The sequence below is a fragment of the Neisseria elongata subsp. elongata genome, from assembly GCF_900113545.1.
GTDB lineage: Bacteria > Pseudomonadota > Gammaproteobacteria > Burkholderiales > Neisseriaceae > Neisseria > Neisseria elongata.
The window spans coordinates 1-115,343 of the sequence record NZ_FOPS01000002.1; the positions used below are offsets into that span (position 1 = coordinate 1).

A 115,343-nucleotide genomic window follows, 5' to 3' on the forward strand; every position below is an offset into this window, starting at 1 on the left:
TGGAACTGGTTGAAATGGAAATCCGTGACTTGCTGTCAAGCTACGACTTCCCAGGCGACGACTGCCCGATCGTACAAGGTTCCGCACTGAAAGCCTTGGAAGGCGACGCAGCTTACGAAGAAAAAATCTTCGAACTGGCTGCTGCATTGGACAGCTACATCCCGACACCTGAGCGTGCCGTGGACAAACCGTTCCTGTTGCCTATCGAAGACGTATTCTCTATCTCCGGCCGTGGTACAGTAGTAACCGGTCGTGTAGAGCGCGGTATCATCCACGTCGGTGACGAGATCGAAATCGTAGGTCTGAAAGAAACCCAAAAAACCACTTGTACCGGTGTTGAAATGTTCCGCAAACTGCTGGACGAAGGTCAAGCAGGTGACAACGTAGGCGTATTGCTGCGCGGTACCAAACGTGAAGAAGTGGAACGCGGTCAAGTATTGGCTAAACCGGGTACCATCACTCCTCACACCAAATTCAAAGCAGAAGTTTACGTATTGAGCAAAGAAGAGGGTGGTCGTCATACTCCGTTCTTCGCTAACTACCGTCCACAATTCTACTTCCGTACTACCGACGTAACCGGTGCGGTTACTTTGGAAGAAGGTGTAGAAATGGTTATGCCTGGTGAGAACGTGGCCATCACTGTAGAACTGATTGCACCTATCGCTATGGAAGAAGGTCTGCGCTTTGCGATTCGCGAAGGCGGTCGTACCGTAGGTGCGGGCGTGGTTTCTTCTATCATCGCTTAACTTTTAGAGGCCAATAGCTCAATTGGTAGAGTATCGGTCTCCAAAACCGAGGGTTGGGGGTTCGAGACCCTCTTGGCCTGCCAAATCTAAAACTAACCGGCCTTGTGTCGGTTAGTTTTTTCTTTATGGGTAAAATGTAATGTCTGAGCAAAAGCCTGAAAATGGATTTACTTCAAGTAAAATACTAAATAAGGAGTTAAATGATAAGGTCCAGAATGTGAAAAAGTCCATTGTAAGTACATTGTTTAAAATTATTATTGCATTGGCGATTATTGTTTTTTCAATTTGGTTTACAAATTCAAAATATTTATTTGGTAGTTCTGAAGTTTTAAGGACTGCTATTTTGTCAACTTCAGTATTTGTTGCCGGCATTGTCTTAATATGGGGTAATTTTGCTCGCCTACTAATATATTTTAAAAATTCCGTTGTAGAGCTAAAAAAAGTAGTTTGGCCTGACAAAGCTTATGCGACGAAGATGACAATTTTTGTTTTAATATTTGTTACAATATTGACAATTTTTATTTATTTGGCTGATTTTTTAATTTCTTGGGTATTGTTTGATCTATTGATGAAGAAGGGTTAGTAATGTCTAAAAAATGGTATGTAGTTCAGGCTTACTCTGGTTTTGAAAAAAATGTACAAAAGGCACTTAAGGATAGAATTGAAAGAGAGGGGATGGGTGCATCTTTTGGAAAAATATTAGTGCCAACAGAAGAGGTTGTGGATATCAAAAATGGGCGGCGCACAGTAAGTGAGCGGAAATTTTTTCCTGGTTATGTTTTGGTAGAGATGGAAATGTCGGATGATTCTTGGCATCTAGTGAGAAGTACACCTAGAGTGTCAGGATTTGTTGGCGGGGAGGCTAATCGGCCTTTGCCGATTTCCCAAAGGGAGGTTGATTCCATTCTAGCTCAAATACAGATAGGGGGAGATAAGCCTAAGCCGCGCGTAGAGTTTGAAGTCGGCCAACAGGTGCGGGTAACCGAAGGGCCATTTGCTGACTTTAATGGTATTGTTAGTGAAGTTAATTATGAAAGAAGTAAGCTTCGTGTCTCAGTACAAATCTTTGGTAGGGAAACCCCTGTTGAGCTTGATTTTGGGCAAGTTGAAAAAAATTAGGATTATTCTGCATTATGCAGCTGAAATTTTGGCAACATGTAAAAAGATGCCTAGCTAATGATTAAGTTATTTCTAAGTTTTGATTTTTTGTATTTTTTAGAGTATAATGCTGGCTTTTTGGGAAGCGGAAATGGTTCCGCGCTATACCCGTTTTTAGGAGTCCTATAAGTGGCAAAGAAAATTATCGGCTACATCAAACTGCAAATTCCTGCAGGTAAAGCCAATCCATCTCCCCCAGTTGGTCCTGCTTTGGGTCAACGTGGTCTGAATATTATGGAATTCTGTAAAGCATTTAATGCTGCAACTCAAGGCATGGAGCCTGGTTTGCCGATTCCTGTTGTGATTACTGCATTTGCGGATAAATCATTCACTTTTGTGATGAAAACTCCTCCAGCTTCTATTCTGTTGAAAAAAGCTGCTGGTCTGCAAAAAGGTAGTTCTAATCCTTTGACAAATAAAGTGGGTAAATTGACCCGTGCTCAGTTGGAAGAAATTGCTAAAACTAAAGAGCCAGATTTGACTGCTGCTGACCTAGATGCTGCCGTTCGTACTATTGCTGGTTCTGCTCGTTCAATGGGCTTGGATGTGGAGGGTGTTGTATAATGGCTAAAGTATCTAAACGCTTGAAAGCTTTGCGCTCTTCTGTTGAGACCAATAAATTATATGCGATTGACGAAGCAATTGCTTTGGTGAAAAAAGCAGCGACTGCTAAATTTGACGAGTCTGTTGACGTATCTTTCAACTTAGGTGTTGACCCACGTAAATCTGACCAAGTTATCCGTGGTTCAGTTGTTCTGCCTAAAGGTACTGGTAAAACAACCCGCGTAGCAGTATTTGCTCAAGGTGCAAATGCTGATGCCGCTAAAGAAGCTGGTGCTGATGTTGTTGGCTTTGAAGATTTGGCAGCTGAGATCAAAGCAGGTAACCTGAACTTTGATGTCGTTATTGCTTCTCCTGATGCAATGCGCATCGTTGGTCAATTGGGTACTATCTTAGGTCCGCGTGGTTTGATGCCAAACCCTAAAGTGGGTACTGTTACTCCTAATGTGGTTGAAGCAGTTAAAAATGCAAAAGCAGGTCAAGTGCAATACCGTACAGACAAAGCTGGTATCGTTCATGCAACTATCGGTCGTGCTTCATTCGCTGAGGCTGATTTGAAAGAGAACTTTGATGCATTGCTGGACGCTATCGTTAAAGCTAAACCCGCTGCTGCTAAAGGTCAGTACCTGAAAAAAGTTGCTGTATCCAGCACTATGGGTTTAGGTGTTCGCGTTGATACGTCAAGCGTGAATAACTAATCTAAGAAATTTTCAAGCAACTCTATTTTGAGTCGCTTGAATTTGGGCTACTTAGAATTAAGTAGATGTCCAAGACCGTAGGGATCGCAAGATTTAATCGTAACTGCCCTACGCAGACGGTAGTCCTGAAACACATTGCAAGATTGCTTGTAAGATGTCTTTTTAGGTTACCGCGCTGGTGGGATATCATTTCGATATCCTGTTTATAAACAGTGGGAGGTAGACCTTGAGTCTCAATATTGAAACCAAGAAAGTAGCCGTAGAGGAAATCAGCGCAGCAATTGCTAACGCACAGACTCTCGTGGTTGCTGAATATCGCGGTATCAGTGTTTCCAGTATGACTGAGCTTCGCGCTAATGCGCGTAAAGAAGGCGTTTACTTGCGCGTTCTGAAAAACACATTGGCTCGTCGTGCAGTAGAGGGTACTTCATTCGCAGCTTTGGCTGATCAAATGGTTGGTCCATTGGTTTATGCTGCTTCTGAAGATGCTGTTGCTGCTGCTAAAGTGTTGCACCAATTCGCGAAAAAAGATGACAAAATTGTAGTTAAAGCCGGTTCTTACAATGGTGAAGTGATGAATGCTGCTCAGGTTGCTGAGTTGGCTTCTATTCCGAGCCGCGAAGAGCTGTTGTCCAAACTGTTGTTCGTTATGCAAGCTCCTGTATCAGGCTTTGCGCGCGGTTTGGCTGCTTTGGCAGAGAAAAAAACAGGCGAAGAAGCCGCTTAATCAATTTTGTTTCTGTTAATCAATTATTTTTTAATACAATATTTGGAGTATAAATAGCATGGCTATTACTAAAGAAGACATTTTGGAAGCAGTTGGTTCTTTGACCGTAATGGAATTGAACGACTTGGTTAAAGCTTTTGAAGAAAAATTCGGCGTTTCTGCTGCTGCTGTTGCAGTTGCGGGTCCTGCTGGTGCTGGTGCTGCTGCCGCTGAAGAAAAAACTGAATTTGACGTAGTATTGGCTTCTGCCGGCGAACAAAAAGTTGGCGTGATTAAAGTAGTTCGCGCAATTACTGGTCTGGGTCTAAAAGAAGCTAAAGACATTGTTGACGGCGCACCTAAAACTCTTAAAGAAGGTGTTTCTAAAGCTGAAGCTGAAGACATCCAAAAACAATTGGAAGAAGCTGGCGCTAAAGTCGAAATCAAATAAAATTTTTATATGTAAAGGGCTGGCAGCTTGGCTGTCAGCCTTATTGCATTTACTGAGTAGGTTAAAGATTTACCTAAATTTTCATGAATGTGATTTTTATGTGAAAATTTAGGTAAATTAACAGCCTTGGGTTGTATTTCTCATTTGAGATGAAATAAACCGCATTGCGTTGATATTAAGTAGTTTCAACTAATTGGAGTGTTTTTGGGATGGCTTATTCTTTTACAGAGAAAAAACGTATTCGTAAAAGTTTTGCGAAGCGTGACAATGTTCTTGATGTTCCTTTCTTGCTGGCGACGCAATTAGACTCGTATGCTAAATTTTTACAGCAGGGTGCTTCCTATGATAAGCGTATGGATGAGGGACTTCAGGCTGCATTTAATTCAATTTTCCCTATTGTTAGTCATAATGGCTATGCTCGTCTGGAGTTTGTTCATTATATTTTGGGAGAGCCTCTTTTTGATATCCCTGAATGCCAGTTGCGGGGAATAACATATGCAGCCCCTCTGCGTGCACGTATCCGGTTGGTTATTCTGGATAAAGAATCATCGAAACAAGATGTAATTAAAGAGGTGCGGGAAAATGAGGTGTATATGGGAGAAATTCCTTTAATGACACCTAGTGGATCTTTTGTTATCAATGGTACGGAGCGTGTCATTGTTTCTCAACTACATCGCTCTCCTGGCGTATTTTTTGAACATGATCGCGGTAAGACACATTCGTCCGGCAAGTTGTTATTTTCTGCGCGGGTTATTCCTTACCGTGGTTCCTGGTTGGATTTTGAATTTGATCCGAAGGATCTATTGTATTTCCGTATCGACCGCCGCCGTAAAATGCCTGTAACTATTCTGTTAAAAGCTTTAGGTTATAACGATGAGCAGATCTTAGATACATTTTATGATAAAGAAACGTTTTATTTCTTAAAAGATGGCGTTGAAACGAGTTTAATTGCAGGCCGTCTGAAAGGTGAAACAGCCAAGTTTGATATCGTCGATAAAGAGGGTAATGTATTAGTTGCCGCTGGCAAGCGTATTACTGCAAAGAATATTCGCGATATTGAAAAATCTGGTTTGGAAAGGTTGCGCGTTGATCCAGAGAGTTTAGTGGGCCGAACTTTAGCAAAAGATGTCATCTCTGCCGATACAGGTGAGGTCTTGGCGGTTGCAAATAGTGAAATTACGGAAGAATTGTTGGCGCAGTTTGATATCAATGACGTACAAGAAATTCAAACACTATATATAAATGATTTGGATCAAGGTGGCTATATTTCGGCAACCTTACGTACCGATGAAACTGCTGATCAGCATGCTGCTAGGGTTGCTATTTACAGAATGATGCGTCCTGGGGAACCTCCCACTGAAGAAGCAGTGGAGCTATTGTTTAACAGACTGTTTTTTAACGAAGACAGTTATGATTTGTCGCGTGTCGGCAGAATGAAATTTAATACTCGCACCTATGAACAAAAATTGACCTCTGAGCAAAAGGCTTCATGGTATGGCAGATTATTGAACGAGACATTTGCCGGTGCTGCAGAAAAAGGTGGTTTTGTTTTGGGTGTGGAGGATATTGTTGCCTCTATCGCCACATTGGTGGAATTGCGCAATGGTCATGGGGAAGTAGACGATATCGACCATTTGGGCAACCGCCGTGTTCGTTCTGTTGGTGAATTGGCAGAAAATCAATTCCGTAGCGGATTATCACGTGTCGAACGTGCGGTTAAAGAGCGGTTGAATCAGGCCGAGTCGGAAAATTTAATGCCGACAGACTTAATCAATGCCAAACCTGTTTCTGCGGCAATTAAAGAATTTTTCGGATCCAGCCAACTGTCGCAGTTTATGGATCAGACTAATCCGTTGTCGGAAATTACCCATAAACGTCGTGTTTCAGCATTGGGACCGGGTGGTTTGACGCGTGAACGTGCCGGTTTCGAAGTGCGCGACGTACATCCGACTCATTATGGTCGTGTTTGTCCGATTGAGACGCCTGAGGGTCCGAATATCGGTCTGATTAACTCGTTATCAGTCTATGCCCGCACCAATGATTACGGTTTCCTTGAAACTCCATATCGTCGAGTGGTAGATGGTAAAGTAACTGACGATATTGAATATTTGTCTGCAATTGAAGAAGGCCGCTTCGTTATTGCTCAGGCGAATGCCGCATTAGATGAAGAAGGTCATTTGGTAGATGATTTGGTCACTTGCCGTGAGAAAGGCGAGACCATCATGGCTACAACAGATCGGGTTCAATATATGGATGTGGCAACCGGCCAGGCAGTATCGGTTGCAGCCTCTTTGATTCCATTCTTGGAGCATGATGATGCGAACCGTGCTTTGATGGGTGCCAACATGCAGCGTCAAGCGGTGCCTTGTCTGCGTGCTGAAAAACCGATGGTCGGTACCGGTATCGAACGTGCCGTTGCGGTCGATAGTGCCACTGCCATTGTGGCGCGTCGCGGCGGTGTGGTTGAATATGTTGATGCTAATCGTGTGGTAGTGCGCGTCCATGACGACGAAGCAGTTGCCGGCGAAGTAGGCGTGGATATTTACAATTTGGTGAAATTCACCCGTTCTAATCAATCCACAAATATCAACCAACGTCCGGCTGTGAAAGCGGGAGACGTATTGCAACGTGGCGATCTGGTGGCAGACGGCGCATCTACCGACTTAGGTGAGTTGGCTTTGGGTCAGAACATGGTTATCGCCTTTATGCCGTGGAACGGATACAACTATGAAGACTCGATTTTGATTTCGGAAAAGGTGGCTGCAGACGACCGTTATACCTCGATTCATATTGAAGAGTTGAATGTCGTTGCCCGCGACACCAAGCTGGGTGCGGAAGATATTACCCGTGATATTCCGAACTTGTCCGAGCGTATGCAAAGCCGTTTGGACGAATCCGGTATCGTTTATATCGGTGCGGAAGTGGAAGCCGGCGACGTGTTAGTGGGTAAAGTAACGCCTAAGGGTGAAACCCAGCTGACTCCCGAAGAGAAATTGCTGCGCGCCATTTTCGGTGAAAAAGCATCCGACGTGAAAGATACTTCGCTGCGTATGCCTACCGGTATGAGCGGTACAGTCATCGACGTTCAAGTCTTTACCCGAGAAGGTATCCAGCGGGACAAGCGTGCCCAAGCGATTATTGATGCCGAACTGAAACGTTACCGTTTGGACTTGAATGACCAACTGAGAATTTTCGATAACGATGCATTTGACCGTATCGAACGCATGATAGTCGGTCAAAAAGCCAATGGCGGGCCGATGAAATTGGCTAAAGGCAGTAAGATTACCGCCGAATATCTGGCAGGTTTGCCCAGCAAACACGATTGGTTTGATGTACGTGTTGCCGATGAAAACATTGCTAAGCAGTTGGAATTGATTAAAGGTAGCTTACAGGACAAACGTGAAGAAGCGGAAACCCTGTTTGAAATCAAGAAGAAAAAAATGACTCAGGGCGACGAATTGCAACCCGGCGTACAAAAAATGGTGAAAGTATTTATTGCCATCAAACGCCGTCTGCAAGCCGGCGACAAAATGGCCGGCCGCCACGGTAACAAAGGTGTGGTATCCCGCATTCTGCCGGTAGAAGATATGCCTTACATGGCAGACGGTCGTCCGGTAGATATCGTGTTGAACCCGCTGGGCGTACCTTCCCGTATGAACATCGGCCAGATTTTGGAGGTTCACTTGGGATGGGCAGCCAAAGGCATCGGTGAGCGTATCGGCCGTATGCTTGATGAGCAGCGCAAAACAAGCGAAATCCGCAAATTCCTGGATACCATGTACAACGGTGATTTGGGCGGGCCGGATATGCATAAGGAAGATTTGTCGCAACTGAGTGATGAAGAAATCTTGGTATTGGCGCAAAATCTGCGTAACGGTGCTACTTTTGCCTCTCCCGTATTTGACGGTGCGCATGAGACTGAAATCAAAGCCTTCCTTGATTTGGCCTATCCAAGCGATGACCCCGAAGTACAAAAATTGGGCTTTAACGACACCAAAACCCAAATCACCCTGTATGACGGCCGTTCCGGCGAACCTTTTGACCGTAAAGTAACTGTCGGCGTGATGCATTATTTGAAACTGCACCACTTGGTGGATGAAAAAATGCATGCCCGTTCGACCGGTCCGTATTCGCTGGTTACCCAACAGCCGCTTGGCGGTAAGGCCCAGTTCGGCGGACAACGTTTCGGTGAGATGGAGGTTTGGGCTTTGGAGGCCTACGGTGCAGCCTATACCTTGCAGGAAATGCTGACCGTGAAGTCGGACGATGTAAACGGACGAACCAAAATGTACGAAAACATCGTTAAAGGCGAACACAAAATTGATGCCGGCATGCCTGAATCATTCAATGTATTGGTCAAAGAAATCCGTTCTTTGGGCTTGGATATCGACTTGGAACGCCATTAATGTTCCGTTTCAGACGGCCTCTGCCACGTGAGGCCGTCTGAAAAGCCGACATTTGTGCCGGCATCCATATTCAGCCGAAACCCGAAAAGATAAAGGTACGATCGGAAAGTCAAGCCGTGCAGTTGCCGGATAAGCCGTTTTCAGACGGCCTGCCTTATTTCCGATACCGTATGCCCCAGCCAAAGCGGACGAAATGTCCCAAGGAGCAAAAATGAAAGCATTGTTAGACCTGTTTAATCCCCTGCAAACCGCAGGAATAGAAGAAGAATTCGATGCCATCAAAATCGGCATCGCCTCTCCTGAAACCATCCGTTCGTGGTCTTATGGAGAAGTGAAAAAGCCCGAAACCATCAACTACCGCACTTTCAAACCCGAGCGCGACGGCTTGTTCTGCGCCAAAATCTTCGGACCGGTTAAAGACTACGAATGTTTGTGCGGAAAATACAAACGTTTGAAATTCAAAGGTGTAACCTGTGAAAAATGCGGCGTGGAAGTAACCCTGTCCAAAGTGCGCCGCGAACGCATGGGCCATATCGAACTGGCCGCACCTGTAGCACACATTTGGTTCTTGAAATCCCTGCCGTCCCGCTTGGGTATGGTGTTGGATATGACCTTGCGCGACATCGAACGCGTATTGTATTTCGAAGCTTTTGTCGTTACCGACCCCGGTATGACTCCGTTGCAACGCCGCCAATTGCTGAGTGAAGAAGATTATTATCAGAAATTGGATGAATATGGTGATGATTTCGACGCAAAAATGGGTGCGGAAGGTATACGCGATCTGTTGGCGAAGTTAGATATTGCGAAAGAAGTCGAAATCCTGCGCCAGGAATTGGAAAGCACCGGTTCGGACACCAAAATCAAAAAAATTGCCAAACGCTTGAAAGTATTGGAAGCGTTCCAGCGCAGCGGCATGAAACTGGAATGGATGATTATGGACGTCCTGCCGGTATTGCCGCCCGATTTGCGCCCGTTGGTGCCGTTGGACGGCGGTCGTTTCGCCACTTCCGATTTGAACGATTTGTACCGCCGCGTCATCAACCGTAACAACCGTCTGAAACGCCTGCTGGAACTGCACGCCCCTGACATCATCGTCCGCAACGAAAAACGTATGTTGCAAGAAGCGGTTGACTCACTGTTGGATAATGGCCGTCGCGGTAAAGCCATGACCGGCGCCAACAAGCGTCCGCTAAAATCATTGGCAGACATGATTAAAGGTAAGGGTGGTCGTTTCCGTCAAAACCTGTTGGGTAAACGTGTGGACTACTCAGGTCGTTCCGTGATTACCGTAGGCCCGTACCTGCGTCTGCACCAATGCGGTTTGCCGAAAAAAATGGCCTTGGAGCTGTTCAAGCCGTTTATTTTCCATAAGCTGGAACTGCGCGGCGAAGCCTCCACCGTGAAGGCGGCCAAAAAACTGGTCGAACAAGAAGTGCCGGTAGTATGGGATATTTTGGATGAGGTCATCCGCGAACATCCGATTATGCTGAACCGTGCGCCGACCCTGCACCGTTTGGGCATTCAAGCGTTTGAACCCATCCTGATCGAAGGCAAAGCCATTCAGCTGCATCCGTTGGTATGTGCCGCGTTCAACGCCGACTTTGACGGTGACCAAATGGCGGTACACGTTCCGTTGAGCTTGGAAGCTCAAATGGAAGCCCGTACCTTGATGCTGGCTTCGAACAACGTATTGTCTCCTGCCAACGGCGAGCCGATTATCGTACCGTCTCAGGACATCGTATTGGGTCTGTATTACATGACCCGCGACAAAATCAACGGCTTGGGCGAAGGCAGCCTGTTTGCCGATGTTAAAGAAGTACACCGTGCCTACCACACCAAACAAGTTGAATTGGGTACGAAAATTACCGTGCGTCTGCGCGAATGGGTGAAAAATGAAGCGGGTGAATTCGAACCTGTCGTTAACCGTTACGAAACCACCGTCGGCCGTGCATTGTTGAGCGAAATCCTGCCGAAGGGCCTGCCGTTCGAATACATCAACAAGGCACTGAAGAAAAAAGAAATTTCCAAGCTGATTAACGCATCATTCCGCCTATGCGGTTTGCGCGATACGGTTATTTTCGCCGACCACTTGATGTATACCGGTTTCGGATTTGCAGCCAAAGGCGGTATTTCCATCTGTGTGGACGACATGGAAATTCCGAAAGAGAAGCCGGAATTGTTGGCCGAAGCGCAAGCCGAAGTGAAAGAAATCGAAAACCAATACCGTCAAGGCTTGGTCACCAACGGCGAACGTTACAACAAAGTGGTCGATATTTGGGGGCGCGCCGGCGATAAAATCGCTAAAGCGATGATGGACAACCTGTCTAAGCAGAAAGTCATCGACCGTGACGGCAACGAAGTGGAGCAAGAGTCGTTTAACTCCATCTACATGATGGCCGACTCCGGTGCCCGTGGTTCTGCGGCGCAGATTAAACAGCTCTCCGGTATGCGCGGCTTGATGGCAAAACCTGACGGCTCGATTATCGAAACCCCGATTACGTCGAACTTCCGCGAAGGCCTGTCGGTATTGCAATACTTTATTGCGACCCACGGCGCGCGTAAGGGTTTGGCCGATACCGCTTTGAAAACCGCCAACTCTGGTTACCTGACCCGCCGTTTGGTGGACGTTACCCAAGACTTGGTGGTGGTTGAGGACGATTGCGGCACATCAGACGGCTTCATCATGAAAGCCGTGGTACAAGGCGGCGATGTGATTGAAGCATTGCGCGACCGTATTTTGGGACGCGTGGCCGCACAAGATATCGTTGATCCTTCTACCAACGAAACACTGGTGGAAGCCGGAACCCTGCTGACCGAACAACTAGTGGACATCATCGACAACTCCGGCGTGGATGAAGTGAAAGTCCGCACCCCGATTACCTGTAAAACCCGTTACGGCCTGTGTTCGAAATGTTACGGCCGTGACTTGGCTCGCGGTAAATTGGTCAATGCGGGCGAAGCCGTCGGTGTCATTGCGGCGCAATCGATCGGCGAACCGGGTACCCAGCTGACCATGCGTACCTTCCACATCGGTGGTGCGGCTTCCCGTGCGGCGGCAGCGAGCCACGTGGAAGCGAAATCCAACGGTACGGTGCGCTTTAACAGCCAAATGCGTTATGTGGCAAACAATAAGGGCGAGCTGATCGTTATCGGACGTTCTTCCGAAGTCGTGATTCACGACGAAATCGGCCGCGAACGCGAACGCCACAAAGTACCTTACGGTGCCACCTTGCTGGTACAGGACGGTTCGACCATCAAAGCGGGCACAACCCTTGCTACTTGGGATCCGCATACCCGTCCGATGATTACCGAGCATGCCGGCCTTGTGAAGTTTGAAAACGTGGAAGAAGGTGTAACCGTTGCCAAACAAACCGACGAAATCACCGGCTTGTCCACTTTGGTGGTGATTGACGGCAAACGCCGCTCTTCCAGCACCAGCAAACTGCTGCGTCCGACGGTGAAACTGCTCGACGAAAACGGCGAAGAAGTCAAAATCCCGGGCACGGAAACCCCCGTTTCCATGGCCTTCCCGGTTGGCGCGGTGATTACCGTACGCGAAGGACAGGAAATCGGCAAAGGCGACGTATTGGCGCGTATCCCGCAGGCTTCGTCCAAAACACGCGACATTACCGGCGGTCTGCCGCGCGTGGCCGAATTGTTTGAAGCCCGTATCCCGAAAGATGCCGGCATGCTGGCCGAAGTAACCGGTACCGTGTCGTTCGGTAAAGAAACCAAAGGCAAACAACGCCTCATCATTACCGATGTGGACGGCATAGCCTACGAAACCCTGATTTCCAAAGAGAAACAGATTCTGGTGCATGACGGCCAAGTCGTAAACCGCGGCGAAACCATCGTAGACGGTTCGGTTGATCCGCACGACATCCTGCGTTTGAAAGGCATCGAAGAACTGGCGCGCTATATTGTTCAAGAGGTGCAGGAAGTTTACCGACTGCAAGGTGTGAAGATTTCCGACAAACACATCGAAGTCATCATCCGTCAGATGTTGCGCCGCGTGAACATTGTCGATCCGGGCGAAACCCGCTTCATTACCGGCGAACAGGTAGAACGTGCCGAAGTGATGGCGGTTAATGAGAAAGCATTGGCCGACGGCAAAGAACCGGCGCGCTTTGAAAATATCCTGCTGGGTATTACCAAAGCCTCTTTGTCTACCGACAGCTTCATCTCTGCCGCGTCCTTCCAGGAAACCACACGCGTCCTGACCGAAGCCGCGATTATGGGCAAACAGGACGACTTACGCGGCCTGAAAGAGAACGTCATCGTCGGCCGACTGATTCCGGCCGGTACAGGCTTGACTTACCACCGCACGCGCCGCCGCCAATGGGCAGAGCAGCAGGCTGCGCAATCGGGAGAAACGGTTGCCTCCGCTCCGGTTGAAACGTCTGCCGACGAACAGCCGCAGGCATAAGCAGTACAAAACGCCGTCTGAAAAGACGGCGTTTTTCTTGGCAGCGTTTTCAGACGGCCTCATATGGCTCAAAGATGGTCGATTCCAATAGAAAGGCCTGCCCAGCCATTTCCGGCTGTGTAATGATGGCCGCAGGAGTATTGGCCTTGGGCCTGCAATGTGAATCAGCCATTATTAGGCTTGGTTTGCCGTTGCCGAAGTTTGCCGCTTGAAAGCAGGTGGAACGATGCTATAAGATGCGGCCGTCTGTTTTCAGACGGCCTCACTGCCTGAAACAGATTATTCGGACTTTTACGTCATCAAGGAACAAACCGATATGAAAAACATCCTGTTAATCAACGGCCCCAATCTCAATTTGCTCGGTACGCGCGAACCGCAGATTTATGGTGCGGACACGCTGGCCGATGTAGAACGCCGCCTGATTGAATCGGCGGCGGGGCGCGGTGTCGCGGTGCAATGTTTTCAGAGTAACAGCGAAGGCGGGCTGGTAGACCGCATCCATGCCGCCCGCGATGAAGGCGTGGATGCAGTCATCATCAATGCGGGTGCTTATACGCACACCAGTGTCGCCATCCGCGATGCGCTGGCCGGTGTGGCAATACCGTTTGTCGAAGTGCATATCTCCAATGTCCACCGCCGCGAACCTTTCCGTCATCATTCCTATTTGTCGGACCTTGCCGAGGGCGTAATTGTCGGGCTGGGGATGTACGGTTATGAGGCCGCACTGGATTTTTTGATTCGCCGGCAGGGTTGAGCGCACGAGGTAAAAAAGGCCGTCTGAAAACTTCCTCCCACAGGGAAAAGGTTTTCAGACGGCCTTTCATATGTCCTCAGGCGCAGATTAAAGCAAGCCGTGTTCGTGCAGTTTTTTACGCAGCGTGTTGCGGTTGATGCCGAGGACGGCCGAAGCTCTGGATTGGTTGCCGCCGCACTGCGCCATCACGGTTTCCAGCATCGGTTTTTCCACTTGGCGCAACACCATGTCGTAAACGTTGCAGGCGGGTTCGCCGTCCAGCGTGCGGAAGTATTGGTGAAGGTTTTGCTCGATACAGTTGGTGATATCGGGAATTTTGTTGGGCATAGCATAATCTCAATTGGAATTTTTTTATATTTGCCGCCGTTGTATCCGGCAGCCCCGTAAGTGAATCGGTATTGTATGCAAAAAGCTCAGTTTGCGATAGTTGTTAAACCGTTTATTTAAAAAATTTACCTTTTATCTTGGTGTGGCGTGGTTTGGTCGCATTTAGACGGCCTTTTCAGACGGCCATTCGCCCTGCTCCTGCCGTTCCAAAAAGGCTGAAACGGCATCGTATTGTGCGGCGGCAGAATCGAGGGTGTTGATGTGTTTGCGGCAGGCTTCGCCGTCAGGAAACGGCGCGAGATACCAGCCTATGTGCTTGCGGGCAATGCGCAGGCCTGCGGTTTCGCCGTAAAAGTCATACATTTCCCGCAGGTGTTCCAACATGGCGGCGGAGGCCGCCTGAAAGGTGACGGGTGCGGGCGGGCTGCCGTGCTGCAGGAAGTATGCGATGTCGGCAAACAGCCAGGGCCGACCTTGCGCGCCGCGCCCGATCATCACGCCGTCCGCCCCGGTCTGCCGTAAAACCTCGGCGGCTTTTTGCGGGGTGGTGATGTCGCCGTTTACCCACAGCGGTATCGAAATGTCGTGTTTGACTTCGGCAATCAGGTCGTAAGAGGCCTGCCCCTTGTACATTTGCTCGCGGGTGCGGCCGTGGACGGCAAGTGCGGCGATGCCTGCCTGTTCGGCCATTTTGGCCACCGTGCGGATGTTTTTATTGTTTTCGGCAAAACCGAGGCGGGTTTTCAGCGTAACGGGAACGTCCACCGCCGACACCACCGCGCGCAGGATGTCGCCCACCAGTTTTTCGTTTTGCAGCAATGCGCTGCCCGCCAGCACGTTGCAGACTTTTTTCACCGGGCAGCCCATGTTGATATCGATAATCTGCGCGCCGTTTTCCACATTGTAGCGCGCGGCCTCAGCCATTTGTTTCGGGTCGCTGCCCGCAATCTGCACCGCCCTCAGATCGTCTTCGCCGTCGAAATCGCCGCGCGACAGGCTTTTTTTGGTGTGGCGCAGCGAAGGGTCGCTGGCCAGCATCTCGCTGACGGCGTAACCCGCGCCGAAACGGCGGGCCAGCCGTCGGAACGGTTTGTCGGTAATGCCTGCCATCGGCGCGAGGGCGACGGGCGTGGCGATGCTGTAGGGGCCGATGCGGAACATATTGGAAATACGGTGGAAACGGAAGAGGGCGGATTATAGTCAAATATCCGGCAAACCGTCACGGCAGACGGACCGTACCCGCATTTTTACCCAAGCCCGAAAAGGCCGTCTGAAAACAGGGCGGGCAAGGCGGATCGGCGGGAAAAAGTTGAAGCACGCGCGCCGCTGCTTTATGCTTGCGCGTTTTATCAAGACCGGACGGATCAGGCAATGGACGGACGACTGGAAGCAGGTGTGGACGAAGCGGGGCGCGGGCCGTTGATCGGCAGCGTATTTGCCGCCGCCGTGATTCTTCCGCCCGATTACGATTTGGCCGGTTTGGCCGACTCGAAAAAACTCAGCGAGAAAAAGCGCGACGCGCTGGCGGAAGAAATCCGGCGGCAGGCGGTGGGCTGGTGCGTGGCTTCGGCCGACGTGGCGGAAATCGCCGAACTCAACATCCTGCACGCCGCGATGCTGGCCATGCGCCGCGCGGTGGAAGGTTTGGCCGTGCCGCCGCAGAAAGTGTGGATAGACGGCAACCGCGTGCCCGAAGGTTTGGCCATCGAAGCGGAAGCCGTGGTGAAGGGCGACGATAAAATCGCCGCCATATCCGCCGCATCGATACTGGCCAAAACCGCCCGCGACGCGGAAATGTACGCCTTGGCCGAACGCTATCCGCAATACGGTTTCGAAAAACACAAAGGCTACGGCACGGCGGCGCACCTGGCCGCCCTGAAACAATACGGCGCGCTGCCGGAACACAGGGCGGATTTCGCCCCCGTGCGCGAATTGCTGGCGCAGGGACGTTTGTTTGAATAGGCCGTCTGAAAACACGGTTTCGATTGAAAGGGAAACAGCATGAACATCACCGTATTGGCCGTCGGCACGAAAATGCCGCGCTGGGTGGACGAGGCGGTAAACGAATACGCCAAACGCTTCGGCCGCGACATTCAGTATGCCTTGAAGGAAATCAAGCCGGAAAAACGCGGCGCGGGCGTGAATGCCGTGCAGGGCATGGCGGCGGAGGAAAAACGGATTTTGGAGGCCGTGCCGGAAGGCGCGTATCTGGTGGTACTGGACGAACGCGGCAAAGCGCCGACTTCGCTCGAATTGGCGGCACATCTGAAAGACTGGCAGTTGCAGGGCGAGCACGTCTGCTTCGTAATCGGCGGCGCGGACGGCATGACCGACGCGCTCAAACAGCGGGCGAAAATGATGCTGCGCCTCTCCAGCCTCACCCTGCCGCACGGCATGGTGCGCGTGCTGCTGACCGAGCAGCTTTACCGCGCGGTGTCGATTCTGAACCACCATCCGTATCACCGCGAATAGGCGGGAAAAAAACATCAAAAGGCCGTCTGAAACCGGGTTGTTTTTTCAGACGGCCTTTCTGCCAATGGCAACAATCTGCCGGGGTGAATCAATTTACGCCCTGCGCTTGCCGTTTCTGCGGCATTTCGATTTTATAGTGGATTAAATTTAAATCAGGACAAGGCGACGAAGCCGCAGACAGTACAGATAGTACGGCAAGGCGAGGCAACGCCGTACTGGTTTAAATTTAATCCACTATATTGCACTGCCGATTATATGCCGCAGGCGGACGGTTTCGCGCTGTCGTTATGCGCGTTGGCTCAAGGGTTTTCCGGTTCGGCCTTTGGCGTTTCTTGCGGTGCGGTTTGCCGGCCGCCTTCGGTGTCTGCGCTGTGCTCAAGTGCTTGGTCGCTTGGGTTGCCGCCGTCGTTGTCGGGCGCGGCTGCGGCGGCCGATGGGCCGTGAAGGGCGGAATGGGCGGGCTCGAGCAGGGCGGCGGTGGCGGAAAGCTGCTGCCACAGCAGGCTGTTTTGTTCGCGGCCGTCGTGCGGGTGCAGCTGTTCCAGTTCGGCCTGTACGTCGGCGAGCCGGGCTTGGAAGTCGGTTTTGTCCAGTTCCGGCACGGCTTCGAGCAGGTCGCACAGGCGGTAGGCGGCGGGGAAGTATTGTTGTAGGAAGGGTTGGTGTTCGTCGTCGCGGCGGATGGTGGAGCGGTATGCGCCGAGGGCGGAGATGTAGCCGATGAGGGAATAGTTGATTTTCAGCAGTTGGAAGCCGTCTGAAAGGCGGCTGCCGTATTTGGACGGTTCGGCCGACATGTCGGACAGTGTGCTGGAGAGGGCGGCGGCGCGTTCGTGGCTCAGGCGGCGCGCGCTGCGGTAGGCGACGTCTTCGCCGCCGCCGCTTTTCAGGCTGTCGAGGATGCCACGCAGGTAGCCCGCGTCGGCGGCGATGGCGGCCGCGCCGGTTTTGCCCAGTTGCAGGTAGTGCCAGTCGGGCCAGATATAGGACACTGCCGCCCAGGCGAGCAGGCAGCCGACGACGGTGTCGGCCATGCGCATCGGCAGGGCTTGGGCGATGTCGAAGCCGGCGATGGAAAAGCCGATGAGGGCTTGGATAGTGATGAAGAAGGTGGAGTAGCTGTATTTGTTGGCGCGGAAGAGGAAGAACAGGGACACGCCGGCGGTCAATACCATCAGTTTGGCTTCGAGCGACTGGGTGAAGTAGGGCAGCAGGGAGCCGACGAGTACGCCCGCCAGTGTGCCGGCGATGCGTTGTTTCAGACGGCTTTGGGTGGCGGAGTGGTTGGGTTGGCAGACGAATACGGCGGTCAGCAGTATCCAATAGCCGAAGTTCAGTTGCAGGGTTTCCACTACGAGGCCGCAGAAGAGCACCAGTATCGCCATGCGGACGGCGTGGCGGAAGGTGGGGGCTTCGGGGGTGAGCTGGCGGCGGATGCTTTTGAAGGCGTCTTTCAGTTTGGCCGAATCGTGGTGGGCGATGCGCAGGTCGCCGCCTTGTTCTTCGGTCAGCCCGCTTTCGAGGTGGGAGAGCTGGTAGTTGATGCTTTGCAGGTTGGCGGCCAGCCGTTGCAGTTGCGGCAGTTCGGCGGCGTCGCGGTGGAGTTCGGCATAATGCGCCACCGACTGCCTCAGGCCTTTGCGCGCCCGTGCCAGACGCGGGTCGTCTTCATAAACCCGGCCGTTTTTCAGGCTGTCGGCGATGTCGCGGCAGGCCTGTGCCTGCAATTCCATCAGGCGCAGGAAGCGGAAAATCAGGTCGCTGTTTTTCAGTTTGTCCGCCATGGCGCGATAGTGTATGTGGCTGGAACTGGCGCGTTCGTGGATGTCTTGGGCGGCGAAGTAATAACGCAGCATACGGGTGGTGCGCGGATGGCGGTGCTGGCCGCGCATGCGGTAGAACAGCGCGCTGCGGCAGAGGTTGAAAGTGTCGATGACGCGGCTGTTTTTCATGGCCAGGTCGATTTGACGCTGTTCCAGGCCGTCTGTTTCGTCGGGGTCGAAAAAAACGGCTTTGGCATCGAGATACGCACCCAGTGCGCAATAGGCTTCGGCCACGGCTTCCTGCACCGGGCGGTGCGGCAGCAGGATGTGCAGCAGCAGGGTAACCGCGTTGTAGAGCGACGCGCCGCACAAAATCATCAGCGGATTGACGTACCAGGCGGCCGGATGGGCGGGGTTGTAGGTCAGCGTGGTGTACACCGCCACCGCCAGCGTGCCGAAGGAGATGGTACGGTAGCGCAGGCCGACCGCGCCGATCATGGTGAAAACGAAGGCCAGCAGGGCCATCACCGCCAGAAACACCCCGGGCCGCCCCAGCGCGGCCTGCACCGCCAGCGAGGACACGGCAAAGGCCGCCAGCGACACCGTCGTATTTTTCAGACGGCCTGACAATACGTTGTCCAAATCGACCAAGCCGCCCGCAATCACGCCCAGCACCAACGGAATCGTAACCGATTCCAGGCGGAAGCGGTAAACCAGATAGGCGATGATGCCGGTACTCACCAGCGACGGCAGCATGGCAATCAGTTTGGCATTGACGGGCGGGGTTTTGAATTTCATTTTGCGGGCAGGGGCAGTCTGGGAAAACGGCATTTTACACATTTTCAGACGGCTCCAGCCTGAAAATCCCAACCCCGAAAAGGCAAATATGCGATAATCGCCCCGTCCTACCGATTAGAGGCAACACATGGCCCGCCCCGCATTTTCCACCCGCCCTTTCCGGGCCGCATGCCGCGGCGCATCCGTCATTGTCTGCCGTTGTTTCGCAAAACCCCGCCTTCGCGGGGTTTTTGCCGAATGAAGAAAGGAAACCGAATGCCCAACCCGCTTTACCGACAACACATAATTTCCATTTCCGACCTGACGACCGAACAGCTCGAACTGCTGCTTCAGACGGCCTTGAAGCTGAAAGAGCACCCGCGCGGCGACCTGCTCGAAGGCAAACTCATCGGCTCATGCTTTTTCGAACCCTCCACCCGCACGCGCCTGTCGTTTGAAACCGCCGTACAACGCTTGGGCGGCAAAGTCATCGGCTTTGCCGACGGCGCGAACACCAGCGCGAAAAAAGGCGAAACCCTCGCCGACACCGCCCGCATCATCTCCAGCTACACCGACGCCATCATCCAACGCCACCCCAAAGACGGCGCGGCGCGCGTGTCCGCCGAGTTTTCCAAAGTCCCCGTCATCAACGCCGGCGACGGCACCAACCAACACCCCAGCCAAACCCTGCTCGATCTCGTTACCATCTACGAAACCCAAGGCCGTCTGAACAAGCTCAAAATCGCCATGGCGGGCGACCTCAAATACGGCCGCACCGTCCATTCCCTCTGCCAAGCCCTCAAACGCTGGGACTGCGAATTTGCCTTCGTCTCCCCGCCCAGCCTCGCCATGCCCGAATACATCACCGAAGAACTCGAAGCCGCAGGTTGCCGTTACCAAATCCTGCCCGACCTCGAAGCCGCCGTCGAATGGGCGGACATCCTGTATATGACCCGCGTCCAGCGCGAACGCTTTGACGAACAAGAGTTCGCCAAAATCCAAGGCAAATTCAACCTCAACGCCGCCATGCTCGCCAACGCCCGTCCCAACCTGCGCGTGCTGCACCCCCTGCCGCGCGTTGACGAAATCCACCCCGACGTCGATGCCACGCCGCACGCCTACTATTTCGAGCAGGCGACCAACGGCGTTTACGCCCGCATGGCGATTTTGTCGCTGGTGTTGAACGAAGAAGTGTAAGGGAAAAATATGGAAAATAAAAAACTCAGCGTCGAAGCCATTGAAAACGGCACCGTCATCGACCACATCCCCGCCGGGCTGGGCTTGACCATCCTGCGCCAGTTCAAACTGCTGCATTACGGCAGCGCCGTAACCGTCGGCTTCAACCTGCCGAGCAAAACCCAAGGCAGCAAAGACATCATCAAAATTTCCGGCGTGGCGTTCGACGATGCCGCCGCCAACCGGCTGGCGTTGTTCGCGCCCGAAGCCACCGTCAATACCATCGCCGATTTCAAAGTGGTGGCCAAACGCCGCCTGACCCTGCCCGACGAAATCGCCGAAGTGTTCCGCTGCCCCAATGCCAACTGCGCCAGCCACGGCGAACCGGTGAAAAGCCGCTTTTCCATCCGCGGCCAAGGCAGCCAGACCAAGCTCAAATGCCATTACTGCGAAAAAACCTTCCCGCGCGAATTCGTATTGGATGCCTGATGCGGATAGGCCGTCTGAAAAACAGGTTCCGACATTGCCGAAGCCCGTTTCAGACGGCCTTTCCAAATCGGGCATATCCTTTATAATCCGCCGCTTTCCCATTCAAAAGGCCGTCTGAAATGACCCAAAACGCAAACAACCTCTGCTGGCTCGATATGGAAATGACCGGGCTTGACCCCGAACGCGAACGCATTATCGAAGTCGCCATGATTATCACCGACCCCGATTTGAACGTCTTGGCGCAGTCCGAAGTTTATGTCGTCCACCAAAGCGACGAACTGCTCGACGGCATGGACGCTTGGAACACCGCCACCCACGGCCGCACGGGGCTGACCCAACGCGTGCGCGAATCGCGGCTGACCGAAGCCGAAGTGGAACAGAAGCTGCTGGACTTTATCGCGCAATGGATTCCCGAAAAAGCCACGCCGATGTGCGGCAATTCCATCCATCAAGACCGCCGCTTCATGGTCAAATACATGCCGCGCCTCGAAGCGTATTTCCACTACCGCAATCTGGACGTGTCCACCCTGAAAGAACTCGCCAAACGTTGGAATCCGCCTGTTGCCAAAGGCGTGGTGAAACGCGGTTCGCATCAGGCTTTGGACGATATTCTCGAAAGCATCGAGGAAATGCGTTACTACCGCGAAAATTTCTTGAAACTGCCCGAGGCCGTCTGAAAACTCAGAACGGTAGATTGGGCAGTAATACCCGGCCTGCCGCCGAATCATCGTTCTTGCGCAGGCGGGAATCCAGCCTTCTAGATTTCGGCAGCCTTCAGACAAATCACCGCAGTTTGCGGTTTGTCCCGGATTCCCGCCTGCGCGGGAATGACGTAGGTAATCTGTTTTCCACCAATCCTTTTTCAGACGGCCTCCGACCATCATGTCCTATCAATACCGCCAATCCCTGCCCGACACGCCGCTGGACATCGTCGGCGACGTTCACGGCGAATTTGCCGCCTTCCAATCGCTGCTGCACCGGCTCGGTTACCGCGACGACGGTTTCCATCCTCACGGGCGGCGGCTGGTGTTCGTTGGCGATTTGTGCGACCGCGGTCCCGACAGCCCCGCGATGCTGGCGTGGTTCAAACAGGCTTATGAATGCGGATGGGCATGGATGGTTTTGGGCAACCACGAATTGAACATTCTTGCCGACGACCCGAAAGACGGCTCCGGCTGGTTTTTCGATGTCCGCGCCGAAAAAGACGCCCATTACGCGCCGTGGCATTGCGTTGAAGAGAAAGAGAAAACCGAATTGTGCGCATGGCTTGCCGAACAGCCGCTGCTGCTGGAGCGCGAAGACCTGCGCATCGTCCATGCCGCTTGGCTGCCGCCGCAAATCGAATGCCTCGAAGAAGCCAAGGGCGAAAGCCTGACCGCGCAATACCGCCGCTTCGATGCCGAGTTGAAACACCGCCTTCAGACGGCCTCTTGGTATCCCGACTACCTCTACGAACAGGCGCATTACGCCCCGCAGGCGGAAAATCCAGACCATGCGCCGCCGCCCATGCCCGCCACAGCGCGATACGAACTCGAACGCAGCCGCCTGCATCCGATACGCGCCCTCACCAGCGGCGTGGAGCGTTTGGCGGACAAGCAGTTTTACGCCGGCGGACGCTGGCGCGGTACGACCCGTTGCGCGTGGTGGGACGACTACCGCGACGATAAGCCCGTCGTGATTGGCCATTATTGGCGCAGTTGGCAGCCGTCTCCCGCCGCCGTTGCCGCCGAACGGCTGTTGCTGCCGCAGCAGCCGGATGTCTGGCACGGAGCGCGGCGCAACGTGTTCTGCGTCGATTTCTCGATAGGTGCAAGCTGGCGGGCAAGGAAATTCCCGCAGAAATACCGTCCTGAACAGTTCAGGCTGGCGGCGTTGCGCTGGCCGGAGAAGGTGTTGGTGTTTGAGAACGGCGAATGCGCGGCGACGCGTTAGATGCGGATACGGACAGATAAAAGGCCGTCTGAAAAAACGTTTTGAGGTTTTTCAGACGGCCTTTTCCCGTTGCGGGTACGGCGGGGCTGGTTTTATCGGCGAAACCGGAAGCCTGCGGTTATCCAAGTGCGGGGGAAGCGGCGGCATCGGAATTTTTTGACGCGGATAAAGTGCGAACGGTATTGCCCGCTTTGTTTGAGTGGAAAAGTTGGGTTTCAGAATGTCGGGGCCGTCTGAACAGGCAGTGCGGGCGACGGCTGCAGACGGGTTTATCCGCCGTCTTTCTTCCGTTTCGCCCTCGGATGGGCGCGGTCGTACACTTGCGCCAGGCGGTCGAAATCGAGTTTGGTGTAAATCTGGGTGGCGGACAAGTTGCTGTGGCCGAGCAGCTCCTGTATGGCGCGGATGTCGCTGGAGGATTGCAGCAGGTGGCTGGCGTAGCTGTGGCGCATCATGTGTGGGCTGAGGTGTTGCGGGCTGCCGTTTTTTACCGCCCAGTCGCGCAGGCGGTTTTGGATTTGGCGGATGCCCAGCCGTTTGCCCGTGTGGCCGGTGAACAGGGCGGTTTCGCCGCTTTGCGCGATGCGTTGCGGCAGGTAGGCGCGCAGGGCGGAAACGCTGCGGCTGCCCAGCGGCACTTGGCGGTGTTTGCCGCCTTTGCCGCGCACTTCCACCCAGCCTTCGTTGAGCAGGATGTCGTCCGTATTCAGGCCGTGCACTTCAGCCACGCGCAGGCCGCTGCCGTAGAGCAGTTCGAATATGGCCAAATCGCGCACGTCGAGGCCGTTTTCTGCGGGCGCGTGGTCGAGCAGGCGGTTGAGTGGTTCGGCATCCACGGCTTTCGGCAGCCGTTCGGGTGCTTTCGGTGCTTTCAGGCGGACTGTCGGGTCGGCATCGAGCAGCTTTTGCCGCATGAGGAAGGCGCAGTATTGCCGCCAGACGGAAAGTTTGCGGGCAAGACTGCGTTCGGATTGGTTTTGTTGCGACAGTTTTTTCAGGACGGCGACGAAGTCGTTGCGGCCGACGGATTGGCCGTGTGCGGGCAGCAGGTTGAAGAGCTGGGTCAAATCGCGGCGGTAGGCGGCCAGCGTGTGCTCGGATTTGCCCTGCCTTTGCAGTTCGGCAAGGTAGGGGTCGAGGTGGTGCGGCAGTTCGTCCGGCGTCATCGGGTTTCCTGACAGGGTGGGGAAGAGGCCGTCTGAAAACCGGTTTCAGACGGCCTTTGCGGTTTACGAACGGTAGTCGGCGTTGATGGAAACGTATTCGTGCGAGAGGTCGCAGGTGTAGACGGTGGCCTGTTCGCGGCCGCGTTGCAGGTCGATGCGGACGGTGATTTCGTTTTCGTTCATGACGGCCTGACCCTGTTCTTCGGTGTAGCCGGCGGCGCGGCCGCCTTTTTCCGCCACCAATACGCCGTTGAGCCACATTTTCAGGGTGTTGCAGTCCAAATCGACGCCGGAACAGCCGACGGCGGCCAGCAGGCGGCCGAGGTTGGGGTCGGAGGCGAAGAAGGCGGTTTTGACCAGGGGGGAGCGGGCGACGGCATAGGCGGCTTGGCGTGCTTCGTCGCGGCTTTCGGCGTTGCAGACTTCGATGGTGATGAATTTGGTCGCGCCTTCGCCGTCGCGGACGATGGCTTGGGCGAGTTCGAGGGCGAGGCCGCAGAGCAGCTCTTTGAGCTGTTTGTAGCGCGGGTCGGCGATGTTGTCGATTTCGCTTTGGCCGTTTTTGCCGGTGGCGATGATGACGAAGCTGTCGTTGGTGCTGGTGTCGCCGTCCACGGTGATGCTGTTGAAGGTGTCGTCGGCGATTTCCTGGGTCATCAGCTGGAGGACGGGTTGGGAAACTTTGGCATCGGTGGCGATGAAGGAGAGCATGGTCGCCATGTTGGGATGAATCATGCCGGAGCCTTTGGCGATGCCAGTGGCGCGGACGGTGTGTTTTTCGCCGACTTTGCCTTCGCGCGAGGCGGATTTTGGGACGGTGTCGGTGGTCATGATGGCGCGTGCCGCATCCGCCCAGCCGGCCGGGCGCAGTTTGGGCAGGGCGGCAATAATTTTGTCGGCGGGCAGGGGTTCGAGGATGACGCCGGTGGAGAAGGGGAGGACTTGGGTCGGGGCGCAGCCTGCCTGTTCGGCCGCCGCTTCGCAGACGGCCATGGCGCGGTCGTGGCCTTCTTCGCCCGTTCCCGCGTTGGCGTTGCCGGTGTTGATGACGAGGGCGCGTACGCCGTCTGCATCGAACAGGTGTTGTTTGCAGATGCGCACGGGTGCGGCGCAGAAGCGGTTTTGGGTAAACACCGCGCCGACTGTGCTGCCGTCGGAGAGCAGCATTAGGGTGAGGTCGTCGTGTTGCGGTTTTTTGATGCCCGCCTGTCCGACGAAGAGGCGGATGCCGTCGATGGCTTGGAGTTGGCCGGCGGGGGTTTCTCGATAATTGACTGCCATGATTTTTTCCTTTGTATCGTTGGGATGGGCGTTGGCGGAAGGGAAACCGCTTCCGCTGCTTGTCCGATTCTACCGCTTCGGCGGGCGGGCTTTCAACCGTGTTCGGAACGGGAAAGAGGCCGTCTGAAAAAGCACCCGCGCGGCGGAATGCTTTTCAGACGGCCTCTTCTGATTGAGGGCGATCAGTGCATGATGGGCGGCAAGACGCGGAATTGGAGGCTGCGCGCTTTGCCGGGGTTGCTTGGGTAGTTGAGGCCGCGGGCGATGTCTTCCACCGCGCTGTCCATGGGCGGGATGGGGTTGCCTAGTGCGTCGAGCAGGACTTTGCCTTTTGCGGGCGCGGCTTTGGCGGCGGAAGGCCGGTTTGTGACCGACGGCGGCTGTGCGGAGGCGGTAACGGGGCGGCTGTTCATGGCCAGTGCCTGCGCGTACTGTTCTTTCACATAATCGGGCTGTTCTTGGTGGCGCGCCAGCGCGCGGTAGTCTTCCAAGGCTTCCTGGTCGCGCCCCAAGGCGATGAGGACGGCCATGCGGTCGCGTTTGGCCTGGTTGTAGATTTCGCTGTTTTCTTCAGTTTCACGCAGAATCTTGCTCAGTCCGTCGTAAACTTGTTCCAACCGTTTGCGGTCGCCGTCGGCACGGGCGCGGCGCAGTTCGTCGGCCAGTTTGGCGTGGCGTAGCCACAGGCGGTCTTTGGCGGAGAAAAATTTGCCGTGGCGGGAGATGAGTTGCTCTTGTGCGGCAAAGTCGCGGCGTTCGGCGGCGGCGCGGTATTGCTGCAGGATGTGGTCGCGTTCGGCGGTTTCGGCTTCGCGGCGGCGGTTTGCTTCCTGCTGCTTGCGGGACGGGACGGCGGTTTCGTTGTTTTGGATGCGGTTGTCCATGTAGGACTGGGCGGCAGCGATGTCGGCATCGTTGCCGAAGCGTTCGCGGTAGAGGGCGATTTGGTTGATGGCGGAGATGTAGTCGTTGCCGTCGAGTGCGGTCAGCGCGCCGCCCAGCCAGCCGATTTTGCGTTCGGGGTCGCTTTTTTGCAGGGCTTGGTAAAGTTGGAGGGCGGTGTCGAACTGTTTTTCGTCGCGGGCGGCTTTGGCCAGGTTTTCCAGTTCGTCGGGCGCGTAGTCGCCGGGGCGGCATTCGGGGCAGGCGGCCAGTGCCTGCCGCCTGTCGCCGCGCCGTACCAGCAGTGCAATCCAGTCGGCACGGACTTTGCCGTTGCCGGTTTTCCGGTAGAGTTCGCCCATTTTTCGGGCGGCTTCGGCCAGCTGGCTGTCGCCCTGCCGGGCATAAACGGCCAGTCGTTCGCGTTCGCGGTCGGTGTCGTCGGCGCGGGCGGTGCAGCAGAGTGCGAGGAGGAGGGCGGTCAGTGCGGTACGGGCTTTCATGCGGTGGGTCGCGTAGTGGTTGTAGGCCGTTATGATAGGGGTTTGTGCGGGAAAAGGCTATTGCTGCGGGTTTTCCGCATCGCCGTCGACGAAGGCGTGCCGTTTTTGGTGGTAGGCTTCTTCGGCCTCGCCCTGCCGCCAATAGGGGACGGCGTAGCAGCGGGCGGGCGGCAGTTTCCAAGTTTGGCGGGCGATGGGGCGCAGCGCGGTCACCAGTTCGGCTTCGGCGGCAAACCAGACGTAGCAGTCGGCATTTTCCGGTTCGGCTTGTCCGACAGTTTCGACAATAGCGGCATTTTGCTCGGCTCCGCCGATAAAGGTGCGGACGGTGATGCCGGGCGGGTGTCGGAAGTCGTCCGGCAGGTCGGCGGGGTCGGGCAGCAGCAGGAATACCTGCCCGCGTGCTTCAGACGGCATTTGTTCGAGCATGGCGGCGATGGCGGGCAGGGCGGTCAGGTCGCCTGCCAGTAGGTAGTAGGCAGCCGGTTTCAGGATGCTGCCGCGTTTGGGGGCGGTGATGCCGACGGTTTGGCCGGGCAGGGCGCGGGCGGCGAAGGCGGCGGCCGGGCCGTTGTCGCCGTGGAGGACGAAATCGACTTCCAGCAGGCATTTGCCGGCATCGAAGCGGCGGACTGTGTAGGTGCGGCTGTAAGGTTTGGCCGACGGGTCGCGCCATTTCGGACGGCCGTTTTCGAAGCCTTCGGGCATTTGCGGCTCGGCCTGCCCGCTTCGGGGCAGCAGCAGTTTGAACGGTACGCCGTTGCTTTCGCATGGGTAGTCGGCCAGTTCGGGGCCGGAAAAGGTGATGCGGCACATGTTTTTACCCAGCATCCTGCGGCTTTGCACTTGAATCAGGCGGGGTCTGTCGGGTCGGTTCATCAGTTTGTCCTCGTTTCGGGTTACGGTTTGAGGGAGGGTGTTTCAGCGGGGAAAGGGATTTGGCTTGAGTCGGTTGCGGGGTCTGCTTCCTAATGGAAACCTCGGTTTGGCTGCGTGCAGACCTACGGCGTTTGTTTTCATTCCGTTGAACCTGTGTTTCAGACGGCCTTTCAGACGGCCTCTGCGGTTTTTTCGGCGTGCTTCGCGCTGTTCGGCTTGGGCAGGCGCAGGGTCGGGCTGTGTTGCAGGGTGTAGATGGCGGTGTCGATAATCGGCGGGACGACGGCTTCCAAATCCAGGTCGTCTTCGTGCAGCCACATTTCCATCAGGCCGCAGATGGTGGCGCGCAGGTAGGTGATGGCCAGGTCGATGTGGAGGTCGCCGGGCAGTTCGTTGCGGGCGGTGCAGCGGAGGACGATTTCGCGCAGCTGCTCTTCCCACAGGGCAATGTATTTTTTTTGCACGGCCATGATGGCTTTGTTTTCTTCCGTATATTCGCATTTCAAATGGGTGATGACGAAGAGTTTGTAGTGCAGCTCGTCGTGCTTGATGTGGACGAAGATGCTGTTCAGCAGTTGCCTCAGGCCTTGTTTGTCGGCTTTCTTGAGACCGTCTGAAAAGGTGGTGCTGAAGTTCTCGAAAGTCTGCCGGAACAGTTCTTCAAACAGTTCTTCCTTGTTTTTGAAATGCCAATAAAGCGCGCCGCGCGTTACGCCTGCGTTGCGGGCGATGGCTTGAAGCGGGGTTTTCGCCACGCCATGGAGGAAAAAGGTGTCGAGGGCGGACTGCAACAGCTGCTCGCGGGTTTTTTGGGCTTCGGCCTTGGTTTTTCTCATGGTTTGTGAAACAGGATAAGTAAAAAATTCCGCGCATTATAAGATTCAATTTACTTACATTCAACATTGTATGTATAATGCGCAGCTTTCAAGTTATCATAAAAAAGAGCGGATTAGGCCGTCTGAACATTCAGACGGCCTGATTTGGTGCAGGTTTGAACAGAATTTATACAGGAAACGATATGATGCAGAAATTTTCCGCGCACACGGCAAGGCTGGCTGTTTTGGCTGCCGCCACCGCTTTGGCTTTGGCCGCCTGCGGCGGCAAAGACGGCGGTCAGGCGGCTGCGGGGCAAAAACAGGGCGGCGCGCAACAAAAGCAGGCTCCCTCGCCTGTGGTCGAAGTGGTTACCGTAGAACCGCAGGATGTGGCCTTGAGCGTCGAACTGCCCGGCCGTCTGGAGGCCGTGCGTTCCGCCGACGTGCGCCCGCAGGTGGGCGGTATCGTCAAACGCCGCCTGTTTGAAGAGGGCAGCTATGTGCGCGAAGGCCAGCCGCTGTATCAGCTGGAAGACGCGACTTATGTCGCCTCGTTGGAAAGCGCGCGCGCCCAACTGGCTTCGGCCGAAGCAACGCTGGCCAAGGCCAATGCCGACCTGGCGCGCTACCGCCCGCTGGTAGAAGCCGATGCCATCAGCAAGCAGGAATATGATGCCGCCGTTACCGGAAAACGTTCTGCCGAAGCCGGTGTGAAAGCAGCCAGGGCGGCCATCAAGTCGGCACAAATCAATGTGAATTATTCCCGCATCACCGCGCCGATTTCCGGCTTTATCGGCCAGTCTAATGTTTCCGAAGGCGCATTGGTCAGTGCGAACAGTACGACGGCAATGGCCAATATCAAGCAAACCGATCCGATGTATGCCAATGTAACCCAATCGGCCACCGAAATCATGAAGCTGCGCCAGCAGTTTGCAGACGGCCGTCTGAAAGCCGTCGACGGCCGTATCGAAGTGGACATCAAACTGGAAGACGGCACGGTTTATCCGCAAAAAGGCTTTTTGATGTTTGCCGACACTACTGTTAACGAAACCACGGGGCAGGTGAAACTGCGCGTGGTCGTGCCCAATCCACAAAACGTCTTAATGCCTAACCTTTACGTCCGCGCTGTGATGTCGCAGTCCGTCGTGCCGAACGCCTATGTCGTGCCGCAGCAGGCGGTAACGCGCGGACAGCAGGACACCGTACTTGTGGTAAACGCGAAAAACGAAATGGAACCGCGCCCGGTAACCGTGGCGGCGCAGCAGGGCAATAATTGGGTGATTACTTCCGGCCTGAATGCGGGAGACAAGGTTGTTGTCGCCGGTACCACCATTGCCGGCATGATGAGCGCGAGAACCGGCGTGAAAACCGTTACGACGAAAGAATGGACGCCGCCTGCCGAAGCCGCCACTACCCCCGCCGAGGCTCAGTCTGCCGCCGCTTCCGCCCCCCAATCTGCCGCCTCCGAACCGAAAACCGACGTTCAGACGGCCTCAGAGGTCAAACCCGAAGCCAAATCCGCTTCCGAAGCCAAATCCAAATAAGGAACAGCGAATATGGCTAAGTTTTTTATCGACCGCCCCATTTTCGCGTGGGTAATCGCGATATTCGTCATACTGGCGGGCGTAATCGGCATCCGTTCGCTGCCGGTGTCGCAATATCCGTCGGTGGGCGCGCCCACCATCACGCTGACTGCCGTTTATCCCGGCGCGTCGGCACAAGTGATGGAAGACAGCGTGCTGGCCGTCATCGAACGGAACATGAACGGCGTCGAAGGTTTGGACTACATGACCACCAACGCCACATCCAGCGGCGGCGGCACGGTCAGTCTGACCTTTACGCCGGAAACCGACGAGAGTTTTGCCCAAGTCGAGGTGCAGAATAAACTGTCGGAAGTAACCGCGATGCTGCCCGCTACCGTGCAGCAAAACGGTGTAACCGTATCCAAATCCCGCTCCAACTTCCTGATGGTTTTGATGATGTCGTCCGATACCATCGGAACGGAAGAAATCGCCGACTATGTGGAGCGTAATATCAAGCCCGAAATTCAACGTATCGACGGTGTCGGCGAAGCCCGCCTGTTCGGTTCGCAACGTGCGATGCGGGTTTGGGTGGATCCGAAAAAGCTGCAGAACTACAACCTCTCCATGGCCGAGGTTTCGTCTGCCATCTCTACGCAAAACGCCCAAATCTCTGCCGGTTCGCTCGGTGCCCTGCCGAATGTGAGCGGACAGGCCATTACCGCCACCATCACGGCGGAAGGCCAGCTGAAAACAGCCGAAGAATTCGGCAACATCATCGTCCGTGCAAACACTGACGGTTCCAACGTCTATCTGAAAGACGTGGCGCGTGTCGAGTTGGGCAGCCAGGAATATTCCACTTCCACCCGATTGAACGGCAAGCCGGCCGTCGCTATGGCCGTCATGCTGTCCAACAAGGGTAACGCGATGGCTACCGCCGCCGCCGTGCGCGAACGGATGGACGAATTGCAGAAATTCTTCCCCGGCGACATGAAGTGGGATGCACCTTACGATACTTCGAAATTCGTTTCCATCTCGATTAAAAAAGTGGTGCAGACGCTGGCCGAGGCAATTTTGCTGGTGTTTGTCGTGATGTTCCTCTTCCTGCAAAACATCCGCTATACCCTGATACCGACCATTGTCGTACCGATTTCGCTGCTGGGTGCGTTTGCCTGTCTGCAATATCTCGGTATGTCGATTAACGTGCTGACCATGTTCGCCATGGTGCTGGTGATCGGTATCGTCGTGGACGATGCGATTGTGGTGGTGGAAAACGTGGAAAGGATTATGACCGAGGAAGGGCTGCCGCCGAAAGAGGCAACGAAAAAAGCCATGTCGCAGATTTCTGGTGCGGTTATCGGTATTACCGCAGTGTTGATTTCCGTGTTTGTGCCGCTGCTGTTCCTTTCAGGCGCGAGCGGTAAGATTTTCACACAGTTCGCCGCCACCATGGCGATAGCGATTGCTTTCTCGGCTTTCTTTGCCCTGTCGCTGACCCCCGCCTTGTGCGCCACCCTGCTCAAACCGATTCCGAAAGGACATCACGAAGAGAAAAAAGGCTTCTTCGGCTGGTTTAACCGCACGTTCAGCAAAGGCACGCACAAATACGAAAGCGTCGTGGCCAAAGTGTTGAAGCACACAGTGCCGATGCTGGTGGTGTATGTGGCATTGGGCGTCGTGGCCGTTCTGCTGTACAAAAACATACCAAACTCCTTCCTGCCGAAAGAAGACCAAGGCAGCCTGATGATGATGGTTCAGCTTCCGGCCGGCGCGACCAAAGAGCGTACCGATGCGACTTTGGCTACTGCTAACGAAGTCATCACCAAAATGCCGGAAGTGGAAAGCTTCCTCGGTGTGTCCGGCTTCAGCTTTGCCGGTTCGGGTCAGAACATGGGCTTTGGCTTCATTACGCTGAAAGACTGGTCTGAACGGACAAGTCCTGCCAGCAGCGCGGCTGCCGTTACCGGCAAACTCACCGGTGCGCTGATGCAGAATGTGAAGGACGGTTTCGGTATTGTCATCAATCCGCCCGCCATTATGGAATTGGGCACAAGTTCGGGTTTTGAATTCTATTTGCAAGACCGCAACAACAGCGGCCATGCCGCGTTGCTGGACAAGCGCAACGAACTGATCGCCAAAATGCGCCAAAATCCGATATTCGACAGTACAAACATCCGCGCCTCCGGCTTGGAAGACGCACCGCAGCTCAAGCTGGAAATCGACCGTCAGGCTGCAGCGGCCCAAGGTATTGATTTTTCGTCCATACGCAGCGTTTTGGGAACGGCATTGAGTTCTTCGTATATCAACGACTTCCCGAACAACGGCCGCCTGCAGCGCGTAATCGTCCAAGCCGACGCGCAGTCGCGTATGCAGCCGGAAGACATCCTCGCGCTGACCGTGCCGAACAAATCAGGCGTTGCCGTGCCGCTGTCCACCATTGCTACCGCGAAATGGGAAAACGGCATGGAGCAGAGCGTGCGCTTCAACGGTTATCCGTCCATGAAGCTGGAAGGTGTGGCTGCCAGCGGCTACTCCACAGGGCAGGCAATGGATGAAGTGAAGAGATTGGTAGATGAACTTGAGGGCGGCTACAGCCTGGAATGGGCCGGTCAGTCGCGCGAAGAAGCCAAAGGCAACTCCCAAACCTATTTGGTTTACGGCTTGGCGATTTTGGCCGTCTTCCTCGTGTTGGCCGCACTGTATGAAAGCTGGTCGATTCCGCTCTCCGTGATTTTGGTCGTGCCGCTGGGCTTCCTCGGCGTGGTGCTGGGCATCACAGGCCGCAACGGCTTCCTCGCCCTGTTCGGCGTGCCGCCGCAATATTTGGACGATATCTATTTCCGAGTCGGCCTGATTACCGTGATTGGTTTGAGTGCGAAAAACGCCATTCTGATTATCGAATTTGCCAAAGACCTGCAAGAGCAGGGCATGGATGCGGTGAAATCGGCACTTCAGGCGGCGCATCTGCGTTTCCGTCCGATTATCATGACTTCCTTCGCCTTTATTTTGGGCGTGGTACCGCTGTTCTTCGCTTCGGGCGCAAGCTCGGCCAGCCAGCGCGCCATCGGTACTTCCGTATTGTCGGGCATGTTGGTCGGCACCATCCTGTCGGTCTTCCTCGTGCCGCTGTTCTATGTGGTAATACGCAAGCTGTTCAAAGGCAAGCAGCCGCAACAACCTGCCCTGCCGATGCACGGCGAATAAACCACCGGCTTTTCAGACGGCCTCCGAACGCATAGGGAGGCCGTCTGAAAAACAACAAGGACCAAACATGAAACAAAATTTTTTCAAACCCCTTTTGAGTGCGGCCGCCGTTGCCGCCGCATTGTCCGGCTGCACCATGATTCCGAAATACGAACAGCCGCAGGTTGCGGTGTCGGAAACGTTCAAATACGATAAGGCGCAAAACAGCATTCAGGCGGCCTCATTGGGCTGGCAGGATTATTTTGCCGACCCGCGCCTGCACCGCCTGATTGAAATCGCGCTGGAACGCAATACCGACCTGCGTACCGCCGCGCTCAACGCCGAAGCGCTGCGCGAGCAATACCGCATCACGCGCGCCAACCTCTTTCCGACGCTGGCGGCTAACGGCAACGGGGCGCGCCAGCGTACCGCAGCCGACCTTGCGGGAGGCCGTGCCGCCATCACCGAATCGTACAGCGTCGGCCTCGGCGTATCGGCATACGAACTCGACCTCTTCGGCAAAGCGCGCAGCAACAACCGTGCCGCGTTGGAAAGCTACTTCAACAGCACCGCCGCCCGCGATGCCGTCCACCTGACCATTGTCGCTTCCGTGGCCAAAGCCTATTTCAACGAACGCTACGCCGAAGAAGCAATGAAACTGGCGCAAAACGTTTTGAAAACCCGCGAGCAAACCTACCGCCTGAGCCAGTTGAAACACAAAGCGGGCGTGATTTCCGCCGTTGATTTGCGCCAACAGGAAGCCTTGATTGCCTCCGCACAGGCCGATTACGAAACGGCCGTGAAAAACCGCGAGCAGGCGCGCAACGCCTTGTCCGTGCTGATCAACCAACCTCTTCCGGACGATTTGCCGGCAGGATTGCCGCTGTCGCGTCAGTTTAAAGTCAGCCGCCTGCCCGCAGGCCTGACATCCGACGTGTTGCTCAACCGCCCCGACATCCGTGCCGCCGAACACTCACTGAAACAGGCCAATGCCAATATCGGTGCCGCCCGCGCCGCATTCTTCCCCAGCATCACCCTCACAGGCAGCGTCGGATCGGCTTCCAACGAATTGAATAATCTCTTCAAATCCGGAAACGGCACTTGGGCGTTCGCACCTTCAATCAACGTTCCGATTTTCACTTGGGGCGCGTTGAAAGCCAGCCTTGATGCGGCGAAAATCCGTCAGCAGATTCAGGTTGTGAACTATGAAGCGGCGGTACAAAGTGCGTTCAGAGACGTGGCCGACGCATTGGTGGCGCGCGAACAGTTGGAAAAAGCCCATGCGGCCAAAGCCAAACAGAGCAAGGCTTACGCCGACCAACTGCGCCTGGTTCAACTGCGCTACAAGCACGGCGTTTCCAGCGCGCTCGACCTGCTCGATGCCGAACGCAGCAGCTATGCCGCCGACAGCGCGCTGCTAGCCAGCAGCCTGACGCGGCTGGAAAACATGGCTGACCTCTACAAAGCACTCGGCGGCGGTTTGAAACGCTTCGGCAACGATACGGGGGACGCGGCGAAATAGGCCGTCTGAAACGCGGTTGCCGCAAAGCCAGAGCAAGGCTCCCGTTATGATTGGGCCGTCTGAAAAACAGTTTTGCCAAACGGCAAAACTGTTTTTCAGACGGCCTTTTTATATTTGTTTAGCAGCAGGAGGGGGATTGCGGCAGGTGTGTTAAATCGAGATAAAGGAAGTAGGGGTCGGCGGAGAAATGAATCCGCTTTAACTTCATTACACTAATGGTTTGAAGGATGGGGAAACTTGACCGAACCGTTTAATATAGCTATCTTCCAATAAAAAATAAAAATATTTACATACGCACCGCAACGCTTTTTTCACTCCTTAACAGAAAGGATATTGCAATGCCTTGCTTCCCCCGTAATTTACCGCGTCTGACCGCCATCCTCCTGTCGGCCTGTACCGCTTTCTCCGCTGCCGCACACGGCAATCACACCCATTGGGGCTATACCGGACACGATTCTCCCGAAAGTTGGGGCAATCTGTCTGAAGAATTCCGTTTGTGCTCGACCGGGAAAAGCCAATCTCCGGTAAACATTACCGAAACCGTTTCCGGCAAACTGCCCGCCATAAAAGTCAATTACAAACCGAGTACGGTTGACGTGGAAAACAACGGCCACACCATCCAAGTCAATTATCCCGAAGGCGGCAACACCCTGACTGTGAACGGCCGTACCTACACCCTGAAACAGTTCCACTTCCACGTGCCGAGCGAAAACCAAATCAAAGGCCGCACTTTCCCGATGGAAGCCCACTTCGTCCACTTAGACGAAAACAAACAGCCTTTGGTATTGGCCGTGCTGTATGAGGCCGGCAAAACCAACGACCGCCTGTCTTCCATCTGGAACGTCATGCCGATGACCGCAGGAAAAGTGAAGCTCGACCAACCGTTCGACGCATCCACCCTGCTGCCGAAACGGTTGAAATACTACCGCTTTGCCGGTTCGCTGACCACGCCTCCGTGCACAGAGGGCGTATCATGGTTGGTGTTGAAAACTTATGACCACATCGACCAGGCGCAAGCGGAAAAATTCACCCGCGCCGTCGGTTCGGAAAACAACCGCCCCGTACAGCCGCTGAATGCACGGGTAGTCATCGAATAAGCGGTAATGGCCGCAAAATCGGACAGGCCGTCTGAAAACCGGAAAAGGGTTTTCAGACGGCCTTTTTATATTGGAAAGCCGGAGGATTTGCTTGTGGGTTGATTAGCGGGCGCGCCGTTTTTCTTCGGCATGTTCCTTGATGGAGGCGCACATGCCGGCGGTGTTGCCGCCATTCATCAGCATCGCCGGTTTGCCGTTGATGGTGTAGCCGCCGCTGCCGTTGTCGGCGATGACGGTTTTGCCGTCGTCCAGTTGCAGGCCGTTTGGCGTTTCCTGCCAGCCGCCGTTTTTGACGTCGTTTTGGACGACCATGCAATAGCTGCCGTCGGTCAGGATGCCGATAAGCTGCGAACCCATGGTCATGTAAACGCCGGGAGGCGGGGTTTGTGCGAAGGCCTGTGCCGACAGCATCAAAGCGGTGGCGGTTAGAAATCGGAGGGCGGTTTTCATCAAAATCCTTTTCGGTACGGCTCCCGCAGGACGGGATTTTTATCGCCGCCTGTGCGGCACTGTGAGGTTTGAAAGTCGGAGGAAGCCTGATTATCCGTGCCTCCGAGGCCGTCTGAAAGCGGCTGAACGGTTTTTTACTTTGTTTGAAACACGTTTGCGCCGCGCGGGATATTTTCAGACGGCCTTCCGGTTTAAACCTCCGAACGTTTGAAGTCGCGCGGGCGGAAGCCCAAAAGGGCGAGCGAGGTGAAGTACAGCGTGATGCCCAGAAGCACCAGCCAGCCCAGTTGCAAAGCCTTCTGCCAGCCGCGGATGTCCGTCCACTGCATGGGCATGAAGGATTGCGCCGCCCACAGGCCGAAGCACATGACGGCCAGCGCGATGGCGAGTTTGGCCAGGAAACGCCGCCAGCCCGCGTCGGGTTGGTAGAGGCCTTTCAGTCGGAGCAGCGTGAGCAGCAGCGCGGCGTTCAGGCATGCGCCCAGTCCGACCGACAGCGACAGTCCGACGTGTTTCAGCGGCACGATGAAGGCGATGTTCATCAGTTGGGTCACAATCAGCGAGAATACGGCCACTTTGACAGGCGTTTTGATGTTCTGTTGGGCGTAGAAGGCGGGCGCGAGCACTTTAATCATAATTTGGCCGACCACGCAGAAGGAGCAGGCAATCAGCGCGTTTTTCGTCATCACCGCATCGTGCAGGGTGAAGCCCTTGTTCATGAACATGGTGGCAATCAGCGGGAAGGAGAGCATCGCTAGCCCCAGCGCGGCGGGCGCGGCCAGCAGGCAGCACAGGCGCAGTCCCCAGTCGAGCAGCTTGGAGAATTCGCGCGGGTTGCGGCCGCCGGCGTATTTCGACAGTGTGGGCAGCAGTATCGTGCCGAGCGCGACGCCGAGCACGCCGGTTGGCAGTTCGGTCATGCGGTCGGCGTAATACATCCATGTGATGCTGCCGCTTTGCAGGTAGGAGGCGAAGATGGTGTTGATGACCAGCGAAATCTGCGTCACGCTGGCGGCGAATACGGCGGGGGTCATTTGTTTGATGACGCGGTTTACCGCCGAATTTTTAAAGTCCAGCTTGGGCAGGTTGAGAAACCCTTGTTTGGCCAGCCAGGGCAGTTGGAATACGAGCTGCAACACGCCGCCGACAAACACCGCCCACGCCAGCGCGGTAATCGGCGGGTCGAAGTAGGGCACGAGGAACAGGGCGAAACCGATGAACGACAGGTTCAGCAACACCGGCGTGAAGGCGGGGATTTGGAACTTGTGGTAGGTGTTGAGTATCGAGCCGACAAATGACGATAGCGAAATCAACAGGATATAGGGGAACATTATCCGCAGCAGGTCGGCGGAGAGTGCGAGTTTGTCGGGCTTGTTGGCAAAACCGGTCGCCGTGGCGTGAATAATCCACGGTGCGGCCAACACGCCGATTGCGGTTACGATGGTGAGTACGAAGGTCAGCATCCCCGCGATGTGGCGGACGAATTCGCGCGTGGCTTCGGGTGATTTGGTTTGCTTGTATTCCGCCAGTATCGGCACGAAGGCTTGGGCGAACGCGCCTTCGGCAAAGATGCGCCGCAGCAGGTTGGGCAGTTTGAAGGCGGTGAAAAAGGCATCGGTCGCATCGCCCGCACCGAACACCCGCGCAATAATCATGTCGCGGACAAAGCCGAGTATGCGCGACAGCATGGTCATGCTGCCGACTTTGCCGAGCAGGGAGAGTAGGTTCATGGTTTGGATGCCGCAAAAGCCGTTTCAGACGGCCTCCGGCGGGAAAGCGGATAAAGGAGCGAAGTATAAACCAAGGCCGTCTAAAAACGAACATGGCGGATGAGCTTCTTAGAAACGAAATTCGCTGCGTTCGTTTTAGCTTCGCAGAAACCCACTACGTTCGTTTTAGCTCCGCAGAAACTCACTGCGTTCGTTTTCAGACGGCCTTTCTTTCGGCAGCAGGCAAGAGAAGGCAAAAGCCGCTATTGCGCCTGCAAGGGTGGTGCCCGAGAGTGGAATGCCGACAATATCGGCATTCAGTATCCCGAACAATAAGCCGCATACGCCGCCAATAAAAGTCATGGTTACAACGCCTTGCGGATTGCGGTGTAGTTTGAGGGCGGCGGCAAGTACGGCGGTTACGGATGCGGGAAGGCAGCCGAAAGGCCACGATGCGATGGTGATGCCGATGAACAGGCTGAAATCGAAATACGTCGCGCGCGGCAGGAAGGCGGCCAGTCCGCCAAGAGAAGGGGCAAGCAAAAAGCACAACCACATCAAAATGACATAGCGTTCTTTGTCGTTGCCGTTTTTGTTGGCCAGAAAGACGGTCATTCCGGAGAGAAGCGCGAGGCTGAGCAGCGGCGACAGGATGAGATATACCATGTGATTGACTAAGGGTCGGCAAATGAGGCCGTCTGAAACGAGCGTTGCAGGTTTTAGACGGCCTCGACTGTTTTTATTCGGCGTAGAGTTTGTGTTTGCGGATATAGTGCCAAACGTTTCCGTCCAGCATTTCCGCCGCATCCAAGCCGTTTTTCAGACGGCCTCTGATGTCGCTGGAGCTGATGTCGAGCAGCGGGGCTTGGAGCGGGTGCAGCGAACCGTTTTGCAGTGCTTCGCCCAGCCAGCCGTGCAGTTCGCGCGGGGCTTGTGCGAGGCTGCCGCCGTTTCGGTTGGCAACGGCGATATTGGTTTGGCGGACCAGTGTCTGCCATTTTTTCCAGGTGTGCAGTTTGAGCAGGCTGTCCATGCCCAGCAGCCACCACAGTTCGGCCGTGGGAAATTGCTGGCGGAAAATCTGTACGGTGTCGAAGGTGTAGGTGGCGCCGCCGCGCACGATGTCGCAGTCGCTGACGGCAAAGCGGGGGTCGGCCGCCGCAGCCAGTTCGGTCATGGCTAGGCGGTGTTCGGCAGGGGTTTGCGCGCCGTCTTTGTGATAGGGGTCGCCCGCGGGGAGGAAGATAACGCTGTCGAGTTTGAGTTCGTCGGCGAATGCGCGGGCGATGTGGGTGTGCCCTTTGTGTATCGGGTCGAAGGTGCCGCCGAAAAGGCCGATGCGCGTACTCATGCCGGTTTCACCGCGCATTCGGTTTTGCCGTCCACGATGAGGGCGAGCTTGCCTGTGGTGGGGTGGATGACGAGGCCGTGTACGGGGATGTAGTCGGGCATCAGGGGGTGGCGGCGTATCATGCCGACGGTGTGGCGCACGCTGTCTTCCACGTCGGTAAAGCCGGTCAGCCAGTTGTCGAGGCCGATGCCGGCGTTGCGCAGGGTGGTGATGCGGTCTTCGGGGATGCCGAATTCGCCGGTTTTATTCAAAAATGCGTCGGGATTCATGCCGCGCATGCCGCAGTCGTAGTGGGCGATGACCATGATTTCGGTTACACGCAGTTCGAATACCGCTATCAGCAAGCTGCGCATCACCGAGCCCCAGGGATGATTGACTAACGCGCCGGCGTTTTTGATCAGTTTGGCATCGCCGTTTTTCAGCCCGAGGGCGCGCGGCAGCAGTTCGGACAGGCGGGTGTCCATGCAGGAAAGGATGGCGAGGCCGCGTTCGGGATATTTGTTGCTGAAAAATTGGGCGTATTCACCGGACTCGACGAAGTTTCGGTTGTAGTCGAGTATTTCGTTTAAATTGTCCATCAGTATTCCTTTGTCGTGGTACGTTTGGTTGTCCGAGTGTTTTCAGACGGCCTTTGATACCGGTATGACAGCCGTCAGGCCAGGCTGCTGAAACGCCGTCTGAAATAAACCAGTGCCGGGTCGTGGGTGGTTTTGCCGTCGTGGACGGCGATTTCGTCGATTTCCGCCATGAATACCCAGTGGGTGCCGACTTCGCTTTGTGTGGTGAGGGTGCCGTGCAGGTGTGCCAGCGCGCCTTCTACTTGAAGCTGGCCGTTGCGCCCCCTGTGCCAGATGTGGTATTCGAAACGTTCTTCGGGCGAGAGTTTGGTCATGCCGGCGAAATGTTCGGCCACGTCTTGCTGTCCGGCGGCGAGCACGTTGATGCAGACGGCGCGGTTTTCCAATAAAACGGGCACGATGGCCGATTGGCGGTTGATGCACAGCATAACGGTGGGCGGTTCGTCGGTAACGGCGGTAACGGCGGTCATGGTGATGCCGTAGCGTCCGGCCGTGCCGTCGGTGGTGATGACGTGTACGCCGGAGGCGCAGGCGGCCATGGCGTCGCGGAAGGGGAGTCGGAGGGTGTGCGGCATAAGTTTTGTCGGATTACGGTATCTTGCGGGTGTTTCAGGCGGCCGGACGTAAAGACGCGGCAGGCGGGTATTCTACCCGACACTGCCGCTTCGGTGTGGTTTTGTCCGGCCTTTTATTCGGCTTCGGACTCCCGTTGTTTCAATGTACTTAATTCATGAAGCAACTCGAGTAATTTGTCCATTTTTTCGCGTGTCATTTTGCTTTCGATGTCGTCATAGCAGGCATCGATTGCCGAACAGGTTTTTTCGTACATGTCCGCGCCTTCGTCGGTCAGCTTCAAAAAAACCCTGCGTTGGTCGTTGGATGGTTTCATCCGCACCAGTAGGCGTGCTTTTTCCAGCCGTGTCAAAATGCCGGTCAGACTGGGGCGCAGTATGCAGGCCTGATCTGCCAAATCCTGAAAATCCAAAGTGCCGTTTTCCGCCAACAGGCGGATGATGCGCCACTGTTGGTCGGTAATGCCCGCCTCGTTCAAAACGGGGCGAAAGTAGGATGAAAGGGCATCGCGCGCCTGCAGCAGGCTGATGTTGATCGAACGGTGTTTAGAAATACCCATAAAAAATTCCTTCGCAAAGGGAAAACAGTCATTTATTATGAATTAAATGGTATGTGTTTTAAGCAAAAGCTGCAAGCAGAAATTCACTTCGCATAACCGTTTTCCGTTATTTTTACTTTTTCTTTGCAATCGGAAGCAAAACGGGAACTTTTATTGACGGTTTTAAAAGGGTGAAAAATAATTTCTAAACATGCATTTGTAATCGGATTTCTATTCAGGCCCGTTTATTCTGTTTCTCCGATGCTTCCGATGCGCCAGAGGCCGTCTGAAAGAATCAGGCGCGATACCGAAACATTGGGTACGCTGCGGTATTCAATTGCTTTGCTGTCTATGCTTTTCAAAATCGCCGTAATCGTCATGCCGTGCGACACTGCCAATACGCGGTGGCAGTCCGCACTTTCCTGGGCGATTTGCTCAAGGGCACGCCTGATGCGGGTAGTAAACCGTTCCTCGTTTTCCGCCAAAGCCAGAGGATCGGCTTCCGCGACGGCTTCCGCCAGCAAATGCCGATCCGCACGGCGGAAGGCTGTCTGAAAAGCCGCCGCATCGGGAAAACCGTTTTGTTCGGCCAGCTTTTGGTGCAGCACATGGGTAAACTCGCCTTCAAAACCACCGAAGCAATATTCGCGCAAATCGGGCAGTTGTCGGACAGACAAGCCGCTTTGCCCTGCCTGTTGCAGTATCAGGCTGGCGGTTTCCGCGGCACGGGGCGCGGTGCTGGAGAAGGCGGCATCAAACGCAATTTCCCGTTTCCCTATCCTGCATCCCAAAGCCGCAGCCGCAGCCCGTCCTTCGTCAGTCAGCGGCGAATCGCTCCATCCCTGCAGGCGGCCGATGGTATTGAAAACGGTTTTGCCGTGCCTTACCAGATAAACTTCCAGCATCGCATCTTCCTTAATGAACACATTTATTCAGCCTTGAAACCGATCGGGCATCATAACAGCAGAGAGGCCGTCTGAAAAAATAAAACTGCTTTCAGACGGCCTTTCCATTAAAATAGGACGGTATTATCCGAAAGAAGCAAAAATTATGGCAAAACAACCGAGCGGCCTCGGACGCGGCCTCGATTCCCTTTTGTCCGGCAGTATAGAAGACGGCCGAGACGAACGACTAACCACGGTAGCCGTAGGCGACATCAAGCCCGGACGTTACCAACCGCGCGTGCAGATGGATGACGAAGCATTGCAGGAATTGGCGGAGTCCATCAAAGCCCAAGGCGTTATTCAGCCGGTTATCGTGCGCGAACACGGATTATCGCAATACGAGTTGATTGCCGGGGAACGCCGTTGGCGTGCCAGCCAATTGGCCGGGCTGACCGAGATTCCCGTCGTCGTTAAAAACATCAGCGACGAAACCGCGCTGGCAATGGGTTTGATTGAAAACCTGCAACGGGAAAACCTCAACCCGATTGAAGAAGCACGCGGCCTGAAACGTCTTGCCGACGAATTCAGCCTGACGCATGAAACCATTGCCAAAGCCGTCGGCAAAAGCCGCAGTGCGATTTCCAATACCCTCCGCCTGCTGGCCTTGCCGGAACCGGTTCAGGAGCTACTGTACCGCCGCCACTTGGAGATGGGGCATGCCCGCGCATTGCTGACACTGCCGGTAGTTGATCAGTTGGAATTGGCTCAGAAAGCGGTTAAAAACGGTTGGTCGGTGCGCGAAGTCGAGCGTCGCAGCCAGTTGGCGCAACAGGCAAAAAAAAGCAGTGTCGAGAAAACCATTCATCCCGATATCCGGCGGTTGAATGAAACATTAACGGCCGAGTTGGGCGTGAGTGCCGAAGTCAAAAGCAGTAACGGTCGAAAAGGTAAAATCGTCCTGCATTTTGACAATCCGGAAACTTTAGATGCACTGTTAAAACGGTTAGGTGTGCCGTTTGATTGAATACGCAGCAAATTAGAGCCGGAGTTGAAGCAATAAATCACCGGAAATACCTGTCGAAAAAGCAGAAAATGAAACAATGGCATAGATGAAGGCCGAATTATCTTTAAATGCGGCAGACACCTTGTCATTTTGCTAAGAACTGTTAAAAATGGCCGCAAAGCCGAATGGGAAGTTTGAAAACGTAACTTTCTATAACGGTTGCATCGGCAGGTTATAAAATTATTTCACGAAAATTAACCTGTTTGCTTGACGGAAAACGGGGCATTCATTATAGTAGTGCGGCCTATCCTGACTCTTGCTGTGTGCCCTAATGGTAAAAATTCTTTATCTCCAACTTGCCGTGTTATTGGTGGTGGTTGCATTGAGCGGGTTGATAGCGGGGTCGCCTGCCGCATGGTCGGCGGCTGCCGGAGGGGTGAGTTATGTTTTACCTTCTGCTGTTACGGTCCTGTTCTTAAATATTTTCCGCAGTATGCCGCAATATGTCGGTTATGCTTTTATTTTCGGAGAAGGTTTAAGAATAGTGCTGGCACTGGTTTTAATGGTGGCATTCTTTGCCCTATATCACCAGGAGTTGCGGTTTATACCGTTTCTTTTAGGCTTGTTAGCCACCAGTCATGTGATTTTTTTTATTTTTTGGAAAGCAAAATATCATGTCAAGCGCAAGTGAAACCGTGACTGCTGCCGACTATATCAAGCACCATCTGCAAAGTTTGACCAGTTTGTCCGATGTGGCGAAAGGTCAAGGTTTGCAGAATATCGCCGATTTCTCTTATATCAACTTGGATGCCATATTTTTTGCAGTCGTTTTAGGTGCTTTGGGTTGCTTCCTGTTGCGCAGGGCGGCTGTAACAGCTACTTCCGGCGTTCCCGGCCGCTTTCAGGCTGCGGTCGAGCTGTTGTATGAATTTGTTGATGATATGTGCAAAGGCATTATTCATAATGCAGAATCACGCAAGGCTGTTGCTCCTTTGGGTTTAACCCTTTTTGTATGGATTTTCCTAATGAATGCCATGGATTTGTTGCCGGTTGATTTGTTTCCTGTGACATGGCAAGGCATTACTGGTGATCATCATGCATTGTTGCGTGTAGTTCCAACCGCTGATTTAAATACATCGTTGGCCTTGGCAATTGGTGTTTTGTGTGTCTGCATCTATTACAACATTAAAATCAAAGGTGGCAAAGGATGGGTGCATGAGCTGTTTACAGCACCATTCGGTCCGTTTTTGGCTCCGGCCAACTTTTTGCTGAATATTTTGGAATTTCTATCCAAAACCGTTTCTCATGGTATGCGGTTGTTTGGCAATATGTATGCAGGTGAGCTGGTGTTTTTGCTAATTGCTTTGCTTGGCGGTGCTTGGGCTGCTGGCGGACATTTCAGTTTAATGGATCCCGTCTTGTTTGTGTTCCATATCGTTGCAGGTGCAGCTTGGGCTATATTCCACATTTTGATTATTACCTTACAGGCTTTTATCTTCATGGCATTGGCGTTCGTTTATATCGGTCAGGCACATGATGCCCACTAAGCATTATGTAATGGTTAAAGGTTTTATGTTCTAAAGTTTGAAGTTTTAGTTTTGGTTGTTTAGTCGTAGTTTTAACTTTTGTTTTATTTAAGGAGTGTGAAATGGGTTTGATTGCTATTGCTTGCGGTTTGATCGTGGCATTGGGTGCATTGGGTGCCTCTATTGGTATCGCAATGGTTGGTTCTAAATATTTGGAATCCTCTGCTCGTCAGCCTGAATTGATTGGCCCGCTGCAGACCAAGCTGTTTTTGATTGCAGGTCTGATTGATGCGGCATTCTTGATTGGTGTGGCTATTGCTCTGCTGTTCGCCTTCGTTAATCCGTTTGTTAAGTAATCAGGGAAACTCTTATTCTGTATGAGCAGAATAGAAAGATTGCTTGATTAACTCTATACACGAAGGTTAAGTAATGAATTTAAATGCAACCTTAATTGCGCAGTTAATCGTCTTTTTTATCTTGGTTTGGTTCACAATGAAATATGTGTGGCCTCCGATTGCTAAGGCGCTTGATGAGCGCGCTGACAAAATCGCAGAAGGTTTGGCTGCGGCTGAACGCGGGAAGAGTGATTTTGAACAGGCTGAAAAGAAAGTTGCAGAACTCTTGGCCGATGGTCGCAATCAGGCTACCGAACTGGTAGCGAATGCGGAAAAACGTGCGGCGCAAATTGTAGAGGAAGCAAAGAATCAGGCTTCTGTTGAGGCTGCCCGTATCGCGGCTCAAGCAAAATCAGATGTAGAGCAGGAAACTAACCGTGCACGCGAAGCATTGCGTGAGCAAGTTGCTGCTTTAGCTGTAAAAGGTGCTGAAGCCATTTTGCGAAGTGAGGTTAATGCTGCCAAACATGCTGATTTGCTTGCTAACCTGAAGCAGGAGCTGTAGCTTATGGCTGAGTTCGCAACTATTGCCAGACCTTATGCAAAGGCATTATTTGAACTGGCGAACGAAAAACATCAAATTGAATCTTGGTTGAGTGGGTTGAAGGAATTAGCATGGTCGGTAGCTCAGGCTCGTGTTGCTGCGCTGATTGAGGATACCCGAACTAATAGCAAGGAAAAAGCTGATTTTTTGCTCAAATTGCTTACTGATGAGCAGGTTGCGGGAGACAAAACTTTTCGTAATTTTGTTCATGTAGTGGCAGACGAAAAGCGGCTTTTGGTTTTACCTGAAATTTATGTTCAATATCAAGATTTAGTTTTATCGCGTAATAATACCAAGAAGGCGGTCATTTACAGTGCATTTGAATTTGCTAGCGAAGGGCAAAAGGCCAAAATCGTAGCAGATTTGGAGCAACATTTTAATACCCGGTTAGAAGCTGTTTTTAATGTTGAGCCTAGCTTAATCGCCGGAATTAAGGTGGAAGTGGATGATCAGGTATTGGATCTGTCTATACAGGGTAAATTGCAAAAACTGTATACGGCAATGACGAATTAGGAGAGTTTTCATGCAGCTTAATCCTGCTGAAATCAGCGAATTATTGAAAGCCAAAATCGAAAACTTAGACACAAAGCAAGAGATACATACTCGAGGTACGGTAATTTCCGTTACTGATGGTATTGTGCGAGTGCATGGCTTGTCAGACGTAATGCAAGGTGAAATGCTTGAATTTCCGAATAATACGTTTGGTCTGGCAATGAACTTGGAGCGCGATTCGGTTGGTGCTGTTGTGTTGGGTGAATACGAGCACATCAAAGAAGGAGATGAGGTTAAATGTACTGGCCGCATCTTGGAAGTGCCGATTGGCCGCGAATTGGTGGGTCGTGTAGTAAATGCACTGGGGCAGCCAATTGATGGTAAAGGTCCTATTGATACAAAACTGACAGCACCTATTGAGAAAATTGCGCCAGGTGTAATTGCTCGTCAATCAGTTGACCAACCTATGCAGACAGGCGTGAAAGCTATTGACTCAATGGTACCCATTGGTCGAGGGCAGCGTGAGTTGATTATTGGTGACCGTCAGACGGGTAAAACAGCTGTTGCATTGGATGCAATCGTCAATCAAAAAGGGACTGGCGTTGTTTGCATTTATGTAGCAGTAGGTCAAAAAGCATCTTCTATTGCGAACGTAGTTCGTAAATTAGAGGAGTATGGCGCAATGGAGCATACAATTGTAGTTGCGGCAACGGCTTCTGAAGCTGCGGCATTACAATTTATTGCGCCTTATGCAGGCTGTACTATGGGTGAGTTTTTCCGAGATAGAGGAGAAGATGCTTTAATTGTATATGATGATTTGTCTAAACAAGCTGTAGCTTATCGTCAAATTTCTTTATTATTGCGTCGTCCACCCGGTCGCGAAGCGTATCCTGGCGATGTGTTCTATTTGCACAGCCGCCTGTTGGAACGCGCTGCCCGTATCAATGCTGATGAAGTTGAAAAGCTGACTGGTGGTGAGGTAAAAGGTAAAACAGGTTCTTTAACTGCACTGCCAATTATTGAGACTCAAGCCGGTGACGTTTCAGCGTTCGTTCCGACTAATGTAATTTCAATTACTGACGGTCAAATTTTCTTAGAAACTGATTTGTTTAACTCAGGTATCCGTCCTGCCATTAATGCAGGTATTTCCGTCTCCCGTGTTGGTGGCGCTGCCCAGACTAAAGTTATTAAAAAATTAGGCGGTGGTATCCGTTTAGCTTTGGCACAATATCGAGAGCTAGCAGCCTTCTCACAATTTGCATCTGATTTAGATGAAGCCACACGCAAGCAGTTGCAGCATGGTGAGGTAGTTACTGAATTGATGAAGCAAAAGCAGTTCAGTACATTAAATACAGCTGAGATGGCTTTGACCCTATGGGCTATTAATGAAGGTTCATACGGAGATGTTCCTGTTTCTAACGCATTATCTTTTGAAGCTGAGTTCTTGAGTTATGTGCGTACTCAATATCCAAAAGTTTTAGAAAGCATCAATGAAACAGGTGCTATGTCTGATGATAATGAAAAAGCCTTAACAGAAGCGATGAAGTCTTTCAAAGCGTCTTATGCACATACGGCATAAGCGATAAAGAAAGGAGTCTAGAATGGCTGTAGGGAAAGAGATTCTCACCAAAATTCGTAGTGTTCAGAATACACAGAAGATCACTAAAGCGATGCAAATGGTGTCAACCTCTAAGATGCGTAAGACTCAGGAACGGATGCGTTTAGCGCGTCCGTATGCTGATAAAGTGCGTTTGGTAATGGGCCATTTGGCACAAACACAAGAAAACCACGGTATTAAATTATTGAGCGAGCGCCGAGAGATACGTCGCGCTGGTTTTATTTTAATTACTACAGATAAGGGTTTATGTGGTGGGCTAAATGCGAATGTGCTAAAGAAATTTTTAGCACAAATGCAAGATTACCAGGAACGTGGTATTGAGACTGATGTAGTTTGTATCGGTAGTAAAGGTTTAGCTACTTGCCAGCGCATTGGGTTAAATGTAATTGCCAGCGTAGTAAATTTAGGTGATACGCCTAGGTTAGAATTGTTGGTCGGTTCATTGACAGAGCTGTTTAAGCGGTACGAACAGAACGAAATTGATATTATTCATATTGTTTATTCTGGTTTCGTAAATACTATGCGCCAAGAGCCTCGAATGGAAGTATTACTCCCTATTGGGCGGAATACTTTGGAGGCAGCTCAAGTCGAAGGTCGGGGATATAATTGGGATTACCGTTATGAACCTACACCTATTGCTGTATTGGAATACCTAGTTCGTCGTTATTTGGAATCTGTGGTTTATCAGGCGTTAAGCGATAATATGGCTTCAGAGCAGGCCGCACGTATGGTAGCCATGAAAGCTGCTACAGATAATGCAGGTAATGCAATTAAGGAGCTGCGTTTGGTGTACAATAAATCGCGCCAAGCGGCTATTACTACAGAATTGTCAGAAATTGTTGCAGGTGCAGCGGCTGTATAGCTTGCTGATTTGCATTTAGAAATTAGGATGCGATAATGAGCCAAGGCAAAATCGTACAAATCATCGGTGCTGTAGTGGATGTGGAATTCCCACGTGACGCTATCCCGCATGTTTTTGATGCATTAAAATTAGTTGAAAATGACCTAACCTTAGAAGTTCAACAACTTTTGGGGGATGGTGTAGTGCGTACCATTGCGATGGGTAGTTCAGATGGATTAAAGCGTGGTATGGCTGTGAATAATACCGGAGCTCCGATTACTGTTCCTGTTGGCCGTGAAACTTTGGGTCGTATCATGGATGTATTGGGTAATCCGGTTGATGAGGCAGGTCCGGTAAATGCATCCAATACACGTGCGATCCATCAAGAGGCTCCTAAGTTTGATGAGCTTTCTTCAACAACGGAATTATTAGAAACTGGCATTAAGGTTATCGACTTGTTATGTCCGTTTGCCAAAGGTGGTAAAGTAGGTCTGTTTGGTGGTGCGGGTGTAGGTAAAACCGTAAATATGATGGAGTTAATTAACAACATTGCCAAGGCACATAGCGGTTTGTCTGTGTTTGCAGGCGTGGGTGAACGTACTCGTGAAGGTAATGACTTCTATCACGAGATGAAAGATTCCAACGTATTGGACAAAGTGGCAATGGTTTACGGTCAGATGAACGAACCTCCAGGCAACCGTCTGCGCGTTGCTTTGACCGGTTTGACTATGGCCGAATACTTCCGTGACGAAAAAGACGAAAACGGTAAAGGTCGCGACGTATTGTTCTTCGTGGACAACATTTACCGTTACACTTTGGCCGGTACGGAAGTATCCGCATTGCTGGGTCGTATGCCTTCAGCAGTAGGTTACCAACCGACATTGGCTGAAGAAATGGGTCGTTTGCAAGAGCGTATTACCTCTACCCAGACAGGCTCTATTACTTCCATCCAAGCCGTATATGTACCTGCGGATGACTTGACTGACCCATCTCCTGCAACAACATTTGCCCACTTGGACGCCACTGTCGTATTGAGCCGTGATATTGCATCTTTGGGTATTTACCCTGCAGTTGACCCGCTTGATTCCACTTCACGCCAACTGGATCCGATGGTATTGGGTCAAGAGCACTATGACGTAGCTCGCGGCGTACAATCTACTCTGCAAAAATACAAAGAATTGCGCGATATTATTGCCATTCTGGGTATGGACGAATTGTCAGACGAAGACAAACTGACCGTGATGCGCGCGCGTAAGATCCAACGCTTCCTGTCGCAACCGTTCCACGTTGCCGAAGTATTTACAGGTTCTCCTGGTAAGTATGTGCCGTTGCGGGATACTATTGCCGGCTTCAAAGCTATCTTGAGCGGCGAATATGACCATCTTCCTGAGCAGGCGTTCTACATGGTAGGTGGCATTGAAGAAGCTGCTGAGAAAGCAAAAACCTTAAACTGATAGGAGGCTGGCATGGATGTCATGCGAGTTGAAGTGGTAAGTAACGAATACAACATCTATTCAGGCGAGGCCAGCTTTGTTGTGGTTCCGACTGTTCAGGGTGAGCTCGGTATTTATCCGCGACATGAGCCGATTATGAGTTTGGTACGGCCAGGTGCATTACGGCTGCAAATTCCAGGTGAAAAAGAAGAGGTTTTGGTAGCAGTTTCAGGCGGCGTTTTGGAGGTTCAACCTGATAAATTGACCGTATTGGCTGACGTGGCTATCCGTAGTAGTGAAATGGATCAAGCCCGTGCCGAAGAAGCGAAGAAGGCAGCAGAGGCAGGTATTGCCAAGGCTGCGGACGACGAAGCTTTGGCCAAGGCGCATAGTGCGTTGGCTGCTGCTCTTGCAGAACTCAAAACTCTCGACTATATTCGCTCAAGAAAACATCAATAATCTATATTTATATTTTAGATTAGATAAAAAGCACGGCTTGCCGTGCTTTTATTCAATTCTGTAATTATTTAATGCATTGATTTAAAATAAAATTTATTCATATTTTGAAGTTATGGCTAGATTAGTTTCAAAGATTTAAGTACTGTAAAAATAAATATCAAAGACCGGCCAAGAGTTTATTGGGGTAAGAAGAAGGAAAGATTAAATTAACACCCTCGGAATTCATTTTAATTGCAGATAATGGAGTAAGAGAACAAACGAGGCAGCTTTTGATGGGCTTAGTTTAATGGTGAAGTTGTTCTGTTCTTAATAAAATTAAACTAGATAAATCAAAAGTTTTTCTCTTTGATGTTAGTTCGGATATATTAAGTTCTCTGAGTAAGGAAAAAAATTATGGGAAAAATATTGTGTTTCGCTGTTGGGCTGCTATTGTCGGCTTGCGCGAGTATGCCAAGCAGTGAGGCGCTAAATGGTGAATGGCTGCCGGAGGAAATTGGTGGCAGTCCGTTTACTGCCCAAGCGAGTTTGACATTTGATAGCGAACAGCAGTTGCTCAGCAGTTATGCCGGATGCAATCGGCTGACAACTCGTTATAGTGCCGACAATGGGAAATTGGATTTCGGTTATACGTCATCTACGAGGATGGCTTGTGATCCGGAACATAGCGAGGCAGAGCATAAAATCAGCCAAGTGTTTGTTCAGGCTGAGAGGTTTGGGATTCAAGACGGAAAGTTGTTGATTAAAGACGGGCAGGGGAATGTCCTATTGCGCGCTGTAAAATCGTCTTAAGCATTTGTTTAAAAGAATATGACGGTAATGCCTAATCTCACGGTGCAGTCGTTTTGAATGACCATGAGGCCGTCTGAAAATCGAAAACGGTAAAATTAGCAAACGGCGGCAGAATGCTTTTTATCTTACTTTGCCGAATTGGGTCCAAACATATTTTCAGACGGCCTTCCAATCAAATCCGTCGAATGACGGGCGGCTTGTAAATAGGCGGCCAGCGGATGTCCGCAGTCCAACATACCCAGCCTATGGAATAAATCGGCTGTTACCAAAACGGAATCGTTCATCATTTCTCCATTACACATCGCCAATGCGGCTTCTTCCGCAGACATTAAGGCAAACGACGCCACTTCTCCGTCTTGATTTTGCGGTATTACCTCATTCGGCAGTATCACATCGAAAATATGCAAACATTCGCGGTGCAATCCGCGCGATACCTGATGCAGGCTGATGCAGTGTCCGGTGTATTGCAAGCGGTTGAGAACCGCATCCGTCAGCCCGGCCTCTTCGTGGCCTTCCCGTTTCGCCGCTTCCCATATCTGTTCTCCAGCCGAAATACCGCCGCCTACCAACGTGTCCAATTTGTTGGGATCAACGGCTTTATGCGGGCTGCGGCGGGCAATCCAAAAACGCAGGCCTTCTTCCGTAACCGCCAAACCGTTGATATGGACCGCATGGCTATATAGGCCGAGCGGGCGGAAGGCGGAGCGTTCGAGGGCAAAGAGGATTTGCCTGCTGTCGCCCGACCAAACATCAAAACGTTCGTTGCGCCACCCGCCGAAAAGGCCGGCATCATGCCAGCGGCGGGCAAGCTGTTCCAACTGCCGGCCCATTTCCCTCCAATTATCCGCAACCAGATGCAGGCCGTCTGAATCTTCGTGTAGAGGATTAGGCCAATCCTGAATCAGATGTTTTCGCCAAACCTCATTCACAAAACCCAATGCCAATCCGTTCAACCGCAGCGGTAGCCAATCTTCGGCATGGTAGCGGAAAGCCGTTTGCAGGGCAGAAAGCAAGCCGTCCTGCAGGGTGGTAGGCAATGGAGGCATGGAGGAGTAGGGCAGGTGCATGGCATTCCTTATTCGCCGAAGCTCGGACGTGTAGGCAGATAAATGTCGAAACGGGTGGACTTGCCGCTGTATTGATAGGCCGGCGTGCATTGCGCCAGCAAGGCTCCTAATCGAGGCCGCTTGACCACAATGCGTTTCGTTGCAACATCTCGGGCGGCGGCCAACAACTCCTCATCGTCGGTGTTTTGCGCCGAACCGATTAACTGGTGGAAATAAGCCATTTCCTTTTTGACGGCGGCCGATTTTTGCCGTTCGGGATACATAGGGTCGAGATAGACGACATCGGGCCTGCCTGCTGCTGCCAAATCCGACAGCAGCTGCACCGCATCACCGTAATGCAGCGTCATCCGTTCTGCAATCGCGGAGGTTTCTTCAGCCGCACGTGCCCGTCTGAGGCCGTCTGAAAGCAGGCAGGCGACAACCGGATGACGTTCGATAATCGAAACCGGCAACCCTTGTGCCGCCAAAACGAAGGCATCGCGCCCCAAACCGCCTGTGGCGTCGATAACTGACGGGCAGGCCGTATGGTTTACCGCCTTTGCAATCAGCTCGCCGCCGCCTTTCAAACGGCGGTATTGCGCGCCGCCGCCGACAAAATCCACCCGCACAAGCCCCTTTTCTCCCGCTTTGCACAAACTGATGCCTTCACTATCCGCATACAGGTAGAGGCCGTCTGAAGGAGGATGGTCATATATGGAGATGCCGTATCCGCTGATTTCAGCCAGAGTGTCGTCAGATGCGCCGTCTGCGGCATAACAGAAAAAATTCATGATTTCCTTCCTTTGAGCCTGATAGGGCGAAGTGATGGGAAAGTACGGGATAGGCCGTCTGAAAAAGCGGAAATGCAGATGTAGAACGGTTGATGCTGATTATCTCATCGGTACGAATTCAACTTTCAACGTATCGCGATGCATATAAATATTGTAGTCCCCATCAGGTGTGCCGCGATAGTGCCTATTTTCTCCCCGTAATGAAAAATTGAACCGGATAATATCGGGCTTTGTGATATTTTCAGAATAAGTTATCAGATAGTTATTCAGATCCAGTCCTTTTTCCTTCATTGCCTGCATGGCCAAAAACAAAGGGTAGGAAAGGTCTTTTTGAATAGTGAAACCTTTTTCCGGCGTGCAATCTTGGCTTTTCCGGATATTGCTTTTTGCATGGGCGGGGAATGATGATACGCCGACGATGGTGAAAAGAAGGAATAAGATTTTTTTCATGAGGTGAAACCGATTATTGCGGATGGCGAAACGGCGGATTTCAAGCCGAAAACCTGTGGAATCCGCCGTTTGCAGTGGCGGCCCTTAAGGCCGCAGTTCTTTTTAGCGTTTGGCAAAGCCTTGTTTGCGCAGGTAGTTCAGCATGAAGGGGCGTACCGGCCGGCACAGGGTATTGCGCACTTGCTGCGCCCAATCCAAATCTTTGCCGCTGCGTTCGCGGTAGTAGGTTTTGACGGTTTCGTTGTAGTCTTCCAAAACGGTTTTTGCCGCCGGACGGTAGCGGTTTTCCGATACCAGAGTTTCTAACGGCAGGCGCGGGCGTTGCAGCGGGTCTTGGTCGGGATGGCCGAGGCACACGCCGAATAGCGGGACGACATGTTCGGGCAGGCCGAGCAGTTCGCCGACGCGGGCGATGTCGTTGCGGATGCTGCCGATATACACTGCGCCCAAGCCCAGTGATTCGGCAGTCAGCACCATGTTTTGCGCCATAATGCCCGCATCGATTGCGCCGATCAGCAAAACCTCGGTCCAATCGGTTTGCACCGCATCGTCCAGCGCGTGATGGCGGGCGGCGTCGATGCAGAAAACCAGAAATTCGGCGCAGTGTTCGACGTAGGCGTGTCCTGCACCGCCCTCGGCGGCGCAAACCGCGCGCAATTCTTTGCGGACGGCGATGTCGGTTACGCGGATGATGCTGCCGTTTTGCAGGTAGCTGGATGTGGACGACGCGCGGGCCGCCTCCAAAACGGCGGACAGCATTTCGTCGGAAACGGGTTCGGCGGTAAAGCGGCGGATGGAACGGTGCGCCAGTGCGGTTTGCAGGGCGGGACGGCTGTTCAAAGTCATGGCTTGCTCCTCGTCAGATGGTTAGGGAAGGGGATTGTAACAGAATAGGCCGCCGCCCCGCCGAAGAGGCCGTCTGAAACGCTGCCGGAATATGTTTTCAGACGGCCTCAACCTGCCTGCGGGCAGGCTTGATATACATTAAAATTTTATCCGCCCGTGCCCACGATGGCTGCTTTTTTTGTTATCCTTGCCCCGTCTTTCAAAAGTGGAATGAAAAATGCGGCTTATTACGGCATGCCGCAACTTTCCGCACGAATTTACCTATTTTATTGAGGAGCAGTGAAGATGAACCGGCATTCGGATATTGTCGTCGTCGGCGCAGGGCCGGCGGGATTGAGTTTCGCACGCACCCTGGCCGACAGCGGCCTGCGGATTACCATAGTGGAAAAAAGCCCGCTCGAAAGCATTTCCAACCCGGCCTACGACGGCCGCGAAATCGCCCTGACCCACCTCTCAAAAGAGATTATGGAACGCCTGGGCATGTGGCAGCGCGTACCCGAAAACGAAATTTACCCGCTCCGCGATGCGAAAGTTTGGAACGGCTCCTCTTCCTACCAACTCCATTTCCCGCAGCCTACACAGGCGCGCGGCGGTGCGACCGACCGCTTGGGCAACCTGATTTCCAACCACAACATCCGCAAAGCCGCTTACGACGCAGTGGCCGAACAAGGCAATGTTACCCTGCTGGCAGGCGTGGGCGTGAAAGAAGCCCGCACCGATGCCGACGGCGCGTATATTACATTGGATAACGGCGAACAACTGACTGCCCGCCTGCTGGTGGCCGCAGACAGCCGTTTTTCGCAAACCCGCCGCCAAATCGGCATTTCTGCCGACATGCACGACTTCGGCCGCACCGTCATCGTCTGCCGCTTCAAACACGAAATATCCAACTGCCACACCGCCGTCGAATTTTTCCAATACGGCCGCACCCTCGCCCTGCTGCCGCTGGAAGAGCACCTGACCAACTGCGTCATCACCATAGACAGCGACAAAGCGGGCGCGCTGCTTGCCATGTCGCCCGAAGAATTGGCCGCCGATTTGGAAAAACAACTGAAAAACAAACTCGGCAAAATGGAAAAAACCGGCACCCTGCATACCTACCCGCTGGTGGGCGTGCATGCCCGCCGCTTCTGCACCACCCGCGCCGCCCTTATCGGCGATGCCGCAGTCGGCATGCACCCCGTAACCGCCCACGGCTTCAACCTCGGCCTGGAAAGTGCCGACATCTTGGGCAAACTCGTCATGCAGGCGGCGCAAAACGGCCAAGACATCGGCGCAAGCTCCCTTTTGGAACGCTACGATGCCAAACACCAGCTCCACACCCGCCCGCTCTATCACGGCACCAACGCGATGGTCAAACTCTTCACCAACGAAGCCGCCCCGGCCAAACTGCTGCGCAACCTCGTCCTGCGCGTCAGCAACAACCTGCCGCCGGTGAAAAAATTAATTACCCGCCAGCTTACCGGCTGATTTGAAATGAATGAGGCCGTCTGAAACAATCTTTTCAGACGGCCTAAATATTATTTGGACAGTATTCCGAACGATCCGAAAGGAAAAAGAAATGTTGCTGACACGTCTCGCCGCCCTATGCCTGACCGCCGCCCTATGCGCCTGCGGCGGCACACAAACCGAAACCCCATCCCAACCGGAAAAACCGGCTGCAGCCCCGACCTCGGAAGCATCTGCTTTCCCTGCCGCGCCGTCTGAAAACACCGCTGCCGCCTCATGGAAAACGGCTGCCGAATTCCGCGCGCCCAACGGTTTGCGCTACCTCTATGTCGTCATCGACACCCCCGCAACCCGCGATGACCTGATTGCGGTTGCGGGTGACATACACCGCAAAGAACCCGATGCATGGCTGTTTTTATTGGATGCCGAAGAAAAAATACCCGAAATGCTGGCGGCTAACCGTAGCGGCGATATGTCTTCCTTCCCGGCCGAATGGGTCAAACAACATTTGTCGGGCAGCACGTCGCTGATGTTGATGCCTGACGGAAAACGCCGATGGGCCGTGTTCGAAGGCCAATCGCGCAGCGAGCCGATTGCCGAACTGCCCTGCATAGAAGGACAGGGGATGTGTACCGATTAGGTTTGTGTCAGCCTCGAACAAATTCTGCCGTATCCACCGAAAAGGCCGTCTGAAAACATATTTTCAGACGGCCTTCCCCTATCCCCTCAAATCAATCCGGCCTGCTTCAACTCGTTTTTTAGATAAGCATAATAAACCGGCGCGATGATGATGCCGCCGATGCCGAAAATCCGCTCGAACACCACCATTACCAGTAGTAATTCCCACGCACTCGATTCGATTTCCGAACCGATAATCTTCGCATTCAAAAAATACTCCAGCTTGTGCACCACCACCAAAAACACCAGCGAGGCCACCGCCACATACAGCGACGCACCCAAGCTCAAAATAATAATCACCGTATTGGACACCAGATTGCCCGCCACCGGCACCAGCCCCACCACAAACGCAATCACCAAAACAGTGAGGTGGAAGGGCAGTTCCACCTCGAACGCGGGCAGAATCAGATAAAGGTACACGGCGGTAACGGCCGTATCAATCAAAGAAATCTTCACCTGCGCGATAAACACACGCTCGAAGCTGCTTTGGAAATTGACAATGCGCCGCACCAGCTCCGCCTTGAAGGGCGGCATCCGGCGGCGTTTCATACGGGCGTTTAGACGGTGGAAGCTGAGCAGCGCGCCGACAATCACACCGATGATGATGTAAACGAACACCGTCAGGCTGTTTTTACTGATGCGCGTCAGCGTATCGCCGTATTCCTTCAGCAGCCCGGCCGCCGCCGTTTTGATTTCGGCCAGATTGTTCGGCAGCATATTGGCCACCGATGCCGGCAGGTCGGCACTGTTTTTCGTATCCTCGATAATCGCCGCCAGCTTGCCCATCATCACCGCGATATGGCCGCCTTGAATCAAGTGGTACACGCCGAAAGCCATCAGCACAATCGCCAGCAACACCAAGCCTATGGTTAGCGTGGCTGACAACAGATTGACATTGTGCGCGTTCAGCGAGCGGCGCAGGAAGGCATTGCGCCGAAACAGCCGGCGGCGGAACCACAAAATCAGGCCGTTGGTGCGGGTAATGAAAATATAGGTCAGGATAACCGACAGCAGCAGCGGCAGGAAATGAAAATGCAGCACGGCCAACAGTGCGGCGGCAGTGAGAAAATAGGACACCGTGCGGAGTTTCGGCGTATCGGCGGGAATGCGGGTCGTCATATCAATCTTTTCGTTGGGAATACAGTCAGGCCCGGCCATGCGGGCGGGCAGGCATTATACCGCGTACAGGCCGTCTGAAAGCAGGGTTGCCGACACCGTTTTCAGACAGCCTCACATGCGGACGGCGGAAACAGCTGTTGTCATGCGGTCTGATTGTGTATATGATAACGACCGTCGTGCCGGTGTAGCTCAGTCGGTAGAGCAGCGCATTCGTAACGCGAAGGTCGGGGGTTCGATTCCCTTCTCCGGCACCATTTCTACCGATAAAAGGCCGTCTGAAAAATGGTTTTCAGACGGCCTTTGTGCAGCGTGTCGGATACAAGTATCCGACCTACGGCTGCTGAAAAGCGGGGATTGGATTTCAGGTAGCCTTTCTCGGAACGGGGTTAGTCGGTAGTGTTATCGCCATCGGTCTCGGCATCAGTATGGCGGGCAGATGGAGGAAGTATATTGTAAAGCAACAGTTCGTGCGGCACGGTGGTTTGATCGCTGCCGGAAAAAGCAAGCTGGTTGTCGCTGTAACCCTTTTCTATGCCAAAGGTGGCAACCAGTTTGCGGCCGGAGAGCTGCGGAATAATGTCGTTAAATGTAAATTCCACCGTGTTGCCTTGTTGGGTGGCGGATTTCAGGAATGGGAAGTGTTCTGTGGCCGGCAAAGATAATTTGATTTGGCCGGGCTTGGCGGCATCGGCGCCATCTAGGTTTGTATGCTCATGGATATGTTTGAACAGCCCGGCCAAACGGGATTTAATAATATAGTTGATACAGGCTTGGTCGGCGGTGTTGAGAAGCTCGGCATAGACTGGGTCGTCGGTGTCTGCTCCGGCAGCCTGCAAATTGGCGCGAATGCCGAAACGGCAGCGTTCGGCGATATATTGGTCGCCGGGGTGGGCTTTATCGAATTCCTCTAGTCGTTGGGAGAATAATTCCATTCGACGGTAGAACTCCTCAAAACTGTATCCCAAACCAGGTTGAGGGCTGGCATGGGCGGGGCGGTTGGCGCGAGGCCGATGATGCGGTGTGGCTTGGACGGTAAAGGGCGCAGCAGCCAGCAAAGAAGCTAGTAAAACAATATATCGGTATTGCATGATTTGTTCCTGAATTAAGTTCGGAAAGAGGCTACCTGAAATATGGCTACCGTTGTTTTCAGGTAGCCTTTGGGCGGGCGGGTCGGATTCGGGAATCCGTCCCACAGTTGCTGCCTGAAAGCGTGAGTTTCAACGAGGTTAAAACCACGTGCGTGTGTTTTGTATCCACCCTACCCATGCAGGCTACGCTTGCTCACAATTCATCAGCGTAATTATTCTTAATAAATTCAATACACTCTTTCAATTTCTTTATAACAATTTCGGTTGGCATTACCACTACGATTTCATCAGTTAATAGGCTGTCTATTTTTGTCATCTCTTTGCCGACAATGACACCAAAGTGCTCTCGATACTGCTCAACTTCGCTGCCATTAGGTACTTCTTCCAATATTTCCTTCAATAGGGTTTCAGACATTTCTAACAAATGCTTAACCCCCACTCCACCATCATCCATTAAGAAATCTGCTAACCAGCCAAAGTTTTCATACCCACTACTCTCATGAAAAAGTACTCCAAACCGATTGCTACCGCTTTGAAAGAAATCTTTTGTAAAAATTAAATTCATGCTTAAGATCCATTAAATTATTTCATAAGAGGACAAACAGCAGGCGTAGCCCGCATAGCGGTAGTTGCAAGTCGGATTCTTGAATTCAACATTTGGATATAACGATTGTGTCGGATTCAAGTATCCGGCCTACGGCTAAAGCATCTGTTCCCTATTTCGCCCCCTTAAACCCGCGCTTCAAATGCACCATCAGCAACGCCACCGCCGCAGGGGTTACGCCGGAAATTCGGCTGGCTTGTCCGACGGTTTCGGGTTTGTGCTGGTTGAGTTTTTGCTGCACTTCGGCGGATAATCCTTTGACTTTGCTGTAATCTATATTTTCAGGTAGCCTCAACATTTCCAAATCGCGGCGGCTGTCGATTTCTTCGTTTTGGCGGTCGATATAGCCTTGGTATTTGACTTGGATTTCCACTTGCTCAATCACGTTTTCAGGCAGCCTGTACTCGGGTTCTGCGCCTTCGAGCGTCATCAGTGCGGCGTAGTCGAGGTTCGGGCGGCGCAGGAGGTCGTGCAGGTTGGCTTCACGGCTGAGTTTTTGTCCGAACACGCGGATTTGTTCGTCTTCGGCGAGTTTTTGCGGCGTGTACCACGTTGTTTTCAAACGTTGGATTTCGCGCTCGATGGCTTCGCGTTTTTCGTTGAACATACGCCATTGCGCTTCACCCACCAAGCCGATTTTGTGGCCGTCTTCAGTCAGGCGCATGTCGGCGTTGTCCTCCCTGAGTTGCAGACGGTATTCGGCGCGGCTGGTGAACATGCGGTAGGGTTCGTTCACGCCTTTGGTGATGAGGTCGTCCACCAATACGCCGAGGTAGGCTTGTTCGCGGCGCAGCAGGAGCGGGTCTTGTCCGCGGACGTATTGCACGGCGTTTGCGCCTGCGAGCAGGCCTTGTGCGGCGGCTTCTTCGTAGCCGGTCGTGCCGTTGATTTGTCCCGCGAAGAAGAGGCCTTGGATGGTTTTGGTTTCAAGGCTGGCTTTGAGGTTGCGCGGATCGAAGTAGTCGTATTCGATGGCGTAGCCGGGGCGCAGGATATGGGCGTTTTCCAGGCCTTTCATGCTGCGAACGAGCGCGATTTGGATGTCGAACGGCAGGCTGGTGGAGATGCCGTTGGGGTAGTATTCGTTGGTGGTCAAGCCTTCGGGTTCGAGGAAAATCTGATGGCTGTCTTTGTCGGCGAAGCGGTTGATTTTGTCTTCGATAGACGGACAATAACGCGGGCCGACGCCTTCGATTTTACCGGTGAACATGGGGCTGCGGTCGAAGCCGCTGCGGATAATTTCGTGTGTTTTCAAATTGGTATGCGTAATCCAGCAGGACACTTGGCGCGGGTGCATTTCGGCGTTGCCGCGCACGGAGAAAACGGGCACGGGCGTGTCGCCGGGCTGTTCGGTGAGCCGGGAGAAATCAATCGTGCGGCCGTCGATGCGCGGCGGCGTGCCGGTTTTCAGACGGCCTTGCGGCAGGTTCAACTCGCGCAAACGTCCGCCCAGCGATTTGGCGGCGGGGTCGCCGGCGCGGCCGCCTTCGTAGTTTTCCAAACCGATGTGGATTTTGCCGGACAAAAACGTGCCTGCGGTCAGCACGACGGCGCGGGCTTTAAATTCCACGCCCATCGCGGTGATTACGCCTGAAATACGGTCGCCGTCGAGCGTTACGTCGTCAACCGACTGCTGGAAGAGGTCGAGGTTTTCTTGGTTTTCCAGCATTTCGCGGATGGCGGCTTTATACAGGATGCGGTCCGCCTGCGCGCGCGTGGCACGAACCGCCGCGCCTTTGCTGGCGTTCAGGCGGCGGAACTGGATGCCGGATTTGTCGGTTGCCAACGCCATCGCGCCGCCGAGCGCGTCGAGTTCACGCACTAAATGGCCTTTGCCGATGCCGCCGATGGAGGGGTTGCACGACATTTGTCCGAGCGTTTCGATATTGTGTGTGAGCAAAAGCGTCTGCGCGCCCATGCGTGCGGCGGCAAGCGCGGCTTCCGTGCCTGCGTGGCCGCCACCGACGACGATAACGTCGTAGGTTTTGGGGTAAATCATGTGGGTCATGTATGTATGCCTGTTTCAAGTGTTTCAGACGGCCTCCGAAGGTGTAGAGGCCGTCTGAAAAATAAATGGAAAATCAAACGCGCGATTGTACGCCGTTTCGCCTCGGGCGAGAAAGGCCGTCTGAAAACGCGGTTGCGATAACTGGAAGCTTCCGCCTGCCGTTTCAGGCAGCCTCGCCGTTTTCCGGCCGTTTCGGCAGCACTTTGGGCAGAACCACTGCCGCAAATGCCGAGGCGACGACAATCATCATGCCCAAGCCCGATACGGTGGAAATGTATTCGTCGAGCACGATGACGGCCATCAGGATGCCGAACACCGGCTCCAGCGTGAGCAGCAGGCCGGAGAGGTTGGCGGGAACGCGGCTCATGCCTTTGTTCCACAGCCAATAGCCGAACCAGCTGCAACAGATGCCGAGGTAGAGCAGGGCGATGCCGCCCGACCAGCTCCAGTTGATTTGATAGCTTTCGGCCAGCAGCAGCGAAAACGGCAGGCACATCACGGCGGATACGGCCAGCGAGAGCGAGGTGTAGGCCGGTGCGCCGATGTCGGCAATCAGATTCTGCGTCGGGCGGGTGATGCTGCAAAACACCGCGCTGCCCGTCACAATCATCAGGCAGCCCCAGAAGTTGATGTTGCCGCCGCTATGCCCGCCCGCAATCATGATGACGACGCCGGCAAAGGCAGTCAGGCCGCACAGCCAGTGATACCACTCCGCCTTGTCGCGGAAGAAGAAATGGCCGATAAACACCATCAGCAGCGGGTCCAGCCCGATTACGGTTTCCGCGCTGGCGGCGGAAGTGTATTTCAGGCCGATGAATTGCAGCATCAATACCGCGACATAATTGAGGAAAGACAGCCACAGCAGCGGCTTCCATTTGTCTTTCGGGATTTTGTCGAGATAGCGGCGGCAGACGGGCAGTACGATAAGCACGGAAATCAGCAGGCGCGCCTGCACCATCAATGCCGCATCGAGCATGGTGTAGGCGAATTTGGCGGCGATAAACGAACTGCTCCAAATCAGCAGGGCGAGAATCTGGTAGAACACGGTTTCCCTTCCTTTATTTTATTTGCACGCCCGTCCGCCGCGAAATGCCGAATTTCGGGCAAAACGGATTTTTTATCTGCTTTTTCAGCGAAATAATATAGATAAGGCCGTCTGAAAAAGCACGGCACGGATTGTATAGTCAAAGTGGGGGGATTGCCACAGAGGCCGTCTGAAAAGGCCGCCGCAGCGTTTTTCAGACGGCCTGAAGCTTTATTTCGGCTGCGAAAAACCGTATGATTGCGAGTCATTTTCAACTGAAGCCCGAAAACATGAACGATATTGCCGCCACAGCCGCCGAACATACCCGCATCTGGCTCGAAAAAGCCGTTATCGGCTTGAACCTGTGTCCGTTTGCCAAGGCGCCGCATGTGAAAAACCGCGTGCGGATTGCCGTCAGCACCGCCAAACACACCGACGGTTTCCTCGAAGACCTCGACCGCGAACTGGCATTGTTGGCCGACTCGCCGCCGGACGAATTGGAAACCACGTTGCTGGTGCATCCGTCATTGTTTACCGACTTCATGCAGTTTAACGACATGCTCGATTTTGCCGATCAGGCTGTCATCGACAACGGCTTGGAAGGCATCATCCAAATCGCGCCCTTTCATCCCGATTTCCGCTTCGAGGGCACGGAGGCCGACGACATCGGCAACTACACCAACCGCAGCCCCTATCCGACCCTGCACCTGATTCGTGAAGACAGCATCGCCAAAGCCGCCGAAGCCTTCCCCGATGCCGAAGCCATTTTCGGCCGCAACATCGCGCTGCTGGAAAAAATGGGCAAAAGCGGTTGGGACGCATTGGAAATCCCGCAGGGCTGCCCGTTTCATCAAGCGGAGGATAATAAATGATTTTGCGCTGGCTTTTTTGGACGGCAGGCGCAGTGTCGCTGCTGTTGGGTGTTATCGGCATCGTGCTTCCCGTCCTGCCGACCACGCCGTTCGTCCTGCTGGCCGCCGCATGCTGGGCGCGAGCCTCGCCGCGTTTTCACAGCTGGCTGCACCGCCATCCTTATTTCGGCCCGATGGTGCAAAACTGGGAAGAAAAACGCGCCGTACCGCGCCGCGCCAAATACCTTGCCTACACCATGATGACCGCGTCCTGCCTGATGATGCTCTACCGCTTCCCCGACCAATGGTGGATAACCGCGGGTACGGCCGCCATCTGCCTGGCCAGCGCGGTTTGGATGTCGCGTCTGCCGGATGCCTGAACCGTCTTTACTGTTTTCAGACGGCCTCGGTGGCTATCCAATCCATTCCGTTTCTTATAGAATGTAAGCCTCTCTCAAATCAGGTTAAGATATCACAATGACAACGAACAATCCCTTCCTGCGGGCACTCAAACGCACCAGTACCGTGCAGCAAATCGCCATCGGTCTGGTTTTGGGCGTACTGCTATACATCGTATCCCCGTCCGCCGCCAAAACAGCGGGTATTTTCGGCGACATGTTCGTCGGTGCGCTGAAAGCCGTGGCGCCGTTCCTGGTGTTTGTACTGGTAACGGCAGCCATCACCAAGCATCAAAAGGGCAACGAAACCCACATCAAACCGATTCTGCTGCTTTATCTGCTCGGTACGTTGGGTGCGGCACTGGTGGCCGTGGCCGCCGGCCTGGCTTTTCCGACCGAGCTGAAATTAATCGGCGGCAACGTCGAGTCCGCCGCCCCTTCCGGTATTGGCGAAGTATTGAAAACCGTACTGCTGAATTTGGTGGACAATCCGATTAAAGCCCTTTCTGGCGGTAACTATATCGGCATCCTCGCTTGGGCTCTGATGCTGGGTTTCGCCCTGCGCCATGCTTCCGCCACCACGCGTTCGATGGTGGCCGATATGGCGGACGCGGTATCCGACATTGTCGGCTGGGTTATCCGCTTTGCACCGCTGGGTATTTTCGGCCTGATTTCGGCCACATTGGCGGCCACCGGTTTTGAGGCGTTAAAAGACTATTTCCGCCTCCTCGTGGTGCTGGTGGGCTGTATGCTGTTTGTTGCATTCGTGTTCAACCCGCTGATTGTTTGGTGGAAAATTAAGAAAAATCCGTATCCGCTGGTACTGACCTGTTTGCGTGAAAGCGGCGTAAACGCGTTTTTCACCCGCTCGTCTGCCGCCAATATTCCCGTCAACATGGCTTTGGCGAAAAAACTCGGCCTGCATGAAGACACCTATTCCATCTCCATCCCGTTGGGCGCGACCATCAATATGGCCGGAGCCGCCATCACCATTACCGTGCTGGCTTTAGCCGCCGCCCATACCCAAGGCATCCAAGTCGATTTCCTCACCGCTTTGTTGCTGAGCCTTGTGGCGACCATCAGCGCGTGTGGCGCGTCCGGCGTGGCCGGCGGTTCGTTGCTGCTGATTCCGCTGGCGTGCAGCTTGTTCAACATCGACAACGATATTGCCATGCAGGTAGTAGCCGTCGGCTTCGTTATCGGCGTGGTGCAGGATTCGTGCGAAACCGCGTTGAACTCTTCCACAGATGTGTTGTTTACCGCCGCCGCCGACTACGGCAGCCGCAAACAATAATCCGGCTTGTAACGAAAAGAGGCCGTCTGAAAACCTTAAAACGGTTTTTCAGACGGCCTTTCACTATTTCCCACCGCCAGCTTCCCGCTTGGATTTTGAAGCGGAAAATTGGGCAAAAAAAAAAGAAAATCAGCGGGTAGACTGATTTTCTTTTAAAAAGTGTAGTTTGGTGGGTCGTGAGCGATTCGAACGCTCGACCAACGGATTAAAAGTCCGCTGCTCTACCGACTGAGCTAACGACCCTAAGAAAGGAAGCGCGAATAATATAGTGCTGCGAAATACTTGTCAATACTTTTTTGAGGCTGTCTGAAAAATATTTGCTTTCCGTTTTTCAGACGGCCTCAAACGAATTGAAAAGAAAGGGTTTATGCTTCCTGCAAGCCTAGGTGGCGCAGCAATGCGTCCACCTGCGGTTCGCGGCCGCGGAAGGCTTTGAAGGATTCCATCGCGCTGCGCGAGCCGCCGCGCGAGAGGATTTCGTTCCAGAAATGCGCGCCGGTTTGCCCAATGTCGTCGCTTTCTTCAAAAGCGGCATAAGCGTCGGCACTCAGCACTTCGGCCCAGGCGTAGCTGTAATAGCCTGCGGAGTAGCCGCCGGCGAAGATGTGGCCGAAGCTGTTGGCGAATCGGTTGTAGTCGGGCTGTTTGATGACGGCGACTTCCGCGCGTACTTCGTCCAGCACCTGCGGCCAGTTTTTCAGACGGCCTTCTTCGGTTTCGCTGTAAATCCGCATGTCGAAGAGGCCGAATTCCATCTGCCGCGCCAAGAACAGGCCGACTTGGAAGTTTTTTGCCGCCAGCATTTTGTCGAATAGTTCGCGCGGCAGCGGCCGGCCGCTTTCTTCGTGTGCCGACATGTCGGCCAGCGTTTGGTATTCCCAGGCGAAGTTTTCCATAAACTGGCTCGGCAGTTCTACCGCGTCCCATTCCACGCCGTTGATGCCGGATACGCCCAGTTCGTCCACGCGGGTCAGCAGGTGGTGCAGGCCGTGCCCGGTTTCATGGAAGAGGGTAACGATTTCGTCGTGGCTGAGGTAGGCGGGCTTGCCGTTGACGGGCGGGGTGAAGTTGCAGACGAGGTAGGCGGTCGGCAGCTGCAGGGTGCCGTCGGGCAGGCGGCGGCGGCCTTTGTAGTCGTTCATCCATGCGCCGCCGCGTTTGCCTTCGCGGGCATATAAGTCCATGTAAACGCCGCCGATGACCGAGCCGTCTTTTTCCAACTCGAAATAGCGCACGTCGGGATGCCACACGGGCACGGTGCGTTCGGCGAGTTTGACGCCGTAGAGGCGGCCGATTTGGGCGAACAGTCCGGCCAGCACTTTGTCGGCGGGGAAGTAGCGTTTGACTTCGGTTTCGGAGAAAGCGTATTTCGCTTCGCGCAGTTTTTCGCTGGCATAGGTGATGTCGTATATCGCCAATTCGTCCAGGCCGAGATGTTCGCGGGCAAAATCGCGGACTTCGGCCAGATCTTTTTCGCCGAACGGTTTGGCGCGGGCGGCGAGGTCGTGCAGAAAGGTCAGAACCTGTTGCGGCGATTCGGCCATTTTGGTGGCCAACGAGAGTTCGGCGTAGTTGGCGAAACCCAAAATCCGCGCTTCTTCCAGCGAGATTTCCAAGCGGCGGGTGATGTCGGCGGTGTTGTCGTATTTTCCGCCGTCGGATAGTTCGCTGGCGCGGGTAACGTAGGCGCGGTAGATTTCGGCGCGCAATTCGCGGTCGTCGGCGTGTTTCATCACGGCCAGATAGTGCGGCATCTGCAATCCGATTTTGTAGCCGCTTTTGCCTTCCGCTTCGGCTGCGGCGGCAAACATAGCTTTTTCGTCGTCGGTCAGGCCTTTCAGACGGCCTTCGTCAGGGAAATACAGGGTGAAGGCATCGGTTGCGTCGAGCACGTTTTGCGAAAATCGGGCGGCCAGCTGCGCCCCTTCGGTCTGCAATTCGGCCAGCCGTGCCTGTTTTTCCGGCGGCAGTTCCGCACCGCTCAACACGAAGTCGCGCAAGTCGTGTTCCAGCTTGGTTTTCTGCGCTTCGTTCAAAGCGGCGAATTCGGGCGAGGCTTTGATGGCTTTGAAACGGTTGTACAGTTCGATGTCTTGGCCGATTTCGGTAAAGAAGACGGTTACTTCGGGCATCAGGGCGTTGTATTCGGCGCGCAGTTCGGGGGTATCGACCACGGAATTGAGATGGGATACCACGCCCCAAATGCGGCCGACGCGTTCGGTGATGCCGGTCAGCCGTTCGACCGTGTTCGCCCATGAGGATTCGGGCTGTGCCTTGATTTCGGCGATGGCGGTGCGGGCTTCGGCCATCGCAGCCTGCATCGCGGGCTTGATGTCGGCGGGGCGGATGTCGGAATAGCGCGGCTCATCGCCGAGGTTTAGTAATACGTTGTCGCTCATATCGGTTTCTCGTTCGGGGGAGGTTAATCGGATGGAGGCCGTCTGAAAACGTCGGCTCCGGCAAAATAAAACGGAACAGGCCGCTAAATGGGGGTGTTTGCCGAAATTCCAGCCCCGCGGCAAACTTTCAGACGGCCTCCTCCTTTATAATCTGCTTATTATTGATTTTTTCAGGTGCTTTATCATGTCCAAACCCACTCTCCTCCTCGTTGACGGCTCTTCTTATCTTTACCGCGCTTATCACGCGATGGCGCAGTTGTCCGCGCCTGACGGTGCGCCGACGGGTGCGCTTTACGGCGTATTGAACATGCTGCGCCGGCTGCGGGCGGATTATGTGCATGATTATTGCGCGGTGGTGTTTGATGCGAAGGGCAAGAATTTCCGCCATGAGATGTTCCCCGACTACAAGGCGACGCGCCCGCCGATGCCGGATGATTTGCGCCCGCAGGCGGAAGCCTTGCCGGATTTGGTGCGGCTGATGGGCTGGCCGGTGCTGGTGATTCCGCAAGTGGAAGCGGACGACGTTATCGGCACGCTGGCGGCGATGGCCGGCGAAGCGGGTTGGAACGTGGTGGTGTCCACCGGCGATAAGGACATGGCGCAGTTGGTGAACGAGCGCGTAACGCTGGTGAACACGATGAGCGGCGAAACGCTGGACATTGAAGGCGTGAAGGAGAAATTCGGCGTGCGCCCCGACCAAATCCGCGATTATCTCGCGCTGATGGGCGACAAGGTGGACAATGTGCCGGGTGTGGAAAAGTGCGGCCCGAAAACGGCGGTGAAGTGGCTGGAAGCCTACGGCTCGCTGGCTGGTGTGATGGAACACGCTGCGGAAATCAAGGGCAAGGTCGGCGAAAACCTGCAAGCCGCACTGCCCCAACTGCTGCTGTCGTATGATTTGGTAACGATTAAAACCGATGTGGACTTGCACACCGAGCTTTCAGACGGCCTCGAAAGCCTGCGCCGCACTTCGCCGAAATGGTCACAGCTTGCGGTCGATTTCAAACGCTGGGGCTTCCGCACTTGGCTGAAGGAAGCAGAAAGCCGTATGCACGAAGCGGCGGACGGCGATTTGTTCGGCAGCGATACGATAGGCGAACAGGCGGCGTTGGACATGGAAACGTCGTCTGAAAAGATCATAGAACATGCCCCAGCCCCCGAAAAGCTGGATTATCAAGCCGTTACCACCGAAGCTCAGTTTGCCGCCTTGTTGGACAAACTGGCGCAGGCGGACACAATCGGCATCGATACGGAAACCACGTCCCTAGACGCGATGAACGCCGCGCTGGTCGGCATCAGCATCGCGTTCCAAGCAGGCGAAGCGGTTTACATTCCCGTAGGACACAGCCTGACCGCTGCGCCCGAACAGATTGATTTGCAAGACGTATTAGGCCGTCTGAAACCGCATTTGGAAAACCCCGCCCTGAAAAAAATCGGACAAAACCTCAAATACGACCAACACGTTTTCGCCAACTACGGCATCGCGCTGAACGGCATTGCCGGCGACGCCATGCTCGCTTCCTACATCATCGAGAGCCATCTCGGACACGGCTTGGACGAATTGTCCGAACGATGGCTCGGCTTGGAAACCATTACCTACGAATCGCTGTGCGGCAAGGGCGCGAAACAAATCGGTTTTGCCGATGTCGCCATCGAGCAGGCAACCGAATACGCCGCCCAAGACGCCGATTTCGCCCTGCGCCTCGAAGCGCACCTGCGCGCGCAAATGGACGCCAAACAGCTTGAAATGTATGAAAAAATGGAGCTGCCCGTCGCGCAGGTATTGTTTGAAATGGAACGCAACGGCGTGCAAATCGACCGCGCCGAGCTCGCCCGCCAAAGCGCAGAACTCGGCGCAGAGCTGATGAAGCTCGAACAAGAAGCCTACGCCGCCGCAGGCCAGCCGTTCAACCTCAACTCGCCCAAACAGCTTCAAGAAATCCTGTTCGACAAAATGGGCATCCCCACAAAAGGACTGAAAAAAACCGCCAAAGGCGGCATTTCCACCAACGAAGCCGTGCTCGAACAGCTCGCGCCCGACTACCCCCTGCCCAAAATCATCCTGCAAAACCGCAGCCTGGCGAAACTCAAATCCACCTACACCGACAAACTGCCCGAAATGATTTCCCCCAAAGACGGCCGCGTGCATACCACCTACGCCCAAGCCGTCGCCATCACCGGCCGCCTCGCCAGCAACAACCCCAACCTGCAAAACATCCCCATCCGCACCGCCGAAGGCCGCCGCGTACGCCGCGCCTTCACCGCACCGCAAGGCAGCGTCATCGTTTCCGCCGACTACTCCCAAATCGAGCTGCGCATCATGGCGCACCTCTCCGGCGACAAAACCCTGATTACCGCGTTCCAAAACAGCGAAGACGTACACCGCCGCACCGCCGCCGAAGTATTCGGCATCGCCCCCGAAAACGTCTCGTCCGAACAACGCCGCTACGCCAAAACCATCAACTTCGGCCTCATTTACGGCATGGGACAATACGGCCTCGCCAAATCGCTGGGCATAGACAACCTGTCCGCCAAAACCTTCATCGACCGCTACTTCGCCCGCTACCCCGGTGTCGCCGAATACATGCAGCGCACCAAAGAACAAGCCGCCGCCCAAGGATTCGTTGAAACCCTGTTCGGCCGCCGCCTCTACCTGCCCGACATCCATAACAAAAACGCCAACGCCCGCGCCGGAGCTGAACGCGCCGCCATCAACGCCCCCATGCAAGGCACCGCCTCCGACCTGATCAAACGCGCCATGATAGACGTGTCCCGCTGGCTTTCAGACAACCTCTTACAAAGCAAACTGATTATGCAGGTGCATGACGAACTGGTGCTGGAAGTACCCGAAGCCGAACTGGATTTGGTTAAAGAAAAACTGCCGCAGATTATGGCGAAAGTGGACGAAGGGATGTTGAACGTGCCGCTGGTGGCAGAGGTGGGTGTGGGGATGAATTGGGAAGAGGCGCATTGAGATGGTATGCGTTTATCAGATTATTTTGAGAAAGGAATAAAGTAATGAGTGTTTGGAGTTTAATTAACGAAGGTGTAGCGTTATTTGAGAACAAAAAATTTGACGAAGCGATTGCGAAGCTGAATCAGGCTTTAGATGGAATTGAAGATAAAAATAGCCAAATTCAGGAGCAAAACAAGATTCAGTTTTGGCTAGGCCGTTGTTATTTTGAACAGGCGATGAAAGCCAAAGGCAAGGAGTCGGAACAGTTGTTTGGACGGGCAGTTGAGCATTTCCAACGATCGTTGGAATTTGCCAAACAGCTGGAAGACAAGCAAAACAACCTTCAAGAACAAATCTATGCCGAATCTTGGTTAGGCTGCTGCTATTTCCTGCAGGCGGGGCAAGCCGAAGGCAAGGAAGCGGCTAAGTTGTTTGAGCAGGCAGTTGTGCATTTCGAACAGCAATTGGAACTTGCCAAACGGCTGGCAGACGAACAAAACAGCCTTCAACAACAAATCTATGCCCAATTTGGGTTAGGCCGCTGCTATTCTGAGCAGGCGAAGCAAGCCGAAGGAAAGGATGCAGCTGAGTTGTTTGAGCAGGCAGTTAAACATTACCAACAGCAATTGAGGCTTACCGAACAGCTGACAGACGAACAAAACCGCCTTCAACAACAAATCTATGTCCAATTGGGGTTAGGCCGCTGCTATTTCGAACAGGCGATGAAAGCCGAAGGAAAGGAAGCGGCTAAGTTGTTTGAACAGGCAGTTGAGCATTTCGAACGGCAATTGGCACTTGCTAAACAGCTGGCAGACGAACAAAACCATCTTCGACAACCAAACAAGGTTCAACTTTATCTGGGTCGTTGTTATTTCGAACAAGCTAAAATTCAACAAAAATGGGAAAGATATTTTGACTGGAAAAAACAGAAAATACAGGGAGATTTATTTGGAACTCAAGAAAGAACTCAAAAAGAAAAAACTGTAATAGACGACATCACTACCATTCTGGCAGTTTTAAATATCCCACCTATGGAATTAGGGTCAATTCCTCTTGCCCATTACACTTCGCCTTCAGTATGCGAAAGATTATTCGGTATTGTCAGCGATAAAACTAATGATAAAGCCGATGATAACGATCCTGTTGACAGTAACAAGGTTAGTCCGATGAGAATCGGCAGCTCCACCTACATGAATGACCCGACTGAAGGAGAAGGGCTGTTGGAGCTGCTGAATCTGCAGGATTTGGAATTGGAAAACAAGGCTGACAGCCCTGTACATAATGCTTTCTTTACCTGCTTTTCCAGCCGCGTCAACGATTTGAACCAGTTCCGTCTGTATGGTAAAGAAAACAGTGTGGAAGCATCGGGCTGCTGCTTGGTATTTAATAAAAACGGGGATTGGTTGAAAGAGCCTGATGTTTCTGCTTCGTTCAGAAGTTTTACAAATAAACAGAATGAAGATTTTAAAGAACTAATAGAGGCAGATGTAGCGGGTTTAAAAGATGAAAACCTGCCGCTTTATCAGGTAGCTTATATCGCTTATTACGATGAATATATTGCTAAGGAAAAATGCACAATATGGCTGCCTAATGAAGAGAATCCAAAATTCGGCATTCGATTAAAGCCTGTAGGAGAGAATCCAGATTGGCATGAGTTTCGTATCGGCGAGCTTAAAAAGGCATTGGAGGATTTAAGAGGAGAATCTAATAATATCGGTAATGAAGACAAAAAAGCTTTGGAATATATCCGCTATCTGTTTAAAGATTTTGCTTTCCGCGACGAAGAAGAGTTCCGCCTGCTGAAAATTGAACAAATCGGTTCGGATAACATCAAATATTGCCAAACCACAAAATCCGTCTATCTGCCTTATGCCGATATACGCGATATTGTGGATGAAGTATACGCGATATTGTGGATGAAGTGATTTTGGGGACGAATTACGAAAAGAGCGGAAAAGAGCGCAAGGCGGAAGTGTTTCAGCACTTAATGCGGAAATATTATCCAAACGTTAAAGTGTCCCGCTCGTCGTTGCCGATTAATGCCAATCCGCCGATTAAGAAGGATTAGTCAGCCGTATGTCGGATACTTGTATCCGACAAAATCCGCTGCCATCCCAAAAGCCGTCAGATTCGATAATCTGATCTTTTCCAACCGAAACCGTATGCGTGCCTTGAGGTATACACTCTGCCTGAGATCGTGCGAAACCGAGCATCGGGTGTAGGATGTGTGTGGTACGCACGCACGCGGTTGTTGAATCCCAAAAACACCAGAGGCCGTCTGAAAACCTATCTTATGGTTTTCAGACGGCCTTTATTCTTCCCGCCGACAGGCATACAATCAAAAGTGCAGTACCTTTCATTGATTCAATACAAGGAGACAGTTATGCGCGGCATAAAATCAGTTGCATTGTTGTGTACTTTGGCATTGGGTGCGCCGGCGTTTTCGACGGGTTTGACCAAAACGCTGCCGGGCGATTTGACGACGGCTCAGGCGCAGGCGGTGGTGCAGGCTTCGATGAAAAAGGCGCGTGAAATCAAGGTGCCGATGAATATCGCTGTCATGGACGCGGGCGGTAATTTGAAGGCGTTTGCGCGTATGGACGACGCGTTTATCGGCAGTATTGATATTGCGCAGAAAAAGGCGAAAACGGCGCGCTATTTCAATATGTCCACCCGCGATTTGGGCAAGGCTTCGCAGCCGGGCGGCGAGCTTTACGGTATTGAGGTGACCAACGACGGTTTGGTGATTTTTCCCGGCGGCGTGCTGCTGGTGGATAAAAACGGCGTTATCGTCGGCAGCGTCGGCGTGAGTGGCGGCTCGGTTGATGAGGACGAAAGCGTCGCGAAAGCAGGTGCGGCGGTATTGTCTGAAAGATAAGCTGTCATCATTGAAGCAACATCTCGGAGGCCGTCTGAAAACCGTTCCGATATGGTTTTCAGACGGCCTGTTTTACGGCAAATCGCTGAATAATCCAGCAAAATCAGGTATAATCGCGCCTTATTTTGCCGTTTGTGCCGGCCGTGCTTTTTCAGACGGCCTCAGCGGCAGACTTTTGTTTCGATTAAAGAAAAGACCATGACTGACCAAAAACACGAAGAATACGGCGCCGACAGCATACAAGTGCTCGAAGGCTTGGAAGCGGTACGCAAACGCCCCGGTATGTATATCGGCGACACGCAGGACGGCAGCGGCCTGCACCACATGGTGTTCGAAGTATTGGACAACGCCATCGACGAAGCACTGGCGGGACATTGCGACAAAATCACCGTAACCATCCATGCCGACAATTCCGTCAGCGTGGCCGACAACGGGCGCGGTATGCCCACCGGCATCCACCCGAAAGAAGGACGCTCCGCCGCCGAAGTCATCATGACCGTATTGCACGCGGGCGGTAAGTTCGACAACAACAGCTACAAAATCTCCGGCGGCCTGCACGGCGTGGGCGTATCCGTCGTCAACGCGCTGTCCGACTGGGTAACGCTGACCATTTACCGCGACGGCAAAGAACACTTCGTCCGCTTCGTGCGCGGCGAAACCGAAGAGCCGTTAAGGGTTGTCGGCGATTCCGACAAAAAAGGCACGACCGTGCGCTTCCTCGCCAGCGCGGAAACCTTCGGCAATGTCGAATACAGCTTCGACATCCTCGCCAAACGCATCCGCGAACTTTCCTTCCTGAACAACGGCGTGGACATCGAATTGATTGACGAGCGCGACGGCAAACACGAAAGCTTCGCCCTTTCCGGCGGCGTGGCTGGTTTCGTGCAATACATGAACCGCAAAAAAACGCCGTTACACGAAAAAATCTTCTACGCGTTTGGCGAGAAAGACGGCATGAGCGTCGAATGCGCGATGCAATGGAACGACAGCTATCAGGAAAGCGTACAGTGCTTCACCAACAACATCCCGCAGCGCGACGGCGGTACGCACCTGACCGCACTGCGCCAAGTGATGACGCGCACCATCAACAGCTACATCGAAGCCAACGAAGTCGCCAAAAAAGCCAAAGTTGAAACCGCCGGCGACGATATGCGCGAAGGCTTGACCTGCGTGTTGTCCGTTAAACTGCCCGACCCCAAATTCTCGTCCCAAACCAAAGACAAACTGGTTTCCAGCGAAATCGGCCCCGTCGTCAACGAAGTCATCAACCAAGCTTTGACCGACTTCCTTGAAGAAAATCCGAACGAAGCCAAAATCATCACCGGCAAAATCGTCGATGCCGCCCGCGCGCGCGAAGCCGCCCGCAAAGCCCGCGAAATCACCCGCCGCAAAGGCGTGATGGACGGCTTGGGGCTGCCCGGCAAGCTCGCCGACTGCCAAGAAAAAGACCCTGCCTTGTCAGAGCTTTATCTGGTCGAGGGCGATTCCGCAGGCGGCTCCGCCAAACAAGGCCGCGACCGTAAATTCCAAGCCATTTTGCCGCTCAAAGGTAAAATTTTGAACGTTGAAAAAGCCCGTTTTGAAAAAATGCTTGCCAGCCAAGAGGTCGCCACCCTGATTACCGCGCTGGGCGCAGGCATCGGCAAAGAAGAGTTCAACCCCGAAAAACTGCGTTACCACCGCATCATCATCATGACCGATGCCGACGTGGACGGCGCGCACATCCGCACCCTGCTCCTGACCTTCTTCTACCGCCAAATGCCCGAGCTGGTCGAACGCGGCTACATCTACATCGCCCAGCCGCCGCTCTACAAAGCCAAATACGGCAAGCAAGAGCGTTACCTCAAAGACGAATTGGAAAAAGACCAATGGTTGCTCGGCCTTGCTTTGGAAAAAGCCAAAATCGTTTCAGACGGCCGCATCATTGAAGGCGCAGAACTTGCCGATACCGCCAAACAATTCCTGTTGGCGAAAACCGTCATCGAACAGGAAAGCCGCTTCGTGGACGAACTCGTCCTGCGCTCCATGCTGCACGCTTCGCCCATTGATTTGACGTCGTCTGAAAACGCCGATAAAGCCGTTGCCGAACTTTCCGGTTTGCTCGACGAAAAAGAAGTCGCCCTCGAACGCATCGAAGGACACGAAGGCAACCGCTTCATCAAAATTACCCGCAAGCTGCACGGCAACGTCATGGTCAGCTATATCGAACCCAAGTTCCTCAACAGCAAAGCCTACCAAACCCTCACCCAAACCGCCGCCGCACTCAAAGGCTTGGTCGGCGAGGGTGCCAAGCTTTATAAAGGCGAGAACGAGTACGACGTGGACAGCTTTGAAACCGCGCTGAACATCCTGCTCCAAAACGCCCAAAAAGGCATGTCCATCCAGCGATACAAAGGTTTGGGCGAGATGAACCCCGAACAGCTCTGGGAAACCACGATGGATCCCGCCGTGCGCCGCTTGTTGAAAGTGCGCATCGAAGACGCCATCGCCGCCGACGAAGTATTCGTTACCCTGATGGGCGACGAAGTCGAACCGCGCCGCGCCTTCATCGAAAACAACGCCCTGATTGCGCAAAATATCGACGCGTAAACCTTAAAGCCTGATTGGAAATAAACAAAGGCCGTCTGAAATGTTTCAGACGGCCTTTGTTGTTTCAGGCATGCTCTGCAGGTTTCGGCTCTTTAATCGGCAGGTTCAATAAAGCAGCCGCCCCCGCCAGCAGCATATCCGCATACCACATCCAGCCGTAGCTGTTGAACATGGAAACGACCTGCCCGCCCAAATACGAACCGAGAAAACCGCCGATTTGGTGGCTCAGCATCGTGAGGCCGAACAAAGTGGCCAGATAACGTGTACCAAACAATTTGCCGGTCAGCGTCGCGGTCGGAGCTACCGTTGCCAGCCAGGTAAAGCCCAATCCGGCGGCAAAAATATAAAAATTCATATCCGTTTTCGGGGCGGCCAGATATGCCGCCACCATTAAAACCCGCGAAGCATACAGGTAAAACAGCACATATTTGCTCGGAAAGCGGCCGACACACCAGCCGGAGAACAGGCAGCCCGCAATGTTGGCCAGCCCGATGACCGCTAAAGAAGTCGAAGCCACCGTAGGCGGGAGGCCGCACAGTGAAATCTCGTTCGGCAGATGGGTCACCAAAAACGCAATGTGAAAGCCGCAGGTAAAAAAGCCCAAATGCAGCAACAGATAACTGCGGTCGGCAAATGCCCGTATGACTGCCTGTTTCAGTCCGCCGTCGTGCGTTTGGGCTGTTTGGGCTTGCTGCGGCATGTTGCCCCCGCGTGTCAGCCACCAGGCAACCGGCAGAATCAGCAGGCTCAATCCGCCCCATACATAAAATGTTCCCTGCCAGCCGATGTGGGGCCGAACCATCAACCCCTGCACCATAGGCGCAAAGAGAAACTGTCCTGCCGAACCACCGGCATTTACCGCGCCGGAGGCCAATCCGCGAACGGCAGGCGGCAGCTTGGCCGCCACTTGCCCCATAATAATTGAAAAACCGCCCGCGCCCGTGCCGAATGCCAGCAGCAGCCCGACGGCGAACATCAGTCCCCAGAATGTCGGCAGTTGCGGTGTGAGGAAGCAGGCTGCGGCCAATATCAGCGCGCCGCCGCCCAATACTTTCCATGCGCCGTAGTGGTCGGCCAAAGCCCCCGTTGCCGGCTGTGCCACGCCCCACATCAATTGGAAGACTGCGATAACCAGACTGAATTGTGCGACGCTTAAATCGGTCGTGTTCACCACGGGGCGTAAAAACAGGCCTAAAGACATCCTCATGCCGATGGTAAGCAACAGGATGAATGCCGCCGCCGCGATAACCGGCCACGGATTGATGCGAATGGATGGGTGTGTGTGCATAAAATGATTAAATTATTTTGTATGTTGATGACGGACATCGGGGATGACGCATTTCAAGGCCGGCCGCAAAGCCCGAACACAGGCCGTGCGGCAACGATTCGTTTGACCTTTCTGCACTTCCAAAGAACCGTTTTCTTTGGGTTGGGGTGCGGCCGAATTATGGCGATGTATATGAATCCGTCGTCATTCAAATTCGGGAAGGACAGGCTGCAACTATACCGGTTTGAATGGAGTCCGTTATGGCGATATGGGAAAAGGAAATTCCAAACTGTAACAAAATTTCCGGCGGCGGCTAAATAACGTCTGCTTCTTTTAATATAACCGATGCGTTTTTCAGATAAAAAACTGCCGCTGCACATTCCCACAATATGCAGCGGCCAACCCCCAAAATACTCCGCATTCCCAAGCGGAGCCAACAGCGGCCTTCAGACGGCCTGCCGTCTTTAGGGCTCTCGTTTTCCGTAATGTATTTGTTTTTGCGATGCCTTAATGCATCCGTTTAAAACGGCCGGAACGCTGTGCTCCGACAAATATTTCCAAGCAACCCTTGTGCCAATTTTTTAGGCAAAGTTAAAAGTTACGTATTTATTTGATAAATAATATAAAATAATTTTATTTATGGCGATGCGCGTCGGGAGTTTATTTTATCGGCCGCCGCTTCCCGACACACTTTGCCCGGAAAGCCGTGCGGGGTAGGTAGTTTTATGCCGCTTTTTGTCAGTACATAAGCATATTTTTGTTGTGCGATGAAAGCCATGGCCGATTGTTCAGACAATCAAAAGGCTGTCTGAAACCCTGCAAACGGTTTTCAGACGGCCTTTCCAATTGTCAGGCTAACGGCGGTGCAGTTTGAACAGCATTCCCCATACGATCAGCAATACGCTGCCGAAGAACATCAGGCTCCACACCGGCAGCGGTACGCCCATCACATATTCGCGTACGCCGCAGTTGCCGAAGCCGTCCACCACGAAACGCCACCAATCGAACAGCGGCCAGTCTTTCAGGCGGAACGTCCACGGTGCGCCGCAACTCGGCTGCTCTCCGGCGGGCAGGCTTTGCAGCCAGATTTGGTAAGACGCGGTATACAGTCCCCATAAGGCAGGCAGGCTGACCAGCAGGGCGGCAAAAATACGGCCGCCGCGTTTGACCGTGGGCAGCAGCAGGCACAGGCCGGACACCAGCATCACCGACATGACGGCCACGCGCTGCAAAATACACAGCGGGCAGGGGTTGAGCCCCATCACATATTGGGCGAAAAACGAGCCGCCCGTGCAGACGATGCCGAGCAGGAAGACGGCAAGCAAGGTTCGGCGGTAAGTAAACTTCATCGGTTTCCCTTTATTTGGATGCCCTGCCGGGCGGAATGGGGCGGATTATATAGCGGATGAATATCCTTTTCGACATAAAGGCCGTCTGAAAAATCCTTTTTCGGTTTTTCAGACGGCCTCAGTGTGTGTGCGGTTGTTTGATGTTTCCTACTGCCCCGCCACGGTCATGCTGCCGATTAGAATCGAGCCGACTTTGTGCGACGAGCGGCGCAGCGCGTCATCGGCCACGCCTTCGATGCCGAGCAGCATATCCTGCAAACGTCCGGCCACGGTGATTTCTTCCACCGGATATTGGATCACGCCGTTTTCCACCCAGAATCCGGCCGCGCCGCGCGAATAGTCGCCGGTGAGCATGTTCACGCCCTGTCCCATCAGTTCGGTAACCAGCAGCCCCGTCCCCATCCGGCGCAGCAGTTCGGCCTGGCTGCTGCAGGTGGCGTTCAGAATCAGATTGTGCGCGCCGCCGGCGTTGGCGGTGGTTTGCATGCCGAGTTTGCGCGCGCTGTACGACGACAGGAAATAGCCCCGAACGATGCCGTTTTCAATCACGAAGCGCGGGCGGGTGACCACGCCTTCGCTGTCGAAATATGTGCTGGACCACGCGCGCGGGATGTGCGGCTCTTCGCGCAGGCTGAGGAATTCGGGCAGGATTTGCTTGCCCAGGCTGTCGAGCAGGAAGCTGCTTTGGCGGTAGAGCGAACCGCCGGACAGGCCGCCGACGACGTGGCCGATGAGGCTGGCGGACACGGTGGTGTCGAACAGCACGGGATAGCTGCCGGTGGGCAGGCTGCGCGCGTTCAGGCGGCGGACCGTGCGTTCGGCGGCGGTGCGGCCGACCGCTTCCATGTTGTCGAGTTCGTCGGCCGAGCGCGCCAGGTCGTACCAATAATCGCGCTGCATGCCGCCGTTGCCGTCTTCGGCCACCACGGCGCACGACACGCTGTGGCGCGTGCCCTGCTGGTGTTGCAGGAAGCCGTGGCTGTTGCCGTAAACAAATTGGTAATGCGATGTTTGGATGCCCGCGCCTTCGGAATTTTTGATGCGGCTGTCGGCCTGCATGGCGGCGGCTTCGCAGCGGAGGGAGAGTTCCACCGCGTCGGCGGAGGGCAAATCCCATTCGTGGTATTTGTCCAAATCGCCGAATTCCGCGGCCATCAGTTTCGCATCGGCCAAGCCCGCGCAGTCGTCGCCGGCCGTGTAGCGGGCGATGTCCAGTGCGGCCTGCACCGTTTCTTCGATGGCGCGGGACGATAAATCGGCGGTGCTGGCGCGGCCTTTGCTTTGGCCCAGGTAAACGGTGATGTCGAGCGATTTGTCCTGCTGGTGTTCGATTTGTTCGATTTCCTGCAGGCGCACCTGCACGCTCTGGCCGACCGATTCGCTCAAATCGGCTTCGGCGGCGGTTGCACCTTTCTGTTTGGCGGTAGACAGCGCGAAGGCGCACAAATCGGACAATTCCTGCGGAGAGTGGTTGAACATGGCGGTTTCCTGAATTGAAGTGGGCGGCATTGTACCTGTTTCGGCCATCATTTTTTAGCCGAAAATACCCCCCTGCTGTTAAAATGCCGCCCGACAGGAAAAAACGGACGATACTAAATGTTTCAACACACATGGCCGCACATAAGGCGCTGCCCTGTGTGTTGCCCTGATTTGGAAGGGGTTACGCCCCTCCCAAACAAACCCAAATTCTACCGCCCCAAAAGGCGGGGTTTCAACCGTTAAGGGAATTTTGATGAACGGCAATAATGAAGAATGGGTCAGCAAAACCCAAATGAAAAAGCGTATGGACGAATTGCAGGATTTGGGCATGGAACTGACCCGCCTGTCGGATGAAACGCTGAAAAAAATCGGCCTGCCCGAAGACTTGATGCAGGCCGTGCGCGATTATAAGAAAATCACTTCCAACGGCGCGCTGAAACGGCAAAACCAATACATCGGCCGCCTGATGCGCGAAACCGACCCCGCGCCGATACGCGCCTTCCTGGCCAAACTCAAAGGCGAAAACCGCGCGCACAACGCCTTTTTGCAGCGCGTCGAGCAGATGCGCGAACGGCTGATTGCCGACGATGTCGCGCTGACCGAGTTTGCCGCCGCCCATCCTCAGGCCGATATTTCCGCCATCCGCACCCTAATCCGCAACACGCGCAAAGAGAAAGAACAAAGCAAACCGCCGAAAAACTTCCGCGCCCTGTATCAGGAATTGAAAGCCGTGATGGAAGAGGCGGAAGGTTTGAGGCCGTCTGAAAACCACGATGCCGAAAGCGCGGAAGAATAATCCGCAGTCCCCTTTCAGACGGCCTCAATCCGCTAGGAAGGCCGCCTGAAAAACCGCTTTGCCACGTTCCAACCCTTACCGGAAGCACATCATGTTCCCCCAGCCCGAAGACGAAGAATACAACCGCTTTATCCGCAGCATCATCGGCAGCCAAACGCTCTACACGCTGGTGTCGGACGAAGGCGACATCGCCGAATGCCCGTCCACCGAATATGAAGAAGACGACGGCGAACCGGTGCCCGTATTCTGCGTCTGGCACGACCGTGCCCAAGCCGAAGCCTGCAAGGTCGAAGAATGGGCGGACTACCAACTCGAAGCCCTGCCGCTGGACTTCTTCCTGCACGAATGGCTGGTGAGCATGGATCAGGACGCCGTATTGCTCGGCGTGGATTTCGATTCCGAACTCTACGGCCTCGAAATCGAACCCGTCGAAGTGCTGGCCGACCTGCTCGATGCCGCCGCGCAAATGCAGTGCAGCGACATGATAGACGGCTATGACGAGCTGATGAACTACCGCCTCGAATGGGAGCGGGAAATGGCCGGGCAAAGCCGTTTGAACTGAATCTGCACATTGAGGCCGTCTGAAACGGCAGGGCCGGCCCTCCTGCAATAAAAACCAATGCCTGTTCGCACACGCCATCCGAATATCCGCCCAACCCGTCCCGATACGGAAAACAAACGGCAGGCCGTCTGAAAACCCGTTCCGCCTTTCAGACGGCCCCTTATCCCGACATGCTGACCGATTTAGAAAAAAACGCCATCCGCGACCACTACCGCGCCATTTCCGAAAACCTGCCGCAATTCCGCCCCCGCGCCGCCCAGCGCGAAATGATTGCGGCGGTGGCCAACGCCTTTGCCCGCAGCAAGCCCCGCGCCGAAGGCGAAGAGCCGCCCAAGCGCGAGGGCGAGAGCATCGCCGTCATCGAAGGGCCGACCGGCGTGGGCAAATCGCTTTCCTATCTGCTGGCGGGCGGCATCATGGCGCAAACGCGCGACAAACGGCTGATTGTTTCCAGTGCCACCGTCGCCCTGCAAGAGCAGCTGGTAAACCGCGACCTGCCGTTTCTGGTGGAAAAAAGCGGTTTGGAGCTGACTTTCGCGCTGGCCAAAGGGCGCGGCCGCTATCTTTGCCCCTACAAACTCTACCAACTCACGCAAACCCACGCCCAAGGTTCGCTGGCCGGATTCGACAGCCCGCCGAGCGTGTTGTGGGACAGCAAACCGAGCGCGTCCGATTTGGACACCCTGCGCCGCATGGCCGACGAATTTGCCGCCCGCCGCTTCAACGGTGACCGCGACACCTGGCCCGAAAGCATCCCCGACCCCTTGTGGCAACAAGTGACCAACGACCGCCACGGCTGTTTGAAAAACGCCTGTCCCAACCGCGCCGAATGCCCGTTTTACCTCGCACGCGATACTTTGGACAACGTGGATGTCGTCGTGGCAAACCACGACCTGTTGCTGGCCGACATCGGCATGGGCGGCGGCGTCATCCTGCCCGCACCGGAAAGCAGCTTTTACTGCATAGACGAGGCGCACCACCTGCCGAAAAAGGCCGTCAGCCGCTTTGCCGCCGAACACTCGCTCAACCAGGCCATGTGGACGTTGGAAAAACTGCCGCCGGTCATCAACAGAATCGTCGGCCTGACCGATAAAACCGAAGCCGGTAACCTCGCCGACGAAGCCGCCGCCTCGCTGCTGGAAAGCCTGTCGGAATGGCAGTTCCACCTCGGCAGCGAACCCGCGCTGGATTTGTCCGACGGCGGCAACGACCCCGTTTGGTTGTGGGAAGACGGCAAAACGCCGGAAGACCTCGCCCTCCTGACCGCCAACACCGCCGCTTCCGCCCGCGCCCTGTTGAAGCAGATATACCGCCTCAACGACGCCCTGTCGGCCGCACGCCGGGAAAAAGACAGCGACGGCCCGCTTATCGACCGGGTAACCACCGAATTCGGCATTTTTGTCGCCCGCGCCGAACAGATTTCGGCCGTATGGGATTTGTTCGACACTGCCCCGCCGGAAGACGAAGCCCCGCTGGCCAAATGGATAGAGCGGCGCGTGGGCGACAAAAACGACTACGTTTTCAATGCCAGCCCGATTTCCGGCGCCGCACAACTGGCCGGCGGCCTGTGGCGGCGGGCTGCGGGCGCGGTGCTGACCTCCGCCACCCTGCGCGCGCTCGGCAATTTCGACCTCCTGCTGCGCCAGTCCGGCCTGGTTTGGCTGCCCGATACCACCACGCTGGCGTTGGAAAGCCCGTTTGATTTCGCCAAACAGGGCGAACTTTACATCCCGCCGCTGACCGCCAGCCCCAAGCAGCCCGAAGCGCACACCGAGGCCGTGGCCGAATGGCTGCCGAAACTGATTGCCGCCGACGAAGCTGTCGGCACGCTGGTGTTGTTCACTTCGCGCAAACAGATGAACGAAGTCGCCATGCGGCTGCCCGAAGAATATCTGCCGCTGCTGCTGATACAGGGCGAAATCCCGAAGTCCGCCCTGTTGGAAAAACACGCGAAGGCTTTGGCCGAAGGGCGCGCCAGCATTATCTTCGGCCTCGACAGCTTTGCCGAAGGGCTGGACCTGCCGGGCGAGGCCTGCGTGCACGTGATTATCGTCAAACTGCCGTTTTCCATGCCCGACAATCCGATTGAAAAAACGCAAAACCGCTGGATAGAAAAGCGCGGCGGCAATCCCTTTATCGAAGTAACCGTGCCCGAAGCGGGCATCAAGCTCATCCAAGCCGTCGGCCGCCTTATCCGCACCGAAAACGACTACGGCCGCGTGACCATCCTCGACAACCGTATCCAAACCCAACGCTACGGCAAACAGCTGCTTGCCAATCTGCCGCCGTTCAAGCGGATAGGTTAAATGGCAAAAAGGCCGTCTGAAAACCCGATAGTGTTTTCAGACGGCCTTTCTATATGGCGGCATCATTACGAATGCGGCGGTGTTTGTTATCCGTTTGGCAACATTCTCCCTATAAATTTGTACCGCTTATCAAAAATAAAGACCAAATATCTATGTTTTGTTGCTATAAAGCAACATAAATTTTCTGGTATGGCTGACAAATAATACCGAATATCCGAATTTTTAGCCGCTTGTCTGTAAATGTTGGTTAAGGCGATTTCGGCGCGGCGTTTTCGTGGCGGATGAAATTGGAATTTTGTGAAATTGATGTTTTAAAAATAAAATTTTCTTTCTGTTGAAATCAGCCATCGTTTAAATGGTGCCGTAAAATGGCAATTTCGGCCTAAATTTCCGATTTGGATGAATACAAATTTTGCCGTTCGTCTGAAAAATTACCTGTTTGTAAAAAATTTTTGACAAATTTGTGTTTGCTAAAAATCTCAGGCATCGACATAATGCGCCATCGAAACAGCGCGGCACGACAGTTTCCGCCGACTCCAACAAATTTAAACCATTAAAACCATTAAACAGACAGGAAAACGTTATGAACATGAAAAATATTTTGTCCGCCACTTTGTTGGTTGCCGGCCTCTTTACCGCTCAAACGGCTGCTGCCGAGGTTCGATTTTTCCAAGACGCAGGCCGCGCCGACGGCAAAGTTGCCATGAGTTTTACCATTAAGGCCGACGGTTCCGTCAGCGATGCCCGCATTACCCGCAGCAGCGGCAATGCCGCCACCGACAGTGCTGCAATCGAATGGATGCAGCACCAAACCATGCAGCCCGTTTTTGTGAACGGCGAGGCAAAAGATTTTCGAATCGTGAAAGAAATCAAATTCGCCGCTTAATGATTTTGTAAGCCCAAAGGCAGGCTCGTGCCGGAGGAGGGCGGTGTGGTTTTCCCCCTTATCCTTTCGAACCCGCCGCCTGTGTATGATGCTTCCTTTGGCTTCCTTTATATCGGGAAAGGCCGTCTGAAAATATCTTTCAGACGGCCTTTTGTTTGTTTCTGTGGAAGTTCTGCACGGCAGCGGCTTGTATAGTGGATTAAATTTAAATCAGGACAAGGCGACGAAGCCGCAGACAGTACAGATAGTACGGCAAGGCGAGGCAACGCCGTACTGGTTTAAATTTAATCCACTATAACAACGGTGTTTTCCCCTGTGCGGTGTCGGCCTGCAGGCAAACTGCCGCTTTTCCCGTTGCCTGTTCAAAGTTGCGGCCGAACAGCCTGTGTTTGGATGCCGAAGTTTTGTGTTTTCCGCTGTCTGAAGCGGTTTGGCAGCTTGGGGCGGCATTTCCGAGCCGCATCGGTTTGCCGATGCGGCCGACGGCGGTTTCAGACGGCCGTATCCGTATGCCTTGTCGGCCGCAAGGCTTTCATTTCGCTATCCTTCTTTTATGGCGCATCACGATTGGGCACGGCGATAACTGTCACAATATGCGCCGTCTCTTGCTATAATCCGCCCGCACTGCCAATCAGGCCGTCTGAAGCCCACTTTCAGACGGCCTCCACCAAAGAAAAGACAAACCATGAGCCAATCCCCCTTGCTAGATACCGTCAACCTGCCGCGAGACCTGCGCCTGCTGGATAAGGTCGAACTGCCGCAACTGTGTGCCGAGCTGCGCGCCTTCCTGCTCAAATCGGTATCGGCCACCGGCGGCCATTTCGCCAGTAACCTGGGCGCGGTCGAACTCACCGTCGCCCTGCATTATGTTTACAACACGCCGGAAGACCATCTGGTGTGGGATGTCGGCCATCAAAGCTATCCGCACAAAATCCTGACCGGCCGTAAAAACCGCATGGACACGATGCGCCAATACGGCGGATTGGCCGGCTTCCCCAAACGCGGCGAGTCGGAATACGACGATTTCGGCGTGGGGCACTCATCCACATCCATCGGCGCGGCTTTGGGCATGGCCGTGGCCGACAAGCTGGCGGGACGTGCCAACCGCAGTGTGGCCGTTATCGGCGACGGCGCGATGACGGCGGGTCAGGCCTTTGAAGCCTTAAACTGCGCGGGCGATATGCAGGACGTGGATTTGCTCGTGATTTTGAACGACAACGAAATGTCCATTTCGCCCAATGTCGGCGCGCTGCCCAAATATCTCGCCCGCAACGTGATGCGCGATATGCACGGCCTGCTCAGCACCATCAAGGCACAGTCGGAAAAAGTATTGGACAAACTGCCCGGCGCGCTCGAAATCGCGCAAAAGGTCGAACACAAAATCAAAACGCTGGCCAACGAAGGCAACCACATCAAACAATCCCTGTCGCTGTTTGAAAATTTCGGCTTCGCCTACACAGGCCCCTCCGACGGACACAACGTCGTCCAACTGGTCGAAACGCTGAACGAACTGCGCCGCAAACCCGGCCCCAAGCTGCTGCACGTCATCACCAAAAAAGGGCAGGGTTATAAACTGGCGGAAAACGACCCCGTCAAATACCACGCCATCGGCAAAGCCCCCACCCAAAGCGACAGGCCGTCTGAAACTCCCGCCCCGGCCCGCCCCACCTACACCCAAATCTTCGGCCAATGGCTGTGCGATCAGGCCGAAGCCGACCACAGGTTGGCCGCCATTACCCCCGCCATGCGCGAAGGCAGCGGGCTGGTGGAATTCGAACAACGCTTCCCCGACCGCTACTTCGATGTCGGCATCGCCGAACAACACGCCGTAACCTTTGCCGCCGGACTGGCCTGCGAAGGCATCAAACCCGTCGTTGCCATCTACTCCACCTTCCTGCAACGCGCCTACGACCAGCTCATCCACGATGTCGCCCTGCAAAACCTGCCCGTCCTGTTCGCCATCGACCGTGCGGGCATAGTCGGTGCAGACGGCCCCACCCACGCGGGCGCATATGATTTGAGCTTCCTGCGCTGCGTGCCGAATATGGTTATCGCCGCCCCCAGCGACGAAAACGAATGCCGCCTGCTGCTGTCCACCTGTTACCGGCTCGACCAACCGGCCGCCGTGCGCTACCCGCGCGGCACAGGCTGCGGCGTGGCCGTTTCAGACGGCCTGGAAACCGTCTCCGTCGGCAAAGGCATCATCCGCCGCCAAGGGCAGAAAACTGCCATCTTGGCTTTCGGCAGCATGGTGCAACCCGCCATGCAGGCAGCTGAAAGCCTGAACGCCACCGTGGCCGACATGCGCTTTGTCAAACCGCTGGATGAAATCCTGATACTCGAACTCGCGCAAACGCACGACCGCATCGTCTGCATCGAAGAAAACAGCATATGCGGCGGCGCGGGCGGCGCAGTATTGGAATGCTTGGCGCAACACGGCGTCATCAAACCCGTATTGCCCATCGGCATCCCCGACACCGTAACCGACCACGGCGACCCCGCCCTGCTGCTGGACAAACTCGGCCTGAGCGCGGAGAAAATCCGCGAACGGATAGCAAACTGGCAAGAGGCCGTCTGAAAATGCCGAAACCTTTTAAGCAAGGAGCAAACATGAACAAAATCATCCTGACCGCCCTGTCTGCCGCGTTCCTTACCGCCTGTGCCATGAGTGCCGAACAGCAAAAAGAAACAGAATGGCAGGTGCGCCAACAAAGAGAAAAACACCTGCGCGGCATCAAAGACCACACAGCCCAACCGCAGGAACACACATCGTTTGATCGCGAAATACGCCGAAACCGGCAGCAACAGGGATATTAAAGACCAACACAACAGCCCATCAAAAGAGAGAAATCCATGCAAAAGCAAATCATCGCATCCATCCTGCCCCTCCTGCTGCTGGCGCAAGCCGCTTGGGCAGAGCCCAAATCCGAAATCGTGCGCATCAACCCTCCGCCCTTGGGCGCACAACAAAACGCCCCGTCGGCACAAAAGCAGAAGGCATTGCCGGAAAAAATGCGCGACGAGCTTGAACAGGCTGCCGTCTTGGTGCAACAACACCAAAGTGAAAGGGCCATGCCGATATTGGACAAACTCGTCAAGCAAGCCGATGCCGAATTGCAAAAACACAAAGACGCACGGGCGGCCAATCATCCGGCCCATGTGCTTTTGTTGTTGGGCGAAGCAAAAAAGAATCGCCAACACATTGAAGTTTTGCCTGTCGAATGGCTGATGCCGCGTTATGTGCGCGCTTTCGTTTATGTCGAACAACAAAACTACGACGCGGCGGCAAAAGATTTGGATGCCATCTTAAAAATCGCGCCCTACGAACCCCAATTTTTGAGCGAGCGCGGCCAAGTAGCCAATGCGCAAAAAGATTTTGCCACCGGCGAGAAAATATTTACCCGCCTGCTTGAAGCGGGCAAAGCATTGCCCGACAAGGCGCAATCAACGTATTTTCAAGGTTTGGCCTTGCGCGGTTTGGGCTATGCGGCAATCGAGCGCAAACAATGGTCGGCAGCCGAACAGTACTACCGCCGTGCGTTAAAGCTGAACCCGAATGATCGAGCCGCACAAAACGAATTAATGCTGGTTTTGGACAATCAGAAAAAATAGCATTCCGACAGCCGGGGCGGTATGTTTCATACCGCCCGAAAGATTGAAAAGCCAAACATCCTTAAACAGGAAGAAAAATGACCAAACGACTCATCCTTATTGCCACACTCTCCGCCACCTTGGCTGCCTGTGGCCCGACCCGCGAAGAAATACTCAGGCAGGAAAGGCAGGAGGCCGAGCAACGCGCACGGCAGGAGGCGGAATGGAACCGCCTGCGCAGTATTAAAAGTAAAGTCAAACCGAAAGAAGCACCGTTTGAAGTAACCTTTGTCGACAGCAACAACGGTGGTGCGATTATCAAAGTCCAGTCCAAGCATGACCAATTGATCGTACAAAACATCATTGTCAACCGGGGGAATTGCGCCGTATCGGATGTGGACAGTGGGGCATGGAGCTACAATCAAATCGCACCGCGGGTGCTTCGATTCGGCGATGTCAAAGGCGGAATATTTACTTCCTGCCGCCCGATAGAAATCACCGTTGAGACCGATGTCGGTACTTACACCTTCAAACCGGACCGATACTAACCCGTTCCTGCATTTTCAGACGGCCTCTTGCCCAAACTTCCCGATAACCGCCGTAAACAGACATAGTAAATTCCAATCAGAAATACCCAACCATTGCCATACCCGCCTGTGCGGGAATAACGGTATGAAGCGTTCTTGGTCGGATTTGCTATAAAAGGCCGTCTGAAAACATCCCGCCGAAAGATTGCGCCGTGCAGCCCCAAACCTTCCTGCAAAACACCCCGCTGCCCAAAACCGAAGCCCGCATGCTCCTGCAGGCCGTTACCGGCTGGACGCGGGCCCAACTGATTACCCGCGACGGCGAAATGCTGGACGAAAGGCAAACCGCCGATTTGCAGGCCATGCAGCAACGCCGCCTGAACGGCGAGCCCATGGCCTACATCCTCGGCTGGCGCGAGTTTTACGGCCGCCGTTTCCGCACCACGCCCGCGACCCTTATTCCCCGCCCAGAAACCGAGCATCTGGTGGAAGCAGCCCTGCAACACCTGCCGCCGCAAGGGTGCGTATGGGATTTGGGTACAGGCAGCGGCGCAGTGGCCGTAACGCTGGCCTGCGAACGCCCGGATGCCTCCGTACTCGCCAGCGACATCAGTCCGGCCGCGCTGGCAGTGGCACGGCAAAACGCGTCAGACAACGGAGCCGACGTATCTTTTGCCTGCGGATCGTGGTTCGACATCGACAGGCCGTCTGAAAAACACGGTTTCGACCTGCTGGTTTCCAATCCGCCCTACATAGAAGCGGGCGACGGCCATTTGCAACAGGGCGACTTGCGCTTCGAGCCTGCAAACGCGCTCACCGATTTTTCAGACGGCCTAAGCTGCATCCGCGAACTGGCGGCACATGGTGCGGAATACCTGAAACCCGGAGGCCGCCTGATTATGGAGCACGGCTGGAATCAGGGGGCGGCCGTACGGCAGATACTAGAGGCCGAAGGTTGGACGGAAATCGAAACCCAAAACGATTTGGCCGGATTGGAACGGATTACGCAGGGCAGGAAGGCTGTTTAAAAGCCGGGCACTACAAAATAAAACTAAAAATACCGTTTATATCAAAATATCGCCGTTTATCTTATTTTTCAGCATTGCTTCCGCACATTGTCTACTATTCGCCCGTCTGATAGATATTTGCTTTTCTAGCAAGTAAGTGAGTAAGACGTTTTCCCCGTAATGTGTTTGGCCGCCTATTCCGATAGGCGGCATTTTTTTACCTTCAAAATCCCAACTACATCAAACTACAATTTGCTATAATCCGTGCCGTTTCTTTTTTCACAAACCCGATAAAACAAGGATTCTCTCATGGGCATTAAAGTTGCCATCAACGGCTACGGACGCATCGGCCGCCAAGTGTTGCGCGCCATCTATGACTACAATCTTCAAGACCAACTGGAAATCGTGGCCGTCAATGCCAGCGGCAGCCTCGAAACCAACGCGCACCTGACCAAGTTCGACACCGTACACGGCCGCTTTAATGCAGACGTTTCCCACGACGCAACCCACCTCATTATCAATGGAAACAAAATCCCGTTTTTCTCCACCCGCAACCCGGCCGAGCTGCCGTGGAAAGATTTGGGAGTGGATTTGGTGATGGAATGTACAGGCGCGTTTACCAGCAAATCCAAAGCTAACGTGCATTTGGAAAGCGGTGCGAAAAAAGTGCTGATTTCCGCTCCCGGCGAAGCAGATGTCGATGCTACCGTTGTTTACGGTGTGAACGATGATGTGATTACCGACGACATGACCGTGATTTCCAATGCTTCCTGCACCACCAACTGCCTTGCGCCGGTGGCCAAAGTGCTGAGCGACAAATTAGGCATTGTCAAAGGTGTAATGACCACCATCCACGCCCTGACCAACGACCAAACCGTTACCGACGTGCGCCACAAAGACCTGCGCCGTGCTCGCAGCGGCGTGGAAAACATGATTCCGACCAAAACCGGCGCGGCTAAAGCCGTAGGGTTGGTACTGCCCGAATTGAAAGGACGTTTGGACGGCTTGGCCATCCGCGTGCCGACCGTTAATGTTTCCTTGGTGGATTTGAGCTTTGAAGCCGCCCGCGAAACCAGTGCGGAGGAAATCAATTCGCTGCTGAAGGCTGCCTCGGAAGAAGGCCGTCTGAAAGGCGTTTTGGCTTACAATACGCTGCCGCTGGTGTCTATGGACTTCAACCACACCACGCAGGCCAGTACGTTTGATTCGACGCTGACCAAAGTGGTGGATGGAAATATGGTCAAAGTGTTTGCCTGGTACGACAACGAATGGGGCTTCAGCTGCCAGATGTTGAATACCGCCCGCCGCATGTTCGGCTTGGAAGTCCGTCCGTTCAAATAATTCCGCTATTGCGGATTGATTGAAAAGGCCGTCTGAAAAACCTGTTTCGGGTTTTCAGACGGCCTTTGACTGCAAAAGGCATATCAGCGTTTGACGCCGCTCAAACATGCCCAGCCTTCGTCGAAGATGGCGGGCTCAAGGTCGAACCATTGGCCGTAAATGCCGCCCAATTCGTCTGCCTGTTCTTCCAGCAGGCCGGAGAGGACGATGCGGCCGCCGGTTTTGGTGCGGGCGGCGAGCATTTCGCCGAGCATGCGCAACGGGTTGGCCAAAATGTTGGCAACAACGACATCGAATTGCCCGTCCGGCAGTTCGTCGGGCAGGTAGAACTTCGTTTCCACGCGGTTTTGCACGGCATTGTCGGTACCGGCCGCAATCGCCTGCGGGTCGATGTCTACGCCGACGGCCGAGACTGCGCCGAGTTTGAGGGCGGCAATCGTCAGGATGCCGGAGCCGCAGCCGTAGTCCAGCACGCTTTCGCCGCCTTTCAGGTTGTTATCCAGCCATTGCAGGCATAGGCGGGTGGTGGGGTGGCTGCCCGTGCCGAAAGCCAGGCCGGGGTCCAGTTGCAGATTGACGGCGTTTGCATCGGGGGCTTCGTGCCACGACGGGGTAATCCACAGGCGGTCGGAAATTTTAATCGGATCGAATTGCGCCTGGGTCAGCCGTACCCAGTCCTGCTCGGGCAGTAATTCGATTTGATGGGCGGGAGGAGGGATTTCCACCGCTTCGGCGGCAGCGGCCACGATGGCGGCCACATCTGCTTTTTCGTCAAATAATGCGAGTATTTTGCTGTTGTGCCAGATTTGTTCGGACTCGATGCCGGGTTCGCCGAAAATGGCCTGTTCCCCATCGGTGCCCGCATAGGCATCTTCGATGGCGGCGGACAATGCGCCGTGTGCCATCAATGCGTCGGACAACGGTTCGGCAATCAGTTCGTTTACGATAAAGGTGGTTTGCTGGTAAGACATAAGGGGCTTTCGTTGGTCAGTTTTTGCGGTCGGATGGGGTTATTTTAACGGAAAACGGCATAAGGCCGTCTGAAAACTAAAAATCGCCCCACAGGGTTTGCATCGCGGCGATGGCGGCCAGTGCGGCGGTTTCGGTGCGCAGTACGCGCCGCCCGAGGCTGACGGCTTGGAAACCTGCTTCTTGGGCGAGCCGTTCTTCCTCTTCCGTCCAGCCGCCTTCAGGCCCCACCATGAAAACGACACTGCGCGGCGGCGGCAGGCTGTTCAGACGGCAGCTCCGGTTCAGGCCCATCAGCAGTTTGGCCTCCGCATCCGGCAGGTTTTGCAGGGCACGGCGGAAGGGCAGCAGCGGGCGCACGGCAGGGACGGTGTTGCGGCCGCTTTGTTCGCAGGCGGAAATAACGATTTCCTGCCAACGGCTTACCCGTTTTTCCGCACGCTCTCCGCTCAGTTTGACTACGGAACGCGCGCTTTCGACGGGGATGATTTCGTTTACACCCAATTCCACGCTTTTTTGCAGCGTAAAATCCATCCGTTCGCCGGAAGAAACGGCCTGTATCAGGGTAATATGCAGCGGCGATTCGTTTTCAGACGGCCGACTCGAACTGATTTCGGCCTCGGCGGTACGTTTATCCAAGCTGTTTAAAACGGCGTGATAGGAAAGGCCGTCGCCGTTGAATAAAACGATTTCTTCGCCGATACGGCAACGCAAAACGTTCAGGTGGCGCACCACATCGCCGGGTAGGGCGACGGTTTCGCCGACGTGCAGGGCGGCGGAAAGAAAGAAGCGGGGCATAACGGGTAAAAATAGGTTAATATTGCTGCAATTATACTATATGGCGTGCGCGTGTTTGCGGCGGCACAAAGGCCGTCTGAAAAGTTTTTGCCCTGCAGAAACCGGTGTTTCAGACGGCCTGTACAAACAAAAGGACAATGAGTGTTAGCACAACTGCAAAATCTGGTGCGGCATATCGCCGATACGGAGGTGATGCCGCGCTTTCTGAGTGTGGGCGGCAGCGAAAAGCCCGACGGCAGCATTTTATCGGAGGCCGATTTGGCCGCGCAGGCCGCCTTTGCCGACGGGTTGAGGCGGATTATCGACTGCCCTATGCTGGGCGAGGAAATGAGCGAGCAGCGGCAGCGTGATTTGTGGCTGCATAATTACGAAGGATTGTGGGTGGTTGATCCCATCGACGGCACCACCAATTTTGTAAACGGCTTTCCGCATTTTGCGTTATCCGCGGCCTTTATGCGGCACGGTCGGCCGGAGCTGGCCGTGATTTACGATCCCGTAGCCCGCGAATGTTTTTCCGCGTCGTCCGGCGGCGGCGCGTATCTGAATGGTCGCAGGCTGCCGCTGGTCCGGCAGGAAAAAAAATTGCACCGCGCCTTGGCCGGTGTGGAAATCAAATATCTGCGTTCGGGCAAACTTTCCAGCCGCATGAACACGCTGTCTCCCGTTGTCAGCATACGCAGCATGGGCAGCAGCACTTTAGACTGGTGCTATCTTGCCGCCGGTCGGATGGATGTATATGTCCACGGCGGGCAGAAGTTATGGGATTATGCCGCTGGTGCATTGATTTTTACCGAAGCGGGCGGCTGCCTAGCGACTTTGGAAGGCGACGATTTTTGGAGTGGGGCGCATACTTTCCAGCGTTCGGTTATTGCTGCGGTCTGTCCCGCTTTGTTTGAGCCGTGGCTGAAGTGGATACGCGAAAATCAATAAGGATGGATACTGTCGCAAAGAAATCTGATTGCACCTCTGCGTCAAACCGCATATAATGCCCCGCATCGGTCGGAACAATCCCTAACCGGCCGGTGTTTTCTATGACGTTTTCCCATAATGTATTTGGCCGTTCATATCTTTTCCCTTGGATATGAGCGGCAATTTTTTATCTGCCTTTTTACATCAGGCCGTCTGAAAACATGTTTTGCCCGTTATGGGGTAATCATCGGGACAGAATAGCCAATCCATAGACGGCGTTTTCGGTCTGATACCGTCTTATTTGAATTTATTTCCCTTTGGTAAAATGCCGTGATGCTCATTAGGCGGGAGGCGGGATAATTGCCGTTATGTCTATGTGTCAAATCCAAAATGTCGCGGTGAAAAAGTAGATAAGCCCCACAATTCCTATTTCAATTCATCAAATGCCTATTGTTACGTCTGGCATTTTGTTCCCGTAAAAAAATTTATTGATACAAATCAATCAGGTAAATAAAAACCTATATAAACATAATACCGCTTAATGTTAAAAATATACCATTTATCTGGAAAAGCCTTATAATACCCCTATTGCGAAAAAAGAACGGCAGTATAGCCGATTTAAACTTTATTTAAATATATAACAAACACTTGGGGTAAATATGAAAAAATTGTTCAACTTGTTGGCAGCGGAATGGCGTGCAGCCTTTGATCCGAAAAGTATCGTGCTGAATGATTGTAATGATGTCAAAGTCCATGCGAAATCATTACAGCATTTGAGTGAGGAAGAACGGGAAACTTTACTGGAGTTTGTAACGCAGGCCGAAATTGCGCGTCAGACGGGACGTGATACTACTGCGGGCTATGGCATTACTGTCGGTGAAGCTTTGGCGCATCAGCACATGATGCAGGATATCGAATCAATCGTGTCGTCTTCTATTTAAGCAGACACCTGAGATTGCGGAATGTTATGAAGGCCGTCTGAAAACCGATTTATCGGTTTTCAGACGGCCTTTTGCTGTTTCAGATGAGGTAAGTTTAAATCCGCATCGGCATTACAATGTATTTGAAATTCGGATTGTTGGGAATGGTAAACAGGGTAGAGCGGTTGGCGTCGCCAAATGCAAGCTGCATGTCTTCGGCGTGTACATTCCGCAATACATCCATCAAGTAATTGATGTTGAAGCCGACTTCCAATTCGCCGCCCTGATAGGCGATTTCCAATTCTTCGCGTGCTTCTTCTTGTTCGTTGTTGCTGCACACTACGCTGAGCAGGCCGGGTTGCAGGTGCAGGCGCGCGCCACGGAATTTTTCGTTGGCCAAAATGGCGGCACGTTCGAGTGCGCCCAATAAATGGCTGCGGTTGAGCAGGAAGATTTTGTCGTTATCGAGCGGGATGACACGGTTGAAGTCGGGGAATTTGCCATCCACTACCTTGCTGACGATGACTGTGCCGTTGCAACGGAAACGGACTTGATTGTTCAGCAGTTCGACGCTGACTTGTTCGTTTGGCTGGTTGAGCAGTTTGAACAGTTCCAATACGGTTTTACGCGGGAGGATGACTTCGGCTTTCGGCAGGTCGGCTTCAATGGTGGCGGCAGAGTAGGCTAAGCGGTGGCCGTCGGTCGCTACCAGACGGAGCTGGTCTCCTTCGGTCTGCATCAGCAGGCCGTTCAGATAATAGCGGATGTCTTGTACGGCCATGCTGTATTGGACTTGCGACAGCATACCTTTGAGTGCTTCCTGTGTCAGAGAAAATGCCGAGCTGACTTCCTCTCCCACGCTCATCAGCGGGAAGTCTTCGGCAGGCAGGGTTTGCAGGGCGAAGCGCGATTTTCCGGCTTTCAGCGTCAGGCGGTTTTGCGCCCAATCCAAAGCAACTTGCGCTCCTTCGGGAAGCGCGCGCAGGATGTCTTGCAGTTTTTTTGCGTTGGTGGTGATACGGAAATCGCCCGTTTCGCTTTTCGGGCCGTCGGTGTTGATTTGAATTTCCAAGTCGGTGGCCAAGATGTTGGTTTGACCGTGTGTACTTTCGAGCAGGACGTTGGATAGGATAGGGAGTGTGTGGCGGCGTTCGACGATGCCGGTCACAGCCTGCAAAGGTTTGAGCAGGGCATCGCGGTCTGCTTGCAAAATCAGCATGTTATTTCCTTAAATTCGGTTAATTTTGAATGAGTAAAAGCAGTTTTTCATAGTCCTGTGCCACTTCGGGGTCTTCTTGCCGCAGTTTGGCTACGGCCTTGATGCCGTGCATGACGGTGGTGTGGTCTCGGCCGCCGAAGGCTTCTCCGATGGCGGGCAGACTGAGGCTGGTCAGGTCTTTTGTCAGGCTCATGGCCACTTGGCGCGGTCGCGCGATATTGCGGGTACGTTTTTTGCCCAGCAACTCGCTGATTTTGACCCGGTAGTGTTTGGCTACCGCATCGAGGATGAGTTCGGCGGTAATGACTTTGTAGGCACTGGCGACAATATCCTGCAATGCTTCGGTAGCCAAGTCGATGTCGATTGGTTTTTTTTGGAAGCGGCTGCTGGCTTCGACCCGTTTGAACGCGCCTTCCAGTTCGCGTACGTTGGAGCGGATGTGTTTGGCGATGAAAAAAGCGGCATCTTCGCGCAAGGTTACGCCGGCGGATTCGGCTTTTTTCTGCAAAATGGCAACGCGCATTTCAAATTCGGGCGGTTCGAGTTCGAGGGTCAGACCCCAGGAAAACCGCGATTTCAGACGGTCGTCCATGTCTTCGATTTTGGCGGGAAGTACGTCGCAGGTTAGGATGAGTTGTTTTTTCTCGGTATGGAAGTGGTTGTACAGATAGAAGAATTCTTCCATTGTACGGTCTTTTCCTTTGATGAATTGGATGTCGTCGATAATCAGCAGGTCGTATTGTTTGTATTGCTGTTTGAAAGTGTCGTAATTGTTGGTGCGAAATGCGTTCATCAGGCCGCGTATGTATTCGTCGGCATGCATATAGCGTACTTTGGCTTTCGGGTTGTGCTGAAGCAGGTCGTTGCCGATGGCCTGTACCAAATGTGTTTTACCCAAGCCGGTGCTGCCGTAGAGGAAAAACGGGTTGTAACGGTCTCCCGGATTTTCTGCAATGGATTTGGCGGCGGCGGCGGCCATGCGGTTGCCTTTGCCTTCCACTAGGGTGGCAAAAGTGTAGTCGGGAGACAGGTTGGTATGGGCATAATGCGCATCACGCTGTTCTTCAGTGCGGCCCGGGGTGGTTTTTGCTGCCTCGGGTTTGTGTTCCTGCTGCTCTTCCGCCGATTTTGCAGGCAGGTTTTTCAAGCGTTCGGCCAGAATGTCTTGCGCGCTTTGTTTTGGTTTTGCAGGTGATTTGGCCGGTTTCGCCATCGCTGCGGTAGAGCTTTCAGACGGCCTTTCCGGTGCGGATGTTGTTTCCTGCACTGTGTCGGTATTCTCGTCCGGAGTCATCGGATAGCTGATGCCGCGGCCCGCTTTAAATTGCAGTGCGGGCTGTTCCGGAGCCAGTTCTTTGAGGACGGTTTCGAATTTAGCGGCGAATTGGTTTTGCAGCATGTTGCTGGCAAACTGGTTTTTGCCATACACCACCCATACATCGTTTTCCTCGCCCACGGTCAGCGGTGCAATCCAAGTATCAAACTGTTGCGGTGTCAGCATCTGATGCAGGCGGCGAAGGCAAAGCGGCCAAAATTCGGCAAGCGTCAAGGTGTTCATAGGGAATCGTCGGAAAATCATTCAGATAGGCCGTGAGAAGAAGGTTCGGCCAAAGATTGCGGGATTATACAGAAAATCTATTATGCCCGCCATGTGCTGCCGATGGGGCCGAAACCCGTACCTCAAACGGGATATTCTGTTTAATTTCCTTATATTGATTGACAAAAACAAGAATTTAGGTTGTAATCTGCCGTTTTCAATTTCATACCGATTTTTAGGAATATCATGAAACGCACTTATCAACCTTCCGTAACCAAACGCAAACGCACCCACGGCTTTTTGGTACGCTCCAAAACTCGCGGCGGCCGTGCCGTATTGGCCGCGCGCCGTGCCAAAGGCCGTAAGCGTTTGGCCGTTTAATCCGAAGCCGTTTTGGAAAGCTTCGGCAGGCAGTACCGCTTATTGAAAACGGAAGAATTTTCTTCCGTTTTTGCTTTAAGAAAGCAATATAACTGCGCGTTACTGCAAATCTCTTATTCCGATGCCAATCCCACCGGGCATGCGCGGCTTGGTTTGGTGGTCGGTAAAAAAACCGCCAAACGTGCCCATGACCGCAATTATATGAAACGTGTGTTGCGCGACTGGTTTCGACGGCATAAGGCGCAGTTGCCGCCTCGGGATTTTGTAATACGGGTCCGCCGCCCCTTCGGGCGCGACGGTGCGGACGAAATACGGGTGCAGCTCCAGCGGCTGCTGTTGCAGAAATCATGATTGCCAAGTTGTTGCAATGGCTGATCAAGTTTTACCAATACTGCATCAGCCCGATGATTCCGCCACGATGTCGCTATACTCCGACCTGTTCGCAATATGCGTTGGAAGCCGTACGCAAATATGGCGCATTCAAGGGGGGCTGGCTGGCAGTCAAACGAATTGCCCGCTGCCATCCTTGGGGCGGGCACGGGCATGATCCGGTGCCTTAAACCGATTCCCGTATCGGATTCGGCCTGCTTCCCGTCATGTTTCAGCCGTACAATGCAGGCAGGAGGGGAAGAGTGCGGCAGAGTTGGATATTTTGTCCGCATGTTTAAATGCAGTACGCGTTTGCGCGCGGAGTGCAAGAGATTTTAAATACCGGTGCGCTGTAAAACAGCCGCCTAAATTTTCAGACGGTCTCTCCTTCCGTCTGACGACATACAGGAAAAACCGATGGACATCAAAAGAATGACCGTGTTTTTTGCTGTTTCCCTGCTGATACTGCTGGGATGGGAAAAAATATTCCCAACCCCGCAGCCCGCGGTTTCAGCCGTGCAGCAAGCCGGACAGCAACAAGCAACCCCGACTATTCCGGCCGAAACCGGTTTGAGTCCGGCTGTTCCGATTACGGTCAGCACGGATACCGTCAATGCAGTTATTGATGAAAAAAGCGGTGATTTGCGCAGCCTGACCTTGCTGAAATACGATTCGGCAGAAGATCAGAGCAAACCTTTCACACTGTTTCACGATGGCAAGGACAGCATTTATGTTGCCCAATCCGACGTGGTGGATGCGGCCGGCCGCAGCCTGACACAAGGATTGAGTTTTCAAAGTGCGCAAAAGCAATACAGCCTTGAAGGCGACAAAGTCGAAGTCCGCCTGACCGCCAACACTGCCAACGGCATCCAGATCGACAAAATCTATACTTTTACCAAAGGCAGCTATTTGGTCGGCATCCGTTTTGACGTGACCAACCGCAGCGGCAGCCCCATCCGAACCGACGGTTCCTACCGCATCGTCCGCGACGGCAAAGCGCCGGAAGGCCAAGGCTATTTCATGGCCAACTACACGGGGCCGGTGTTGTACACCCCGCAGGGCGAATTCCAAAAAGTCTCATTCGGCGATTTGGATGACGACTTCAAAGAAGGGCGCGAGCAGGCCGAATACGAGCGTAAAACGCAGTCCGGCTGGGTCGGTATGAGCCAGCACTACTTCTTCTCGTCTTGGATTCTGCAGCCGAAAGGCGGACAAAGCGTGTGTACCACCGATGCTTGCCGCATCGACATCAAACGCCGCAGCGACAACCTTTATTCCGCCGGCGTTATCGTTCCGCAACCCGAATTGGCCAACGGCATGAAGCAGGGCTTCGGTATTTCCCTGTACGCCGGTCCGCAAACCACTTCCGCGCTCGGCAAAATCGCCGACAATTTGGAATTGATTAAAGACTACGGCCGCGTACATTGGCCTGCAACCGGCCTCTTCTGGCTGATGGACAAACTGCACGGCTTTACCGGCAACTGGGGTTGGGCAATCGTCCTGCTGACCATTATCGTCAAAATAGTCCTCTTCCCGCTGAACAACGCCGCCTATAAATCCATGGCGAAAATGCGCGCGGTCGCACCGAAGCTCGAAGCACTGAAAAAACAATACGGCGACGACCGTATGGCGATGCAGCAGGCTATGATGCAGATGTACCGCAGCGAAAAAATCAATCCGCTGGGCGGCTGTCTGCCGATGTTGCTGCAAATCCCGATCTTTATCGGCCTTTATTGGGCGATATTCAGTTCGGTGGAATTGCGCCAGGCTCCGTGGCTGGGTTGGATTACTGATTTGTCCCGCCATGACCCGTGGTTCATCCTGCCTGTTCTGATGACGGCGACCATGTGGTTCCAAACCACACTGAACCCGCCGCCGACCGATCCGATGCAGGCCAAAATGATGAAGATTATGCCGTTTGTCTTCTCGTTTATGTTCTTCCTCTTCCCTGCCGGCCTGGTGCTGTACTATGTGGTGAACAATCTGCTGACCATCGCGCAGCAATGGTATGTGAACCGCAGCACCGAACAGCAACGTAAAAAAGGCGAAGTGGTGTCCTAATTCGGCATCTGAGTATTGAAAGGCCGTCTGAAAACCTGAGCAAAGGTTTTCAGACGGCCTTTTTATCAAGCGGAATAAGTGATGGTGCAGCGATTAACTTGTTTCTTCGCAGCGTGGCTTCGTTTGATGTTAAAGAGGATGGTTCTGTAAGGTATCGCCAAACGGAATGAATTTGCCTCCCTTCCCCCTTCTGCTGTTTGAGGATTTGCCGCTTTGCCTTGATTGTGCGTCATGATGACTGGGGCGGGACGGGAGGCCGTCTGAAAGCGGCGGTTTGTGTTTTCAATGCGCTTCGGGTGTTGAGTTTGAGCAATCAGAAACTTTCATGTTGGTTTGTGCCGGTCAAAGCCGTATCGCTGCCGTCGCCATGCGCGGCAAGCTGCCCGCGTTTCGCCAAACGGTACCAGCCGAAGAGGCGGTAGAGGCAGAATAGGGCGATGAAGGGCTGGCAGGCGGCGACCAGCAGATAACGCGGGTTGTCGAACGATATGGCCGCTTCACCGCCGGCCAGCCGCAGCAGGGCCCAGCCCCACTGCCACACTGAAGCAAGGGAAAAGGCCAGTACGGCCAAGAGGCCGAGTGTGGCGAATACGCCGACGGGCATGGCTTTGCCGCGAGCCACGGAGCGGTCGAGCCTCAGCAGCATCAGCAGGCCGAACCCGATGCACAATACCATGCCGCCGTTGGCGACGACTTGGAGGCCGGAAAAAACAATGTCGGGCGATACGGGCAGGCCGTCTGCGGGCAGTGCTTTTTTCTGCCCCGAAGCGACGCTTTGCATCACGTTCAGTACGAAGGTGTAAATCATGTCGGCCAGTACAATCCATACCGGCAGTAAAAAAGGGAAACGCATCATGTCTTTGCTCCGTCAAGGGCGGGCAGTGTAGCAGAAAGCCCCTGCCTGATTAAGCATGGATTGAAAAAAACGGCAGGCAGGACGGGCGTGCGGTTGTTTTTCAGACGGCCTCCCCGTCATGCCATGCCTAAGGGGCGCAATTTTGTTACACTACCGCCCGACTTTTACCGGAAACCGATTCTTATGCTGACCTATACCCCGCCGGAGATGCGCGCTGCGCCGCCTACGCGCGAAAAACCGTGGATATTGCTGCTGCTGGCGTTTGCCTGGCTCTGGCCGGGCGTGTTTTCGCACGATTTGTGGAAGCCAGACGAAATTTGGTTTAACGAGGCGGTAAACGGCGTATTGTCGGGCGGCAGTTGGTTGCAGCCGCAAGTGCCGGGCAGGCAGGATGGCGGAATGCCGTTTGTTTACGTTTGGCTGGCGGCGTGGTGTCGCCGGCTGCTGTCGCCTTGGCTGACGGATGCCTATTCGGCGATGCGGTTGGCCAGTGTGCTGTTTACCGCCGTCGGCCTGACGGCCTGCGGCATGGCGGGTTTCCATCTGGCGGGACGGCATCAGGGGCGCAGCGTGGTGCTGATACTGATAGGCTGCGCCGGCCTGATAACCGGCGGCCACCTGCTCGGCGGCGCGTCGGTGCAGTTTGCCGCCGCGGGTTTGTGCCTGTACGGCTTGGCGGTGGCGCGCCGGCGGGCAATTTTTGCCGCGCTGTTGCTGGGCTGCGGCTGGGCGTTGCTGTCGGTGTCGGCCGGTTGGGCGGTTATGGCGGCATTGATGCTGGCCGCCTGCCTGCTGCCGTTGTTTCCCGTTTGGCGGAGCCGCCGTTTCGCCGTTTCGCTGGCTGCCGCCTTTGCTTTGGCCGTGCCGTTGGCCGCCGTGTATCCGCTGGCTTTGTATCAGGTTTCGCCCGAGGCGTTTTCAGGGTGGCTGAACCATCATGTTTTCGGTGTTTTCGGCGGTTTGGCAACTTTTTCCGCCGCCTTCAGCCTGCCCTATTATTTGAAAAACCTGTTGTGGTTCGCCTTTCCCGCCTGGCCGCTGGCGTTGTGGACTTTCAGCCGCCGCCGTTTTTTAAGCGAAAGCTGGGGCGGACCGACGGTGTTGTGGTTGGCAGCGGTGGGGCTGCTGTTGAGTGTCGCGCCGCAAACCCATGCCGACAATCTGATTCTGCTGCTGCCGCCTTTGGCCGTGCTCGGCGCGTGCCGTCTCGACAGCCTGCGGCGCGGCGCGGCGGCGTTTTTCAACTGGTTCGGCATTATGATTTTCGGCCTGTTGGCGGTGTTCCTTTGGATTGGTTTTTCGGCGATGAATTTCGGCTGGCCGGCCAAACTGGCCGAACGGTCGGCTTATTTCAGCCCGTATTACACGCCCGAGTTTGATGTTGTGCCCATGCTGACAGCTCTGTTGTTCACACCGTTGTGGCTGTGGGCGGTTACGCGCAAAAATGTGAAGGGGCGGCAGGCGGTCACCAATTGGGCGGCAGGCATGACGCTGGTGTGGGCTTTGCTGATGACGCTGTTTCTGCCTTGGCTGGATGCGGCCAAAAGTTACCGCCCGGTGGTGGCGCGTATGGAAGCCGCCGCTCCTGCCGAATTGCGCGAACGCCGTGCCTGCTTCAGCATAGACGAAACGGCCGTCCTTGCCCGCGTGTCGTGGCGCGAATACGGCAGCCTGCCCTTCGAAGTCGGCGAATCGGCTTGCGGCTACCGGCTGATACAGGCCAATGCCGATGCGGCCGTGCCCGCAGGCTGGCGCGAGGTTTGGCAGGGCGGCAGGCCGCGCAATAAAAACGAACGTTTCCTTTTGCTGCAACGTTTGTGAAGCGGACAGACAGATTGAATGGGCAGAAAGAGGCCGTCTGAAAACTGTTTTTCAGACGGCCTCTTTCCGTTCAAACGTTTTATTCCGCTTATTTCACTTTGCCCTTCAACGCGCCGTAGCCTGCCGCGTCCATTTGTTCCAGCGGGATGAATTTCAAACTTGCGCCGTTGATGCAGTAGCGCAGGCCGCCTTTGTCTTTGGGGCCGTCGGGAAAGACGTGTCCCAAGTGCGAATCGGCGGCGTGGCTGCGCACTTCGGTGCGGCGCATGTTGTAGCTGAAATCGTCGTGTTCGGTAATGGCGGCGGCGTTAATCGGGCGGGTGAAGCTCGGCCAGCCGCAGCCGGAATCGAATTTGTCGGCGGAGCTGAACAGGGGTTCGCCGCTGACGACGTCCACATAAATGCCGGGTTTGAACAGATGGTCGTATTCGTGGCTGAAGGCGTATTCGGTCGCGCTTTTTTGGGTAACTTGGTATTGCTCTTCGGTCAGGATGCGTTTGAGTTCGGCATCGCCGGGTTTTTTATATGTTGCCGCGTCGAAGCCTTTGCCTTGCGGGGCGGCTTTGCTTTTGCCCGGCAGCGGTTCGTCGGCTTTGCGGATGTCGATGTGGCAGTAGCCGTTGGGGTTTTTAATCAGGTAGTCCTGATGGTATTCCTCGGCATCGTAAAAGTTTTTCAGCGGCTCGTTTTCGACGACGAGGGGCTGTTTGTATTTTTGCTGCTCGCGTTTGAGGGCGGCGGCAATGACGGCTTTTTCGGCGGGGTCGGTGTAGTATACGCCGCTGCGGTATTGCGTGCCGGTGTCGTTGCCTTGTTTGTTGAGGCTGGTCGGGTCAACGACGCGGAAATAATATTGCAGGATGTCGTCAAGGCTGAGTTTGTCGGCATCGTAGGTGACTTTGACGGTCTCGGCATGACCCGTGTCGCGGTAGGATACATCTTCGTAGCTCGGGTTTTTCGTTTTGCCGTTGGCGTAGCCGGATACGGCGTCAACCACGCCGTCTATGCGTTGGAAATAGGCTTCCAAGCCCCAGAAGCAGCCGCCGGCGAGGTAGATGGTGCGCGTGTTCATGATTTTTGAATCCTTTTTCTGTGTGTCGGGTTTGTAGAACGCGTTTTTCAGACGACCTAAATCGGCATTCGGGTCGCGGATTAACGCCAATGCCTGCGCTTCGTTGATGCTGCCTTTGACGATGCGCTGTACGTCGCCGTCTTTACCGATTAACGCCCACGAGGGATAAACACTGATATTCAGGCTTTGGGCGATGGTGCCGCCGTTGTCGGTCACGACGGGCAGCTTGGGATAGTTCAAACCGGCATACCATTTCTGGAAGTCGCCGTCTTTTTTCTCGTGCAGAAAGCCGGGGGACGCGACGGTAATCAGGTTGGCGGAGCCGAACCGCTTGTCCTGCGCCCATTTTTCGGTTTGCCCCAATTCGGACAAACACAAAGGACACCAGCTCGCCCAGAATTTAATCAGGGTCGGTTTGTCTTTTTTCAAATAAACACCGGCGGGGCGGCCTTGCGGCGTTTTCAGTTCGGATAACATTTTCGGCACGGACGCGGCCTCTGCGGGAACGGTGTGGGGCAGCAGGAAGGCCGCGCCGGCCACGGCCACACCCGTCAGTAGGGCGATTTTCCAACCCGATTTTTTCTGATTTTCCATCTTTCACTCCTTTTGTTTACATTACAACAGATGATGTTTAGACGGCGGCAGGCGCCTAATCTTACAGCCTTGCACATAAAAAAGTAAAAGGCCGTCTGAAAAATAAATTTTCATCTTGTCAAAACTGCATTTTCAGACGGCCTGTCCATTGCAGTTGCGGCGTAAAAAGCATACACTCGCTACATCCGACTACAACAACAGGAGAACCCTAAATGAAACAATTGGCCATGTACATCAACGGACGCTTTGAAAATGATTTCAACGGCGAATGGCGCGACGTATTGAACCCTTCCACCGAAGAAACCATCGCCCGCGAACCCAAAGGCGGCAAAGCAGACGTTGACCGCGCCGTAGCGGCGGCGCGTGCGGCGCAACCGGCATGGGAGCGGCTGCCTGCGATCGAACGCGGCGCGTATTTGCGCAAAATCGCCCAAGGCATACGCGAACGCGCCGACGAGCTGACCGACACCATCGTTGCCGAAGGCGGTAAAACCAAAGACTTGGCACGCGTGGAAGTCATGTTCACCGCCGACTATCTCGATTACCAAGCCGAATGGGCGCGCCGTTATGAAGGCGAAATCATCCAAAGCGACCGCCCGCGCGAAAACATTTTATTGTTCAAACGTCCGCTGGGCGTCGTGGCAGGCATCCTGCCGTGGAACTTCCCCTTCTTCCTGATTGCCCGCAAAATGGGCCCCGCTTTGGTCACGGGCAACACCATCGTCGTCAAACCCAGCAGCGTGACCCCGATCAACTGCCACATCTTCGCCGAAATCGTCGATGCGGTCGGACTGCCCGCAGGCGTGTTCAACGTGGTAAACGGTCCCGGCGCGGAAATCGGCAACGCCTTGTCCGCACACCCGCAAGTCGATATGGTCAGTCTGACCGGCTCCGTCGAAGCGGGCCGCCAAGTGATGGAAGCCGCTTCCGCCAACATCACCAAAGTCTCGCTGGAACTCGGCGGCAAAGCCCCCGCCATCGTTTTGAAAGACGCGGATTTGGACTTGGCAGTGAAATCCATCTTGGCTTCGCGCGTCGGCAACACCGGTCAAATCTGCAACTGCGCCGAGCGCGTCTATGTCCACAGCAGCCTGAAAGACGCGTTCATTGAAAAAATGACCGCCGCCATGAAAGGCGTACGCTACGGCAACCCTGCCGAAGCCGAAGCAGGCGCGCTGGAAATGGGTCCGCTGATTGAAGAGCGCGCCGTCAAAGCCGTTGCCGAAAAAGTGGAACGCGCCGTCAAACAAGGTGCGACGCTGGTCTGCGGCGGCAAACGCGCCGAAGGACGCGGCTATTTCTTCGAGCCGACCCTGCTGACCGACACCGACAACAACATGGACATCATGAAGGAAGAAACCTTCGGCCCCGTCCTGCCTGTTGCCACCTTCGACACACTCGACCAAGTCATCGCCTTGGCAAACGACTGCGAATTCGGTCTGACCAGCTCCGTGTACACCACCAACCTGAACGAAGCCTTCTACGTCACCCGCCGCCTGCAATTCGGCGAAACCTACATCAACCGCGAAAACTTCGAAGCCATGCAGGGCTTCCACGCGGGCTGGAAAAAATCCGGTATCGGCGGCGCGGACGGCAAACACGGTTTGGAAGAATATCTGCAAACCCAAGTCGTTTATCTGGAAACCAATATTTGATAACGCCTTGATGGGTTGATATAAAAGGCCGTCTGAAAAACCGGAACAAGGTTTTTCAGACGGCCTCTTTATGTTCGCTTACAGGCGGGCGCACAAACGGGCGACAATGTCGGCCGCACTGCCGGGGACGCACCTGCCCGCGCCCTGTCCCGCCCAAAACGGCGAAAAATCAAAGCAGCCGCGCCGTTCCGCTTCCGCCTTCAACGCGCCTGCCGCCGCGCCCGCCAAGGGGAAGGGCAGGGCGGATTCGTTCATCGGGCCGGCTTCGCGCATGAAACGGTTGACGATGCCGCGCGCCGCGCCGCCGCTGAACAGGTTGGTGACGGCGGTGTCTTCCGGCCGTGCGGATTGGATGGCCGCGCGGTGGGCGGGTTTGGTCAGGGCTTCGTCGGCCAGCAGGAAGGCCGTTCCCGCCTGAACCGCCGCCGCACCCAAATCCAAAGCGGCGCGAACGGCATCGGCATCGGCAATCCCGCCCGCCGCAACGACGGGCAGGTTCACCGCCCGGCAGACGGCGGGCAGCAGGGCGAAAAGGCCGCTTTGGCAGGCGGGGTCGCGGTTTAAAAACCAGCCCCGGTGGCCGCCGGCCTCCCAGCCTTGGGCGATGACGACGTCCGCGCCGTTCGCCTCCAGCCACAAGGCTTCTTCCACCGTGGTCGCACTCGCCCACACTTCACAGCCGGCGGCTTTCACGCGCGAGAGCAAATCCGATGCGGGCAGGCCGAAATGGAAACTGGCCACCGGCGGGCGGAAGCGTTCCAGCAAAGCCAGTGCGTCCGCGTCAAACGGCCGTCTGCCGCCGTTGGCGGGAATATCGCCTTCCGACAGGCCGAGTTTGTCGAAATAGGGGCGCAGCACGGCCAGCCAGGCGGCGCGTTGCGCCTCGTCCGCTTCGGGTGTGCGGTGGGCGAAGAAGTTGAGGTTGTAGGGCAGGCCGCCGCCTTCGTCCCGCATCGTTTGCAAGGCCTGTTCGAGGGCGGGCGGGCCGTACATGGCGGCGGCCAGCGAGCCCAGCGCGCCGGCACGGCAGACCGCCAGCGGCAGCGCGGTATCGTGGGCGAAGGCCATCGGTGCCTGAATCAGCGGATAGCGAAGGGAGGCGAGGATTGCGGACATGGTGTTTCTCCTTTTTTTCCGGTTTGTATGGTTGGAAGTCGAAAGAACGGTTACACGGGCAGGATGGGCTTCGACCGATCCATGCCCGTATGCCCTGAAATGGTAGGGCGGCATTCCTTATTTTAACTGATTAAATTTTTCTGTATGTCAGCTATAACACAAGGGCGCAAGCATAGCATAAGGCCGTCTGAAAAGCCGTTTCCCGCTTTTCAGACGGCCTCTCTCCGCCCGCAATGGCTAAACGGCGGCAAATCCATTAAAATACGCCGCTTAATCCTACACAAAGAACATTATGGAAGCCGAAGTAATCAACCAGCTCAACAATGCGTTAAACGATTTGGAAAAGCGCAGCGAAGACATCCGCGTTTATATGGACTATCAGGGCAAGAAAGACCGATTGGAAGAAGTCATCGGCCTTTCCGAAGACCCTGAGCTGTGGAACGACCCCAAACGCGCCCAAGAAATCGGCAAAGAGCGCAAAATCCTTGAAGGCATCGTGTTGACGCTCGACAACATCGCATCAGGCATCGAAGACAACCGAATGCTGATTGAAATGACCGTTGAAGAAAACGACGAAGAAGGTTTCGCCGCCGTGCAGGAAGACGTGGCGGGACTGGGAAAACAGATGGCGGATTTGGAGTTCAAACGGATGTTCAACCAGCCCGCCGACCCGAACAACTGCTTTATCGACATCACCGCAGGCGCGGGCGGTACGGAGGCGGAAGACTGGGCGGGTATGCTGTTCCGCATGTACAGCCGCTACGCCGAGCGCAAAGGCTTCAAAATCGAAATCCTCGAAGAAGACGACGGCGAAATCGCGGGCATCAACCGCGCCACCATCCGCGTGGAAGGCGAATACGCCTACGGCTTGCTGCGCACGGAAACCGGCGTTCACCGCTTGGTGCGCTACTCGCCGTTTGACTCGAACAACAAACGCCATACGTCGTTCTCATCCGTGTTCGTGTACCCCGAAATCGACGATTCCATCGAAATCGAAATCAACCCCGCCGATTTGCGCATCGACACCTACCGCGCATCGGGCGCGGGCGGTCAGCACATCAACAAAACCGATTCCGCCGTGCGTATTACCCACGAGCCGACGGGGATTGTGGTGCAATGTCAAAACGACCGTTCGCAACATGCCAACAAAGCCGCTGCGATGGAAATGTTGAAATCCAAACTGTATGAATTGGAAATGCGCAAACGCAACGAAGAAAAACAAGCATTGGAAGAAGGCAAGTCGGATGTGGGTTGGGGCAGCCAAATCCGTTCGTACGTCTTGGACTCCTCGCGCATCAAAGACTTGCGCACAGGCTACGAAGTCGGCAACACCAAAGCCGTATTGGACGGTGATTTGGACGGCTTCATCGAAGCCAGCCTGAAACAAGGCGTGTAAATTTCAGGCCGTCTGAAAGCACCGCCGCTTTTCAGACGGCCTTCATCCCAAGAAAGGAAAACCTTATGACTAAAACGCTCCTCATCGTACTCGGCCTCCTGGCCGCCCCGATGGCCGCCACCGCCGCCCCGCTCGGCAGCAGCGACCAAGGCGAATACGTCCTGCTCGACAAAGACGAAAACCCCACGCCGATGCAGATGCAGTTCGTCCTGAAGGGCAAACAGTGGATTATGAACGGCCGCGAAGGAGGAGGGCAGTGGCAGCCCGTCTGCCAAGGCACGGGCGAATGCCGTTTGGTCGCATCCTCCGCAGGCGAAGTTTCCCGCTGGAAAAAAAACCTGCCCGACAGCTGGCAGCCGCATAACTTCGGCTGCATCAACAACAAAGCCTTCGCCTTCTGCCGCGTAGACCATGCCACCGACCCCAACCGCAAAGGCTACTGGTGGTTCGGCCTGGTGGACGGCAAAGTCGTACCGCTGCCGGTCAACCGCCTGTAAGGCTTGAAAACCGGAGAGGCCGTCTGAAAAACATTTTTCAGACGGCCTCGTCATGCCCCTGATGAACATCCACCTGCCCGAAGAATTTTCCGCCCTGCAACCCGAAACGGAGGCGGGCGGCGATTGGAGTGTTTACCTGGTTTTGTGCCAAAACGGTTCGCTCTACTGCGGCGTCAGCAACCGCCCCGCCGAACGCTTTGCCGCCCATCTGGCCGGACGCGGCGCGCGCTACACCCGTATGCACAAACCGCTCGAAATGAGGCTGGCCGCCGACGGTTTGGACAGGGCGCAGGCGCAAAGGCTGGAGGCCGGCATCAAAAAACTGCCCAAAACGCGCAAAACCGCCTTGTGGCGGCAAAGCATGCCGTTGTGCCGTGCGGAAGGAGGGGGCGGTTGAAACTTTCAGACGGCCTTTTTGTCCTGCCGCCGATTCCCTGTTAAAAAACCATTTATGAACAAACCACTGCGTATCTTAGGTATAGACCCCGGCAGCCGCATCACCGGCTTCGGCATCATCGACGTGGTCGGGCGCGAGCATTTTTACGTTGCCTCCGGCTGCATCAAAACCATACCCGGCGACGAATTGGCCGGACGCATCGGCATCATCGTCGAAAACATCGGCGAAATCATCGCCTGCTACAAACCGCAGCAGGCGGCGGTGGAGCAGGTGTTCGTCAATGTGAACCCCGCCGCCACCCTGATGCTGGGGCAGGCGCGCGGGGCGGCGGTGGCGGCCTTGGTGATGCGCGGCCTGCCGGTATACGAATACACCGCCCTGCAGGTCAAACAGGCCGTGGTCGGGCAGGGCAAGGCGGCCAAGGAGCAGGTTCAGGATATGGTGGTGCGGATGCTGGGGCTGTCGGGCACGCCGCAGGCCGATGCCGCCGACGGGCTGGCCGTCGCCCTGACTCACGCCCTGCGCAATCAGGGTTTGGCCGCGCGCCTGAACCCCGACGGCTTGCAGGTGAAGCGCGGCCGTTTCCAATAATTCAGGCCGCGCCGACAGGCAGATAAAGGCCGTCTGAAAGCCGGAAAAACGGTTTTCAGACGGCCTTAAACATTATGCAATGGCACAAAACTGCTTCGCCGATTCTGTTATGCACGGTTGTCGCGCGGACGGTACGGTGGAATGGTTTGGCGATGGTTGTTGGATACCCTGCATCTTAAAACGTTCAGGTCGAACAACCGAAGGCCGTCTGAAAAGCTGTAAAACGGTTTTCAGACGGCCTGAACGGTGTTGCGGCAGTTGGTGGCGGGCCTGTTTCGATTCAATGGGTGAACGATGGCCGGTGCCGCCTGAGGGGGTTTGTCGCGTTCCAAACGCTGCCCGACTGTTTCAGGCATCCGCGCTGTCTAAAACGTCCAGTATTTCATCGCCGAATTTGTCGATTTTGGCCTCGCCCAGGCCGTAGATGCTGCGCAAGCCGTCCAAGCCGCGCGGCATTTTTTCGACGATGTCGCGCAGGGTTTTGTCGCCGCAGACCATGTAGGCGGGGATTTCCTCCGCCCGCGCCCTTTCCTGCCGCCATTTCCGCAATGCCTGCCACAGCCTTTCTTCTCGTTCGGTGCGCAGCCATTCTTCCTTCGGTTTCTGTCCAGCGGTTTTGTCGCGTTTGAGCGGGCGCAGCATGACGGTGCGGCGGTTTTTCAGCACGTCGCGCGCTGCTTCGGTCAGCAGCAGGCGGTGGTGGTGTTGGGAATCGACTTGCAGCAGGCCGAGGCCTATGCTTTGGCGGACGACGGCTCGCCAGTCTTTGTCGGTCAGGTCGGCGCCGATGCCGAAGGTGGAGAGTTCCTGATGGCGGTTGTCCCGTATCCAGTCGTCGGCTTTGCCGCGCAGGACGTTGATGACGTAGCCGGCGGCGAAGCATTGGCCGACGCGGTAGATGCAGCTGAGGAGTTTTTGCACCAACAGCGTGCCGTCGAAGCGGACGGGCGGGTGCAGGCAGTTGTCGCAGTGGCCGCAGGGTTCGGAGTGTTCGCCGAAGTGGCGCAGCAGCATGACGCGGCGGCATTCGGCGGTTTCGCATACCGCCAGCATGGCGTCGAGTTTTTGCAGTTCGATGTTTTTTTGGAATTCGCCGCTTTGGCCTTCGAGGATGCGTTCGCGCAGGATGACCCAGTCGTTGAGGCCGTAGCACAGCCAGCTAACGGCGGGCAGACCGTCCCGTCCGGCGCGGCCACTTTCCTGATAGAAGTGTTCGATGCTCTGCGGCATGTCGAGGTGGGCGACGAAGCGGACGTCGGGTTTGTCTATGCCCATGCCGAAGGCGACGGTGGCGACGACGATGAGGCCGTCTTCGTGGGTGAAGCGGTATTGCGCGGCTTCGCGCTGTTGCATGGTCATGCCGGCGTGGTAGGCCACGGCATCCAGGCCGTTTTCGCATAAGAAGGCGGCGGTGTCGTCCACTTTTTTGCGGCTCAGGCAGTAGACGATGCCGCTTTGTCCGGCCATTTGCCCTTGGATAAACTGCAAAAGCTGTTTTTTGCCGTTGTTTTTTTCCACAACCTGATAATAGATGTTCGGGCGGTCGAAGCTGGCGACGAATTCGGGCGAGTTTTCCAGTTTGAGGTAGTGTTTGATGTCGGCGCGGGTTTCCGCGTCGGCGGTGGCGGTCAGGGCGATGCGGGGGACTTGCGGGTAGCGGTCGGCCAACAGTCCGAGCTGGCGGTATTCGGGACGGAAGTCATGCCCCCATTGGCTGACGCAGTGCGCTTCGTCGATGGCGAACAGGCTGACGGCGGTGTGGTCGAGAAAGCGCAGGAAACGTTCGCCTACCAGCCTTTCGGGCGAAACGTAGAGCAGTTTCAGACGGCCTGTGGCGATGTCGTCGGCGATTTGGCGCACGTCGTCGGGCGGCGTGCCGCCGTGTACCGCCGCGCAATGCACGCCTGCCGCGCGCAGGTTGGCCACTTGGTCGTTCATCAGCGCGATCAGCGGCGACACCACCACCGCCACGCCGCCGCGCATCAGGGCGGGAATCTGGTAACACAGCGATTTGCCCCCGCCCGTCGGCATCAGTACCAGCAGGCTGTTGCCGCCCGCCAGCGTTTCGACGATTTCCGCCTGCCGTCCGCGAAACGAGGGGTAGCCGAACACATCGTTCAGTATTTCAAGCGCGGCCGGGGCAGTCATGGCGGAGTTTCCGTTATCCGTTATAATGGGCGCGTTATTGTAAAGGCCGTCTGAAAGGATAGCAAATGAACACAAAACACCTCCTCCGTCCCGCCGCGCTGCTCCTGCCGCTGGTTATCTTGGCCGGCTGTCCGAGCGTCGGCAACGTGCCGCAGGCCGGCGGCGACTGGCACAACATGGGCGAAGCCAATAACGGCAACTTCATGCTGGCGGTAGACAAAAACAGCATCAAGCGCAACGGCCAGCTCGTTACCTTCCGCGACCGCAAAATCGTCGTCGATATGAAGGAAGAACGCTTTATCAATGTGCCGCCTTACAAAACCGCCATCAACAACTGGGAAATCCACTGCGGCAACAAAACCTTCCGCCTGACGGCCTCCACCCTCTACGACGATACGGGCAAAATCATCTCCGACGAGAAATACACCGCCGTCGATATCCGTCCGATGGCCATTCCACCCAACTCCCTCACCGAAGAGCAGCGCAAAATCGTCTGCGCGCACTAAACAGGAAACGACGACATGAAAAAACGGATTACCTTATTTTTATTGGCCGCCGCCCTGCCTATGGCCGCAAGCGGCAACAGCGACGAATTGATGAGTGCGCAGGCCGCTTTCCGGCAGGCGCTTGCCGCGCAAAATTCCACCGATGCCGGCCTGATACACCTCCAGCAGCGGCTCGAAGACGCACAGCGGCGCAAAGCTTCGGCCGAAGCCGACGTTCAGGCCTACTCGCAAAAACTGGCCGAAGCGCAACAGCAGAAAGCCGCCAACGACTCTGCCCTGAAGCAGGCGGGCGAACGGTTGAACGCCGCCTGGCAGGCCGTGCACGGCAGCCGTTAAACCTTCGTTGGAAGGCCGTCTGAAAACCGCGTTCCGCCGACAGGACGGCAATCGGCGTATTTGCCGTACCGCCGGTATCCGAACCGTGAGGCCGTCTGAAAGCAAATGTTTCCTGCAAAGGAAGCAGACTTTCAGACGGCCTTGTCCGTTCCTGCTATAATCCGTGCGGCATACGGGTCGGACAGACAGTCGCCGCGTACCGCCGCAAGGCGTACGGGGAGGAAAGTCCGGGCTCCGCAGGGCGGAATGCCGGCTAACGGCCGGGCGCGGCAACGCGACGGAAAGTGGAACAGAGAGCAGAACCGCCGATGGCTGTCTGAAAAGGCGGCTCAGGTAAGGGTGAAAAGGTGCGGTAAGAGCGCACCGTGCACCTGGTAACAGGGCGCAGCAGGCCAAACCCCATTCGGAGCAAGACCAAACAGAACGCAACGACGCTGCCCGCCGAGCGTTCGGGTAGGTTGCTGGAGCGCGTCAGCAATGGCGCGCCTAGAGGAATGACTGTCCGACGACAGAACCCGGCTTACCGTCCGGCCCGTATGCCCCACCACCCAACCCTACAAACGGAGCAAACATGGAACTCGTCTTTATTCGTCACGGCCAAAGCGAATGGAACGCCAAAAACCTCTTCACCGGCTGGCGCGACGTCAAACTGAGCGAACAAGGCATAGCCGAAGCGCAGGCCGCGGGCCGCAAACTGAAAGAAAAAGGCTACCTGTTCGACATCGCCTTCACATCCGTTCTCACCCGCGCCATCAAAACCTGCAACATCGTTTTGGAAGAGTCCGACCAACTCTTCGTGCCGCAAATCAAAACCTGGCGGCTGAACGAACGCCACTACGGCCAACTGCAAGGGCTGGACAAAAAACAGACCGCTGAAAAATACGGCGACGAACAAGTCCGCATCTGGCGGCGCAGCTACGACACCCTGCCGCCGCTGCTCGACCCGGAAGACCCGTTTTCCGCGCACAATGACCGCCGTTACGCGCACCTGCCCGCCGATGTCGTTCCCGACGGCGAAAACCTGAAAGTCACGCTCGAACGTGTACTGCCTTTCTGGGAAGACAAAATCGCCCCCGCCATTATCAGCGGCAAACGCGTATTGGTCGCCGCCCACGGCAACAGCCTGCGCGCCTTGGTGAAACACATCGAGGGCATTTCCGACGACGACATCATGGGCGTGGAAATCCCCACCGGCCAGCCGCTGGTGTATCAGTTGGATGACAACTTAAAAGTCTTGGACAAATTCTACCTGTAACGCTGCGGGCGAATCCGGACAATACAAAAAGGCCGTCTGAAAAAATATTTCAGACGGCCTTTTCGACACTTCATTTCTGTAAACGATTTCTGTAAACGTGTGGGGAGGTGTTAGTTTTGTCATAGAGTGGTAAGAACAAAAAACGGGGAAAAATTTAATAAAAACAAAAAAATGGCCGAAAACAGGCCGAAAATCGAAATTGCAAAAAAGCGCGAAAAAACTGCCTATTTTTTAGCAGATTCGCGCTTTTTTTGTCACAAGAACCATCAGAAAGTCATCAATTACTGATACCGCAGTCCCAGAGGTAGCGGCCGTATATCTCGAAGTAGTGGTCTTCGGAATGGGACAAGTCCAGGTCGAAGGTGGGATACAGCCCTTTGTTGGGGTTGTCGCTGATAACGCGGAAAACAGAGGGGGCGATTTTTTGCAGGCGTTTGACCCTTAATTCATCGCCCTGTCTGAACAGGTAGATACCTTCGCTCAAATACTCTGCGCAGGCCTGCCAGAGTACCGTGCCGCGGTCAATGATTGTGGGGAACATGCTGTCGCCTTTGATTCGCGTGCAGAAACAGTTTGCCGGGCGGACGCCCAGATGGTCGAAGAACGAGGCTCTGAACCACATGGCTTCGGTTTCCACGTCCCACACGATGCTGCCCGGCCCTGCGCTGGCGAACACGCTTGTGTGGTAGCGCACGGGCACGATGCCGGCGGTACTCTGCCGCGCCGACCATTCCGGATACTCTTCAATCATCTGCCGCATAGACAACGGCACGGCGGGCAGGCGCGCGTTTTCCCGGCTGTCTGCCCTCTCATTATATATAGGCTTTGCCTCAGGCTTCCCGCTGCGGGCGGCCTTTTCTTGCAGCAGTACATCGAGCACGCCTTTTTCTTTTAATTCCTCAATGACATAGTTTGGAATTTCATAAAGCGTTTTAATTCCCTTAGGGCCGCCTTTTCCTGAAACATGCACGCAGCCCCAATTCTCGCGCTTTGCCTTACCGGCTATTCCTCTATCACTCCTTGGCAGTGATTTCAATTCGTACTGTTCAACCAATTCAACCAGTTCATCGATTCCAAATTTCAAGCCCATTTCAGTTCCTAACTTAGTTTGAAAGTACCGAACAAAGTTGCGAATTTATATATTTATATAAATCATCGATTTAATTATTTTCTTGTTCGGAAGTTGCGAATTTAGTTGCGAACAAGTAGTTCGTAACTTATACTGTCCACAACTTGATAAGTCAAATTATAAACGACTTATAAACCGCTCTTTAACAATTTGGACAAAAGCCGAGAAAAGTAGATAAGAAGTAAGAAGCAGTGTTTTAAGACTGCTTAACAGGCCGTCTGAAATACGGACGGCCGATTAAGCTGTTTTTAAAGGAGTACGCACAAAAGCGAAAACGTCACCCTGCCTGTCGCCGACCAATACGCCCTGCCGCGCGCCGAATTGGGACAAATCTGGCAAATCCAAGAACCGTCGGGTAA

General features: G+C 54.4%; 103 protein-coding genes, 3 tRNA genes, 1 other RNA gene and 2 pseudogenes (1 of these 109 running past the window's edge). 70 read left to right on the top strand and 39 right to left on the bottom strand.

What is annotated here, in order from left to right; all coding sequences use genetic code 11:
• The 11 genes from BM261_RS02045 to aroQ all read left to right on the top strand — a co-directional run.
• A partial coding sequence (locus BM261_RS02045) for an elongation factor Tu (protein WP_143095746.1) occupies nt 1–746 on the top strand: 746 nt, incomplete at its 5' end.
• A 7-nt stretch (nt 747–753) separates the two neighbouring features.
• Nucleotides 754–829 (top strand) — tRNA-Trp (locus BM261_RS02050).
• 56 nt (nt 830–885) lie between these two features.
• Nucleotides 886–1,329: a preprotein translocase subunit SecE gene (gene secE / locus BM261_RS02055; protein WP_083426628.1), complete on the top strand. Its 444-nt coding sequence runs from the start codon at nt 886–888 to the stop codon at nt 1,327–1,329.
• A gap of 2 nt (nt 1,330–1,331) precedes the next feature.
• Nucleotides 1,332–1,865: a transcription termination/antitermination protein NusG gene (gene nusG / locus BM261_RS02060; protein ID WP_070452829.1), complete on the top strand. Its 534-nt coding sequence runs from the start codon at nt 1,332–1,334 to the stop codon at nt 1,863–1,865.
• Between the two features lie 168 nt (nt 1,866–2,033).
• Entirely contained in the window at nt 2,034–2,468 is a 435-nt protein-coding gene (gene rplK, locus BM261_RS02065) for a 50S ribosomal protein L11 (protein WP_002220151.1), read from the top strand.
• The gene (rplA, locus tag BM261_RS02070) at nt 2,468–3,163 is read left to right on the top strand and encodes a 50S ribosomal protein L1 (protein WP_074894671.1); all 696 of its coding nucleotides are present in this window, start codon (nt 2,468–2,470) and stop codon (nt 3,161–3,163) included. The genes rplK and rplA overlap by 1 nt, the downstream gene beginning before the upstream one ends.
• Nucleotides 3,164–3,389: 226 nt before the next feature.
• A complete protein-coding gene (rplJ, locus tag BM261_RS02075) occupies nt 3,390–3,890 on the top strand; it encodes a 50S ribosomal protein L10 (RefSeq protein WP_074894673.1) in 501 nt (166 codons plus the stop codon).
• 58 nt (nt 3,891–3,948) lie between these two features.
• A complete protein-coding gene (gene rplL, locus BM261_RS02080; RefSeq protein ID WP_003769706.1) occupies nt 3,949–4,320 on the top strand; it encodes a 50S ribosomal protein L7/L12 in 372 nt (123 codons plus the stop codon).
• 209 nt (nt 4,321–4,529) lie between these two features.
• Nucleotides 4,530–8,726, top strand: coding sequence for a DNA-directed RNA polymerase subunit beta (gene rpoB, locus BM261_RS02085; RefSeq protein ID WP_074894675.1), 4,197 nt, complete (start codon nt 4,530–4,532; stop codon nt 8,724–8,726).
• Between the two features lie 211 nt (nt 8,727–8,937).
• Nucleotides 8,938–13,152 carry a DNA-directed RNA polymerase subunit beta' gene (rpoC, locus tag BM261_RS02090; protein WP_074894676.1) on the top strand — a complete coding sequence of 1,405 codons (4,215 nt, stop codon included), beginning with the start codon at nt 8,938–8,940 and terminating at the stop codon, nt 13,150–13,152.
• Nucleotides 13,153–13,468: 316 nt separating this feature from the next.
• Nucleotides 13,469–13,906, top strand: a complete 438-nt coding sequence (gene aroQ, locus BM261_RS02095; RefSeq protein WP_074894678.1) for a type II 3-dehydroquinate dehydratase — start codon at nt 13,469–13,471, stop codon at nt 13,904–13,906.
• Nucleotides 13,907–13,993: 87 nt separating this feature from the next.
• Here the strand turns inward: aroQ and BM261_RS02100 are convergent, their stop codons facing one another.
• Both BM261_RS02100 and dusB read right to left on the bottom strand, forming a co-directional pair.
• Nucleotides 13,994–14,233: a Fis family transcriptional regulator gene (locus tag BM261_RS02100; RefSeq protein ID WP_074894680.1), complete on the bottom strand. Its 240-nt coding sequence runs from the start codon at nt 14,231–14,233 to the stop codon at nt 13,994–13,996.
• Between the two features lie 162 nt (nt 14,234–14,395).
• Nucleotides 14,396–15,394 (bottom strand): tRNA dihydrouridine synthase DusB, encoded by a 999-nt coding sequence (gene dusB / locus BM261_RS02105; protein ID WP_074894682.1) that lies wholly within the window; start codon nt 15,392–15,394, stop codon nt 14,396–14,398.
• Nucleotides 15,395–15,604: 210 nt separating this feature from the next.
• Here dusB and rnhB point away from each other — a divergent pair, with 210 nt between their 5' ends.
• The 3 genes and pseudogenes from rnhB to BM261_RS12265 form a co-directional block, all read left to right on the top strand.
• A complete protein-coding gene (gene rnhB / locus BM261_RS02110; protein WP_074894684.1) occupies nt 15,605–16,195 on the top strand; it encodes a ribonuclease HII in 591 nt (196 codons plus the stop codon).
• A 39-nt stretch (nt 16,196–16,234) separates the two neighbouring features.
• Nucleotides 16,235–16,705 carry a 23S rRNA (pseudouridine(1915)-N(3))-methyltransferase RlmH gene (gene rlmH, locus BM261_RS02115; RefSeq protein WP_074894685.1) on the top strand — a complete coding sequence of 157 codons (471 nt, stop codon included), beginning with the start codon at nt 16,235–16,237 and terminating at the stop codon, nt 16,703–16,705.
• A 132-nt stretch (nt 16,706–16,837) separates the two neighbouring features.
• A pseudogene (locus tag BM261_RS12265) lies at nt 16,838–16,945 on the top strand (IS5/IS1182 family transposase); the annotation flags it as partial.
• 59 nt (nt 16,946–17,004) lie between these two features.
• Here the strand turns inward: BM261_RS12265 and yccS are convergent.
• Nucleotides 17,005–19,266: a YccS family putative transporter gene (gene yccS / locus BM261_RS02120; protein WP_074895187.1), complete on the bottom strand. Its 2,262-nt coding sequence runs from the start codon at nt 19,264–19,266 to the stop codon at nt 17,005–17,007.
• A 255-nt stretch (nt 19,267–19,521) separates the two neighbouring features.
• On the opposite strand from yccS, the gene pyrB reads away from it, so the two are divergent.
• From pyrB to BM261_RS02145, 4 genes are all read left to right on the top strand, one after another.
• Complete coding sequence (pyrB, locus tag BM261_RS02130) at nt 19,522–20,442, top strand: aspartate carbamoyltransferase (RefSeq protein WP_074894688.1); 921 nt, start codon at nt 19,522–19,524, stop codon at nt 20,440–20,442.
• A gap of 9 nt (nt 20,443–20,451) precedes the next feature.
• Nucleotides 20,452–20,910, top strand: coding sequence for an aspartate carbamoyltransferase regulatory subunit (gene pyrI / locus BM261_RS02135; protein WP_074894690.1), 459 nt, complete (start codon nt 20,452–20,454; stop codon nt 20,908–20,910).
• A gap of 119 nt (nt 20,911–21,029) precedes the next feature.
• On the top strand, nt 21,030–21,587 hold the full coding sequence (gene orn / locus BM261_RS02140) for an oligoribonuclease (protein WP_074894692.1): 558 nt from the start codon (nt 21,030–21,032) through the stop codon (nt 21,585–21,587).
• 205 nt (nt 21,588–21,792) lie between these two features.
• The gene (locus tag BM261_RS02145) at nt 21,793–22,842 is read left to right on the top strand and encodes a metallophosphoesterase (RefSeq protein ID WP_074894694.1); all 1,050 of its coding nucleotides are present in this window, start codon (nt 21,793–21,795) and stop codon (nt 22,840–22,842) included.
• Between the two features lie 269 nt (nt 22,843–23,111).
• On the opposite strand, the gene BM261_RS02150 is transcribed toward BM261_RS02145, so the two are convergent.
• From BM261_RS02150 to mtrR, 5 genes are all read right to left on the bottom strand, one after another.
• Nucleotides 23,112–24,008: a tyrosine-type recombinase/integrase gene (locus BM261_RS02150; protein WP_074894696.1), complete on the bottom strand. Its 897-nt coding sequence runs from the start codon at nt 24,006–24,008 to the stop codon at nt 23,112–23,114.
• Between the two features lie 63 nt (nt 24,009–24,071).
• Nucleotides 24,072–25,289 carry a bifunctional glutamate N-acetyltransferase/amino-acid acetyltransferase ArgJ gene (gene argJ, locus BM261_RS02155; protein WP_074894699.1) on the bottom strand — a complete coding sequence of 406 codons (1,218 nt, stop codon included), beginning with the start codon at nt 25,287–25,289 and terminating at the stop codon, nt 24,072–24,074.
• Between the two features lie 182 nt (nt 25,290–25,471).
• The gene (locus BM261_RS02160) at nt 25,472–26,674 is read right to left on the bottom strand and encodes a PgaA family protein (protein WP_074894701.1); all 1,203 of its coding nucleotides are present in this window, start codon (nt 26,672–26,674) and stop codon (nt 25,472–25,474) included.
• Nucleotides 26,675–26,731: 57 nt separating this feature from the next.
• Nucleotides 26,732–27,553, bottom strand: a complete 822-nt coding sequence (locus BM261_RS02165) for a siderophore-interacting protein (protein ID WP_074894703.1) — start codon at nt 27,551–27,553, stop codon at nt 26,732–26,734.
• A 170-nt stretch (nt 27,554–27,723) separates the two neighbouring features.
• Complete coding sequence (mtrR, locus tag BM261_RS02170; RefSeq protein ID WP_074894705.1) at nt 27,724–28,389, bottom strand: multidrug efflux system transcriptional repressor MtrR; 666 nt, start codon at nt 28,387–28,389, stop codon at nt 27,724–27,726.
• A 185-nt stretch (nt 28,390–28,574) separates the two neighbouring features.
• Between mtrR and BM261_RS02175 the strand changes: the two genes are divergently transcribed.
• The 4 genes from BM261_RS02175 to cah all read left to right on the top strand — a co-directional run bounded on the left by BM261_RS02175 (nt 28,575) and on the right by cah (nt 35,690).
• Nucleotides 28,575–29,912: an efflux RND transporter periplasmic adaptor subunit gene (locus tag BM261_RS02175; RefSeq protein WP_074895192.1), complete on the top strand. Its 1,338-nt coding sequence runs from the start codon at nt 28,575–28,577 to the stop codon at nt 29,910–29,912.
• A 12-nt stretch (nt 29,913–29,924) separates the two neighbouring features.
• Complete coding sequence (locus tag BM261_RS02180) at nt 29,925–33,092, top strand: efflux RND transporter permease subunit (RefSeq protein ID WP_074894707.1); 3,168 nt, start codon at nt 29,925–29,927, stop codon at nt 33,090–33,092.
• Nucleotides 33,093–33,159: 67 nt separating this feature from the next.
• Nucleotides 33,160–34,593, top strand: a complete 1,434-nt coding sequence (locus tag BM261_RS02185; protein ID WP_074894709.1) for an efflux transporter outer membrane subunit — start codon at nt 33,160–33,162, stop codon at nt 34,591–34,593.
• A 338-nt stretch (nt 34,594–34,931) separates the two neighbouring features.
• Complete coding sequence (cah, locus tag BM261_RS02190; protein ID WP_074894712.1) at nt 34,932–35,690, top strand: carbonic anhydrase; 759 nt, start codon at nt 34,932–34,934, stop codon at nt 35,688–35,690.
• Nucleotides 35,691–35,792: 102 nt separating this feature from the next.
• Here cah and BM261_RS02195 read toward each other — a convergent pair whose 3' ends face one another.
• The 8 genes from BM261_RS02195 to BM261_RS02230 form a co-directional block, all read right to left on the bottom strand.
• Entirely contained in the window at nt 35,793–36,140 is a 348-nt protein-coding gene (locus tag BM261_RS02195) for a hypothetical protein (RefSeq protein ID WP_074894724.1), read from the bottom strand.
• Nucleotides 36,141–36,331: 191 nt separating this feature from the next.
• Nucleotides 36,332–37,870, bottom strand: a complete 1,539-nt coding sequence (gene murJ / locus BM261_RS02200; protein ID WP_074894726.1) for a murein biosynthesis integral membrane protein MurJ — start codon at nt 37,868–37,870, stop codon at nt 36,332–36,334.
• Between the two features lie 165 nt (nt 37,871–38,035).
• Entirely contained in the window at nt 38,036–38,515 is a 480-nt protein-coding gene (locus BM261_RS02205; protein ID WP_074894728.1) for a hypothetical protein, read from the bottom strand.
• Nucleotides 38,516–38,588: 73 nt separating this feature from the next.
• Nucleotides 38,589–39,200: a nicotinate-nucleotide adenylyltransferase gene (nadD, locus tag BM261_RS02210; protein WP_074895194.1), complete on the bottom strand. Its 612-nt coding sequence runs from the start codon at nt 39,198–39,200 to the stop codon at nt 38,589–38,591.
• Nucleotides 39,197–39,778, bottom strand: coding sequence for a beta-class carbonic anhydrase (locus tag BM261_RS02215; protein WP_070454962.1), 582 nt, complete (start codon nt 39,776–39,778; stop codon nt 39,197–39,199). The genes nadD and BM261_RS02215 overlap by 4 nt, the downstream gene beginning before the upstream one ends.
• Before the next feature lie 74 nt (nt 39,779–39,852).
• The gene (gene hpaC / locus BM261_RS02220) at nt 39,853–40,353 is read right to left on the bottom strand and encodes a 4-hydroxyphenylacetate 3-monooxygenase, reductase component (protein WP_074894730.1); all 501 of its coding nucleotides are present in this window, start codon (nt 40,351–40,353) and stop codon (nt 39,853–39,855) included.
• Between the two features lie 113 nt (nt 40,354–40,466).
• Complete coding sequence (gene hpaR / locus BM261_RS02225) at nt 40,467–40,910, bottom strand: homoprotocatechuate degradation operon regulator HpaR (protein ID WP_003770207.1); 444 nt, start codon at nt 40,908–40,910, stop codon at nt 40,467–40,469.
• A 224-nt stretch (nt 40,911–41,134) separates the two neighbouring features.
• Complete coding sequence (locus BM261_RS02230; RefSeq protein WP_074894732.1) at nt 41,135–41,794, bottom strand: histidine phosphatase family protein; 660 nt, start codon at nt 41,792–41,794, stop codon at nt 41,135–41,137.
• Between the two features lie 145 nt (nt 41,795–41,939).
• On the opposite strand from BM261_RS02230, the gene BM261_RS02235 reads away from it, so the two are divergent.
• From BM261_RS02235 to BM261_RS02285, 11 genes are all read left to right on the top strand, one after another.
• A complete protein-coding gene (locus tag BM261_RS02235; RefSeq protein ID WP_074894734.1) occupies nt 41,940–42,797 on the top strand; it encodes a ParB/RepB/Spo0J family partition protein in 858 nt (285 codons plus the stop codon).
• A 310-nt stretch (nt 42,798–43,107) separates the two neighbouring features.
• Complete coding sequence (locus tag BM261_RS02240) at nt 43,108–43,467, top strand: ATP synthase subunit I (protein WP_074894736.1); 360 nt, start codon at nt 43,108–43,110, stop codon at nt 43,465–43,467.
• Nucleotides 43,451–44,323 carry a F0F1 ATP synthase subunit A gene (gene atpB, locus BM261_RS02245; RefSeq protein WP_074894738.1) on the top strand — a complete coding sequence of 291 codons (873 nt, stop codon included), beginning with the start codon at nt 43,451–43,453 and terminating at the stop codon, nt 44,321–44,323. The genes BM261_RS02240 and atpB overlap by 17 nt, the downstream gene beginning before the upstream one ends.
• 101 nt (nt 44,324–44,424) lie before the next feature.
• Nucleotides 44,425–44,658, top strand: coding sequence for a F0F1 ATP synthase subunit C (gene atpE / locus BM261_RS02250; RefSeq protein WP_003770218.1), 234 nt, complete (start codon nt 44,425–44,427; stop codon nt 44,656–44,658).
• Between the two features lie 73 nt (nt 44,659–44,731).
• A complete protein-coding gene (locus BM261_RS02255) occupies nt 44,732–45,202 on the top strand; it encodes a F0F1 ATP synthase subunit B (protein ID WP_003770220.1) in 471 nt (156 codons plus the stop codon).
• A gap of 3 nt (nt 45,203–45,205) precedes the next feature.
• Entirely contained in the window at nt 45,206–45,754 is a 549-nt protein-coding gene (locus tag BM261_RS02260) for a F0F1 ATP synthase subunit delta (protein WP_074894740.1), read from the top strand.
• A gap of 10 nt (nt 45,755–45,764) precedes the next feature.
• Nucleotides 45,765–47,312 carry a F0F1 ATP synthase subunit alpha gene (gene atpA / locus BM261_RS02265; RefSeq protein WP_074894742.1) on the top strand — a complete coding sequence of 516 codons (1,548 nt, stop codon included), beginning with the start codon at nt 45,765–45,767 and terminating at the stop codon, nt 47,310–47,312.
• A gap of 22 nt (nt 47,313–47,334) precedes the next feature.
• Nucleotides 47,335–48,213, top strand: coding sequence for a F0F1 ATP synthase subunit gamma (gene atpG / locus BM261_RS02270; protein ID WP_049249256.1), 879 nt, complete (start codon nt 47,335–47,337; stop codon nt 48,211–48,213).
• Between the two features lie 35 nt (nt 48,214–48,248).
• The gene (gene atpD / locus BM261_RS02275) at nt 48,249–49,646 is read left to right on the top strand and encodes a F0F1 ATP synthase subunit beta (RefSeq protein WP_074894744.1); all 1,398 of its coding nucleotides are present in this window, start codon (nt 48,249–48,251) and stop codon (nt 49,644–49,646) included.
• A 12-nt stretch (nt 49,647–49,658) separates the two neighbouring features.
• Nucleotides 49,659–50,084 carry a F0F1 ATP synthase subunit epsilon gene (locus tag BM261_RS02280; protein WP_049252380.1) on the top strand — a complete coding sequence of 142 codons (426 nt, stop codon included), beginning with the start codon at nt 49,659–49,661 and terminating at the stop codon, nt 50,082–50,084.
• Between the two features lie 393 nt (nt 50,085–50,477).
• The gene (locus BM261_RS02285) at nt 50,478–50,873 is read left to right on the top strand and encodes an META domain-containing protein (protein WP_074894746.1); all 396 of its coding nucleotides are present in this window, start codon (nt 50,478–50,480) and stop codon (nt 50,871–50,873) included.
• 125 nt (nt 50,874–50,998) lie between these two features.
• Here BM261_RS02285 and BM261_RS02290 read toward each other — a convergent pair whose 3' ends face one another.
• From BM261_RS02290 to nfsA, 4 genes are all read right to left on the bottom strand, one after another.
• The gene (locus BM261_RS02290) at nt 50,999–51,940 is read right to left on the bottom strand and encodes an NUDIX hydrolase (protein ID WP_240317842.1); all 942 of its coding nucleotides are present in this window, start codon (nt 51,938–51,940) and stop codon (nt 50,999–51,001) included.
• Nucleotides 51,941–51,948: 8 nt separating this feature from the next.
• A complete protein-coding gene (locus BM261_RS02295) occupies nt 51,949–52,710 on the bottom strand; it encodes a class I SAM-dependent methyltransferase (RefSeq protein WP_074894748.1) in 762 nt (253 codons plus the stop codon).
• Nucleotides 52,711–52,809: 99 nt separating this feature from the next.
• Nucleotides 52,810–53,160 carry a hypothetical protein gene (locus BM261_RS02300; RefSeq protein WP_074894750.1) on the bottom strand — a complete coding sequence of 117 codons (351 nt, stop codon included), beginning with the start codon at nt 53,158–53,160 and terminating at the stop codon, nt 52,810–52,812.
• Nucleotides 53,161–53,262: 102 nt separating this feature from the next.
• Nucleotides 53,263–54,006, bottom strand: coding sequence for an oxygen-insensitive NADPH nitroreductase (gene nfsA / locus BM261_RS02305; RefSeq protein ID WP_074894752.1), 744 nt, complete (start codon nt 54,004–54,006; stop codon nt 53,263–53,265).
• Between the two features lie 285 nt (nt 54,007–54,291).
• Here nfsA and ubiM point away from each other — a divergent pair, with 285 nt between their 5' ends.
• Both ubiM and BM261_RS02315 read left to right on the top strand, forming a co-directional pair.
• Nucleotides 54,292–55,476 (top strand): 5-demethoxyubiquinol-8 5-hydroxylase UbiM, encoded by a 1,185-nt coding sequence (gene ubiM, locus BM261_RS02310; protein ID WP_074894754.1) that lies wholly within the window; start codon nt 54,292–54,294, stop codon nt 55,474–55,476.
• Nucleotides 55,477–55,567: 91 nt separating this feature from the next.
• Nucleotides 55,568–56,095, top strand: a complete 528-nt coding sequence (locus tag BM261_RS02315; RefSeq protein WP_074894756.1) for a hypothetical protein — start codon at nt 55,568–55,570, stop codon at nt 56,093–56,095.
• 86 nt (nt 56,096–56,181) lie between these two features.
• Here the strand turns inward: BM261_RS02315 and BM261_RS02320 are convergent, their stop codons facing one another.
• Entirely contained in the window at nt 56,182–57,252 is a 1,071-nt protein-coding gene (locus BM261_RS02320) for an AI-2E family transporter (protein ID WP_370446636.1), read from the bottom strand.
• 178 nt (nt 57,253–57,430) lie between these two features.
• Here BM261_RS02320 and BM261_RS02325 point away from each other — a divergent pair.
• A tRNA-Thr gene (locus BM261_RS02325) sits at nt 57,431–57,506 on the top strand.
• A gap of 132 nt (nt 57,507–57,638) precedes the next feature.
• On the opposite strand, the gene BM261_RS02330 is transcribed toward BM261_RS02325, so the two are convergent.
• The 4 genes from BM261_RS02330 to BM261_RS02345 all read right to left on the bottom strand — a co-directional run bounded on the left by BM261_RS02330 (nt 57,639) and on the right by BM261_RS02345 (nt 61,997).
• A complete protein-coding gene (locus BM261_RS02330) occupies nt 57,639–58,340 on the bottom strand; it encodes a hypothetical protein (protein ID WP_256205699.1) in 702 nt (233 codons plus the stop codon).
• Between the two features lie 193 nt (nt 58,341–58,533).
• On the bottom strand, nt 58,534–58,905 hold the full coding sequence (locus BM261_RS02335) for a hypothetical protein (protein WP_074894762.1): 372 nt from the start codon (nt 58,903–58,905) through the stop codon (nt 58,534–58,536).
• A gap of 151 nt (nt 58,906–59,056) precedes the next feature.
• Complete coding sequence (gene mnmG, locus BM261_RS02340) at nt 59,057–60,952, bottom strand: tRNA uridine-5-carboxymethylaminomethyl(34) synthesis enzyme MnmG (protein WP_074894764.1); 1,896 nt, start codon at nt 60,950–60,952, stop codon at nt 59,057–59,059.
• Nucleotides 60,953–61,115: 163 nt separating this feature from the next.
• A complete protein-coding gene (locus BM261_RS02345; RefSeq protein WP_074894766.1) occupies nt 61,116–61,997 on the bottom strand; it encodes a DMT family transporter in 882 nt (293 codons plus the stop codon).
• A 269-nt stretch (nt 61,998–62,266) separates the two neighbouring features.
• On the opposite strand from BM261_RS02345, the gene BM261_RS02350 reads away from it, so the two are divergent.
• The 3 genes from BM261_RS02350 (at nt 62,267) to sstT (ending at nt 64,519) form a co-directional block, all read left to right on the top strand.
• The gene (locus BM261_RS02350) at nt 62,267–62,848 is read left to right on the top strand and encodes a DUF1415 domain-containing protein (protein ID WP_074895198.1); all 582 of its coding nucleotides are present in this window, start codon (nt 62,267–62,269) and stop codon (nt 62,846–62,848) included.
• The gene (locus tag BM261_RS02355; protein ID WP_172459054.1) at nt 62,848–63,207 is read left to right on the top strand and encodes a YbaN family protein; all 360 of its coding nucleotides are present in this window, start codon (nt 62,848–62,850) and stop codon (nt 63,205–63,207) included. Before BM261_RS02350 ends, BM261_RS02355 begins: the two co-directional genes overlap by 1 nt.
• Nucleotides 63,208–63,304: 97 nt before the next feature.
• On the top strand, nt 63,305–64,519 hold the full coding sequence (gene sstT / locus BM261_RS02360) for a serine/threonine transporter SstT (RefSeq protein WP_074894771.1): 1,215 nt from the start codon (nt 63,305–63,307) through the stop codon (nt 64,517–64,519).
• Nucleotides 64,520–64,686: 167 nt separating this feature from the next.
• Here the strand turns inward: sstT and BM261_RS02365 are convergent.
• Both BM261_RS02365 and BM261_RS02370 read right to left on the bottom strand, forming a co-directional pair.
• Nucleotides 64,687–64,762: transfer RNA gene (locus tag BM261_RS02365), tRNA-Lys, on the bottom strand.
• Between the two features lie 122 nt (nt 64,763–64,884).
• Nucleotides 64,885–66,918, bottom strand: a complete 2,034-nt coding sequence (locus BM261_RS02370; protein WP_074894773.1) for a M3 family metallopeptidase — start codon at nt 66,916–66,918, stop codon at nt 64,885–64,887.
• 181 nt (nt 66,919–67,099) lie between these two features.
• Between BM261_RS02370 and polA the strand changes: the two genes are divergently transcribed.
• From polA to gyrB, 4 genes are all read left to right on the top strand, one after another.
• Complete coding sequence (polA, locus tag BM261_RS02375) at nt 67,100–69,892, top strand: DNA polymerase I (protein WP_074895200.1); 2,793 nt, start codon at nt 67,100–67,102, stop codon at nt 69,890–69,892.
• Nucleotides 69,893–69,936: 44 nt separating this feature from the next.
• Nucleotides 69,937–71,799: a tetratricopeptide repeat protein gene (locus BM261_RS12740; protein WP_240317840.1), complete on the top strand. Its 1,863-nt coding sequence runs from the start codon at nt 69,937–69,939 to the stop codon at nt 71,797–71,799.
• A gap of 458 nt (nt 71,800–72,257) precedes the next feature.
• Entirely contained in the window at nt 72,258–72,752 is a 495-nt protein-coding gene (locus BM261_RS02385) for a GlcG/HbpS family heme-binding protein (RefSeq protein WP_083426629.1), read from the top strand.
• A gap of 198 nt (nt 72,753–72,950) precedes the next feature.
• Nucleotides 72,951–75,341: a DNA topoisomerase (ATP-hydrolyzing) subunit B gene (gene gyrB / locus BM261_RS02390; protein ID WP_074894775.1), complete on the top strand. Its 2,391-nt coding sequence runs from the start codon at nt 72,951–72,953 to the stop codon at nt 75,339–75,341.
• A gap of 64 nt (nt 75,342–75,405) precedes the next feature.
• Here the strand turns inward: gyrB and BM261_RS02395 are convergent, their stop codons facing one another.
• From BM261_RS02395 to pmbA, 3 genes are all read right to left on the bottom strand, one after another.
• Nucleotides 75,406–76,629, bottom strand: a complete 1,224-nt coding sequence (locus tag BM261_RS02395; protein ID WP_074894777.1) for an MFS transporter — start codon at nt 76,627–76,629, stop codon at nt 75,406–75,408.
• An 833-nt stretch (nt 76,630–77,462) separates the two neighbouring features.
• The gene (locus BM261_RS02405; protein ID WP_074894781.1) at nt 77,463–77,957 is read right to left on the bottom strand and encodes a disulfide bond formation protein B; all 495 of its coding nucleotides are present in this window, start codon (nt 77,955–77,957) and stop codon (nt 77,463–77,465) included.
• Nucleotides 77,958–78,104: 147 nt separating this feature from the next.
• Nucleotides 78,105–79,436: a metalloprotease PmbA gene (gene pmbA, locus BM261_RS02410; RefSeq protein ID WP_074895204.1), complete on the bottom strand. Its 1,332-nt coding sequence runs from the start codon at nt 79,434–79,436 to the stop codon at nt 78,105–78,107.
• Nucleotides 79,437–79,689: 253 nt separating this feature from the next.
• Between pmbA and yjgA the strand changes: the two genes are divergently transcribed.
• The 10 genes from yjgA to gap all read left to right on the top strand — a co-directional run bounded on the left by yjgA (nt 79,690) and on the right by gap (nt 90,452).
• A complete protein-coding gene (gene yjgA, locus BM261_RS02420; RefSeq protein ID WP_074894785.1) occupies nt 79,690–80,232 on the top strand; it encodes a ribosome biogenesis factor YjgA in 543 nt (180 codons plus the stop codon).
• A 91-nt stretch (nt 80,233–80,323) separates the two neighbouring features.
• The gene (locus BM261_RS02425; protein WP_003770297.1) at nt 80,324–80,794 is read left to right on the top strand and encodes a DUF2750 domain-containing protein; all 471 of its coding nucleotides are present in this window, start codon (nt 80,324–80,326) and stop codon (nt 80,792–80,794) included.
• A gap of 170 nt (nt 80,795–80,964) precedes the next feature.
• Nucleotides 80,965–83,100 carry an ATP-dependent DNA helicase DinG gene (dinG, locus tag BM261_RS02430; RefSeq protein ID WP_074894788.1) on the top strand — a complete coding sequence of 712 codons (2,136 nt, stop codon included), beginning with the start codon at nt 80,965–80,967 and terminating at the stop codon, nt 83,098–83,100.
• A 583-nt stretch (nt 83,101–83,683) separates the two neighbouring features.
• Entirely contained in the window at nt 83,684–83,986 is a 303-nt protein-coding gene (locus BM261_RS02435; RefSeq protein ID WP_074894790.1) for an energy transducer TonB, read from the top strand.
• A 685-nt stretch (nt 83,987–84,671) separates the two neighbouring features.
• On the top strand, nt 84,672–86,564 hold the full coding sequence (gene dxs / locus BM261_RS02445) for a 1-deoxy-D-xylulose-5-phosphate synthase (RefSeq protein WP_074894795.1): 1,893 nt from the start codon (nt 84,672–84,674) through the stop codon (nt 86,562–86,564).
• Between the two features lie 32 nt (nt 86,565–86,596).
• Nucleotides 86,597–86,803, top strand: a complete 207-nt coding sequence (locus BM261_RS02450; protein ID WP_107885412.1) for a lipoprotein — start codon at nt 86,597–86,599, stop codon at nt 86,801–86,803.
• A gap of 36 nt (nt 86,804–86,839) precedes the next feature.
• Nucleotides 86,840–87,598: a tetratricopeptide repeat protein gene (locus tag BM261_RS02455; protein WP_074894811.1), complete on the top strand. Its 759-nt coding sequence runs from the start codon at nt 86,840–86,842 to the stop codon at nt 87,596–87,598.
• 77 nt (nt 87,599–87,675) lie between these two features.
• Nucleotides 87,676–88,125, top strand: coding sequence for a hypothetical protein (locus tag BM261_RS02460; protein WP_074894814.1), 450 nt, complete (start codon nt 87,676–87,678; stop codon nt 88,123–88,125).
• Between the two features lie 191 nt (nt 88,126–88,316).
• Nucleotides 88,317–89,132 carry a peptide chain release factor N(5)-glutamine methyltransferase gene (prmC, locus tag BM261_RS02465; RefSeq protein ID WP_074894817.1) on the top strand — a complete coding sequence of 272 codons (816 nt, stop codon included), beginning with the start codon at nt 88,317–88,319 and terminating at the stop codon, nt 89,130–89,132.
• A gap of 288 nt (nt 89,133–89,420) precedes the next feature.
• Nucleotides 89,421–90,452: a type I glyceraldehyde-3-phosphate dehydrogenase gene (gene gap / locus BM261_RS02470; RefSeq protein ID WP_003774103.1), complete on the top strand. Its 1,032-nt coding sequence runs from the start codon at nt 89,421–89,423 to the stop codon at nt 90,450–90,452.
• Nucleotides 90,453–90,535: 83 nt separating this feature from the next.
• Here gap and prmA read toward each other — a convergent pair whose 3' ends face one another.
• Nucleotides 90,536–91,423, bottom strand: coding sequence for a 50S ribosomal protein L11 methyltransferase (gene prmA, locus BM261_RS02475; protein ID WP_074894819.1), 888 nt, complete (start codon nt 91,421–91,423; stop codon nt 90,536–90,538).
• A 76-nt stretch (nt 91,424–91,499) separates the two neighbouring features.
• On the bottom strand, nt 91,500–92,219 hold the full coding sequence (locus BM261_RS02480) for a 16S rRNA (uracil(1498)-N(3))-methyltransferase (RefSeq protein ID WP_074894821.1): 720 nt from the start codon (nt 92,217–92,219) through the stop codon (nt 91,500–91,502).
• 141 nt (nt 92,220–92,360) lie between these two features.
• Between BM261_RS02480 and BM261_RS02485 the strand changes: the two genes are divergently transcribed.
• Together BM261_RS02485 and BM261_RS02490 are read left to right on the top strand one after the other, a co-directional pair.
• Nucleotides 92,361–93,149: an inositol monophosphatase family protein gene (locus tag BM261_RS02485; RefSeq protein ID WP_074894824.1), complete on the top strand. Its 789-nt coding sequence runs from the start codon at nt 92,361–92,363 to the stop codon at nt 93,147–93,149.
• A gap of 638 nt (nt 93,150–93,787) precedes the next feature.
• The gene (locus BM261_RS02490) at nt 93,788–94,069 is read left to right on the top strand and encodes a hypothetical protein (RefSeq protein WP_074894826.1); all 282 of its coding nucleotides are present in this window, start codon (nt 93,788–93,790) and stop codon (nt 94,067–94,069) included.
• 94 nt (nt 94,070–94,163) lie between these two features.
• Here BM261_RS02490 and dnaN read toward each other — a convergent pair whose 3' ends face one another.
• The gene (dnaN, locus tag BM261_RS02495; protein ID WP_074894828.1) at nt 94,164–95,267 is read right to left on the bottom strand and encodes a DNA polymerase III subunit beta; all 1,104 of its coding nucleotides are present in this window, start codon (nt 95,265–95,267) and stop codon (nt 94,164–94,166) included.
• Between the two features lie 19 nt (nt 95,268–95,286).
• A complete protein-coding gene (gene dnaA, locus BM261_RS02500; RefSeq protein ID WP_074895206.1) occupies nt 95,287–96,816 on the bottom strand; it encodes a chromosomal replication initiator protein DnaA in 1,530 nt (509 codons plus the stop codon).
• A gap of 234 nt (nt 96,817–97,050) precedes the next feature.
• Here dnaA and rpmH point away from each other — a divergent pair, with 234 nt between their 5' ends.
• The 4 genes from rpmH to yidC all read left to right on the top strand — a co-directional run bounded on the left by rpmH (nt 97,051) and on the right by yidC (nt 99,615).
• Nucleotides 97,051–97,185: a 50S ribosomal protein L34 gene (gene rpmH, locus BM261_RS02505; RefSeq protein ID WP_002214728.1), complete on the top strand. Its 135-nt coding sequence runs from the start codon at nt 97,051–97,053 to the stop codon at nt 97,183–97,185.
• Between the two features lie 12 nt (nt 97,186–97,197).
• Nucleotides 97,198–97,536, top strand: a complete 339-nt coding sequence (rnpA, locus tag BM261_RS02510; protein WP_074894831.1) for a ribonuclease P protein component — start codon at nt 97,198–97,200, stop codon at nt 97,534–97,536.
• The gene (yidD, locus tag BM261_RS02515; RefSeq protein ID WP_003769318.1) at nt 97,533–97,745 is read left to right on the top strand and encodes a membrane protein insertion efficiency factor YidD; all 213 of its coding nucleotides are present in this window, start codon (nt 97,533–97,535) and stop codon (nt 97,743–97,745) included. The genes rnpA and yidD overlap by 4 nt, the downstream gene beginning before the upstream one ends.
• A 226-nt stretch (nt 97,746–97,971) precedes the next feature.
• Nucleotides 97,972–99,615 carry a membrane protein insertase YidC gene (gene yidC / locus BM261_RS02520; RefSeq protein WP_074894833.1) on the top strand — a complete coding sequence of 548 codons (1,644 nt, stop codon included), beginning with the start codon at nt 97,972–97,974 and terminating at the stop codon, nt 99,613–99,615.
• A 313-nt stretch (nt 99,616–99,928) separates the two neighbouring features.
• On the opposite strand, the gene BM261_RS02525 is transcribed toward yidC, so the two are convergent.
• Complete coding sequence (locus tag BM261_RS02525) at nt 99,929–100,471, bottom strand: hypothetical protein (RefSeq protein ID WP_074894835.1); 543 nt, start codon at nt 100,469–100,471, stop codon at nt 99,929–99,931.
• 183 nt (nt 100,472–100,654) lie between these two features.
• Between BM261_RS02525 and BM261_RS02530 the strand changes: the two genes are divergently transcribed.
• Entirely contained in the window at nt 100,655–102,292 is a 1,638-nt protein-coding gene (locus tag BM261_RS02530) for an ArnT family glycosyltransferase (protein WP_074894837.1), read from the top strand.
• An 88-nt stretch (nt 102,293–102,380) separates the two neighbouring features.
• Here the strand turns inward: BM261_RS02530 and msrAB are convergent.
• Nucleotides 102,381–103,880: pseudogene (gene msrAB, locus BM261_RS02535) on the bottom strand (bifunctional peptide-methionine (S)-S-oxide reductase MsrA/peptide-methionine (R)-S-oxide reductase MsrB); the annotation flags it as partial.
• A gap of 290 nt (nt 103,881–104,170) precedes the next feature.
• On the opposite strand from msrAB, the gene aldA reads away from it, so the two are divergent.
• Nucleotides 104,171–105,613, top strand: a complete 1,443-nt coding sequence (gene aldA / locus BM261_RS02540) for an aldehyde dehydrogenase (protein WP_074894839.1) — start codon at nt 104,171–104,173, stop codon at nt 105,611–105,613.
• 78 nt (nt 105,614–105,691) lie between these two features.
• Here the strand turns inward: aldA and BM261_RS02545 are convergent, their stop codons facing one another.
• On the bottom strand, nt 105,692–106,729 hold the full coding sequence (locus BM261_RS02545; RefSeq protein ID WP_074894841.1) for an NAD(P)H-dependent flavin oxidoreductase: 1,038 nt from the start codon (nt 106,727–106,729) through the stop codon (nt 105,692–105,694).
• Between the two features lie 292 nt (nt 106,730–107,021).
• Here BM261_RS02545 and prfB point away from each other — a divergent pair, with 292 nt between their 5' ends.
• The 4 genes from prfB (at nt 107,022) to ruvC (ending at nt 109,610) form a co-directional block, all read left to right on the top strand.
• The gene (gene prfB, locus BM261_RS02550) at nt 107,022–108,125 is read left to right on the top strand and encodes a peptide chain release factor 2 (protein ID WP_074894843.1); all 1,104 of its coding nucleotides are present in this window, start codon (nt 107,022–107,024) and stop codon (nt 108,123–108,125) included.
• A 65-nt stretch (nt 108,126–108,190) separates the two neighbouring features.
• Complete coding sequence (locus BM261_RS02555; RefSeq protein WP_074894845.1) at nt 108,191–108,622, top strand: hypothetical protein; 432 nt, start codon at nt 108,191–108,193, stop codon at nt 108,620–108,622.
• A 61-nt stretch (nt 108,623–108,683) separates the two neighbouring features.
• Nucleotides 108,684–109,019, top strand: a complete 336-nt coding sequence (locus BM261_RS02560) for a GIY-YIG nuclease family protein (protein ID WP_074895210.1) — start codon at nt 108,684–108,686, stop codon at nt 109,017–109,019.
• A gap of 54 nt (nt 109,020–109,073) precedes the next feature.
• Nucleotides 109,074–109,610 (top strand): crossover junction endodeoxyribonuclease RuvC, encoded by a 537-nt coding sequence (ruvC, locus tag BM261_RS02565; RefSeq protein ID WP_003769346.1) that lies wholly within the window; start codon nt 109,074–109,076, stop codon nt 109,608–109,610.
• 348 nt (nt 109,611–109,958) lie between these two features.
• On the opposite strand, the gene recQ is transcribed toward ruvC, so the two are convergent.
• A complete protein-coding gene (gene recQ, locus BM261_RS02570; RefSeq protein WP_074894848.1) occupies nt 109,959–111,758 on the bottom strand; it encodes a DNA helicase RecQ in 1,800 nt (599 codons plus the stop codon).
• A 65-nt stretch (nt 111,759–111,823) separates the two neighbouring features.
• On the opposite strand from recQ, the gene BM261_RS02575 reads away from it, so the two are divergent.
• The 4 genes from BM261_RS02575 (at nt 111,824) to BM261_RS02590 (ending at nt 113,855) form a co-directional block, all read left to right on the top strand.
• Nucleotides 111,824–112,264, top strand: coding sequence for a surface-adhesin E family protein (locus BM261_RS02575; RefSeq protein WP_070455006.1), 441 nt, complete (start codon nt 111,824–111,826; stop codon nt 112,262–112,264).
• A gap of 15 nt (nt 112,265–112,279) precedes the next feature.
• Entirely contained in the window at nt 112,280–112,600 is a 321-nt protein-coding gene (locus BM261_RS02580; RefSeq protein WP_074894851.1) for a hypothetical protein, read from the top strand.
• Between the two features lie 173 nt (nt 112,601–112,773).
• Nucleotides 112,774–113,139, top strand: an RNA gene (rnpB, locus tag BM261_RS02585) — RNase P RNA component class A.
• A 32-nt stretch (nt 113,140–113,171) separates the two neighbouring features.
• Entirely contained in the window at nt 113,172–113,855 is a 684-nt protein-coding gene (locus BM261_RS02590; RefSeq protein ID WP_074894853.1) for a 2,3-diphosphoglycerate-dependent phosphoglycerate mutase, read from the top strand.
• A 277-nt stretch (nt 113,856–114,132) separates the two neighbouring features.
• Here BM261_RS02590 and BM261_RS02595 read toward each other — a convergent pair whose 3' ends face one another.
• A complete protein-coding gene (locus tag BM261_RS02595; RefSeq protein WP_074894855.1) occupies nt 114,133–114,945 on the bottom strand; it encodes a S24 family peptidase in 813 nt (270 codons plus the stop codon).
• Nucleotides 114,946–115,305: 360 nt separating this feature from the next.
• Between BM261_RS02595 and BM261_RS02600 the strand changes: the two genes are divergently transcribed.
• Nucleotides 115,306–115,343, top strand: partial view of a hypothetical protein gene (locus BM261_RS02600; protein ID WP_174888222.1) — the beginning only. Its footprint extends 100 nt past the window's final position; the window shows 38 of its 138 coding nt (coding positions 1–38); the start codon lies at nt 115,306–115,308; its stop codon lies beyond the right edge, outside the window.

Bases quoted from the DNA above. Each gene is read 5' to 3' on its own strand.
- BM261_RS02215 (WP_070454962.1), bottom strand. From the start codon at position 39,778: ATGGACAATTTAAACGAAATACTCGACTACAACCGAAACTTCGTCGAG.
- BM261_RS02435 (WP_074894790.1), top strand. From the start codon at position 83,684: ATGAACATGAAAAATATTTTGTCCGCCACTTTGTTGGTTGCCGGCCTC.
- BM261_RS02150 (WP_074894696.1), bottom strand. From the start codon at position 24,008: ATGACGCCGGACGAACTGCCGCACCACCTCGACCCCTACCTTGCCGAA.
- atpE (WP_003770218.1), top strand. From the start codon at position 44,425: ATGGGTTTGATTGCTATTGCTTGCGGTTTGATCGTGGCATTGGGTGCA.
- atpD (WP_074894744.1), top strand. From the start codon at position 48,249: ATGAGCCAAGGCAAAATCGTACAAATCATCGGTGCTGTAGTGGATGTG.
- ubiM (WP_074894754.1), top strand. From the start codon at position 54,292: ATGAACCGGCATTCGGATATTGTCGTCGTCGGCGCAGGGCCGGCGGGA.
- gap (WP_003774103.1), top strand. From the start codon at position 89,421: ATGGGCATTAAAGTTGCCATCAACGGCTACGGACGCATCGGCCGCCAA.
- BM261_RS02395 (WP_074894777.1), bottom strand. From the start codon at position 76,629: ATGCACACACACCCATCCATTCGCATCAATCCGTGGCCGGTTATCGCG.
- cah (WP_074894712.1), top strand. From the start codon at position 34,932: ATGCCTTGCTTCCCCCGTAATTTACCGCGTCTGACCGCCATCCTCCTG.
- BM261_RS02285 (WP_074894746.1), top strand. From the start codon at position 50,478: ATGGGAAAAATATTGTGTTTCGCTGTTGGGCTGCTATTGTCGGCTTGC.
- BM261_RS02295 (WP_074894748.1), bottom strand. From the start codon at position 52,710: ATGAATTTTTTCTGTTATGCCGCAGACGGCGCATCTGACGACACTCTG.
- BM261_RS02330 (WP_256205699.1), bottom strand. From the start codon at position 58,340: ATGCAATACCGATATATTGTTTTACTAGCTTCTTTGCTGGCTGCTGCG.
- yidC (WP_074894833.1), top strand. From the start codon at position 97,972: ATGGACATCAAAAGAATGACCGTGTTTTTTGCTGTTTCCCTGCTGATA.
- dinG (WP_074894788.1), top strand. From the start codon at position 80,965: ATGCTGACCGATTTAGAAAAAAACGCCATCCGCGACCACTACCGCGCC.
- BM261_RS02350 (WP_074895198.1), top strand. From the start codon at position 62,267: ATGAACGATATTGCCGCCACAGCCGCCGAACATACCCGCATCTGGCTC.
- BM261_RS02195 (WP_074894724.1), bottom strand. From the start codon at position 36,140: ATGAAAACCGCCCTCCGATTTCTAACCGCCACCGCTTTGATGCTGTCG.
- BM261_RS02575 (WP_070455006.1), top strand. From the start codon at position 111,824: ATGAACACAAAACACCTCCTCCGTCCCGCCGCGCTGCTCCTGCCGCTG.
- BM261_RS02490 (WP_074894826.1), top strand. From the start codon at position 93,788: ATGAAAAAATTGTTCAACTTGTTGGCAGCGGAATGGCGTGCAGCCTTT.
- BM261_RS02545 (WP_074894841.1), bottom strand. From the start codon at position 106,729: ATGTCCGCAATCCTCGCCTCCCTTCGCTATCCGCTGATTCAGGCACCG.
- prmA (WP_074894819.1), bottom strand. From the start codon at position 91,423: ATGTCTTACCAGCAAACCACCTTTATCGTAAACGAACTGATTGCCGAA.
- BM261_RS02385 (WP_083426629.1), top strand. From the start codon at position 72,258: ATGCGCGGCATAAAATCAGTTGCATTGTTGTGTACTTTGGCATTGGGT.
- BM261_RS02580 (WP_074894851.1), top strand. From the start codon at position 112,280: ATGAAAAAACGGATTACCTTATTTTTATTGGCCGCCGCCCTGCCTATG.
- mtrR (WP_074894705.1), bottom strand. From the start codon at position 28,389: ATGAGAAAAACCAAGGCCGAAGCCCAAAAAACCCGCGAGCAGCTGTTG.
- BM261_RS02405 (WP_074894781.1), bottom strand. From the start codon at position 77,957: ATGAAGTTTACTTACCGCCGAACCTTGCTTGCCGTCTTCCTGCTCGGC.
- BM261_RS02370 (WP_074894773.1), bottom strand. From the start codon at position 66,918: ATGAGCGACAACGTATTACTAAACCTCGGCGATGAGCCGCGCTATTCC.
- BM261_RS02240 (WP_074894736.1), top strand. From the start codon at position 43,108: ATGGTAAAAATTCTTTATCTCCAACTTGCCGTGTTATTGGTGGTGGTT.
- BM261_RS02315 (WP_074894756.1), top strand. From the start codon at position 55,568: ATGTTGCTGACACGTCTCGCCGCCCTATGCCTGACCGCCGCCCTATGC.
- secE (WP_083426628.1), top strand. From the start codon at position 886: ATGTCTGAGCAAAAGCCTGAAAATGGATTTACTTCAAGTAAAATACTA.
- nadD (WP_074895194.1), bottom strand. From the start codon at position 39,200: ATGAGTACGCGCATCGGCCTTTTCGGCGGCACCTTCGACCCGATACAC.
- BM261_RS02160 (WP_074894701.1), bottom strand. From the start codon at position 26,674: ATGAAAGCCCGTACCGCACTGACCGCCCTCCTCCTCGCACTCTGCTGC.
- BM261_RS02280 (WP_049252380.1), top strand. From the start codon at position 49,659: ATGGATGTCATGCGAGTTGAAGTGGTAAGTAACGAATACAACATCTAT.
- sstT (WP_074894771.1), top strand. From the start codon at position 63,305: ATGACAACGAACAATCCCTTCCTGCGGGCACTCAAACGCACCAGTACC.
- BM261_RS02560 (WP_074895210.1), top strand. From the start codon at position 108,684: ATGAACATCCACCTGCCCGAAGAATTTTCCGCCCTGCAACCCGAAACG.
- BM261_RS02425 (WP_003770297.1), top strand. From the start codon at position 80,324: ATGTTCCCCCAGCCCGAAGACGAAGAATACAACCGCTTTATCCGCAGC.
- BM261_RS02205 (WP_074894728.1), bottom strand. From the start codon at position 38,515: ATGGTATATCTCATCCTGTCGCCGCTGCTCAGCCTCGCGCTTCTCTCC.
- rplL (WP_003769706.1), top strand. From the start codon at position 3,949: ATGGCTATTACTAAAGAAGACATTTTGGAAGCAGTTGGTTCTTTGACC.
- orn (WP_074894692.1), top strand. From the start codon at position 21,030: ATGACCCAAAACGCAAACAACCTCTGCTGGCTCGATATGGAAATGACC.
- ruvC (WP_003769346.1), top strand. From the start codon at position 109,074: ATGAACAAACCACTGCGTATCTTAGGTATAGACCCCGGCAGCCGCATC.
- BM261_RS02525 (WP_074894835.1), bottom strand. From the start codon at position 100,471: ATGATGCGTTTCCCTTTTTTACTGCCGGTATGGATTGTACTGGCCGAC.
- BM261_RS02530 (WP_074894837.1), top strand. From the start codon at position 100,655: ATGCTGACCTATACCCCGCCGGAGATGCGCGCTGCGCCGCCTACGCGC.
- pmbA (WP_074895204.1), bottom strand. From the start codon at position 79,436: ATGTTCAACCACTCTCCGCAGGAATTGTCCGATTTGTGCGCCTTCGCG.
- BM261_RS02590 (WP_074894853.1), top strand. From the start codon at position 113,172: ATGGAACTCGTCTTTATTCGTCACGGCCAAAGCGAATGGAACGCCAAA.
- BM261_RS02260 (WP_074894740.1), top strand. From the start codon at position 45,206: ATGGCTGAGTTCGCAACTATTGCCAGACCTTATGCAAAGGCATTATTT.
- pyrB (WP_074894688.1), top strand. From the start codon at position 19,522: ATGCCCAACCCGCTTTACCGACAACACATAATTTCCATTTCCGACCTG.
- mnmG (WP_074894764.1), bottom strand. From the start codon at position 60,952: ATGACCCACATGATTTACCCCAAAACCTACGACGTTATCGTCGTCGGT.
- BM261_RS02335 (WP_074894762.1), bottom strand. From the start codon at position 58,905: ATGAATTTAATTTTTACAAAAGATTTCTTTCAAAGCGGTAGCAATCGG.
- dxs (WP_074894795.1), top strand. From the start codon at position 84,672: ATGAGCCAATCCCCCTTGCTAGATACCGTCAACCTGCCGCGAGACCTG.
- aldA (WP_074894839.1), top strand. From the start codon at position 104,171: ATGAAACAATTGGCCATGTACATCAACGGACGCTTTGAAAATGATTTC.
- recQ (WP_074894848.1), bottom strand. From the start codon at position 111,758: ATGACTGCCCCGGCCGCGCTTGAAATACTGAACGATGTGTTCGGCTAC.
- BM261_RS02165 (WP_074894703.1), bottom strand. From the start codon at position 27,553: ATGAACCGACCCGACAGACCCCGCCTGATTCAAGTGCAAAGCCGCAGG.
- BM261_RS02460 (WP_074894814.1), top strand. From the start codon at position 87,676: ATGACCAAACGACTCATCCTTATTGCCACACTCTCCGCCACCTTGGCT.
- BM261_RS02555 (WP_074894845.1), top strand. From the start codon at position 108,191: ATGACTAAAACGCTCCTCATCGTACTCGGCCTCCTGGCCGCCCCGATG.
- gyrB (WP_074894775.1), top strand. From the start codon at position 72,951: ATGACTGACCAAAAACACGAAGAATACGGCGCCGACAGCATACAAGTG.
- atpB (WP_074894738.1), top strand. From the start codon at position 43,451: ATGTCAAGCGCAAGTGAAACCGTGACTGCTGCCGACTATATCAAGCAC.
- atpA (WP_074894742.1), top strand. From the start codon at position 45,765: ATGCAGCTTAATCCTGCTGAAATCAGCGAATTATTGAAAGCCAAAATC.
- murJ (WP_074894726.1), bottom strand. From the start codon at position 37,870: ATGAACCTACTCTCCCTGCTCGGCAAAGTCGGCAGCATGACCATGCTG.
- hpaR (WP_003770207.1), bottom strand. From the start codon at position 40,910: ATGGGTATTTCTAAACACCGTTCGATCAACATCAGCCTGCTGCAGGCG.
- rpoB (WP_074894675.1), top strand. From the start codon at position 4,530: ATGGCTTATTCTTTTACAGAGAAAAAACGTATTCGTAAAAGTTTTGCG.
- rpoC (WP_074894676.1), top strand. From the start codon at position 8,938: ATGAAAGCATTGTTAGACCTGTTTAATCCCCTGCAAACCGCAGGAATA.
- BM261_RS12740 (WP_240317840.1), top strand. From the start codon at position 69,937: ATGAGTGTTTGGAGTTTAATTAACGAAGGTGTAGCGTTATTTGAGAAC.
- pyrI (WP_074894690.1), top strand. From the start codon at position 20,452: ATGGAAAATAAAAAACTCAGCGTCGAAGCCATTGAAAACGGCACCGTC.
- prfB (WP_074894843.1), top strand. From the start codon at position 107,022: ATGGAAGCCGAAGTAATCAACCAGCTCAACAATGCGTTAAACGATTTG.
- BM261_RS02450 (WP_107885412.1), top strand. From the start codon at position 86,597: ATGAACAAAATCATCCTGACCGCCCTGTCTGCCGCGTTCCTTACCGCC.
- BM261_RS02480 (WP_074894821.1), bottom strand. From the start codon at position 92,219: ATGCCCCGCTTCTTTCTTTCCGCCGCCCTGCACGTCGGCGAAACCGTC.
- rplA (WP_074894671.1), top strand. From the start codon at position 2,468: ATGGCTAAAGTATCTAAACGCTTGAAAGCTTTGCGCTCTTCTGTTGAG.
- yidD (WP_003769318.1), top strand. From the start codon at position 97,533: ATGATTGCCAAGTTGTTGCAATGGCTGATCAAGTTTTACCAATACTGC.
- nusG (WP_070452829.1), top strand. From the start codon at position 1,332: ATGTCTAAAAAATGGTATGTAGTTCAGGCTTACTCTGGTTTTGAAAAA.
- hpaC (WP_074894730.1), bottom strand. From the start codon at position 40,353: ATGCCGCACACCCTCCGACTCCCCTTCCGCGACGCCATGGCCGCCTGC.
- nfsA (WP_074894752.1), bottom strand. From the start codon at position 54,006: ATGACTTTGAACAGCCGTCCCGCCCTGCAAACCGCACTGGCGCACCGT.
- atpG (WP_049249256.1), top strand. From the start codon at position 47,335: ATGGCTGTAGGGAAAGAGATTCTCACCAAAATTCGTAGTGTTCAGAAT.
- BM261_RS02255 (WP_003770220.1), top strand. From the start codon at position 44,732: ATGAATTTAAATGCAACCTTAATTGCGCAGTTAATCGTCTTTTTTATC.
- yjgA (WP_074894785.1), top strand. From the start codon at position 79,690: ATGAACGGCAATAATGAAGAATGGGTCAGCAAAACCCAAATGAAAAAG.
- BM261_RS02455 (WP_074894811.1), top strand. From the start codon at position 86,840: ATGCAAAAGCAAATCATCGCATCCATCCTGCCCCTCCTGCTGCTGGCG.
- BM261_RS02185 (WP_074894709.1), top strand. From the start codon at position 33,160: ATGAAACAAAATTTTTTCAAACCCCTTTTGAGTGCGGCCGCCGTTGCC.
- BM261_RS02235 (WP_074894734.1), top strand. From the start codon at position 41,940: ATGGCAAAACAACCGAGCGGCCTCGGACGCGGCCTCGATTCCCTTTTG.
- BM261_RS02300 (WP_074894750.1), bottom strand. From the start codon at position 53,160: ATGAAAAAAATCTTATTCCTTCTTTTCACCATCGTCGGCGTATCATCA.
- BM261_RS02145 (WP_074894694.1), top strand. From the start codon at position 21,793: ATGTCCTATCAATACCGCCAATCCCTGCCCGACACGCCGCTGGACATC.
- BM261_RS02320 (WP_370446636.1), bottom strand. From the start codon at position 57,252: ATGACGACCCGCATTCCCGCCGATACGCCGAAACTCCGCACGGTGTCC.
- BM261_RS02595 (WP_074894855.1), bottom strand. From the start codon at position 114,945: ATGGGCTTGAAATTTGGAATCGATGAACTGGTTGAATTGGTTGAACAG.
- rpmH (WP_002214728.1), top strand. From the start codon at position 97,051: ATGAAACGCACTTATCAACCTTCCGTAACCAAACGCAAACGCACCCAC.
- BM261_RS02100 (WP_074894680.1), bottom strand. From the start codon at position 14,233: ATGCCCAACAAAATTCCCGATATCACCAACTGTATCGAGCAAAACCTT.
- BM261_RS02290 (WP_240317842.1), bottom strand. From the start codon at position 51,940: ATGCACCTGCCCTACTCCTCCATGCCTCCATTGCCTACCACCCTGCAG.
- BM261_RS02180 (WP_074894707.1), top strand. From the start codon at position 29,925: ATGGCTAAGTTTTTTATCGACCGCCCCATTTTCGCGTGGGTAATCGCG.
- dnaN (WP_074894828.1), bottom strand. From the start codon at position 95,267: ATGCTGATTTTGCAAGCAGACCGCGATGCCCTGCTCAAACCTTTGCAG.
- rnhB (WP_074894684.1), top strand. From the start codon at position 15,605: ATGGACGGACGACTGGAAGCAGGTGTGGACGAAGCGGGGCGCGGGCCG.
- argJ (WP_074894699.1), bottom strand. From the start codon at position 25,289: ATGGCAGTCAATTATCGAGAAACCCCCGCCGGCCAACTCCAAGCCATC.
- yccS (WP_074895187.1), bottom strand. From the start codon at position 19,266: ATGAAATTCAAAACCCCGCCCGTCAATGCCAAACTGATTGCCATGCTG.
- dusB (WP_074894682.1), bottom strand. From the start codon at position 15,394: ATGTTCCGCATCGGCCCCTACAGCATCGCCACGCCCGTCGCCCTCGCG.
- BM261_RS02230 (WP_074894732.1), bottom strand. From the start codon at position 41,794: ATGCTGGAAGTTTATCTGGTAAGGCACGGCAAAACCGTTTTCAATACC.
- BM261_RS02175 (WP_074895192.1), top strand. From the start codon at position 28,575: ATGCAGAAATTTTCCGCGCACACGGCAAGGCTGGCTGTTTTGGCTGCC.
- aroQ (WP_074894678.1), top strand. From the start codon at position 13,469: ATGAAAAACATCCTGTTAATCAACGGCCCCAATCTCAATTTGCTCGGT.
- rlmH (WP_074894685.1), top strand. From the start codon at position 16,235: ATGAACATCACCGTATTGGCCGTCGGCACGAAAATGCCGCGCTGGGTG.